Source organism: Streptomyces longwoodensis (assembly GCF_001514125.1).
Taxonomy (GTDB): domain Bacteria; phylum Actinomycetota; class Actinomycetes; order Streptomycetales; family Streptomycetaceae; genus Streptomyces; species Streptomyces longwoodensis.
The window spans coordinates 58775-171892 of record NZ_KQ948556.1; the positions used below are offsets into that span (position 1 = coordinate 58775).

At 73.0% G+C, this 113118-nt stretch carries 97 protein-coding genes, 2 tRNA genes and 1 riboswitch (2 of these 100 only partly in view); of the genes, 58 read left to right on the top strand and 41 right to left on the bottom strand.

Annotation, left to right across the window (positions count from 1 at the left end):
- On the top strand, positions 1–258 hold the 3' end of the coding sequence (locus tag AQJ30_RS21840) for a hypothetical protein (protein WP_067236720.1). The gene continues 489 nt to the left of window position 1, outside the view; the window shows 258 of its 747 coding nt (coding positions 490–747); its start codon lies off the left edge, out of view; it ends in the stop codon at positions 256–258.
- Between the two features lie 61 nt (positions 259–319).
- On the opposite strand, the gene AQJ30_RS21845 is transcribed toward AQJ30_RS21840, so the two are convergent.
- Both AQJ30_RS21845 and AQJ30_RS21850 read right to left on the bottom strand, forming a co-directional pair.
- Positions 320–835: a hypothetical protein gene (locus AQJ30_RS21845; RefSeq protein ID WP_067236723.1), complete on the bottom strand. Its 516-nt coding sequence runs from the start codon at positions 833–835 to the stop codon at positions 320–322.
- A gap of 23 nt (positions 836–858) precedes the next feature.
- Complete coding sequence (locus AQJ30_RS21850) at positions 859–1989, bottom strand: magnesium and cobalt transport protein CorA (RefSeq protein WP_067236726.1); 1131 nt, start codon at positions 1987–1989, stop codon at positions 859–861.
- Between the two features lie 481 nt (positions 1990–2470).
- On the opposite strand from AQJ30_RS21850, the gene AQJ30_RS21855 reads away from it, so the two are divergent.
- Positions 2471–3058: a suppressor of fused domain protein gene (locus AQJ30_RS21855; protein WP_067236729.1), complete on the top strand. Its 588-nt coding sequence runs from the start codon at positions 2471–2473 to the stop codon at positions 3056–3058.
- Between the two features lie 53 nt (positions 3059–3111).
- On the opposite strand, the gene AQJ30_RS21860 is transcribed toward AQJ30_RS21855, so the two are convergent.
- Entirely contained in the window at positions 3112–4359 is a 1248-nt protein-coding gene (locus AQJ30_RS21860; RefSeq protein ID WP_067236731.1) for an MFS transporter, read from the bottom strand.
- Between the two features lie 159 nt (positions 4360–4518).
- Here AQJ30_RS21860 and AQJ30_RS21865 point away from each other — a divergent pair, with 159 nt between their 5' ends.
- From AQJ30_RS21865 to AQJ30_RS21875, 3 genes are all read left to right on the top strand, one after another.
- Positions 4519–5160 (top strand): DUF6758 family protein, encoded by a 642-nt coding sequence (locus tag AQJ30_RS21865; protein WP_067236734.1) that lies wholly within the window; start codon positions 4519–4521, stop codon positions 5158–5160.
- 237 nt (positions 5161–5397) lie between these two features.
- Positions 5398–6255, top strand: a complete 858-nt coding sequence (locus AQJ30_RS21870) for a PHP domain-containing protein (protein WP_067236736.1) — start codon at positions 5398–5400, stop codon at positions 6253–6255.
- Positions 6256–6394: 139 nt separating this feature from the next.
- A complete protein-coding gene (locus tag AQJ30_RS21875) occupies positions 6395–7000 on the top strand; it encodes a MarC family protein (RefSeq protein ID WP_067236738.1) in 606 nt (201 codons plus the stop codon).
- A gap of 87 nt (positions 7001–7087) precedes the next feature.
- On the opposite strand, the gene AQJ30_RS38015 is transcribed toward AQJ30_RS21875, so the two are convergent.
- Positions 7088–7240: a hypothetical protein gene (locus AQJ30_RS38015; protein ID WP_106982064.1), complete on the bottom strand. Its 153-nt coding sequence runs from the start codon at positions 7238–7240 to the stop codon at positions 7088–7090.
- A 221-nt stretch (positions 7241–7461) separates the two neighbouring features.
- Between AQJ30_RS38015 and AQJ30_RS21880 the strand changes: the two genes are divergently transcribed.
- Positions 7462–8358 carry an NYN domain-containing protein gene (locus tag AQJ30_RS21880; RefSeq protein ID WP_067236741.1) on the top strand — a complete coding sequence of 299 codons (897 nt, stop codon included), beginning with the start codon at positions 7462–7464 and terminating at the stop codon, positions 8356–8358.
- Positions 8359–8516: 158 nt separating this feature from the next.
- Here AQJ30_RS21880 and AQJ30_RS21885 read toward each other — a convergent pair whose 3' ends face one another.
- Both AQJ30_RS21885 and AQJ30_RS21890 read right to left on the bottom strand, forming a co-directional pair.
- Complete coding sequence (locus AQJ30_RS21885; RefSeq protein ID WP_067236743.1) at positions 8517–9392, bottom strand: alpha/beta fold hydrolase; 876 nt, start codon at positions 9390–9392, stop codon at positions 8517–8519.
- A gap of 115 nt (positions 9393–9507) precedes the next feature.
- On the bottom strand, positions 9508–12087 hold the full coding sequence (locus AQJ30_RS21890; protein WP_067236745.1) for a DEAD/DEAH box helicase: 2580 nt from the start codon (positions 12085–12087) through the stop codon (positions 9508–9510).
- A 552-nt stretch (positions 12088–12639) separates the two neighbouring features.
- On the opposite strand from AQJ30_RS21890, the gene AQJ30_RS21895 reads away from it, so the two are divergent.
- A complete protein-coding gene (locus AQJ30_RS21895; RefSeq protein ID WP_211279060.1) occupies positions 12640–13410 on the top strand; it encodes a ferritin-like fold-containing protein in 771 nt (256 codons plus the stop codon).
- A gap of 123 nt (positions 13411–13533) precedes the next feature.
- Here the strand turns inward: AQJ30_RS21895 and AQJ30_RS21900 are convergent, their stop codons facing one another.
- From AQJ30_RS21900 to AQJ30_RS21915, 4 genes are all read right to left on the bottom strand, one after another.
- Entirely contained in the window at positions 13534–13800 is a 267-nt protein-coding gene (locus tag AQJ30_RS21900; RefSeq protein WP_067236750.1) for a hypothetical protein, read from the bottom strand.
- 193 nt (positions 13801–13993) lie between these two features.
- Positions 13994–14221, bottom strand: coding sequence for a DUF3107 domain-containing protein (locus AQJ30_RS21905; protein WP_067236753.1), 228 nt, complete (start codon positions 14219–14221; stop codon positions 13994–13996).
- Between the two features lie 172 nt (positions 14222–14393).
- Positions 14394–15035, bottom strand: coding sequence for a TetR/AcrR family transcriptional regulator (locus AQJ30_RS21910; protein WP_067236754.1), 642 nt, complete (start codon positions 15033–15035; stop codon positions 14394–14396).
- Positions 15036–15276: 241 nt separating this feature from the next.
- Positions 15277–15501, bottom strand: coding sequence for a hypothetical protein (locus tag AQJ30_RS21915; protein WP_067236757.1), 225 nt, complete (start codon positions 15499–15501; stop codon positions 15277–15279).
- 224 nt (positions 15502–15725) lie between these two features.
- On the opposite strand from AQJ30_RS21915, the gene AQJ30_RS21920 reads away from it, so the two are divergent.
- From AQJ30_RS21920 to moeZ, 7 genes are all read left to right on the top strand, one after another.
- A complete protein-coding gene (locus AQJ30_RS21920) occupies positions 15726–16754 on the top strand; it encodes an alpha/beta fold hydrolase (protein WP_067236759.1) in 1029 nt (342 codons plus the stop codon).
- A gap of 8 nt (positions 16755–16762) precedes the next feature.
- Complete coding sequence (locus AQJ30_RS21925; protein WP_079084185.1) at positions 16763–18244, top strand: DUF3152 domain-containing protein; 1482 nt, start codon at positions 16763–16765, stop codon at positions 18242–18244.
- Positions 18245–18434: 190 nt separating this feature from the next.
- Complete coding sequence (locus tag AQJ30_RS37075; protein ID WP_079084186.1) at positions 18435–20396, top strand: DUF3492 domain-containing protein; 1962 nt, start codon at positions 18435–18437, stop codon at positions 20394–20396.
- The gene (locus AQJ30_RS21940) at positions 20393–21790 is read left to right on the top strand and encodes a hypothetical protein (RefSeq protein WP_067236764.1); all 1398 of its coding nucleotides are present in this window, start codon (positions 20393–20395) and stop codon (positions 21788–21790) included. Before AQJ30_RS37075 ends, AQJ30_RS21940 begins: the two co-directional genes overlap by 4 nt.
- A 111-nt stretch (positions 21791–21901) precedes the next feature.
- Positions 21902–22861 carry an NAD-dependent epimerase/dehydratase family protein gene (locus tag AQJ30_RS21945; protein ID WP_067236766.1) on the top strand — a complete coding sequence of 320 codons (960 nt, stop codon included), beginning with the start codon at positions 21902–21904 and terminating at the stop codon, positions 22859–22861.
- Positions 22849–23598 carry a spherulation-specific family 4 protein gene (locus AQJ30_RS21950; RefSeq protein WP_067236769.1) on the top strand — a complete coding sequence of 250 codons (750 nt, stop codon included), beginning with the start codon at positions 22849–22851 and terminating at the stop codon, positions 23596–23598. Before AQJ30_RS21945 ends, AQJ30_RS21950 begins: the two co-directional genes overlap by 13 nt.
- A 63-nt stretch (positions 23599–23661) precedes the next feature.
- Positions 23662–24840, top strand: coding sequence for an adenylyltransferase/sulfurtransferase MoeZ (gene moeZ / locus AQJ30_RS21955; protein ID WP_067236771.1), 1179 nt, complete (start codon positions 23662–23664; stop codon positions 24838–24840).
- Between the two features lie 65 nt (positions 24841–24905).
- Here the strand turns inward: moeZ and AQJ30_RS21960 are convergent, their stop codons facing one another.
- From AQJ30_RS21960 to AQJ30_RS21970, 3 genes are all read right to left on the bottom strand, one after another.
- Positions 24906–26459: an alpha/beta hydrolase gene (locus tag AQJ30_RS21960; protein WP_067236773.1), complete on the bottom strand. Its 1554-nt coding sequence runs from the start codon at positions 26457–26459 to the stop codon at positions 24906–24908.
- Between the two features lie 149 nt (positions 26460–26608).
- Positions 26609–28150 (bottom strand): alpha/beta hydrolase, encoded by a 1542-nt coding sequence (locus AQJ30_RS21965; protein ID WP_067236777.1) that lies wholly within the window; start codon positions 28148–28150, stop codon positions 26609–26611.
- A gap of 264 nt (positions 28151–28414) precedes the next feature.
- A complete protein-coding gene (locus tag AQJ30_RS21970; protein ID WP_067236780.1) occupies positions 28415–31207 on the bottom strand; it encodes a lysylphosphatidylglycerol synthase domain-containing protein in 2793 nt (930 codons plus the stop codon).
- 186 nt (positions 31208–31393) lie between these two features.
- Between AQJ30_RS21970 and AQJ30_RS21975 the strand changes: the two genes are divergently transcribed.
- From AQJ30_RS21975 to nudC, 5 genes are all read left to right on the top strand, one after another.
- Complete coding sequence (locus tag AQJ30_RS21975) at positions 31394–31783, top strand: MGMT family protein (protein ID WP_067236783.1); 390 nt, start codon at positions 31394–31396, stop codon at positions 31781–31783.
- 257 nt (positions 31784–32040) lie between these two features.
- The gene (locus AQJ30_RS21980) at positions 32041–35631 is read left to right on the top strand and encodes an ATP-dependent helicase (protein WP_107119659.1); all 3591 of its coding nucleotides are present in this window, start codon (positions 32041–32043) and stop codon (positions 35629–35631) included.
- A 191-nt stretch (positions 35632–35822) separates the two neighbouring features.
- The gene (locus AQJ30_RS21985) at positions 35823–39410 is read left to right on the top strand and encodes an ATP-dependent helicase (RefSeq protein ID WP_067236785.1); all 3588 of its coding nucleotides are present in this window, start codon (positions 35823–35825) and stop codon (positions 39408–39410) included.
- Between the two features lie 10 nt (positions 39411–39420).
- Positions 39421–40833 carry a dipeptidase gene (locus AQJ30_RS21990; protein WP_067237300.1) on the top strand — a complete coding sequence of 471 codons (1413 nt, stop codon included), beginning with the start codon at positions 39421–39423 and terminating at the stop codon, positions 40831–40833.
- A 153-nt stretch (positions 40834–40986) separates the two neighbouring features.
- Positions 40987–41931, top strand: a complete 945-nt coding sequence (gene nudC, locus AQJ30_RS21995; RefSeq protein WP_067236788.1) for an NAD(+) diphosphatase — start codon at positions 40987–40989, stop codon at positions 41929–41931.
- Between the two features lie 98 nt (positions 41932–42029).
- Here nudC and AQJ30_RS22000 read toward each other — a convergent pair whose 3' ends face one another.
- Positions 42030–42272 carry a mycoredoxin gene (locus AQJ30_RS22000; protein ID WP_067236789.1) on the bottom strand — a complete coding sequence of 81 codons (243 nt, stop codon included), beginning with the start codon at positions 42270–42272 and terminating at the stop codon, positions 42030–42032.
- A 206-nt stretch (positions 42273–42478) separates the two neighbouring features.
- Between AQJ30_RS22000 and AQJ30_RS22005 the strand changes: the two genes are divergently transcribed.
- From AQJ30_RS22005 to AQJ30_RS22015, 4 genes are all read left to right on the top strand, one after another.
- On the top strand, positions 42479–44686 hold the full coding sequence (locus AQJ30_RS22005) for an ATP-dependent DNA helicase UvrD2 (protein ID WP_245727015.1): 2208 nt from the start codon (positions 42479–42481) through the stop codon (positions 44684–44686).
- 167 nt (positions 44687–44853) lie between these two features.
- Complete coding sequence (locus AQJ30_RS37085) at positions 44854–45180, top strand: hypothetical protein (protein WP_079084189.1); 327 nt, start codon at positions 44854–44856, stop codon at positions 45178–45180.
- 176 nt (positions 45181–45356) lie between these two features.
- Positions 45357–45734, top strand: a complete 378-nt coding sequence (locus AQJ30_RS22010) for a WhiB family transcriptional regulator (RefSeq protein ID WP_067236795.1) — start codon at positions 45357–45359, stop codon at positions 45732–45734.
- Positions 45731–46054: a hypothetical protein gene (locus AQJ30_RS22015; protein ID WP_067236796.1), complete on the top strand. Its 324-nt coding sequence runs from the start codon at positions 45731–45733 to the stop codon at positions 46052–46054. Before AQJ30_RS22010 ends, AQJ30_RS22015 begins: the two co-directional genes overlap by 4 nt.
- 142 nt (positions 46055–46196) lie before the next feature.
- Here the strand turns inward: AQJ30_RS22015 and AQJ30_RS22020 are convergent, their stop codons facing one another.
- A complete protein-coding gene (locus AQJ30_RS22020) occupies positions 46197–47642 on the bottom strand; it encodes an ABC1 kinase family protein (RefSeq protein ID WP_079084190.1) in 1446 nt (481 codons plus the stop codon).
- A complete protein-coding gene (locus AQJ30_RS22025; RefSeq protein WP_067236798.1) occupies positions 47635–48873 on the bottom strand; it encodes a TOMM precursor leader peptide-binding protein in 1239 nt (412 codons plus the stop codon). The genes AQJ30_RS22020 and AQJ30_RS22025 overlap by 8 nt, the downstream gene beginning before the upstream one ends.
- A 238-nt stretch (positions 48874–49111) precedes the next feature.
- Between AQJ30_RS22025 and AQJ30_RS22030 the strand changes: the two genes are divergently transcribed.
- The 4 genes from AQJ30_RS22030 (at position 49112) to AQJ30_RS22045 (ending at position 52994) form a co-directional block, all read left to right on the top strand.
- On the top strand, positions 49112–49708 hold the full coding sequence (locus AQJ30_RS22030) for a M48 metallopeptidase family protein (protein ID WP_067236800.1): 597 nt from the start codon (positions 49112–49114) through the stop codon (positions 49706–49708).
- A gap of 117 nt (positions 49709–49825) precedes the next feature.
- The gene (locus tag AQJ30_RS22035; RefSeq protein WP_067236802.1) at positions 49826–51529 is read left to right on the top strand and encodes a TerD family protein; all 1704 of its coding nucleotides are present in this window, start codon (positions 49826–49828) and stop codon (positions 51527–51529) included.
- Positions 51530–51540: 11 nt separating this feature from the next.
- Entirely contained in the window at positions 51541–52221 is a 681-nt protein-coding gene (locus tag AQJ30_RS22040; protein ID WP_067236805.1) for an AIM24 family protein, read from the top strand.
- A gap of 17 nt (positions 52222–52238) precedes the next feature.
- Positions 52239–52994, top strand: coding sequence for an AIM24 family protein (locus tag AQJ30_RS22045; protein WP_067236808.1), 756 nt, complete (start codon positions 52239–52241; stop codon positions 52992–52994).
- 94 nt (positions 52995–53088) lie between these two features.
- Here the strand turns inward: AQJ30_RS22045 and AQJ30_RS22050 are convergent, their stop codons facing one another.
- Positions 53089–53613 (bottom strand): NUDIX hydrolase, encoded by a 525-nt coding sequence (locus AQJ30_RS22050; protein ID WP_067236809.1) that lies wholly within the window; start codon positions 53611–53613, stop codon positions 53089–53091.
- Positions 53610–55082 (bottom strand): zinc-dependent metalloprotease, encoded by a 1473-nt coding sequence (locus AQJ30_RS22055; protein ID WP_067236812.1) that lies wholly within the window; start codon positions 55080–55082, stop codon positions 53610–53612. Before AQJ30_RS22055 ends, AQJ30_RS22050 begins: the two co-directional genes overlap by 4 nt.
- 194 nt (positions 55083–55276) lie before the next feature.
- Here AQJ30_RS22055 and AQJ30_RS22060 point away from each other — a divergent pair, with 194 nt between their 5' ends.
- The 4 genes from AQJ30_RS22060 to AQJ30_RS22075 all read left to right on the top strand — a co-directional run bounded on the left by AQJ30_RS22060 (position 55277) and on the right by AQJ30_RS22075 (position 58468).
- A complete protein-coding gene (locus AQJ30_RS22060) occupies positions 55277–56386 on the top strand; it encodes an SDR family oxidoreductase (RefSeq protein WP_067236815.1) in 1110 nt (369 codons plus the stop codon).
- Positions 56387–56513: 127 nt separating this feature from the next.
- Positions 56514–56975, top strand: coding sequence for a molybdenum cofactor biosynthesis protein MoaE (locus AQJ30_RS22065; RefSeq protein WP_067236817.1), 462 nt, complete (start codon positions 56514–56516; stop codon positions 56973–56975).
- A 94-nt stretch (positions 56976–57069) separates the two neighbouring features.
- Entirely contained in the window at positions 57070–57309 is a 240-nt protein-coding gene (locus tag AQJ30_RS22070) for a hypothetical protein (RefSeq protein ID WP_159052349.1), read from the top strand.
- Between the two features lie 64 nt (positions 57310–57373).
- Positions 57374–58468: a YlbL family protein gene (locus AQJ30_RS22075; RefSeq protein ID WP_067236821.1), complete on the top strand. Its 1095-nt coding sequence runs from the start codon at positions 57374–57376 to the stop codon at positions 58466–58468.
- 144 nt (positions 58469–58612) lie between these two features.
- Here AQJ30_RS22075 and AQJ30_RS22080 read toward each other — a convergent pair whose 3' ends face one another.
- The gene (locus AQJ30_RS22080) at positions 58613–59155 is read right to left on the bottom strand and encodes a PPA1309 family protein (RefSeq protein WP_067237305.1); all 543 of its coding nucleotides are present in this window, start codon (positions 59153–59155) and stop codon (positions 58613–58615) included.
- Positions 59156–59320: 165 nt separating this feature from the next.
- Between AQJ30_RS22080 and AQJ30_RS22085 the strand changes: the two genes are divergently transcribed.
- The 6 genes from AQJ30_RS22085 to AQJ30_RS22110 all read left to right on the top strand — a co-directional run bounded on the left by AQJ30_RS22085 (position 59321) and on the right by AQJ30_RS22110 (position 67734).
- The gene (locus tag AQJ30_RS22085; protein WP_067236824.1) at positions 59321–62311 is read left to right on the top strand and encodes a UPF0182 family membrane protein; all 2991 of its coding nucleotides are present in this window, start codon (positions 59321–59323) and stop codon (positions 62309–62311) included.
- 62 nt (positions 62312–62373) lie between these two features.
- Positions 62374–62447 (top strand) — tRNA-Met (locus AQJ30_RS22090).
- A 208-nt stretch (positions 62448–62655) separates the two neighbouring features.
- Positions 62656–64638 carry a tetratricopeptide repeat protein gene (locus AQJ30_RS22095; RefSeq protein WP_079084191.1) on the top strand — a complete coding sequence of 661 codons (1983 nt, stop codon included), beginning with the start codon at positions 62656–62658 and terminating at the stop codon, positions 64636–64638.
- 119 nt (positions 64639–64757) lie between these two features.
- A tRNA-Met gene (locus AQJ30_RS22100) sits at positions 64758–64831 on the top strand.
- A gap of 310 nt (positions 64832–65141) precedes the next feature.
- Positions 65142–66431, top strand: coding sequence for a glycoside hydrolase family 16 protein (locus AQJ30_RS22105; protein WP_067236829.1), 1290 nt, complete (start codon positions 65142–65144; stop codon positions 66429–66431).
- Between the two features lie 103 nt (positions 66432–66534).
- Entirely contained in the window at positions 66535–67734 is a 1200-nt protein-coding gene (locus AQJ30_RS22110) for a glycoside hydrolase family 64 protein (protein ID WP_067236832.1), read from the top strand.
- A gap of 91 nt (positions 67735–67825) precedes the next feature.
- Here AQJ30_RS22110 and AQJ30_RS22115 read toward each other — a convergent pair whose 3' ends face one another.
- On the bottom strand, positions 67826–68242 hold the full coding sequence (locus AQJ30_RS22115) for a Fur family transcriptional regulator (RefSeq protein WP_067236834.1): 417 nt from the start codon (positions 68240–68242) through the stop codon (positions 67826–67828).
- Positions 68243–68373: 131 nt separating this feature from the next.
- On the opposite strand from AQJ30_RS22115, the gene AQJ30_RS22120 reads away from it, so the two are divergent.
- Positions 68374–69828 (top strand): catalase, encoded by a 1455-nt coding sequence (locus AQJ30_RS22120; protein WP_067236836.1) that lies wholly within the window; start codon positions 68374–68376, stop codon positions 69826–69828.
- A gap of 107 nt (positions 69829–69935) precedes the next feature.
- Here AQJ30_RS22120 and AQJ30_RS22125 read toward each other — a convergent pair whose 3' ends face one another.
- Positions 69936–70328, bottom strand: coding sequence for a CBS domain-containing protein (locus AQJ30_RS22125; RefSeq protein ID WP_067236838.1), 393 nt, complete (start codon positions 70326–70328; stop codon positions 69936–69938).
- A gap of 209 nt (positions 70329–70537) precedes the next feature.
- Complete coding sequence (gene hisN / locus AQJ30_RS22130; RefSeq protein WP_067236840.1) at positions 70538–71338, bottom strand: histidinol-phosphatase; 801 nt, start codon at positions 71336–71338, stop codon at positions 70538–70540.
- Positions 71339–71510: 172 nt separating this feature from the next.
- Here hisN and AQJ30_RS22135 point away from each other — a divergent pair, with 172 nt between their 5' ends.
- Positions 71511–72113, top strand: a complete 603-nt coding sequence (locus tag AQJ30_RS22135) for a TetR/AcrR family transcriptional regulator (RefSeq protein WP_067236842.1) — start codon at positions 71511–71513, stop codon at positions 72111–72113.
- 27 nt (positions 72114–72140) lie between these two features.
- Here AQJ30_RS22135 and AQJ30_RS22140 read toward each other — a convergent pair whose 3' ends face one another.
- From AQJ30_RS22140 to AQJ30_RS22155, 4 genes are all read right to left on the bottom strand, one after another.
- Entirely contained in the window at positions 72141–72464 is a 324-nt protein-coding gene (locus tag AQJ30_RS22140; RefSeq protein WP_067236844.1) for a DMT family transporter, read from the bottom strand.
- Positions 72465–72548: 84 nt separating this feature from the next.
- Entirely contained in the window at positions 72549–73559 is a 1011-nt protein-coding gene (gene rsgA / locus AQJ30_RS22145; protein WP_067236849.1) for a ribosome small subunit-dependent GTPase A, read from the bottom strand.
- A gap of 17 nt (positions 73560–73576) precedes the next feature.
- Positions 73577–74896 (bottom strand): 3-phosphoshikimate 1-carboxyvinyltransferase, encoded by a 1320-nt coding sequence (gene aroA / locus AQJ30_RS22150; RefSeq protein WP_067236852.1) that lies wholly within the window; start codon positions 74894–74896, stop codon positions 73577–73579.
- Positions 74897–75053: 157 nt separating this feature from the next.
- A complete protein-coding gene (locus tag AQJ30_RS22155; RefSeq protein ID WP_391880266.1) occupies positions 75054–75794 on the bottom strand; it encodes a M50 family metallopeptidase in 741 nt (246 codons plus the stop codon).
- Positions 75795–75853: 59 nt separating this feature from the next.
- Between AQJ30_RS22155 and AQJ30_RS22160 the strand changes: the two genes are divergently transcribed.
- The 10 genes from AQJ30_RS22160 (at position 75854) to AQJ30_RS22205 (ending at position 86007) form a co-directional block, all read left to right on the top strand.
- A complete protein-coding gene (locus AQJ30_RS22160; protein WP_067236854.1) occupies positions 75854–76669 on the top strand; it encodes an SOS response-associated peptidase in 816 nt (271 codons plus the stop codon).
- 1 nt (position 76670) lies between these two features.
- A complete protein-coding gene (locus tag AQJ30_RS22165; protein ID WP_067236856.1) occupies positions 76671–77330 on the top strand; it encodes an alpha/beta hydrolase family protein in 660 nt (219 codons plus the stop codon).
- Positions 77331–77638: 308 nt separating this feature from the next.
- Positions 77639–78346: a sigma-70 family RNA polymerase sigma factor gene (locus AQJ30_RS22170; RefSeq protein WP_067236858.1), complete on the top strand. Its 708-nt coding sequence runs from the start codon at positions 77639–77641 to the stop codon at positions 78344–78346.
- Positions 78343–78657 carry a mycothiol system anti-sigma-R factor gene (rsrA, locus tag AQJ30_RS22175; RefSeq protein ID WP_067236860.1) on the top strand — a complete coding sequence of 105 codons (315 nt, stop codon included), beginning with the start codon at positions 78343–78345 and terminating at the stop codon, positions 78655–78657. Before AQJ30_RS22170 ends, rsrA begins: the two co-directional genes overlap by 4 nt.
- A 158-nt stretch (positions 78658–78815) precedes the next feature.
- Positions 78816–80207 (top strand): HD-GYP domain-containing protein, encoded by a 1392-nt coding sequence (locus AQJ30_RS22180; RefSeq protein ID WP_067236862.1) that lies wholly within the window; start codon positions 78816–78818, stop codon positions 80205–80207.
- A gap of 74 nt (positions 80208–80281) precedes the next feature.
- Positions 80282–81502, top strand: coding sequence for an HD-GYP domain-containing protein (locus AQJ30_RS22185; protein WP_067237309.1), 1221 nt, complete (start codon positions 80282–80284; stop codon positions 81500–81502).
- 117 nt (positions 81503–81619) lie between these two features.
- On the top strand, positions 81620–82600 hold the full coding sequence (locus AQJ30_RS22190) for a tetratricopeptide repeat protein (protein ID WP_067236865.1): 981 nt from the start codon (positions 81620–81622) through the stop codon (positions 82598–82600).
- 85 nt (positions 82601–82685) lie between these two features.
- On the top strand, positions 82686–83336 hold the full coding sequence (gene def / locus AQJ30_RS22195) for a peptide deformylase (protein WP_067236868.1): 651 nt from the start codon (positions 82686–82688) through the stop codon (positions 83334–83336).
- Between the two features lie 206 nt (positions 83337–83542).
- Positions 83543–84640 (top strand): epi-isozizaene synthase, encoded by a 1098-nt coding sequence (gene cyc1, locus AQJ30_RS22200; RefSeq protein WP_107119669.1) that lies wholly within the window; start codon positions 83543–83545, stop codon positions 84638–84640.
- Complete coding sequence (locus tag AQJ30_RS22205) at positions 84637–86007, top strand: bifunctional albaflavenone monooxygenase/terpene synthase (RefSeq protein ID WP_067236872.1); 1371 nt, start codon at positions 84637–84639, stop codon at positions 86005–86007. The genes cyc1 and AQJ30_RS22205 overlap by 4 nt, the downstream gene beginning before the upstream one ends.
- A 13-nt stretch (positions 86008–86020) precedes the next feature.
- On the opposite strand, the gene AQJ30_RS22210 is transcribed toward AQJ30_RS22205, so the two are convergent.
- The 7 genes from AQJ30_RS22210 to AQJ30_RS22240 all read right to left on the bottom strand — a co-directional run bounded on the left by AQJ30_RS22210 (position 86021) and on the right by AQJ30_RS22240 (position 94485).
- Positions 86021–86986, bottom strand: a complete 966-nt coding sequence (locus AQJ30_RS22210; RefSeq protein ID WP_067236875.1) for a GlxA family transcriptional regulator — start codon at positions 86984–86986, stop codon at positions 86021–86023.
- A 238-nt stretch (positions 86987–87224) separates the two neighbouring features.
- Positions 87225–88238 carry a ribonucleotide-diphosphate reductase subunit beta gene (locus AQJ30_RS22215; RefSeq protein ID WP_067236876.1) on the bottom strand — a complete coding sequence of 338 codons (1014 nt, stop codon included), beginning with the start codon at positions 88236–88238 and terminating at the stop codon, positions 87225–87227.
- Positions 88238–90595: a ribonucleoside-diphosphate reductase subunit alpha gene (locus AQJ30_RS22220; RefSeq protein ID WP_067236879.1), complete on the bottom strand. Its 2358-nt coding sequence runs from the start codon at positions 90593–90595 to the stop codon at positions 88238–88240. The genes AQJ30_RS22215 and AQJ30_RS22220 overlap by 1 nt, the downstream gene beginning before the upstream one ends.
- A gap of 121 nt (positions 90596–90716) precedes the next feature.
- A riboswitch (cobalamin riboswitch) is annotated at positions 90717–90839 on the bottom strand.
- A gap of 63 nt (positions 90840–90902) precedes the next feature.
- Complete coding sequence (locus tag AQJ30_RS22225) at positions 90903–91421, bottom strand: GNAT family N-acetyltransferase (protein WP_067236882.1); 519 nt, start codon at positions 91419–91421, stop codon at positions 90903–90905.
- A gap of 268 nt (positions 91422–91689) precedes the next feature.
- Entirely contained in the window at positions 91690–93318 is a 1629-nt protein-coding gene (mctP, locus tag AQJ30_RS22230) for a monocarboxylate uptake permease MctP (RefSeq protein WP_067236883.1), read from the bottom strand.
- Complete coding sequence (locus tag AQJ30_RS22235) at positions 93315–93581, bottom strand: DUF3311 domain-containing protein (RefSeq protein WP_079084195.1); 267 nt, start codon at positions 93579–93581, stop codon at positions 93315–93317. Before AQJ30_RS22235 ends, mctP begins: the two co-directional genes overlap by 4 nt.
- A gap of 139 nt (positions 93582–93720) precedes the next feature.
- On the bottom strand, positions 93721–94485 hold the full coding sequence (locus tag AQJ30_RS22240; RefSeq protein ID WP_067236889.1) for a GntR family transcriptional regulator: 765 nt from the start codon (positions 94483–94485) through the stop codon (positions 93721–93723).
- A gap of 358 nt (positions 94486–94843) precedes the next feature.
- On the opposite strand from AQJ30_RS22240, the gene AQJ30_RS22245 reads away from it, so the two are divergent.
- The 4 genes from AQJ30_RS22245 to AQJ30_RS22260 all read left to right on the top strand — a co-directional run bounded on the left by AQJ30_RS22245 (position 94844) and on the right by AQJ30_RS22260 (position 99601).
- Complete coding sequence (locus tag AQJ30_RS22245) at positions 94844–96127, top strand: extracellular solute-binding protein (RefSeq protein ID WP_067236892.1); 1284 nt, start codon at positions 94844–94846, stop codon at positions 96125–96127.
- A 121-nt stretch (positions 96128–96248) separates the two neighbouring features.
- On the top strand, positions 96249–97235 hold the full coding sequence (locus tag AQJ30_RS22250; RefSeq protein ID WP_067236895.1) for a carbohydrate ABC transporter permease: 987 nt from the start codon (positions 96249–96251) through the stop codon (positions 97233–97235).
- Positions 97232–98086 (top strand): carbohydrate ABC transporter permease, encoded by an 855-nt coding sequence (locus AQJ30_RS22255; protein WP_067236898.1) that lies wholly within the window; start codon positions 97232–97234, stop codon positions 98084–98086. The genes AQJ30_RS22250 and AQJ30_RS22255 overlap by 4 nt, the downstream gene beginning before the upstream one ends.
- A gap of 9 nt (positions 98087–98095) precedes the next feature.
- On the top strand, positions 98096–99601 hold the full coding sequence (locus AQJ30_RS22260) for a glycoside hydrolase family 3 protein (RefSeq protein WP_067236901.1): 1506 nt from the start codon (positions 98096–98098) through the stop codon (positions 99599–99601).
- Positions 99602–99678: 77 nt separating this feature from the next.
- On the opposite strand, the gene nagB is transcribed toward AQJ30_RS22260, so the two are convergent.
- Positions 99679–100464 (bottom strand): glucosamine-6-phosphate deaminase, encoded by a 786-nt coding sequence (gene nagB / locus AQJ30_RS22265; protein WP_067236904.1) that lies wholly within the window; start codon positions 100462–100464, stop codon positions 99679–99681.
- A 465-nt stretch (positions 100465–100929) separates the two neighbouring features.
- On the opposite strand from nagB, the gene AQJ30_RS22270 reads away from it, so the two are divergent.
- Entirely contained in the window at positions 100930–102405 is a 1476-nt protein-coding gene (locus AQJ30_RS22270; protein WP_174863952.1) for a sensor histidine kinase, read from the top strand.
- 244 nt (positions 102406–102649) lie between these two features.
- Here AQJ30_RS22270 and AQJ30_RS22275 read toward each other — a convergent pair whose 3' ends face one another.
- The gene (locus AQJ30_RS22275; RefSeq protein WP_016639615.1) at positions 102650–102907 is read right to left on the bottom strand and encodes a WhiB family transcriptional regulator; all 258 of its coding nucleotides are present in this window, start codon (positions 102905–102907) and stop codon (positions 102650–102652) included.
- Between the two features lie 322 nt (positions 102908–103229).
- Positions 103230–104198 carry a diacylglycerol/lipid kinase family protein gene (locus AQJ30_RS22280; RefSeq protein WP_067236909.1) on the bottom strand — a complete coding sequence of 323 codons (969 nt, stop codon included), beginning with the start codon at positions 104196–104198 and terminating at the stop codon, positions 103230–103232.
- Positions 104199–104345: 147 nt separating this feature from the next.
- On the opposite strand from AQJ30_RS22280, the gene AQJ30_RS22285 reads away from it, so the two are divergent.
- The gene (locus AQJ30_RS22285) at positions 104346–104900 is read left to right on the top strand and encodes a hypothetical protein (RefSeq protein WP_079084196.1); all 555 of its coding nucleotides are present in this window, start codon (positions 104346–104348) and stop codon (positions 104898–104900) included.
- Between the two features lie 79 nt (positions 104901–104979).
- Here the strand turns inward: AQJ30_RS22285 and AQJ30_RS22290 are convergent, their stop codons facing one another.
- The 3 genes from AQJ30_RS22290 to AQJ30_RS22300 form a co-directional block, all read right to left on the bottom strand.
- Entirely contained in the window at positions 104980–106083 is a 1104-nt protein-coding gene (locus AQJ30_RS22290) for an RNA polymerase sigma factor SigF (RefSeq protein WP_079084197.1), read from the bottom strand.
- Entirely contained in the window at positions 106080–106496 is a 417-nt protein-coding gene (locus tag AQJ30_RS22295; protein ID WP_067236910.1) for an ATP-binding protein, read from the bottom strand. The genes AQJ30_RS22290 and AQJ30_RS22295 overlap by 4 nt, the downstream gene beginning before the upstream one ends.
- A gap of 258 nt (positions 106497–106754) precedes the next feature.
- Positions 106755–107015, bottom strand: a complete 261-nt coding sequence (locus tag AQJ30_RS22300; RefSeq protein ID WP_067236913.1) for a UBP-type zinc finger domain-containing protein — start codon at positions 107013–107015, stop codon at positions 106755–106757.
- A gap of 59 nt (positions 107016–107074) precedes the next feature.
- On the opposite strand from AQJ30_RS22300, the gene AQJ30_RS22305 reads away from it, so the two are divergent.
- Entirely contained in the window at positions 107075–108673 is a 1599-nt protein-coding gene (locus AQJ30_RS22305) for a Na+/H+ antiporter (protein ID WP_067236916.1), read from the top strand.
- Between the two features lie 31 nt (positions 108674–108704).
- On the opposite strand, the gene AQJ30_RS22310 is transcribed toward AQJ30_RS22305, so the two are convergent.
- Positions 108705–109601 carry a 1-aminocyclopropane-1-carboxylate deaminase/D-cysteine desulfhydrase gene (locus tag AQJ30_RS22310; protein WP_067236918.1) on the bottom strand — a complete coding sequence of 299 codons (897 nt, stop codon included), beginning with the start codon at positions 109599–109601 and terminating at the stop codon, positions 108705–108707.
- Between the two features lie 87 nt (positions 109602–109688).
- Positions 109689–110279: an N-acetylmuramoyl-L-alanine amidase gene (locus tag AQJ30_RS22315; RefSeq protein WP_067236920.1), complete on the bottom strand. Its 591-nt coding sequence runs from the start codon at positions 110277–110279 to the stop codon at positions 109689–109691.
- A 336-nt stretch (positions 110280–110615) separates the two neighbouring features.
- Between AQJ30_RS22315 and AQJ30_RS22320 the strand changes: the two genes are divergently transcribed.
- Complete coding sequence (locus AQJ30_RS22320; protein WP_067236922.1) at positions 110616–112022, top strand: family 2B encapsulin nanocompartment shell protein; 1407 nt, start codon at positions 110616–110618, stop codon at positions 112020–112022.
- Positions 112023–112136: 114 nt separating this feature from the next.
- Positions 112137–113118, top strand: the 5' portion of a protein-coding gene (locus AQJ30_RS22325; RefSeq protein WP_067236925.1) for a family 2 encapsulin nanocompartment cargo protein polyprenyl transferase. Its footprint extends 83 nt past the window's final position; only the first 982 of its 1065 coding nucleotides appear in the window; it begins with the start codon at positions 112137–112139; its stop codon lies off the right edge, out of view.

The window sequence follows — 113118 nt, forward strand, 5'->3', positions numbered from 1 at the left end:
CTGCTCACCCTGCACGGCACGCTGGCGCGGGACGGCCACCACGAGCAGGGCGGTGTGCGCACCATCCGCATCACCGGCGACAAGGGCTCGGGCGGCACCCTGGACGTGTCCCTGAAGGGCCTGCCGTACCCGCTGCGCCTGGTGCGCGCGGGCGGCGCGGGCACGCTCACCTTCTCGGCCTGGGGCGAGGACTTCCCGCTGGCGGAACCGGCCAAGGGCGAGACGGTGGACTACGGCCACCAACTGCCGACGTCCTGACGGGCCCTGGGCCCGCGTGCCGCCGGTCCGGCTGCCGCCCGCCCCGCGTGGACGGGAAGGACTACGCCCGCTTCCTGCGGCGCGCCAGCAGCCGTGGCAGCCCCGCCGGGGCCGGCCGGCGGGTCGTCGCCGGGGTGGGCACCGGAACGGCGGCCAGGCTGTCCTCGGGCAGCGGCAGCGTGCTGCCCGTCGGCTCCAGGCGCACAACGCGGCACTCCCGGGCCCAGCGCCCGGTCATCGCCTCGCCGTCGGGTGCGTTGAGCCGCTTGCCCTTGAGTTCGGCGACCGCCGCGTCCCACGCCTCGCCGCCGGGTGCGAGCTGGACGACCCGCGCGGTCCAGGAGACCAGCCGGCCGCCCTTGTCCTTGCTGCGCACGGTCACCTCGGCCCGGCCGCCGTCGGCCAGCCCGGACAGCGGCTGTTCGCCGGGCCCGTCGCCGACCAGGCACGCGGCGCCCTCGTGCCACACGTGCCACAGCGCACGCGCGGCCGCGGCGCCCTCCGGCCGGACCCAGACGAGGCCGGACTTCTTGGTGGCCTCCTCGACGAGGGCCTGGTCGAGCAGCTCGTTGGTCATGGCCCCAGCCTATCCAGGCGGCCCTACAGCCAGCCGTTGCGCTTCAGGGTGCGGTGGATGCCCAGGCAGATGGCCACCGTGAACGACATGATCACGGGGTAGCCGTAGCGCCAGTGCAGCTCGGGCATGTGCTCGAAGTTCATGCCGTAGACCCCGCACACCATCGTCGGTACGGCGATGATCGCCGCCCACGAGGTGATCTTGCGCATGTCCTCGTTCTGCGCGACGGACGCCTGCGCGAGGTTGGCCTGGAGGATGGAGTTCAGCAGCTCGTCGAAGCCGACGACCTGCTCCTGCACGCGCGCGAGGTGGTCGGCGACGTCGCGGAAGTACTTCTGGATGTCGGGGTCGACCAGCCGCATCGGCCGCTCGCTCAGCAGCTGCATGGGCCGCAGCAGCGGCGACACGGCGCGCTTGAACTCCAGGATCTCGCGCTTGAGTTGGTAGATCCGCCCGGCGTCGGTGCCGCGTGGGGTGCCCTTGCGACCGGGCGAGAAGACGTCCGTCTCCACCGCGTCGATGTCGTCCTGGAGGGCGTCGGCGACCGCGATGTAGCCGTCGACCACGTGGTCGGCGATGGCGTGCAGCACGGCCGACGGGCCCTTGGCGAGCAGCTCGGGGTCGTCCTGGAGGCGGTGGCGCAGCGCGCGCAGGGAGCCCTGCCCGCCGTGCCGGACGGTGATGAAGAAGTCCCGCCCGGTGAAGCACATGACCTCGCCGGTCTCCACGACCTCGCTGGTGGCGGTGAGTTCGTCGTGCTCGACGTAGTGGACCGTCTTGAACACGGTGAACAGCGAGTCGTCGTAGCGCTCCAGCTTGGGCCGCTGGTGGGCCTGGACGGCGTCCTCCACGGCCAGCGGGTGCAGCCCGAACTCCGAGGCGATGCCCGCGAATTCGGCCTCCGTCGGCTCGTGCAGGCCGATCCAGACGAAGCCGCCGTCGCGCCGCACCCTGCGCATCGCCTCGTGCGGGGCCAGCGGGGCGTCGGTCTCCACGCGGGCGCCGTCGCGGTAGACCGCGCAGTCGACCACGGCCGAAGGGGTCGCGGGGTCGCGCGTGGTGTCGTAGGTGCCGCCGTCCGGGCGTACGGCGCTCTTGCGCAGCGAGGGGCGGGACGGGCGGACGACGGCGCGCAGGTCGCGGATCATCGACATGGGCAGGCTCCTTCGCATCGGGCGGCGAGGCCTTCCGCCGACGGGTGGAACTACCCGGAATGAGGACGTCCGTGCTGCGGATGTTTGGCACGTCCACAAAGCGGGGAGCACCGCTCCGTCGCGGTGAGGGGCTTCGCTGCTGGATTCGACTTCTGATGCAGATCAGACAGATCGGGTGAAACGAAACGAAGTGCTCTTCCGAAGATGCGCCAGACACACACACGCGAACGTGAGGGGTGGCAGCCAGCCAGAGCGAGATCGGCTATTCAGCGGGCGGAAGAGCGAGTGGTACTGCACGGTCGACTTCGATCCATGACAGCCCCACCTCCTCCGGCCGGTCCCTCGTAAGGGAGTTCCATCGGCGTCGGGGCTAGATCGCGACGCTTACACGTGCTGCCCCGAACCACCGGGCAAGAGTAGCAGTCGTCCGAAGTGTCAAGGCGCTGCTTTGCCCGGCACTGACGAGTTCTATGCTCGCCGCATGGCTGATGTTCTTCCTCTGGTCGAGGCCCGGTTGCGCACCGCGCTGGGCGAGCCGGACGCGCGCGCGGCGGTCACCTTCCTCGGCACCGACCGCATCGAGGTGCTCCGCTTCCACGAGGGGGACATCGTCCGGTACGCCACCCTCGGCATGTCCGCGCACCCCATGACGGACCCCACGGCGATGGTCGCCGACCCGGTCGCGGGGCCGCGCGCCGAGCTGGTCCTCTCGGTGCGCGCGGGTACCGGCGCCGACACCGACAAGGTGCTCCGCCCGCTCGCCGTGCTCGGCGCGTCCCCGCAGGTCGAAGGGCTGGTCGTGGCTCCCGGCGCCTCCCTCGACGTGGGCGGGCCGCTGTGGCCCGGCGCCCCGTTCACCTCGGTGCTGGTGGCCGAGCCGGGCGGCCTGGTCGAGGACCTCGAACTCGACGCGCCGGCGGACCCGGTGCGCTTCCTGCCGCTGCTGCCGATGACGCCGAACGAGGCCGCCTGGAAGCGCGTGCACGGCGCCCAGGCCCTCCAGGAGCGCTGGCTGACGCACGGGACGGACCTGCGGGATCCCTCCCGCAGGTCCGTCCCGCTGGACTGAACGGTTCCGCACCCACCGGGTGAGCAAGCTCACCAACCGGCGCCCGGACGGCGTCAGTTGGCGAAGACGGCCACCCCGTCCTCGCTCGCGTGCCGCGGCTCGAGCTCCTCGGCCCGGTGGGTGAGGGCCCGGCGCCGTACGACGACCACCAGCGCGCCGAGGACGGCCGTGACCGCCGCCACCACGAACGGCATGCGCAGGTCGGTCCACTCCTCGATCTTCGGCGCGAGGTAGGGCGCCGCGGCGGCCGCGAACCAGCGCACGAAGTTGTAGCCGGCGCTCGCCACCGGGCGCGGCGCGTCCGACACGCCGAGGGCCAGTTCGGTGTACACGGTGTTGTTCACGCCGATGAAGGCGCCGGACAGGATCGTGCACACCACGGCCGTGGTGTGGTCGCCGAGGCCGAGCGCCAGCACGTCGGCCGCGAGCAGCACCAGCGAGCCGCCGAGCACCTTCAGCGAGCCGAACCGCTCCTGCAGGCGCGGCGCGACGAGCACCGAGAATACGGCGAGCAGCACGCCCCAGGCGAAGAACACGGCACCCGACTTGTACGGGGTCATGTTCAGCACGAACGGGGTGAAGGCCAGCACGGTGAAGAACGTGTAGTTGTAGAAGAACGCCGAGACGGCCGCCGAGGCCAGGCCGCCGTGGCCGAGCGCCTTGAGCGGGTCGAGCAGCGAGGTCTTCCGGGCGGGCCTCGGCTGCTCCTTCAGGAACACCGCGATGCACAGGAACCCGACCGCCATCAGGAAGGCCGTGCCGAAGAACGGGTAGCGCCAGCTGGCGTCGCCGAGCAGCGCGCCGAGCAGCGGCCCGCAGGCCATGCCGAGCCCGAGGGCGGACTCGTAGAGCAGGATCGCCGCCGCGCTGCCGCCGGCCGCCGCGCCGACGATCACCGCGAGGGCCGTCGAGACGAAGAGGGCGTTGCCGAGCCCCCAGCCCGCGCGGTAGCCGACGAGCTGGCCGACCGTGTCGGAGGTGCCGGCCAGGCCGGCGAAGACCACCACGAGGGCGAGGCCGAGCAGCAGGGTCTTGCGCCCGCCGACACGGCTGGACACGAAGCCGGTGACCAGCATCGCGATCGCGGTGATCAGGAAGTAGGAGGTGAACAGCAGGGAGACCTGGCTGGGCGTGGCACGCAGGCCCTGGGCGATGGACGGCAGGATCGGGTCGACGAGCCCGATGCCCATGAAGGCGACGACCGATGCGCCGGCCGTGGCCCACACCGCCTTGGGCTGGCGCAGGATGCCGCCCGCTCCGGCGTCGAAGGGGTCCGAGGTCCCGGTACCTCCTGTGGCCATGGTTGCTCCCGTCCGGTTGCGACAGATGGTTGGTGTTTACACATAGTACGTTAGCCATGCTAATTAATGCAAGATGCATCTACTTTCCCCTGGTGGCGGGCGGTCCGGACGGGTGATCGTCCTTGACGTGGGCGGGTCCGGGTAGGACCGTGGGGGCCTATGAGGGGCGAACCCAGTTGCCCGAAGTGTGGTGGCCGGGTCAGGGCTCCCGGCCTCTTCTCCGACTCCTGGCAGTGCGACGCGCACGGGACGGTGCATCCGCTGCAGCCCGTGATACCGCCCAGTGTCGAGGCCCTGGGCGTGGTCGTGGCCCGGACCCGGGTGCCGGTGTGGATGCCCTGGCCGCTGCCGGTCGGCTGGCTGTTCACGGGCGTGGCCTACGCCGGTGACGACCGCAGTGGGGGCCGCGCGACCGCCGTCGCCTGCTCGGGCCCCGGACCGCTCGGCGGCATGGGCGAGCTGATCCTGGTCGCCGAGGAACTCGGTGTCGGGCTCGGCGCGCACTACGCCGGCATGGACGGCCCGGACCCCGGCCCCCACCTGGACGTCGAGAAGCCTCCCCAGACCAAGGTGCTGGCCGCCGGCCGGCCCACCCCGCTGTGGCACGTCTCCGACGGCCCCGCCGACCGCGCGGTCTTCGCCGGCGAGGCCCGCGGGCTGTGGCTGTGGGCGGTGGTCTGGCCCGAGCAGTCGGGGCTGCTGCTGTACGAGGAGCTGGTGCTGACGGACCTGCGGGACGCGGGGGCGGAGGTGGACCTGGTGCCCTGCGGAGCGTTGTCGCCGCGCTTGCTCGAGCCGTGAGGGGTGGGTGGGCTGGGGGTGCGGTGGGGGTGGTGCGCCTGAGGGGTGGTTGGGGTGGGTGCGTCGGCGGGTGCGGGGGGTGGAGGGCTGGTCGCGCAGTTCGTCGCGCCCCTGAGGTGGGGACGCCCGGCCGGGAATTGTAGGGGGCGCTGTGGGGGTGTGGGTGTGACAGGGGGGTCTCGTGGGCGGTTATCCTTGGGCGTTCCCTTTCGTTCGTGACCGTCTGGAGTTCGTGTCGTGCGTATCGACCTGCACTGCCACTCCACCGCGTCCGACGGTACGGACAGCCCGGCCGAGCTGGTGCGGAACGCGTCGGCGGCCGGTCTGGACGTCGTCGCGCTGACCGATCACGACACCACTCGCGGGCACGCCGAGGCGATCGCCGCGCTGCCCGCCGGGCTCACCCTGGTCACCGGTGCCGAGCTGTCCTGCCGGCTGGACGGCGTCTCGATGCACCTGCTGGCCTACCTCTTCGACCCCGAGGAGCCCGCCCTGCTCGCCGAGCGCGAGCTGGTGCGCGACGACCGGGTGCCGCGGGCCCGGGGCATGGTGGCCAAGCTCAACGAGCTCGGCGTGCCGGTCACCTGGGATCAGGTCGCCCGGATCGCCGGCGACGGCTCGGTCGGCCGTCCGCACGTGGCGTCCGCGCTCGTCGAGCTGGGCGTCGTCCCGACCGTGAGCGATGCCTTCACCGAGGAGTGGCTGGCCGACGGCGGGCGGGCCTACGTCGCCAAGCACGAGACCGACCCGTTCGAGGCGATCCGCCTGGTCAAGGGCGCCGGCGGGGTCGCCGTGTTCGCGCACCCCGGGGCCGGCAAGCGGGGCCGCACGGTGCCGGAGTCCGCGATCGCCGAGCTGGCCGCGGCCGGCCTGGACGGCATCGAGGTCGACCACCTGGACCACGACGCGGACACCCGCGCCCGCTTGCGCGGACTCGCCGCGGACCTGGGGCTGTTGGTCACCGGCTCCTCGGACTACCACGGCAGCCGCAAGACCGTCGCGCTCGGCGAGTACACCACCGACCCCGAGGTGTACGGGGAGATCACCCGCCGCGCCACGGGGGCGTTCCCCGTCCCGGGCGCGGGCGGAATCTGAGCCGCCCGGACTCCTTCCGGTCCTCCCACCCCCTTCTGTTTCCCCTCCCTCTCCGCTTCCCCGTACCCGGTGCCGCCGGGCGTGCCCGCACGTCCTCCCGGTTCCCGGGCGGGCGGCTCCGTTCCGCAAGGCACCCTCAATGTTCGACGTCGCCGTCTTCGGCTCCCTGTTCCTGACCCTCTTCGTCATCATGGATCCCCCGGGGATCACCCCGATCTTCCTGGCGCTGACCGCCGGGCGTCCCGGCCGGACGCAGAAGCGGATGGCCCTGCAGGCCGTCTGCGTGGCGGGCGGTGTCATCACCGTCTTCGGGCTGCTGGGCCACCAGATCCTGGACTACCTGCACGTCTCCGTGCCCGCGCTGATGATCGCGGGCGGGCTGCTGCTCCTGCTGATCGCGCTGGACCTGCTGACCGGCAAGACCGACGAGCCCAAGCAGACCAAGGACGTCAACGTGGCGCTCGTCCCGCTGGGGATGCCGCTGCTGGCCGGGCCCGGCGCGATCGTCTCGGTGATCCTCGCCGTGCAGAAGGCGGACTCCGTCACCACCCAGGTCTCGGTGTGGTCGGCGATCCTCGCCATCCACGTGGTGCTGTGGCTGGTGATGCGCTACTCACTGCTGATCATCCGCGTCATCAAGGACGGCGGGGTCGTGCTGGTGACCCGGCTCGCCGGCATGATGCTGTCCGCCATCGCCGTGCAGCAGATCATCAACGGGATCACCCAGGTGGTCCGGGGCGGCTGAGCGGACGGGAGACGTCCCCGGACGCGCAGAGCCCCGTACGGCACGGTGCCGTACGGGGCTCTGAAGCCTGTCGTAAATCGATCCGCGTTACGAGGCCGGAGTGTCGGCCGGGCGGATCCACAGGCGCTGCCCGATGGCGGCGGCCTGCTGAACGATCCGGTTGACGGAGGCGGCGTCCACGACGGTGCTGTCCACGGGCGTGCCGTCGACGTCGTCGAGTCGCATGATTTCGAAGCGCATGGCTTCTCCCTTCGTCTGGTCATCCTCCTGAGGAGAACTACTGGTGGGGTCCAGGGCGTGTCGTGCTCCCTGCTCCATGGGAGTCAACCTGTCCCGCGTTACAAACATTCCCTACGCTAAATAAATTTTTCGAACGACTAATTACTGACGAGTAAGAGGGTTGTCCCCGACTGTTCGGGACCGGTTGTGTCCGCAGCGTGACGGCCGGGACAATGGGCGCGATGAACGACGACCTCGCGGCCCTCGCCGCCCGCATCGACCGCACGAACGAGCTGCTGACCCGCATGCTCGCCGAGGTGGCGAAGACACCCTCGACCCATGCGATCTTCGTCGACGCGGGGTACCTCTACGCGGCCGCGGGCCGGCTCGTGGCCGGCACCGAGGACCGGCGCGCCTTCGACCTCGACGCCGAGGGCCTGATCGAGGCGTGCATCGACCGGGCCCGCTCGGTCTTCGCGGACAGCAGGCTGCTGCGCGTGTACTGGTACGACGGCGCCCGCCGCCGCATCCACACCGCCGAACAGCAGTCCATCGCCGAGCTGCCGGACGTCAAGGTCCGCCTCGGCAACCTCAACGCCAACAACCAGCAGAAGGGCGTCGACTCCCTGATCCGCAGCGACCTGGAGTCACTGGCCCGCCACCGCGCCATCAGCGACGCGGCCCTGCTCGGCGGCGACGAGGACCTGGTCTCGGCGGTGGAGGCGGCCCAGGGGTACGGCGCCCGTGTGCACCTGTGGGGCGTCGAGGCACCCGACGGCCGCAACCAGGCCGAGCCGCTGCTCTGGGAGGTCGACAGCCAGCGCACCCTCGACCTGGAGTTCTTCAAGCCGTACGTCACCCGCCGCACCGCCCACGCGCACGAGGGCCCGCCCACCGCCCGGCCCACACGGGACGACGTGCGCTTCGTCGGCGCCCAGATCGCGGCGAAGTGGCTGGCGGCGCGGGGCCGCGACTCGCTGGGCGAACTCCTGCCCGGCCACCCCTACCTGCCCGGCTCCGTCGACCAGGACCTCCTCGTCGAGGCCGAGGGCCTGCTGCAGTACTCGCTGCGCGGCCAGGCCGACCTCCGGCGCGCCCTGCGCGACGGCTTCTGGGAGCACCTGCGCACGCAGTACTAGGGGGTGTCTTGTCGATCAGGCCGGGCTCGCGGCGCCTGGCACCGCGCCTCGCGGCGTTGTCGTCGGTTGGCGATGCTCCGCATCGCCGCCCTCCTCCGCCTTGCGATGCACGGCACCAGACGCCGCTCCCTGATCCGGCCTGATCGACAAGACACCCCCTAGTACTTGGACGGGTGCGCGTCCCAGAAGTCGGCGAGGGCCTCGGCCGTGGCCGCGGGGCGGTCCGCGTTGGGGGAGTGCTCGGCGCCCGCGATCACCGTGCGGTGCGCCCCCAGCCGCCGCGCCATCTCGTCCAGCAGGGGCACCGGCCAGGTGTCGTCGCGGGCGCCCGACAGGACGTGGAAGGGCAGCGCGACGGCCGCGAGTTCCTCCACGCGGTCCGGCTCGACGCACAACTGGGTCCCGGCGGCGAGCAGTTGGGCCGGCTTGTGGTTAAGCCAGCGCTGCCGCAGCAGTTCCGGACCGCCGAACCCCCTGGCCGGGCCGCCGACTTCCTCCGGCGGGCCCATCAGGGCGATCACCCGCCACACCTCGGCCATCGTCATCGCCGCGAGCGCGTCGTGCAGCAGCTTCACGCGCTGCTGCTGGGAATCGGAGATCCGCGCCGGACCAGATGACATCATCGTGAACGACACGAAGGGCGTGTGGTCCAGCAGCACGGCGGCCCGCGCGACCTGCCCGCCCAGCGAGTGCCCCATCAGGTGCACGGGCGTGCCGAGGGCGTCCGCCTGCGCGAGCAGGTCCCGCGCCAACTCCTCCTGCGCGTACGGCGCCTCGTCGTCCGCCGGTCCGTCCGACTCGTTCTGCCCGCGTCCGTCCACCGCGACCGTCCGGTAGCCGCGCGCGGCCAGCGGCTCGTGCAGCAGGTGGAAGTCCTCCTTGCTGCCGGTGAACCCGGGCACCAGGAGCGCCACGCCCCGCGGCTCCACCCCGGCGGCCACGGGCCCGTCGACGACGGCGAACTCACCGCGCGCGGTGCGCAGCGGGTACGCGCGGGTTCCGGGCGGCGGGACGAAGGGGCTCGGCGTGGTCACGGAGGGAGGCTACCGCGTGGGCCGGCGCGCGGCCCGTGGTGGTCCCCGCACGCCGACGGCCCGGTCCCGTGGGTACGGGACCGGGCCGTCGGGCGCGCTGTGCGGGGCGCGTCGGTCAGCTGTCCGTGGTCTCCACGGCCTCCACGGCCGCGGTCGCCTTCCGGGTGCGCCGGGCCTTCGGCTTCGCCTCGCCACCGTCACCGGGGACCTCGGCGGCTGCCGCGGTCTTCCGGGTCCGGCGCGGCTTGGCCTCGACGGCTGCCTCGGGGGCCTCGGCGGCTTGCGCTGCCTCGGTCGCCTTGGCGGCGGCGGTCTTGCGGGTCCGGCGCGGCTTGGCCTCGACGGCTGCCTCGGGGGCCTCGGCCGCGGCCTCGGCTGCCTTGGCGGCGGCCGTCTTGCGCGTCCGGCGGGGCTTGACCTCGGCGGCGGCCTCGGCACCCTCCGCCGCGGCCACGGCGGCCTCGGCCTTGGGCGCCGCGGTCTTGCGGGTGCGGCGGGGCTTGGCCTCGACGGGAGCCTCGACCTCGGCGGTGGCGCTCGCCTCGACGGCGGACGCGACGGCCTCGGTCACCTCGGTGGCCTGGGCGGCCTTGCGCGTCGTACGACGGCGCGGCTTGGCCTCGGCTGCCTCGGCGGTGTCCACCGCGGCCTCGGCGGCGGGGGTGGTCTCCGCCTTGGGCGCCGCGGTCTTGCGGGTGCGGCGGGGCTTGGCCTCGGCGGGAGCCTCGACCGGGGCCTCGGCGGACCGCGCCGTGTCGACGGCCTCGACGGCGGCTTCCGCGGCCTTGGCGGCGGCCGTCTTGCGGGTGCGGCGCGGCTTGGTGACCGTCGCGGCCTCGGCGACCTCGGCGGCGGGCTGCACCGGCGCGGCGACGGCCTGGCTCGCCTCGGCCGTCGGCTCGGCGGCCACGGCCGCCTTGCGGGTCCGGCGGCGCGGCGCGGCCTCGGTGACCTCGGCCGGTGCGGCGGCGGTCTCGGTACCGGCCGGGGCGGCCGGCTCGGGGACCGTCACGGTGCCGGTCTCGACGGCCGTCGGCGTGGCCTCCGCCGCCCGTCGGGTACGGCGGCGGCGCGGCTTGTCCGCCTCCGGGGACTGCGCCTCGGGGGACGCGGCGGGCGCCGGGATGTCGAGCGCCGGACGCTCCGCCGTCGCCACGGCGGCCTGGGCGGCCTCGGGCGCGGCAGCGGTCGTCGCGGCGGCGGCGACGTCCGCCGAGGAGCCGTTGCGGGTACGGCGCCGGCGGCGCGGGGTGCGCGGACCGGCGGCCTCGTCGGCCGCGGGCGCCTGCTCCGGGGCCTCGGGGGCCGTGGCGGCGGGCGTCGGGGTGGCGTCCAGCGGGGTACCGCTGCGCGTGCGGCGACGGCGGCGCGGCGTGCGCTCCGACCGGTCCGTGCGCTCCGACTGGTCGGTGCGGTCCGTGCGCTCGCGGTCGGCGGAACGGGACTCGTCCCGGCCACCGGGACGGCCGCCCCGGCCACCGCGACCGCGCGGTCCGCGGCCGCCCGGCTCGCCCAGGTCCTCCAGCACCTCGGCGTCCAGCCCGGCGCGCGTGCGCTCCGAGCGCGGCAGGACGCCCTTGGTGCCCGCGGGGATGCCGAGGTCGGAGAAGAGGTGCGGGGAGCTCGAGTACGTCTCCACCGGGTCCGGGAAGTTCAGCTCCAGCGCCTTGTTGATCAGCTGCCAGCGCGGGATGTCGTCCCAGTCGACGAACGTGATCGCCGTGCCCTTGGCGCCCGCGCGGCCGGTACGGCCGACCCGGTGCAGGTACGTCTTCTCGTCCTCGGGGGACTGGTAGTTGATGACGTGGGTGACGCCCTCGACGTCGATGCCGCGCGCGGCGACGTCGGTGCAGACGAGGACGTCCACCTTGCCGTTGCGGAAGGCGCGCAGCGCCTGCTCGCGGGCGCCCTGGCCGAGGTCGCCGTGGACCGCGCCGGAGGCGAAGCCGCGGCTCTGGAGCTGCTCGGCGATGTCGGCGGCGGTGCGCTTGGTGCGGCAGAAGATCATCGCCAGCCCGCGGCCCTCGGACTGCAGGATGCGGGCGATCATCTCCGGCTTGTCCATGTTGTGCGCGCGGTAGACGAACTGCTTGATGTTCGCGACCGTCGCGCCCTCGTCGTCCGGCGCCGTGGCGCGGATGTGCGTGGGCCGCGACATGTAGCGGCGCGCGAGGCCGATGACCGCGCCCGGCATGGTCGCCGAGAACAGCATGGTCTGGCGCTTGACCGGCAGCATGTCGATGATCTTCTCGACGTCGGGCAGGAAGCCCAGGTCGAGCATCTCGTCGGCCTCGTCCAGGACGAGCGACTTGACGTGCTTGAGGTTCAACTTCTTCTGGCCCGCGAGGTCCAGCAGCCGGCCCGGGGTGCCGACGACGACGTCGACGCCCTTCTTCAGGGCCTCGACCTGAGGCTCGTACGCCCGGCCGCCGTAGATCGCGGTGACCCGGACGTTGCGCACCTTGCCCGCGGTCAGCAGGTCGTTGGTCACCTGCGTGCACAGCTCGCGGGTGGGGACGACGACGAGCGCCTGCGGGGCGTCAGTGAGGTCCTCGGGGCGGGCGCGTCCGGCCTCGACGTCGGCGGGGACGGTCACGCGCTCCAGCAGCGGCAGGCCGAAACCGAGCGTCTTGCCGGTGCCGGTCTTGGCCTGGCCGATGACGTCCGTGCCCGAGAGGGCCACCGGGAGCGTCATCTCCTGGATGGGGAAGGGGGTGATGATGCCGACGGCTTCGAGGGCCTCGGCGGTCTCGGGGAGGATTCCGAGATCTCTGAACGTGGTAGTCAGGGTGCTGCCTCTTCTGTGTACGCGGTGCGAGGCGAGCGCGGGGGTCGTTGACGGACCGTGCCGGGGGACGTCGGCTGCCTTACGGGCGGGCCGCGAGGGGCACGCCGTACGGCTCGGGACCACTGCCGACGCTCTAGCGCTCGTACCGCTGAGGTTCCCTCCGATCGTCGTACGCACAGTGCCGTACGGTCAGGGAGGGCTGTCGGGTCGGAGCCGATCGGGCCACCGACCGGGCATCCTCATACGTGCGGCCTGTCGAGGTACGTCGCACTCATCAAGTGCCGATGTACCAGCAGGCGCATTACCACCATACCCCGGAATCGCGCACTCGTGACGGCCGATTCGGTCACGTTGCCGTCGTCACTCCGGATCACGCCTCCCGGCGCCCCCTCTGACACCGGCCGCGGAGTGACTGGCCAGGGGCTTCCGTCGGGTGGTGAGCGGGCTATTGTGCGCTTCATGACGAGCTCTGACAAGCCTGACCACGCCACCGAGACCCCTGCCGGTCCGTCCGCGGGGAACGCCCCCGCGCCGACCGGTGTCGCCGCCCAGGACTGGGCCACGGCCGCCGCCGACCCGCAGTACCGGGCCGCCGTCGTGGACCTCCTCGGCGCCCTGGCGTACGGCGAGCTGGCGGCGTTCGAGCGCCTCGCGGAGGACGCCAAGCTGGCGCCCACGCTGGAGGACAAGGCGGAGCTGGCGAAGATGGCGTCGGCCGAGTTCCACCACTTCGAGCGGCTGCGCAACCGGCTCGCCGAGATCGGCGAGGAGCCCACGCGCGCGATGGAGCCGTTCGTCGCCGCGCTGGACGGCTTCCACCGCCAGACCGCCCCCTCGGACTGGCTGGAAGGCCTGGTGAAGGCCTACGTCGGCGACTCCATCGCCAGCGACTTCTACCGGGAGGTCGCCGTACGGCTCGACGCCGACACGCGCGCACTGGTGCTGGCCGTGCTGGACGACACCGGGCACGCAGGGTTCGCCGTCGACCGGGTGCGGGCGGCGATCGACGCCGAGCCCCGCGTGGGCGGCCGGCTCGCGCTGTGGGCGCGGCGGCTGATGGGCGAGGCGCTGTCGCAGTCGCAGCGGGTGGTCGCGGACCGGGACGCGCTGTCGACGATGCTGGTGGGCGGGGTGGCCGACGGGTTCGACCTCGCCGAGGTCGGCCGGATGTTCTCGCGGATCACGGAGGCGCACACGAAGCGGATGGCTGCGCTGGGGTTGGCGGCGTAGCGCTCGTGCCGTGGAGGGGCGGTTGCTGTCGTCGCGCCGCTGCGGGGTTGTGGGGGCTGGTCGCGCAGTTCCCCGCGCCCCTGGGTGGGGGCTCGGCTGACGCCTTCGCCCCCGTCCTCCCGGTTACGCCGTTGCCGAGCGGCGGAGGCGGCCCGCCGGGCGGAGCAGGAGTGAGACGGAGGCGGCGGAGACGACCGCCGCGCCGAGGAGGCTCACCAGGAGAGAGCCGGAGTCCAGGGCGCTGTGGGTGACGAAGTCGCCGAACAGGGCGCCGGCGATGCCGGTCGCGAAGACCAGGCGGGTGGCGGGCAGCCGGTGGGACAGGCGGTGGACCGCCGCCCACGCGAGCACGATGCCGAGCACAGCGGAGCCGAGCGCTTCCAAGATCATGCGGGTCCCTCCCAGACGGCCGGGCTGTGCAGCAAGGTCGTAGCCGGTCTTACCCGTGACCTGCGGAATGCAATCCTCCCCTGTGAGGAGCTCGTGCGCCATCTGTGAACGACCCCGGAGGGCCCGAACGGGGGAAGGGCCCGGCGACGTCACCGTCGCCGGGCCCTTCCCGAGTCGTTCGCCCGCAGCGGGCTCAGAGCGCGCCGAAGCCCACCTTGCGCGGGGCGGGCTCGCCGAGCTCCACGTACGCGAGGCGGTCCGCCGGGACCAGGACCTTGCGGCCGTGGTCGTCCGTGAGGCTGAGCAGCTGCGACTTCCCGGCCAGCGCCTCGGCCACCACGCGCTCGACTTCCTCGGCACTCTGACCGCTCTCCAGAACGATCTCGCGCGGCGCGTGCTGCACGCCGATCTTGACCTCCACGGCTATGTCCCTCCGACGGTCAGTGAGGTGCGCGGACGTCCGCGCCGTACGCTGCACACATTAGCCCGGTGAGGGGACGGACACGGTGTGGCCGTCCACGCCAGGAGCGAACAGGCGACGGGAACAAACCGGCCGGACGCCGGCCGGACGCCGCCCGCCCGGCCCGGCCGGCTCAGTGCTGTTCGGTGCCGTGCAGCGGGAAGCCGGCGATGCCGCGCCAGGCCAGCGAGGCCAGGAGCTGGACCGCCTCGTCGCGCGGGACGCTGCGGTCGCTGTGCAGCCAGGAACGCGCCACCACCTGGGCCAGGCCGCCGAGGCCGGAGGCGAGCAGCATGGACTCCGCGCGGGACAGGCCCGTGTCCTCGGCGATGACGTCGCAGATCGCCTCGGCGCACTCGTTCGTCACCTTGTCGACGCGCTCGCGCACCGCGGGCTCGTTCGTCAGGTCCGACTCGAACACCAGGCGGAACGCGCCGCCGTCGTCCTCGACGTACGCGAAGTAGGCGTCCATGGTGGCGCGCACGCGCTGCTTGTTGTCGGTCGTCGACGCGAGCGCGTGGCGCACGGACTGGATCAGCGCCTCGCAGTGCTGGTCCAGCAGGGCGAGGTAGAGGTCGAGTTTGCCCGGGAAGTGCTGGTACAGCACCGGCTTGCTGACACCGGCCCGCTCGGCGATGTCGTCCATCGCGGCCGCGTGGTAGCCCTGCGCCACGAAGACTTCCTGGGCGGCGCCCAGCAGCTGGTTCCGTCGGGCACGGCGCGGCAGGCGCGTACCTCGCGGGCGTGCCGCCTCTGTCTGCTCGATGGCTGTCACGCCGCCTCCCAAGATCGTCCACATGCGGTGTGCGCCGCGCCGCCATCGTACTTTTGGGTAACCCTGGCGCGCGCGGTGCCAGCGCAGAATTTCACGGACCGGACGCCGACGAAAGCCGTACGAAGGGTTTCAAAGCCGGGCCCGCCGGGCAGAATGGCGCGCCATCGCACCCTTCCCCCGGCGTCCCGGCGGACGTCTCAGGGCGGCTCGGCACCTCTCAGCCAGCGTCTCGGTGCACGTCTCAGCGGTAGTCGTCCTCGTCGAGGGAGACGACACGGGCCTGTTCGACCTGGTCGGCCTCGTTCGCGCGGGCCGGGTCCACGTCCTCCAGCGGGTCGTCGCGGTCCGGCGCGACGGCGGCCTGCTGCTCGGCGGCGTCGTGCTCCGGCGCCTCCACGTCGAACTCCGGGGTGTCCTCCGCCTCCCGCTCCGCGAAGGTGTCGGGATCGGTGGGGTCTACGGTCATCGTGGGCTCCCTTCCTACGGACGTCCCTGAGGCATGCAGGGGCCACACGCGGGTGCCCTCTGTACGAGACTAGGAGACACCCGATGCGGTCGCCAGGCGATCCGCGCGGTCCGTCCGTCCTTCCGCGCGACCTCGTTCTGCACGGTTCCCCAGGGGAGTTCGGGGTGACTCCTGTGACGCCGGACACGTGACGGGGGGACGTGATCGTCTCGTAACATTGCCGCATGTCTTCGACCGAGCTGCCGTCCGTACCGCCGACCAGCGTGCTCCCCAAGTCGGTGCCCGTGCGGGTCGCCGAGGGCGAGCGACTGCGGTCGGTCGGGCTGCCGGGCGTCACCTTGACGGTCCGTTCGCGCCCGCCCGCGCGCGAGGGCCTCCAGCCCGCACTGTTCGTGCACGGGCTCGGCGGGTCCTCGCAGAACTGGTCCGCGCTGATGGCCATGCTCGACGGCGACGTCGACAGTGAGGCCCTCGACCTGCCCGGCTTCGGCGACTCGCCGCCACCGGACGACGGCAACTACTCCATCACGGGGCACGCGCGTGCCGTGATCCGCTACCTCGACGCGTCCGGCCGCGGCCCCGTCCACCTGTTCGGCAACTCCCTGGGCGGAGCGGTCACCACGCGCGTGGCCGCCGTCCGGCCCGACCTCGTGCGCACGCTGACCCTCGTCTCGCCCGCCCTGCCCGAACTGCGCGTCCAGCGGACCGCCGTGCCGACGGGACTGCTGGGCGTGCCCGGAGTGGCCGCCCTGTTCAGCCGCTTCACGCGCGAGTGGACGGCCGAGCAGCGCGTCCGCGGGGTCCTCGCGCTCTGCTACGGCGACCCCGGGCGCGTGTCGGAGGAGGCCTTCCGGTACGCCGTGGAGGAACTGGAACGGCGGCTGCGGCTGCCGTACTTCTGGGACGCGATGACGCGCTCCGCGCGCGGGATCCTCAACGCCTACACCCTCGGCGGCCAGCACGGGCTGTGGCGCCAGGCCGAACGCGTCCTCGCCCCCACCCTGCTCGTCTACGGCGGCCGGGACCAGCTCGTCGGCTTCCGCATGGCCCAGCGGGCCGCGCGCGCCTTCCGCGACTCCCGCCTGCTGACCCTCCCGGAGGCCGGCCACGTGGCCATGATGGAGTACCCGGAGACGGTGGCGACGGCGGTCCGCGAACTCCTCGCGGACACGGCGGAGGCAGCGGACGCGGCGGACACGGCGGGCGTCTCGGGTGCCGACGGCGCCGCCGGCACTGCGGCCACGAGGAGCTGAGGGGACCGGTGGGACGCCACAGTCGACGTGGGCCCGCACCCAAGGGGGCGGAGAAGAGCACGACCGGTGGGGCCAGTGGGGCCAGTGAGCCTGGCGGGCCCAGTGGGTCCAGCGGGGCTTCTGGGGCTGCCGGGGCCGGTGGACCCGCGGGGACCGGTGGGCCTGGCGCCCTGGGCGGGACCGGCGGCCGAAGGGCTCAGGGGGCGCCGACGCCCGCGGCGCGCCACTTCCCGGACGGCACGCCGGCCCACGGCGTGCCGCGCCTCGCCGACGGCACCCCCGCGCGCGGTGTCCCGCGCCTCCCCGACGGCACCCCCGCGCGCGGTGTGCCGCAGGTGCGGGGCGGGCATCCCGAGCAGCGTGAAGGCGGGGGCGGCTGGGGGGACTTGAGGGGGCCCACCACGCGCGGAAGCGGGCCGGTGGTGCCGCGCCAGCGGCCCGTTCCGCCCCCGGCTCCCCGGCCGACGCGCGGGGGTCCGCGCCAGGACTACCTCGACGCCTTCGACGAGGGCGACGACGTCTTCACGCGCCGGCGCGGCGCGGCCACGGCCCTCGCCGAGGACCCGTACGCCTCGGTCACCGACTGGAACCCCGCCCCGGCGCGCACCGCGTCCGGCGGTGAGGGCGGCGAGGGCGGTGACGCGGACGAGGCCCCGCCCAGCGGCGCGCCCGCCCCCGCGAAGGGCGGCAAGGGGCGGACGTTCACCGGGATCGCGGCCGCCGCCGTCACCACCGTGCTGGCCGTCGTCGTCGCCGGACAGGTCACCGACGGGCAGGCCGACGGCTCCGCCCCGTCGCACTCGGCGGCCGACCGGGCGGCGGACGCCCAGGCTCCCGTGGCGCCCGGCGGCGGCACGGGCCCCTCGGCCTCCCCGAGCGCGACGCCGCTGACGTACGAGCAGAAGATGGCCACGCGGTACGCGCTCGGCGCCGCCCTCACCGGGTCCGGGAAGTTCGACGCCGTGCCGGGCGTGGCCAAGGCGCCGGGCAAGGGGCGGAAGTACACCTACCGCGTGGACGTCGAGCAGGGGCTCGGCCTCGACGGCGCACTGTTCGCGCAGGCCGTGCAGGCGACCCTCAACGACAAGCGCAGCTGGGCGCACGGCGGCGCCCGCACCTTCGAGCGCGTCTCCACCGGCGAGCCGGACTTCGTGATCACGCTGGCCAGTCCGGGCACCACCGCCAAGTGGTGCGCCAAGTCGGGTCTGGACACCACCGAGGACAACGTCTCCTGCGACTCCGCCTCCACCGAACGCGTGATGATCAACGCCTACCGCTGGGCCCAGGGTTCGCGTACCTACGGCGCCGCCATCCACGCCTACCGGCAGATGCTGATCAACCACGAGGTCGGCCACCGGCTCGGGTACGCGCACGTCACATGCGACAAGAACGGCGAACTCGCGCCGGTCATGCAGCAGCAAACCAAGTTCCTCGACCACGACGGCATCCACTGCCGGCCCAACCCCTGGCCGTACCCGAGCGCCAAGTGACGGTGCGTGCGCACTTGATCTCCTAGCGCGACGGAACGCCGCCCGCACGGGAAAGTTACGACCGTTCACCCCTTTTGGTGGTGCGACGGACAACCGTCCGTCGCACCACCGCCTTGTCCGCATACGTTCGTCCCGCTGCGAGCCGCCGGGTCAACGGCGGCTCCCCAAACGGGAGATCGGGGGTGCACCAGTGCGCATCGGACTGCTGACCGAGGGTGGCCATCCGTATGTGAGCGGTGACACCGGACTCTGGTGCGACCGGCTCGTGCGCGGGCTGGCGCAGCACGAGTTCGAGCTGTACGCGCTCGGCCGCATCGAACACCAGGGCGGCCAGGGCGGCCAGGGCAGCCAGGGCGGTCAGGGCGGCCAGGGCCGGGTCGCCCTGCCACCGCAGGTCACCCGCGTCCGCACCGCCCCGTCATGGACGGCCGAGGACGACCGGGTCGTGTACGGGCGGCGCGCGCGCCGGCGCTTCGCCGAGTGCTACGGCGAGTTGGTCGCCGCGCTGTGCGAGGGACCCGGCGCCGAGGCCGCGCGGGAGGCTTCCGCCCCCCAGGCGGACCGTTTCGCCAACGCCCTGTACGGGCTCGCCGACCTCGCCCGCGACGAGGGCGGGCTGGGCGGAGCGCTCCGCTCGGAGCAGGCGGTGCGCGCCCTCGAACGCGCCTGCCGGGCGCCGGGCGCGCTGCGCACGGCGCGCGAGGTGCGCGTCGCCGACCTGCTGACGGTCACCGCGCACCTGGAGCACGCCCTGCGCCCCCTCTCGCTCGACTGGTACGAGGACGACGCCCTCGGCGCCGTCGACCTCTGCCACGCCACCTCGGGCGGCCCCGCGGCCCTGCCGGGGCTGCTCGCCCGCCACTTCTGCGGGGTGCCGCTGGTGGTCACGGAGTACGGGGTGCGGCTGCGGAACCACTACCTCGGCGGGGGGTCGGGGGAGGGGGCGATGCCGGGCGGGCCTGCGGGTGGGTGTGCGGGTGCGGGCGGTTCAGCGGGTGGTCGGGCAGGAGCGGGTGACGGCGGGGGAGTCGAGGCCGGCTCGCGCGGCGATGCGGGAACCGCCGTCGGTCCCGGCGCCGTCGGGGGCGTGCGCGGAGCCGTGGGGCGTGGAGCGATGGCGGGGCCGGTCGCGTCGGTGGCGGCCGTGGCCCCCGCCGTGCGCGCCCTCCTCGCCGCCTTCCACGGCCGGCTCGCCACCGAGGTCTACCGGCAGGCCGCCCGCATCACCCCCGGCAACGCGCACGCCCGCCGCTGGCAGGAGCGCTGCGGCGCCGACCGCGCCAAGATCCGCACGGTCCACCCGGGCATGGACGCCACCCCGTTCGCGGAGGTGGGCGAGGGGCCCGACACCGCCGACCCCGGCACCCTGGTCTGGGTGGGCCGGATCGAACCGGCCAAGGACCTGGTGTCCCTGCTGCACGCCTTCGCGGAGGTCCGCAAGGAGCAGCCCGGGACCCGGCTGCGCGTCATCGGCGCCCCGGCCGGCCCCGAGGGCGAGGCGTACCTCGGCCACTGCCGCGTACTCGCCGCCCAGCTCTTCCCCGACGAGGCCGACGGGCTGCACTCCGTCGGCGACAACCCCGTCTCCTTCGAGGAGATCGGCGGTCCCGAGGTCCCCACGCCCGCCGACGCCTACGGCGCGGGTGCCGTCACCGTGCTCTCCAGCGTCGTCGAGGGTTTCCCCACCGGCCTGGTCGAGGCGATGTTCTGCGGACGCGCCACCGTGTCGACCGACGTCGGCGCGGTCGTCGAGGTCATCGGCGGCACCGGGCTCGTCGTCCCGCCGCGCAATCCGCGGGCGCTCGCGGAGGCGTGCGTGGCGTTGCTGCGCGACCCGGAGCGCCGTGCGCGCCTCGGGGCCGCCGCCCGCGCCCGCGCGCTCGAACTGTTCACCGTCGAGCAGAACGTCGCGGCATTTCACGGCATTTACCTGGAGGTCGTCTCCCAGTGCCCGGTCCGGCGCGTCGTCCTCGACGAGTCGGGCGAGCCCCTGCCGTTCGCCGTCCCCGCCGAGGCGCACGTCGCGGGCCGCTGGACCGGCCTGTCGTCCCGCTTCGCCACCCGGCGCGGCCCGGGATGGGCGGCGGGTCCGCCGGTGCGGGGGATGACGCCGGGACCTTCGATCGCCGCGAGTGAGGGGGCGGCCCGATGAGCGGACTCGGCGAACTGGACCGCCCCGGCACCCCGGCGAGCCCCGGCGCCTGGGACGAACGGTCCGAGGAGTGGACCCGGACGGACGACCCCACGGTCCCCGCGGACGACCCCACGGTCCCCGTGGACGGCCCCACGGCCCCCTTGGACGGTCCTAGGGGATCCGTGGAGGGCCGCCCTGCGGTCCCCGCGGACGACGTCTCGGGCTCACGGCCCCCAGCCGCCCGCCCGAAGCCCCCGCGCCGGAGCGCCGTCGACCCCGTCAAGGCCCTGATGCACCGTCACCGGGAGCTGTGCGCACGCGCCGTCGACGCCCTGGAGATCGCCGCCGGCCTGGAGGCGCACGGCGTCACCGACCGCACCGCCGCCCGGTTCCGCCACCGCGACGTCTTCTCCCTCGCGGAGGAGATGTACGCCCGCGTCCCCCGTGACGGCGACCCGTCCGGGCCGACGACGGACACGACCGGCCGCCCCACGGGCCAGGACCGTGACCGGGACAGGGACGGGGGCAGGGACCGCGCGTTCCTTCCGCCCCCGGCCCATGAGGCCGGCCTCCGTCTCCGCGCCGACTGGATCCTGCTGTCCTTGCTGCCGGGCCTGCTGTGCGCCGCGACCGTCACCGGGCTGCGACACACCGACGGCCAGGCCCGTCTCGGCGTCGCCGTCGGCGGAACGCTCGCCGTGGCGGTCGGCCTGCACGCCGCCCTGCGCCGCGGCCCCTTGAGCCGCCCCCGCCCCGCCGCGCACGGCACGGTCGTCCGAACCTGCTGGCTCCTGGCATACGCCGCCCTCGGCGACGGCCTCCTGCGTGCCGCCCTGCACGGGGGCCCGGACACCCCGCCGACCCTGGCGCCCGACGGCTCCTGGCCGCTCTCCCTGGCGCCCCTGCTCACGCTCGCGCTGGCGTGCGCGCCCGCCGCCTGGTGCGCCCACCTCCTCGCCGCGGGTGCCCGCCGCAGGCTCACCGTCAGCCGCGGCCTGGAGGAGTTCACCGCCTCCGTACGCCCCCTGCTGCTCGGCACGTTCGGCCTGTTCCTCGGCGCGCTCGCCGGGCTGACCGGCCTGTGTGCCGCGCTCCTCGGCGAACCGCCCGCCTACGGCAGGACGCTCACCCTGGGCTCGCTGCTGTTCCTCGCCCGCCTCCTCACCGTGCACCGCTTCACCCGCGCCCCCCGGCTCGTCCTGGCGGCCGCCGTGGGCGCGCAGGCGCTCGCCCTGGCCGCCGTGTTCGCGGCCCGGCTGCCCCACTGCCCGAGCCTCTCCGTCCCCGTCGAGACCGTCGCGGACGCCTGGGGCCCGGCCCTCGCGTGCGGGGCCGCCGCGCTGGTCCTGCTGGTCCACGCGACCCGCAGACTCACCCGGGCGTCGGCCCACGCCCGCCCGGACGCCCCCTGACTTCGCCCTCGCCGCCCCCCACGCGCATGCAACCGCTACACCCCGAAGGAGCAACCAGATGACCACCTCCCGATCCGGAGTGACCGGCGCGCACACCCCGGGAGCCGCACGATGAGGGTCCTGCTGATCGGAGCCAACGGCTACCTCGGCCGCTTCGTCGCCGACCGCCTGCTCGCCGACCCGGCCGTTCAGCTCACCGCGCTCGGGCGCGGCGACGACGCCGACGTCCGTTTCGACCTCGCGACCGGCAGCCCCGGCGCGCTCACCCGCTTCCTCGACGCGGTCCACCCCCAGGTCGTCGTCAACTGCGCGGGCGCCACCCGCGGCGGTGCCCGCGAACTCACCCGGCACAACACCGTCGCCGTCGCCACCGTCTGCGAGGCCCTGCGGCGCAGCGGCTGCGGCGCGCGCCTGGTGCAGATCGGCTGCGGCGCCGAGTACGGCCCGAGCCAGCCCGGCTCCTCCACCGCCGAGGACGCCGTCCCGCGCCCCGGCGGCCCGTACGGCGTCAGCAAGCTCGCCGCGACCGAACTCGTCCTCGGCTCGGGCCTGGACGCCGTCGTCCTGCGCGTTTTCTCGCCCGCCGGACCCGGCACCCCGGCCGGCTCTCCGCTGGGCCGGCTCGCCGAGGCCATGCGCCGTGCCATGCAGTCCGGCGACGGCGAGCTGAAGCTCGGCGGGCTCGGCGCCCAGCGCGACTTCGTCGACGTCCGGGACGTGGCCCGCGCGGTGCACGCCGCGTCGCTGTCCGCCGCGCAGGGCGTCATCAACATCGGCTCCGGTCGTGCCGTGCGGCTGCGCGACGCCGCCGCGGTCCTCGCCCGGGTCGCCGGGTACGGCGGTGCCCTCCACGAACTCGACGGCCCGCCCGGGCCGCTGCGCGCCACCATCGGCCACCCGCGCCACGACCCCGACCACCCGGCCCCGGTCGCGTACCCGTACCCCGACGGCTGCGGCAGCTGGCAGCAGGCCGACGTGCGCACCGCCCGTGACCGGCTCGGCTGGCGGCCCCGGATCAACCTCGAGGAGTCCCTCGCCGACATCTGGATGGAGGCCGCATGCCGCATCTGACCAGTACCGCGGCCGGCACCCGGACCGGTGGAGACCACGCCGGGTTCGGCATCCCCGGACTCGCCCACCCCCTGCTGGCCCCCACCGAGTGGGGCGGACTGGCCCGCCCCGGCGCGCCCCTGCACTGGGTCGTCCTCGACGTGGCCGACGGCCCCGGCCTGCGGCCCGACCCGCACTGTCTGGAGGCCGTGGGCCGGCTGCGCACCGCGGGCGTCCGGGTCCTCGGCCACCTCGACGCCGCCCACGGGTTCCGGTCCCACGGCGACCTGGTCGCCGACGCCCAGCGGTTCACCGACTGGTACCGCGTCGGCGGGTTCCTGCTGGACCGCTGCCCCGGTGACCGCGACGCCCTGTCCACGGTCCGCCGGACCGTCGGCGCCCTGCGCGGGCTGCGTGACGATACCCACATCGTCCTGGGCCACGGCACCCACCCGCACCCCGGCTTCGTGGAGCTCGGGGACCAGCTCGTCACCTTCTGCGGCCGCTGGGCGGACTACCGCTGGTCGCAGGTCGCCGAGTGGACGGCCGACCACCCGCCCGAGCGTTTCTGCCACTTCGTGCACGGCGTGCCCCGCCCCCACCTGGAGGAGGCGCTGCGGATCGCGCGCTGGCAGGGGGCCGGGACGATCTGGTTCACGGACCGCACCGACGGCGGCGGACGCGTCGACCCGTGGGAGACCATGCCCGGCTACTGGGACGAAATCGTCTCGCGGATCGGAACGGGTGTCTCGGAATGAAAAAGGCCGTGGCAGTGTTACGGACAGAACCACCGTAGTGATCGACCGAGCAACGGAGTCCCCGTGTCGCTGCCACCCCTGGTCGAGCCAGCATCTGAGCTCACCGTAGACGAGGTCCGCAGGTACTCCCGCCACCTGATCATCCCCGACGTCGGGATGGACGGGCAGAAGCGGCTGAAGAACGCCAAGGTGCTCTGTGTGGGCGCCGGCGGCCTGGGCTCGCCGGCGCTGATGTACCTGGCCGCCGCGGGCGTGGGCACCCTCGGCATCGTGGAGTTCGACGAGGTCGACGAGTCGAACCTCCAGCGTCAGATCATCCACAGCCAGGCCGACATCGGCCGCTCCAAGGCCGAGTCCGCGCGGGACTCCGTCAAGGGCATCAACCCGTACGTGAACGTGGTCCTGCACGAAGAGCGGCTCGAGGCCGACAACGTGATGGACATCTTCAGCCAGTACGACCTGATCGTCGACGGCACCGACAACTTCGCGACCCGCTACCTGGTCAACGACGCCTGCGTGCTGCTGAACAAGCCGTACGTCTGGGGCTCGATCTACCGCTTCGACGGTCAGGCGTCGGTGTTCTGGTCCGAGCACGGCCCCTGCTACCGCTGCCTCTACCCGGAGCCCCCGCCCCCCGGCATGGTCCCCTCCTGCGCCGAGGGCGGCGTCCTGGGCGTGCTGTGCGCGTCCATCGGCTCCATCCAGGTCAACGAGGCCATCAAGCTCCTCGCGGGCATCGGCGAGCCGCTGGTCGGCCGGCTGATGATCTACGACGCCCTGGAGATGCAGTACCGCCAGGTCAAGGTCCGCAAGGACCCCGACTGCGCGGTCTGCGGCGAGAACCCGACCGTCACCGAGCTCATCGACTATGAGGCCTTCTGCGGCGTCGTGTCCGAGGAGGCCCAGGCGGCGGCCGCCGACTCGACGATCACTCCCAAGCAGCTCAAGGAGTGGATCGACGACGGCGAGAACATCGAGATCATCGACGTCCGCGAGCCGAACGAGTACGAGATCGTCTCCATCCCGGGCGCCCGGCTGGTCCCGAAGAACGAGTTCCTCCTCGGCACCGCCCTGGAGAGCCTGCCGCAGGACAAGAAGATCGTCTTGCACTGCAAGACGGGTGTCCGCAGTGCGGAAGTCCTCGCCGTCCTGAAGTCCGCGGGCTTCGCCGACGCCGTCCACGTCGGCGGCGGCGTGATCGGCTGGGTCAACCAGATCGAACCGAGCAAGCCGGTCTACTGAGCCGGACTCCCGGTCCCCGCGGCGGGGGCCTCGCGCACCACGGGTGCCCGGGGCCCCCGCCGTCGTCATGAGCAGACCTTGCCGTCCTTCGGCACCGTGCCCTTGAGCAGGTAGGCGTCCACCGTCGCGTCGACGCACGAGCTGCCGCTGCCGTAGGCCCCGTGGCCCTCGCCCTTCCAGGTGAGCAGCACCCCGACACCCTTGCCCAGCTCGTCGGCCATCCTGCGCGCACCCTCGTACGGCGTCGCCGGGTCGCCGGTGTTGCCCACCAGCAGGATCGGCGCCGCGCCGGGCGCGCTCACCTCCGGGGTGTCGAACTGCCCGGCCACCGGCCAGTCGTGGCACCAGCCGGCCGTGTCCCAGCCGAGGAAGTCGCCGAAGACGGGCGAGATCTTCTCGAACCGGGCCAGCGACGCCTTCGTCTCCCGCAGCGTCGGGCGCTGCTTGTCGTCCAAGCACGATATGACCCGCTGCGAGTGGGTCGTCGTGCCGTACGTCCCCGAGGGGTCCCGCTCGTTGTAGGAGTCGGCGAGCTCCAGCAGCTCCGAGCCGTCGCCCTCCTCGGCCGCGTCGAGGGCGCTGGTGAGGGTGGGCCAGCCGGACTCGCTGTACAGCGGCAGGACGATGCCGGTGACCGCGAGCGTCTGCGTCAGCTCACGCCCCGAGGAGGTCGGCAGCGGGTGGGCGTCGATCCGGTCCAGAAGGGCGGCGATCTTCCGTGTGCCCTTCTCGGGGTCCTGGCCGGTCGACTTCAGGTAGTCGTCGAGGGCTCGCTGGAAGCCGCGGGTCTGGTTCTCGGCGTGGCCCACCGTGTCGGCGGTCGGGTCGACCACCGCGTCGAGGACCACCCGTCCCACGTGCTGCGGGAACAGGTGGGCGTAGACCCCGCCGAGCTCGGTGCCGTAGGACATGCCGAAGTAGTGCGTCTTGGCGTCCCCGAGGACCTGGCGCATGAGGTCCATGTCGCGGGCGGTGTCGGTGGTCGACACGTGCTCCAGCAGCGGGCCGGCGGCCTTGCGGCAGCCCTTGCCGAAGTCGGTGGCGTCGGCGAGGTACGCCTGCTCCTCGGCCGGGGTGTCCGGGGTGGCGTCGATCGACTCGGCCGCCTGGATCTCCTTGTCGCTCCGGCAGCGGACGCCCTCGCTGGCGCCCACTCCGCGCGGGTCCCAGCTGACCAGGTCGTAGCGCTCACGCAGGGAGGAGACCGTGGAGGCGAACCCGGGCAGGGCGGACACGCCCGAGCCGCCGGGGCCGCCGAAGTTGAACAGCAGCGACCCGATCCGATCGCCGCCGCGGGCCTTGGTACGCACCAGAGCCAGATCGATCGTCGGGCCGTCCGGCCGCGACCAGTCCAGCGGTGCCTTCAGGGTCGTGCACTGCCATGCGCGGCCGGGTGCGGGCGAGTCGGCGGTGCCCCGGCAACGGCGCCAGTCGAGCTTCTGCCCGGTCAGCGACGCCGGCAGGGCCGCAGTGGCCGGCGAGGCGCCGGTCGGCTGTCCTGCGGTCGGTGACCGCTCGCCCGCCTTGTCGTCCTTGCCGTCGTCGGACGCCCCGCCGCAGCCGCCCACCAGCAGCGCGGCGGCGGCCCCGAGCGCCGCCAGGCGTACGAAACGCGCCATGTGCTCTTCCCCCCTCGTGTGCCGTCCGCACCGTGCGGCGAACGGCGGTCAGGCCATACTAGGCGGATCGAGCGAACCCCATCGAAGCCTGTGGATAACGCTGTGACCTGGGGCTTTGGTAGGTCTGCGGCGGTTCGGCGGGGCGCCGCTCAGGAGCAGACGGTCCCCGCGGCGGGCACCTTGCCGTCCAGCAGGTAGCCGTTCACCGCGGCCTGCACGCACTGGTTCTTGCTGTCGTAGGCGCCGTGCCCCTGGCCCTTGTACGTCAGCTCCACCCCGACACCGGCGCCGAGGGCGTCCACCATCTTCCGGGCCCCCTCGTACGGTGTGGCCGGGTCGCCGGTGTTGCCGACGACGAGGATCGGCGCCGATCCCGGGGCGCTGACGTCCGGGTGGTCGGCGGCGCCCGGGACGGCCCAGTCGGTGCAGCTCACCATGCCCCAGGCCAGGAAGTCCCCGAACAGCGGGGACGCGGCCCGGAAGGCGGGCAGCCGGCCCTCGACGTAGGCGGGGGAGTAGCGGGCCCGGTCGTCGGCGCAGTTGATGGCGATGTTCGCGGGGACCAGGTTGCTGTACTCGCCGTTCTCGCCGCGGCCGTTCATCGAGTCGGACAGCAGCATCAGGGTGCGGCCGTCCCCGTCGTAGGCCTGCTCCAGCCCCTCGGTGAGGTACTCCCAGAAGTCTCGCGAGTACAGGGCCTGCGCGATGCCGTTGGTCGCCGCGCTCTGGGTCAGCTCGCGGGGGAAGACGCCGGGGAGCGGCTGGGCGTCGAGCTGGGCCAGCAGCCGGGCGATACGGTTCTTCACGTCCGCGGGGGTGTCCCCGACGGGGCAGTCCTCGGTCTTCGACGTGCAGTCCTCGGCGTAGTTGTCGAGCGCGCGCTGGAAGCCGCGCGCCTGGCCGAGCGTGCCCTGTTCCGACGTCTGCGTCGGGTCGACGACCGCGTCGAACACGGCCCGCCCGACGGTGCGGGGGAACAGGTGGGCGTACACGCCGCCGAGCTCGGTGCCGTAGGAGATGCCGAAATAGTGCATCTTGGCGTCGCCGAGCACCTGGCGCATCAGGTCCATGTCGCGGGCCGCGTCGGTGGTGCGCACGTGCGGCAGGACCTCCTTGCTGTTCTTCTCGCAGGCCGCGTTGAACTCCTTGGTGTTGTCCAGCAGCGTGGTGCGCTCGGCGGCGTCGTCGGGCGTCATGTCCTGCTGGAAGTAGGCGTCGAGCTGCTGGTGGTTCTCGCACCGCACCCCGTCGCTGCGGCCGACCCCGCGCGGGTCGAAGCTCACCAGGTCGTAGCGGGTGCGCAGGGCCGCGTAGTCCTCGCCGAACGCGGGCAGCGTGGTGACGCCCGAGCCGCCGGGGCCGCCGAAGTTGAACAGCAGGGACCCGATCCGCCGGCCGGGGTCGCCGCTCGCCTTGGCGCGGATCAGTGCGATGCCCAGGGTGTCGCCCTTGGGGTCGTCCCAGTTCAGGGGTGCCTTCATGGTGGCGCACTGCCACGCGTCGCCGTCGGGGAGGGGCGAGGGGGCGCTGCCGCCGCCCTCCGCCTGGGAGGGGGCCGGACAGTCCTTCCAGCGCAGCTCCTGCGCGGTCAGGTCCTCGTCCCCGGAGTCGTCGTCCGAGCACCCGGCCACCAGCGACGACAGCAGGACGACGGCGGTCAGCACGGCGGCGCGCAGGCGCGAGGTGGGCATGACCCCATCGTGGCGCCGCACCCCGTCACGCGCGCGGGACGCGGGCCGTCCGGGCTACCGGCCCGGACGCCCTGGAACCGGCTGCCGCTAGGTCGTGTCCGCAAAGTCCCGCCTGCCCCCCGACGTCCGGCACGCACTCTCGCCGCACCGGGCGAACACCCGAGTACGGCCAGTACGCGGGTGTCCGCCCGGCACGCCGAGAGCACGCACCGGACGCCGCGGGGCCCGACCTCCGGGCGGACGACGGGACTCTGCGGACACGACCTAGAGAGCGCCCTTGCGGGTGAGCTGGGTGAACGCCAGCCATCCCGGCAGCACCGGCAGCCACAGTGTGAGCAGCCGGAACAGCAGGACGGCGGGGGCGGCGACCTCCTTGGGCAGGCCCACGGCGATCAGACCGACCGTCAACGTGGCCTCCACCGCGCCGACACCGCCCGGGGTGGGCGCGGCCGAGCCGAGCGCGTTGCCGGCGAGGAAGACGACGGCGACGCTGGCGATGCTCAGCGAGGTGGAGTCGTCGCCGAACGCGCGGATCGAGGCGTCCAGGCACATCACGAAGCAGGCCGTCAGCAGCAGCATGCCGCCGATGCCGGTGACCAGCTTCTGCGGCCGCTGGAGCACGTCCAGCATGCGCGGCACCACGCCGGCGAACAGCGAGCGCACGCGCGTGACGACGAACTTCCGCAGGAACGGCACCGACGTCACCACGAGCACCAGCACCGCCACGGTCAGCAGACCCGCGATGACCGTGCGGGACGGCGACAGCGACGGCGTCTTCTCCGTGCCGGTCAGATAGCCGAACGACAGCAGCATCAGGATGTGGCACCCGAGCCCGAACAGCTGCGAGGCGCCCACGCTCGCCACCGCGAGTCCAGGACGCACCCCCGCGCGCTGCAGGAAGCGCGTGTTCAGCGCGACACCGCCCACCGCGGCGGGCGCCACGATCTTCACGAACGACCCGGCGACCTGTGCCGCCACCGTCCGCGGGAACGGCACCCGCTCCGGCACGAAGCCGAGCAGGCTCATCGCGGCGGCCACGTAGCTCAGCGCGGAGAACAGCACGGCCATCGCGACCCAGCCCCACTGCGCGTTGGCGACGAGCGGCCCGAACTCGATGTGGGTGAGCTGCGTCAGCAGGAAGTACGCGCCGATCGCCCCGGCGATGAAGCTCATCAGCGTGCGCGGCCGCACCCGCTCCAGACGGGCCGGCTCGACCGGCGCCTGGGGGCGGATGCGCAGGACCTGGTGGCGGATCTGCGTCAGCAGGTCCTCCTCGCGGGCCTCCTCCAGCGCCTCGTCGATCGCCCGCTTGTCGGCCCGCGCCTGCGCGCGTACGGCCTTCTTGCCGGTCTTCTCCGGGACGGCCTCCGCGCTGTCCTCCCCGGCGGCCTCCGCGCGGGCCTGCCGGGACAGCCGGGACGCTTCCAGGACCGCCTCGCGCTCGCGCTGCGCGCGCTCCCGGGCCAGCCGGCGCAGCGTCGCGCGCGTGGAGCGGGTCAGCGCGATCGGCTGGAGCATCGGCAGACAGTTCGCCACGGCGTCCGGCCCCAGCACGCCCACCGCCGACGCCACCGCCCGCTCGGCGCCCGCCCGCAGGGCCAGCGACGTGACCAGTTGGGCGACGTCCATGCGCAGCAGCAGGTCACCGGCCGCGATCTCACCACCGCGCAGATCGGTGAGGATCACCGCGCCGGAACGATCCACCAGGATCGCGTCGCCGGCCAGCCGGCGGTGCGCGATGCGCCGTGACTGCAGGGCCTCCACCTGGCGCCAGGTGGAGCGCAGCAGGTCGTCGGTGATCTCCTCGTCCGCGAGCGAGTCCAGGGTGCGCCCGCCGGTGTGCTCGTAGACGAGCATCACGGCGTCGGGTCCCAGCTCGCTCGTGGCGATGAGTTTGGGCGCGTTGGCGCCGGCCGCGATCGCCGCGTAGGCCAGCAGCGCCTCCTGCTCCAGCGCCTGGCGCAGCGACTGGAGGCTGCTGCGGGTGGCGAAGCCGCGCAGGGTCAGGTTGCGCCACGCGCGGTAGAAGAAGCCTTGCGCCTGCTGCTCACGGTCGACGACCGTGACGTCCAGCGGCGGGCCGTCCTCCAGGGTGACGAAGTAGCGCCGGCCGCGGTCACTGTTCTCCGCGGTGTCCGCCGCCTCCTCCCGGGCCGCGCTCACCGGGTGGAACCCGACGGTCCGCAGGCCCGCCATGAGGGTGCGGCCGGTGGGCCGGACGTTCGGCGAGCCGACCGCGTACAGGGTGCCGTACGCCACGCTCCAGCCGATCAGGACGGTGAGGATGATCGAGAACGGCGTGGTGTACCCGGTGACCAGCATCGAGAAGGCGTCGAGCATCAGCACGATCCACAGCACCGCGCGCCAGCGCGGGCGGCGGGACATGCCCACGGCGGTCATGTACGCGATCACCGGGGCCAGGTAGCCGTGCACCGGATCGGTCAGGGCGTGGACGTCACCGGGGGAGGGCTGGGTCAGCGCGTCCTGGATGGAGGTCGGGGCCGCCTTGGCCACCCACAGGTCGGTGGCGAGCGTCACACCATGGGCCAGCACCGCGGCGAGCACGCCGTCGGCGATCCGCAGCCCGTCCCGTTTGATCAGCCGCTCGATCGCGAACGCGACCGGCACCAGCAGGATGGCGATGCTGGACGCCAGCCCGGCGAACTTGATCAGCAGGTCGGGCGCCTGGCCCGTGCCCTTGTTGATGTCCTGTTCGAGGCCCGAGGTGGTGCCGTGGGCGAACGCCGCGACGGCCAGGAGGACGACGACGGCGAGCACGCCCACCAGCAGCCGCATGAGGTCGGAGGGGCGGTGCACGCGGGCGGGGAGAAGCGGCTCGTCGCCCTCGACCTCGTCGACGTGCGTCACGTCCCCGCACTCCGGGTCCGGAGTGACTCCGGCTTCAGAAGCACGTGCGCGGGGAGGGTCCCCGGCGTCCGCGGAGGGCTCCGCCTCGCCGTTCCGACCTGCGGAAGCGGCCTTCTTCGCGGTGTCCGGGCGCGACGCAGCAGCGGAGGTCTCCTCCGCGTCCTCGGGGTGCACACCCTGCTGCTTCATCGACTCTTCTTGATCTCGTATCACCGGTCACCGCCCGCACGATGGTGGCACGTCGCACCGACACTCGGGGCATTCAGGGTGCGCGTGCGGGGGCGCACAGTCTGCCCGAAGCGGCGCCGCGGGGCGAGGGTCACCCACGGTCGCCGGCCCATCGCACTGTCGGTGGGGTGGGGCAGGATGGGGCGGATGAGCGAGCTGAGCCCTCCGGACGACGACGCCCGCCCGGAGTACACCGACGCCCTGCCGGAGTACGCCGAGCGGGTCCTCGACGTGGCCGAGCGGATCCCGCCGGGCCGGGTCATGACGTACGGGGACGTCGCGGAGTGGCTCCAGGAGGGCGGGCCCCGCCAGGTGGGCCGGGTGATGGCCCTGTACGGCGGAGCCGTCCCGTGGTGGCGCGTGGTGCGCGCCGACGGCGTGCTGCTGCCCGGGCACGAGCTGGACGCCCTCGGCCGCTACCGGGCGGAAGGCACCCCGCTGAAGCAGGCGGGCCGGGCCTCCGAGGGCCACCTGCCGCGCCTCGACATGGGACGGGCGCGCTGGGACGGCGGCGAACACGCGCAGGGTCACACCTGACAGCTTCCGCCATCGGACGGCGCGCCGAGTGACCCCTGCTCCGAACGGGGGAAGGAGGGCACATCCGTGGCATGACGTACGTTCGAGGGGCGAGGGGCTCGCGTGGCCCGCGAGGCCGACGGGAAGAACCGGAAGTCCTGCTTCCGGTGACGTCCCGAGCGTAGCGTCGGCTGCACGCGTCCCCCTCATCCCGCGACCACCGCCCGGCACGAGCGGCGGACCGACCACCAGCACACCCACCAGGACCGGCGAACCACGTGAGCTCCTCCTCCACCACCGGACGGCTGCCGCACCCCCAGGCGCGGCAGGGGAGCCGTGGCGCTTACCGACTGGTCCGTACTCCGGTGGCCCGTGTGGACCCCCCTGAACTGGACGCAGCCCAGCGCGCCGTGGTTGACCACCGGACCGGGCCGCTGCTCGTCCTCGCAGGACCGGGCACCGGGAAGACCACCACCCTGGTGGAATCCGTGGCCGCGCGCGTCGCCCGCGGCGCCGACCCCGCTCGGATCCTGGTGCTCACCTTCAGCCGCAAGGCCGCCGTCGAGCTGCGCGACCGCATGGCCCTGCGCATGGGCGCCGCCCACGCCCCCCAGGCGACCACCTTCCACTCGTTCTCCTACGCCCTGGTCCGCGCCCACCAGGACAGCGACCTGTTCGTCGAGCCCCTGCGGCTGCTGTCCGGCCCCGAGCAGGACGTCACGGTCCGTGAACTGCTCGCCGGCCAGGTCGACCTCCAGCGCCTCGGCCTCGCGCACGTGCGCTGGCCCGACGACCTGCGCGCCTGCCTCACCACGCGCGGGTTCGCCGACGAGGTCCGCGCGGTGCTCGCCCGCAGCCGCGAACTGGGACTCGACCCCGGCGCGCTGGACGCCTTCGCGCGCCGCATCGGCCGCCCCGACTGGCGCGCCGCGGCCGCCTTCCTCGCCGAGTACCTGGACGTGCTCGACCTCCAGGGCGTCCTCGACTACGCCGAACTCGTCCACCGCGCGGTGCTCCTCGCCCGCCGCCCCGAGACCGCCCGGCGGCTCGCCGCGCAGTACGACGCCGTCTACGTCGACGAGTACCAGGACACCGACCCCGCCCAGGTGCGCCTGCTGCACGCGCTCGCCGGCGGTGGCCGCACCCTGGTCGCGTTCGGCGACCCCGACCAGTCGATCTACGCGTTCCGGGGCGCCGACGTGAACGGCATCCTCGACTTCCCGCGCGCGTTCCCCCGCGGCGACGGCCGCCCGGCACCGGTCGAGGTGCTGCGCGTCTCCCGCCGCTCCGGAGCCGCGCTGCTCGCCGCCACCCGGCTGCTCACGCAGCGCATGCCGCTGACCCGCCTCCCGGCCGAGAAGGTGCGCGCCCACCGGGACCTCACACCGGTGCGCGACGGAGGCCGCGTCGAGGCGTACACGTACCCGACGTCCGGCACCGAGCTGGACAACATCGCCGACATCCTGCGCCGGGCCCACCTGGAGGACGGCGTGCCCTGGGGCGAGATGGCCGTCCTCGTGCGCGCGGGCGCCCGTACCCTCCCCACGGTCCGCCGCGCCCTCACGTCCGCCGGCGTCCCCCTGGACATCGACGGCGACGACCTACCCCTGCGCCACGAACCGGCCGTCGCCCCCCTGCTGACGGCACTCCGGGCGGTGGCCACGGCGGAGGCGGGGGAGCGGACGGAGGACGGCGGGAGCGCGTCCGGGGCCGCGCGGGTCTCGGCGGGGGCCGCGGAGGCTTCGGCGGCGGACACAGAGGCCTCGGCGGAGACCGCGGAGACCTCGGGAGAGGACCCGGAGGCCTCGGCGGAGGACACGGAGACCGCGGAGACATCGGCGGAGGCCCTGGAGGCCTCGACGGAGACCGCGGGGACCTCGGCGGAGGTCACCGACGAGCCGGTCACCGAGGGCCGCCCGGCGGATCCGGCGGCAGACCCGGGTGCGGACGGGCACGACGCCGACCCGCAGGACCGCCCCGAGGCGGACGCCCCCTGCTGGCTGGGCACCGAGACCGCCCTCACCCTGCTGACCTCGCCGCTCGCCGGGATGGACGCCGCCGACCTGCGCCGCCTCGGGCGCGCCCTGCGCGACGAGGAGCGCGCCGCGGGCAACCCGCTGCCCCCGCCCTCCGACGAGCTGCTCGCCCGGGCGCTCGCCGAGCCGGAGCGGCTGGCCGTGCACGACCCCACGTACGCGCGCGGGGCGCAGCGCCTCGGCGCGCTGCTCCGCAAGGCCCGCGAGCGCCTCGCCGGCGGCGGCACCGCCGAGGAGGCGCTGTGGGACCTGTGGGAGGGCACGCCCTGGCCGAACCGCCTGGAGCGGGCCGCCCGGCGCGGCGGCGCGGCCGGACGCAACGCCGACCGTGACCTCGACGCCGTGTGCGCCCTGTTCGCCACGGCCGCACGCGCGGAGGAGCGCACCGGGGGCCGGGGCGCCCTGAACTTCCTGGAGCAGATCGAGGCCGAGGACATCGCCGCCGACACCCTCACCCGCAGGGCCGTGCGCCCGGACGCCGTGCGCCTGATGACCGCGCACCGCTCCAAGGGACTGGAGTGGCGGCTGGTCGTCGTGGCCGGCGTCCAGGAGGGGCTGTGGCCCGACCTGCGCCGCCGCGGTTCGCTGCTGGAGGCCGACCGGATCGGCCGCGACGGGCTGGCCGAACCGCTGACGCCGGGCGCGCTGCTCGCCGAGGAGCGCCGCCTGTTCTACGTCGCCGCCACCCGCGCGCGCGAACGCCTCGTCGTCACCGCTGTGAAGGCCCCCGCCGACGACGGCGACCAGCCCTCCCGCTTCCTCGCCGAGCTCGGCGTCGAGCCGCGGGACGTCACCGGTCGCCCCCGCCGCCCCCTGTCGGTCGCCGCGCTCGTCGCCGAACTGCGCGCCACCACGGTCGACCCGCGCGCCTCCGCCCCCCTCAGGGAGGCGGCCGCGCGGCGCCTGGCCCGCCTGGCGGCGCTCGCCGACGAGGACGGCCGCCCGCTCGTGCCGTCCGCGCACCCGTACCGCTGGTGGGGCATGTGGGACCCGACCGAGAGCAAGGTGCCGCTGCGCGACCGCGACGAACCCGTCGTGCTGTCCGGCAGCGCGCTCGACCAGCTCGCCAACACGTGCTCCCTGCAGTGGTTCCTCGGCCGCGAAGTGAAGGCCGACGCGCCCGCGACGGTCGCGCAGGGCTTCGGCAACGTCGTGCACGTCCTCGCCGACGAGGTCGCCTCCGGGCACACCCCGGCCGACCTCGACGTGCTCATGGAACGCCTGGACTCCGTGTGGAACGCGCTCGCCTTCGACGCGCCCTGGAAGTCGCAGCAGGAGAAGGACAACGCGCGCGTGGCGCTCGAACGGTTCCTGAAGTGGCACGTGATGGACCGCACCGGCCGCACGCCGGTGGCGAGCGAGCACGACTTCGACGTCACCCTCGAGGCCGGCGACTACGAGGTGCGCATCCGCGGCCAGATGGACCGCGTCGAGGCCGACGGCGACGGCCGCGCCTACGTCGTCGACTTCAAGACCGGCAAGCAGGCGCCGACCGCGCGCGAGGTGGAGCGCCACCCCCAGCTGGCCGTCTACCAGCTGGCGGTCCGCGCGGGCGCCGTCGACGACGTCTTCGACGGCGCGCGCCCCGAGCCCGGCGGCGCGGAACTCGTCCACCTCCGCCAGGGCGCCGCCCAGCGCGACGGCGGCGAGACCCTGCCCAAGGTGCAGGCGCAGGAGCCGCTGCAGGGGGAGTGGGTCGGCGACCTGCTCGCCACGGCGGCCGGCAAGGTCCTCGACGAACGGTTCACCCCGTCCGCCGGCCAGCACTGCACGCACTGCGCGTTCCGGGCGTCGTGCAGCGCACGGCCCGAGGGACGCCACGTGGTCGAGTGACGAAGGGCGGGGAGGGGGCGGCCGGACCGAGGGCCCGGCGACGGGAGCGCCATCCGGACCGAGGGCCTGGTCACCAAGGGCCCGGTCAACCGGAGTGACGTATCGCACCACCCCTGCTGACCTGCACGTCTGTCGTCCCGCAGGGCCGAGGCGGCCTCGGCTGTCAGTGCCCGCCGCTAGCCTCTGACGACATGCCCGCCCGTATCACCGACCCCGAGCAGCTCAAGGAGCTCCTCGGCATCCCGTTCACCCCGGAGCAGACGGCCTGCATCACCGCGCCGCCCGCGCCGCAGGTGATCGTGGCCGGCGCCGGGTCGGGCAAGACGACCGTCATGGCCGCGCGCGTGGTGTGGCTGGTGGGCACCGGGCAGGTCGCCCCCGAGCAGGTCCTCGGCCTGACCTTCACCAACAAGGCCGCCGGCGAGCTCGCCGAGCGCGTGCGCAAGGCGCTGGTCAGGGCGGGCGTCACCGACCCGGACGTCATCGACCCGGACAACCCGCCCGGCGAGCCGGTGATCTCCACCTACCACGCCTTCGCCGGCCGTCTGCTGACCGACCACGGCCTGCGCATCGGCCTGGAGCCCACCTCCCGCCTGCTCGCCGACGCCACCCGCTACCAGCTGGCCGCGCGCGTGCTGCGCGAGGCGCCGGGCCCGTACCCGGCGCTCACCCGCTCCTTCGCCGACCTCGTCAGCGACCTCCTCGCCCTCGATGCCGAGCTCGCCGAACACCTCGTGCGGCCCGAGCAGCTGCGCGCCTGGGACGCCGAGCTGCTGCTCACGCTGCGGAACGCGAAGCTGACCAACGCCGACCTGCGCAAGGTGCCCGAGACCGCCGCCGCCCGGCGCGACCTCGCCGAGCTGGTGATCCGCTACCGGGCGGCCAAGCGCGAGCGCGACCTGCTCGACTTCGGCGACCAGATCGCCCTGTCGGCACGGCTCGCGGGCATCCCCGAGGTGGGCCGCGTCCTGCGCGACGAGTTCCGCGTGGTCCTCCTCGACGAGTACCAGGACACGTCCGTGGCCCAGCGCGTCCTGCTGGCCGGCCTGTTCGGCGACGGCACCGGCCACCCGGTCACCGCCGTCGGCGACCCCTGCCAGGCCATCTACGGCTGGCGCGGCGCCTCCGTCGCCAACCTCGACGACTTCCCCGAGCACTTCGCGCACGCCGACGGCGACCCCGCCGGCCGGCGGGCCCTCAGCGAGAACCGCCGCAGCGGCGGCCGCCTCCTCGACCTCGCCAACGGCCTCGCCACACCCCTGCGCGCCCTGCACGCGGGCGTGGAGGCCCTGCGCCCTGCGCCCGGCGCCGAACGCGACGGCGTGGTGCGCTGCGCCCTGCTGCCCACCCACGCGGAGGAGATCGACTGGATCGCCGACTCCCTCGCCCACCTGGTGCGCACCGGTACCCCACCCGGCGAGATCGCCGTCCTGTGCCGCACGGCGACCGACTTCGCCGAGATCCAGGGCGCCCTCGTCGCCCGCGACGTGCCGGTCGAGGTGGTCGGCCTGTCCGGGCTGCTGCACCTGCCGGAGATCGCCGACCTGGTCGCCGTCTGCGAGGTCCTCCAGGACCCCGGCGCGAACGCCTCCCTGGTCCGCCTGCTGAGCGGCCCGCGCTGGCGCATCGGCCCGCGCGACCTCGCGCTCCTCGGGCGGCGGGCCCGGCTGCTGGTGGCCCACGCGCGCGCGGACGACGCCGACGACCCCGACCGTCGCCTCGCCGAGGCCGTCGAGGGGGTCGACCCGGCCGAGGTGATATCGCTCGCCGACGCCCTCGACACGTTCCTGGAGACCCCGCTGGACAACGCCGGGGACGACGACGGGCTGCCGTTCTCGCCGGACGCGCGCGTGCGCTTCGCCCGGCTCGCCGCCGAGCTGCGCGACCTGCGGCGCTCGCTGTCCGACCCGCTGATGGACGTCCTGCACCGGGTCCTCGCCGTCACCGGACTCGAGGTCGAGCTGTCGGCGTCCCCGCACGCGCTCGCCGCCCGCCGCCGCGAGACCCTGTCCAACTTCCTCGACGTCGCCGCCTCCTTCGCGGCCAACGACAACGAGGCGAGCCTGCTGGCCTTCCTCGGCTTCCTGCGCACCGCCGCGCAGTACGAGAAGGGCCTCGACAACGCGCTGCCGGGCGGCGAGAACACCGTGAAGGTGCTCACCGCGCACAAGTCCAAGGGCCTGGAGTGGGACGTGGTCGCCGTCCCCGGCCTGGTCACCGGCACCTTCCCCAGCACCCAGGGCCGCGAGAAGTGGACCTCGCAGGCCAAGGTGCTCCCGCACGCACTGCGCGGCGACGCCGACACCCTCCCCGACGTGGAGTCGTGGGACGCGCGCGGCATGCGCGGCTTCCACGAGGCGATGAAGGACCACCAGCACACCGAGGAACTGCGCCTCGGCTACGTCACCTTCACGCGCCCCCGCTCCCTCCTGCTGGGCTCCGGCCACTGGTGGGGCCCCACCCAGAAGAAGCCGCGCGGCCCGTCCGACTTCCTGCTGGCGCTGTACGAGCACTGCGCGGCCGGCCACGGCGAGATCGAGGTCTGGGCCGATCCGCCCGTGGAGGGCGAGGAGAACCCGACCCTGCACCAGGCCACCGTCGACCAGGTCTGGCCCCTGCCCCTGGACGACGCCGCCCTGGCCCGCCGCCGCGCCGCCGCCGCGACGGTCCTGGCCCACCTCGACGACCTCGCCTCCCGCGAGGCCACCCACCCCGCCGCGGCCCACGAGAGCGACACCTACGACGACCCGGACTGGCCGCCGCCCCCGGAGGAGGACGACGAACCCCCGTACGACGGGCCGCCGCCGGAGGAGCCGCCGTACGACGAGCTGCCGCCGTACGACCCCGAGTCGCCCGACGACGAGCCGCCGCACGACCCCGAGTCGCCCCACGACGAGCCGCCGCACGACCCCGAGTCGCCCCACGACGAGCCGCCGTACGACTCCGGAGCGCGCCCCACCGTCCCGCACCAGGCGGCACCCCCCGAGGTGCCCCCGGCCCCCGACCGGCTCACCCCCGAGGAGGCCCGCGCCGTCGCCTCCTGGGACCGCGACCTCGACGCGCTCACCGGGGAGCTGCTGCGCGCCCGGCGGGCCGTCACCGACGTGCCCCTGCCGACGACGCTCACCGCCTCGCAGGTGATGCGCCTGGCCGCCGACCCGGACGCCTTCGCGCGGGAGCTGGCGCGTCCCATGCCGCGCCCGCCGCAACCGGCCGCGCGCCGGGGCACCCGGTTCCACGCGTGGGTGGAGGCCCGCTTCGAGGAACTGACACTGCCCCTGCTGGAACCGGAGGAACTGCCGGGCGGCGACGCGGAGATCGCCGACGAGCGGGACCTGGAGGCCCTCAAGGAGGCGTTCGAGCGCACCGCGTACGCCCGGCGCACCCCGTACCGGGTGGAGGCGCCGTTCCAGCTCGCCCTCGCGGGCCGGGTCGTGCGCGGCCGCCTCGACGCCGTCTACAAGGAGGGCGACGGCGCCACGGCGACGTACGAGATCGTCGACTGGAAGACCGGCCGCGGCCGCACCGGTGACCCGCTCCAGCTCGCCCTGTACCGGCTCGCGTGGGCCGAGCAGCAGGGTGTCCCTGTGGAATCGGTCACGGCGGCGTTCCTCTACGTGCGCACCGGGGAGGTCGTCCGGCCGGCCGACCTGCCGGACCGGGCCGCGCTGGAGCGGCTGTTGACGCAGGAAGAGGCCCTCACGCACGCGTACGCGGACGGCTCGGGGCTGCCGGACGGTGCCCGACCGACCGGCGGGGATGCCGGCGCGGGCCGATAGGCTCGTGACCATGAGCCATTCCGTTGACAGTGACGTCAGCGCCGTCCGCCGCTACATCGAGCGGCACCGCGCCGCCTTCCTCGACGACCTCGCCGAGTGGCTGCGCATCCCGTCGGTGTCGGCCCAGACCGACCACGCCGACGACGTACGGCGCAGCGCGGACTGGCTCGCCGCCGCCCTCGGCGCGACCGGCTTCCCCACGGTCGAGGTCTGGCCGACCGCCGGCGCCCCCGCCGTCTACGCCGAGTGGCCCTCCGACGACCCCGCGGCGCCCACCGTGCTGGTCTACGGGCACCACGACGTGCAGCCCGCCGCCCGTGAGGACGGCTGGGACACCGACCCCTTCGAACCGGTCGTCCGCGACAACCGGCTGTACGCGCGCGGGGCCGCCGACGACAAGGGCCAGGTCTTCTTCCACACCCTCGGCGTGCGCGCGCACCTCGCCGCCACCGGCCGGACCGCGCCCGCGGTCCACCTCAAGCTCCTCGTCGAGGGCGAGGAGGAGTCCAGCTCCCCGCACTTCCGGGCGCTGGTCGAGGCGAACGCCGAGCGGCTCGCCGCGGACGCCGTGATCGTCTCCGACACCGGCATGTGGTCCGAGGACACCCCCACCGTCTGCACGGGCATGCGCGGCCTCACCGACTGCGAGATCCGGCTGTACGGTCCGGACCAGGACATCCACTCGGGATCGTTCGGCGGTGCCGTGCCCAACCCGGCCACCGCGGCCGCCCGCCTGGTGGCCGCGCTGCACGACGAGCACGCGCGCGTGGCGATCCCCGGCTTCTACGACGGCGTCGTCGAGCTGACCGAGCGCGAGCGCGCGCTCTTCGCCGAGCTGCCCTTCGACGAGGACCAGTGGCTGCGCACCGCCAAGTCGCACGCCCCCCACGGCGAGGCCGGGTACACCACCCTGGAGCGCGTCTGGGCCCGCCCCACCGCCGAGGTCAACGGCATCGGCGGCGGCTACCAGGGCCCGGGCAGCAAGACGATCATCCCCGCGTCCGCCATGGTGAAGCTGTCCTTCCGGCTCGTCGCGGGACAGGACCCCCACCACGTCGAGAAGGTCGTGCGCGACTGGGCGGCCGGACAGCTGCCCGCGGGTATCCGCAGCGAGATCGAGTTCAGCCCTGCCACGCGCCCGTGCCTGACCCCGCTGGACCACCCGGCGCTGCAGTCCGTGGCCCGCGCCATGGGGCGCGCCTTCGACCGGCCCGTCCGCTTCACCCGCGAAGGGGGCTCCGGTCCGGCCGCCGACCTCCAGGAGGTCCTCGGGGCCCCGGTCCTCTTCCTCGGCATCTCCGTCCCGTCCGACGGCTGGCACGCCCCCAACGAGAAGGTCGAACTGGACCTGCTGCTCAAGGGCGTCGAGACCACCGCGTACCTGTGGGGCGACCTCGCCGCGACCTGGCGCCATGCGCCCTGACACCCGCGCACGGGCCGGGGCGGACGGCGGCGGGGGCACACTGGGAGGACCGCCCCACCCCGGCCCCGCACCGGACCCGGTCGCCCCCTGCCGCACGTCCCGCTGAACCGCCCGCCCGAAACCACCGTTCCACCGGGGGAGTTGGAAGCACCCGTGACCACCTGGACCGACCAGAACGCCGATCGACCCCTCTCGCTCACCGCCCCGAGCGGCATCGACCGGGCCGCGCACCACCGGCTCGACGAGGCCTGGCTCGCGGCGGCGTGGAGCCACCCCACGACGCGCTGTTTCGTGGTCTCCGGTGGTCAGGTCCTCATCGACGAGACACCCGACGGCCGCACCGAGCTCGTCATGACCCCGTCCTTCGAGGCCCCGCTCACCGAGGCCCACCGCTACTTCCTCGGCATCGACGAGGACGGCGTCAGCTACTTCGCCCTCCAGAAGGACGCGCTGCCCGGCCGCATCGACCAGTCCGCGCGCCCGGCCGGCCTGCGCGAGGCGGGCCTGCTGCTGTCGCCGCGCGACATCGGCCTGATGGTGCACGCGGTCGGCCTGGAGAACTGGCAGCGCACCCACCGCTTCTGCTCCCGCTGCGGCGAGCGCACGGTGATCGCCGCGGCCGGCCACATCCGCCGCTGCCCCGCCTGCGGCGCCGAGCACTACCCGCGCACCGACCCGGCCGTGATCATGGCCGTGACGGACGAGGACGACCGCATCCTCCTCGGCCGCCAGGTGCACTGGCCGGAAGGCCGCTTCTCGACGCTCGCCGGCTTCGTCGAGCCCGGCGAGTCCATCGAGCACGCGGTGCGCCGCGAGGTGGCCGAGGAGGTCGGCGTCACCGTCGGCCCGGTCGAGTACATCGCCAGCCAGCCCTGGCCCTTCCCGTCCAGCCTCATGCTCGGCTTCATGGCCCGCGCCACCACCACCGACATCGACGTGGACGGTGACGAGATCCACGAGGCCCGCTGGTTCTCCCGGGACGAGCTGGGCGCCGCCTTCGACTCCGGCGAGGTCCTGCCGCCCTACGGCATCTCCATCGCGGCCCGGCTGATCGAGCTCTGGTACGGCAAGCCCCTGCCGACCCGCAGCTTCGTCTGAGCACGACAGCCGCCGGCCCCGGACACGGCGGAAGGGCGGCCTCCCCGCACGGGGAGGCCGCCCTTCCGCATGGCCGTTCAGGCGTCCACAGGGGCCGCTCAGGCGCCGATCTTCTGCTTCACCTGCGCCAGCGACGGGTTCGTCAACGTCGAACCGTCCGCGAAGAGCACGGTCGGGACCGTCTGGTTCCCGCCATTCGCCTTCTCCACGAAGGCCGCGGACTCCGGGTCCTGCTCGATGTTGATCTCGGTGTACGCGATGCCCTCGCGGTCCAGCTGCTTCTTCAGCCGCTGGCAGTAGCCGCACCAGGTGGTGCTGTACATCGTCACAGTGCCCTGCATGTCTCGCGCGCTCCTCAGCCGGCTCGGGAACAGGTCCTACTGGAGGCAGCAACGCTCACCACCGCCCGACCATTCCCTCCTGGGGTACGCCCGTCCCCGGGAAGCCCCGCCGCGGTCACGTGACGTCTGCCGCATTGGTACGACCATCGGTGCCCGCCTGTGGACAACCGGCTCGGTCGTCTCCCGCGACCTGGCAGCATGGCGGTGTGACAGCAGCAACGCACTCCTCCCTCTTCCCGCAGGTACCGGACTCGGCCGACGCGGTGCTCGAAGGGCTCGACCCCGAGCAGCGCGAGGTCGCCACCTCCCTGCACGGGCCGGTGTGCGTGCTGGCGGGAGCCGGGACGGGCAAGACCCGCGCCATCACCCACCGCATCGCCTACGGCGTCCGGGCCGGCATCCTCCAGCCCTCCAGCGTGCTCGCCGTCACCTTCACCGCACGGGCCGCCGGCGAGATGCGCGGCCGGCTCCGCCAGCTCGGCGCCCAGGGCGTCCAGGCCCGCACCTTCCACTCCGCCGCCCTGCGACAGCTGCAGTACTTCTGGCCGAAAGCGATCGGTGGTTCCCTGCCCCGGCTCATCGACCGCAAGGTCCAGCTGGTCGCCGACGCGGCCGCCGCCTGCCGCGTCCGTCTCGACCGCGGCGAGCTGCGGGACGTCACCGCGGAGATCGAGTGGTCCAAGGTCACCCAGACCGTCCCCGCCGACTACACCGTCGCCGCCGCCAAGGCCGGCCGCGAGACCCCGCGCGACCCCGCCGAGATCGCCCAGCTCTACTCCGCCTACGAGGACCTCAAGCGGGACCGCGCCGTCATCGACTTCGAGGACGTCCTGCTGCTGACCGTCGCCGTCCTGCAGGACCGGCAGGACATCGCCGAACAGGTCCGCTCCCAGTACCAGCACTTCGTCGTCGACGAGTACCAGGACGTCAGCCCCCTCCAGCAGCGCCTGCTGGAGCTGTGGCTGGGCGACCGCGACACCCTGTGCGTCGTCGGCGACGCCAGCCAGACGATCTACTCCTTCACCGGAGCCACCCCCGACCACCTGCTCGACTTCCGCACCCGCCACCCCGGTGCCACCGTCGTCAAGCTGGTCCGCGACTACCGCTCCACCCCCCAGGTCGTCCACCTGGCCAACGGCCTGCTCGCCCAGGCCCGCGGCCGGGCCGCCGACCACCGGCTGGAGCTGGTCTCCCAGCGCGCCCCGGGACCCGAACCCGTCTACGCCGAGTACGCCGACGAACCCGCCGAGGCCGAGGGTGCCGCCCGCCGCATCCGCGACCTCCTCGACGCCGGCGTCCCGGCCTCGGAGATCGCCGTCCTGTTCCGCACCAACGGCCAGTCCGAGACCTACGAGCAGGCCCTCGCCGACGCCGGCATCCCCTACCAGCTTCGCGGCGCCGAGCGCTTCTTCGACCGGCCCGAGGTGCGCAAGGCGGGCATCGCGCTGCGCGGCGCGGCCCGCTTCGGCGGGAACGACTCCGCCTTGGAGGACGCCGTCGACCTCCCCTCCCAGGTGCGGGCCGTCCTGTCCGGCGAGGGCTGGACCCCGCAGCCCCCGTCCGGCTCGGGCGCGGTCCGCGAGCGCTGGGAGTCGCTGGCCGCGCTGGTGAACCTCGCCCAGGACTTCGCCGCCGCCAAGCCGGACGCCACCCTCGCCGACCTCGTCGCCGAACTCGACGAGCGGGCGGGCGCCCAGCACGCCCCGACCGTCCAGGGCGTCACCCTCGCCTCCCTGCACTCGGCCAAGGGCCTGGAGTGGGACGCCGTGTTCCTCGTCGGGGTCGCCGAGGGCATGATGCCGATCACCTACGCCAGGACCGACGAGCAGATCGAGGAGGAACGCCGGCTGCTCTACGTCGGGGTCACCCGGGCCCGCGAGCGGCTCCACGTCTCCTGGGCCCTGTCCCGCGCACCCGGCGGCCGCCCGAACCGCCGGCCCAGCCGCTTCCTGGACGGCCTGCGCCCCGGCTCCGGCACGGCGGCCGGCCGGAGCCCCGCCGGAGCCGCTGGCGGCATCGAGCGCGGCTCCGCCGGCACACCGACGGCGATTGCGCCCGCCGTGCCCCGCCGCACCCAGCGCGCCCCGGCCCGCTGCCGGGTCTGCGGGCGGACGCTGACCGACGGCGGCGAGCTGAAGCTGCTGCGCTGTGAGGACTGCCCGTCCGACATGGACGAGGGGCTGTACGAGCGGCTGCGGTCCTGGCGCGCGGTGCAGGCGCGGCGCTCGGGGCAGCCGGCGTTCTGCGTCTTCACCGACAAGACCCTCATGGCCATCGCCGAGACCGTCCCCGAGGAACCGGGCGAGCTGGCCCGCATCCCGGGCGTCGGCGTGCGCAAGCTCAACCGCTACGGGACCGATGTCCTGGCCCTCTGCGCAGGTCAGGACCTGGGCGGGGAGGACGAGGAGGAATGATCCGAACTCTTCGAAAAAATAGTTTGCGCATGCCCCAGCGATCCCCATAGGTTCTTAGGCACGGGAACGGCGGCCTTCTCGAAGGCCCTGATTCCGTGCTGTACTTGCGTATCCGCCGGATCGGGTTCCCGCCCGGTCCCTTGAGACGCCGAGAGGAGGCGATTCCAGTGATCAGCATCAACAACGCCGGTTCCATCAACAGCGCCAAACTGACCGATCGCTCGGTCGTCTCCCTGTGCCTGCTCGGCTCCTCCCACCGGGGCACCGGTCTGTCCGGCATTCGTGTCGAGCGTCCGGCGTCCTCCGTCGCCCCCGCGGGCCTTCCCGTCCGTGAGCGTGACGAGCGACCGACCAAGGCACTGGAAGCAGCAGTAGTGGCACAGGCGCAGGCCTATGCCTTTACGGCGACCGGTGCCGGATTCCGGAAGCAGACGACGCAGCACCACCTGATGTGGGCCTTCCGTGGGCCAGAACCCTGGAGTGATCCAGCCTGATCTCCGATCAGGCCGGCGCCTTCAGGGCCGCGGAACCCCATCCGGGATCCGCGGCCCTTCTGTTTTCCCCGAACGGGGACGGCAGAGCGAAGGGGCCTCGGGACAAGAAAAGAACCCGGTACCCAGCCGACCCCCGGCCCCACAGGGCCGGACCGACCAGACGAGGAAGACCACCCGTGCAACTCGAAGCGCACGCCCCGTCCGTACCGCCTTCCGCACCGCTCCCGCCGCCCGGCCTCACGGAGGACTCCACCTTGACCCCGCTCACTCCGCTCACCGCGCTCACCGCGCTCGACGACGCCATCGAGAACCTCGGCGTGCCCGTCCCGTGCCGCTCCTACGACCCGGAGGTCTTCTTCGCCGAGTCGCCCGCGGACGTCGAGTACGCCAAGTCCCTCTGCCGCACCTGCCCGCTGATCGAGGCCTGCCTCGCCGGTGCCAAGGAGCGGCGTGAGCCCTGGGGCGTCTGGGGTGGCGAGCTGTTCGTCCAGGGGGTCGTCGTCGCCCGGAAGCGTCCGCGTGGCCGCCCGCGCAAGAACCCGGTCACGGCATGAACACCACCGGAACCATCGACCGTCCCCTCACGCACGACCCCAAGAAGCAGGCCCCGATGAAGCCGTCCACCAGCGAGCCCGCCGGCTCCGCGACCGAAGACGTCACCACCACCGGCGCGATCGACTCGCGTCAGAACAGGACCCGAGAGATGCAACTCATCCCAGAAGCCCTGGCTCGTGCGCATATGCACGAGCGACTGAACGAGGCCGAGCGGGAACGCCGGGCCGTACGCCTGGCCACCGCCCGCCGGATGCAGCGCCGGGCCGAGCGCGCCTCGATGCGTGCCCGCCGTGCGCTCGCCATGGCCGTGATGCAGTGACCCAGCCCACCTGAAGCGGTGGCCTCCCCGACCCCGGGGAGGCGAAGCTCTCCTCGCGGGGGCCGGTCCGACCGAACGGACCGGCCCCCGCGGCGCGTCCGCCGTCAGACCGCCGCGGGAGTCACCGGCACGCGGGGGAGGTTCACGCCTGCGCCACCGAGTCGCCGTCCTCCTCGTCGTCCCTGTCGTCCGCGTCCGCCGTGCCCTCCGCGTACGCCCGGTCCTCCACGGCCTCCCCGTCGTCCAGCAGTTCCTCCTGCGGGACGAAGCCCGGCAGCCACTCCTCCAGCTCCTCGCGCAGCCGGACCGTCGCGCCCAGCTGGCACAGGACGCCGATGGTGCTGAGGGTGACGCGGTGGATCAGCAGGTAGGCCGGGGGCAGGTTGAGCCGCTTGCCCAGCTGGTAGGCGGGGGAGCGGGGGTCGGCGATGCGGGCCGCCTGGCTGCGCATCCAGCCCCGGGTGAAGGTGAACTCCTCCACCTGCGCCGGTTCGATGATCGGCAGCAGGTAGTCGAGGACCGCGTCCGGGTCCAGCTCGACGGACTCCTTGACGAAGCCCTCCGTGCGCAGCAGCTCGTAGACGGCGTCCGCGTGGCCGTCGAGGGTCATCCGCAGCGAGTCGCCGATCGGGGCCGGCAGTCCGCCCGGGAGCCGGTCGACCGTGCCGAAGTCCAGCACGCCGAGGCGCCAGTCGTCCTCGCCCTCCGGGCCGCCGGGCAGCAGCCGGAAGTTGCCCGGGTGCGGGTCGGCGTGCAGCAGGCCGGTGCGGGCCGGGCCGGAGAACAGGAAGCGGGCCAGGAGCTGACCGGCGCGGTCGCGCTGCTCCTGCGTGCCGTCGGCGATCACCTCGGACAGCGGCACCCCGTCGATCCACTCGGTGACCAGGACCTGGTCGCACTGGTGCACCACGGCCGGGACCACCACGTCCGGGTCACCCGCGAACTCCTCCGCGTGGGTCTGCTGGGCGTCGGCCTCCAGCTCGTAGTCCAGCTCCTCGGAGACGCGGTCGCGCAGCTCGGCGATCAGCGGCTTGATGTCCATGCCGGGGATGAGCGGACCCAGCAGGCGCGCGAACCGGCCGAGCTGGTTGAGGTCGGACAGCAGGGCGTCGCCCGCACCCGGGTACTGGACCTTGACGGCGACCTCCCGGCCGTCGTGCCACACGCCACGGTGCACCTGGCCGATCGACGCGGCGGCGGACGGCTTGTCCTCGAACTCCAGGAACAGCTGGGGCCAGTCCTCGCCCAGCCGCTCCGCCAGCACCGCGTGCACCGTGCGCGTCGGCATCGGCGGCGCCGCCTCCTGGAGCTTGGTCAGGGCCGCCCGGTAGGGTCCGGCGACCTCCTCGGGCAGCGCCGACTCGAAGACGGACAGCGCCTGCCCGAACTTCATCGCACCGCCCTTCAGCTCACCGAGCACCTTGAACAGCTGCTCGGCCGTGCGCTGCTGCAGCTCGCGGCCGACGATCTCCGCGGACTCGCCGACGATGCGTTTGCCCAGCCCCCAGGTCGCCCGGCCGGCGAAGCCGAGCGGGAGCGCGGCGAGCTTGGCGGTCCGGGTGACCGCCTTGCGGGGAAGATCAGACATGCGCCCTCCAGGTCCCAGCCGGCCGCGCCGTGTGTGCCGTACGGCCCAACTCCTGCGAATGCCGTTGCTCCCCCATTGTCGCGTGTGCGCCCCCGTCCTCCGCGGGGTGTTCTCCCTCACCTTCCTCCGCGGGGCCTTCCGGAGGGTGGTCCGCCGCTCCGCACGGGCAGGCCGGGTGCGCCCACACCGGTCGAGCATGCCACTGGAAGGCCGGTGCCGAGACCTCCCAGCGGGCCCCGGCGCTCGACTGGCCGCTGCCGTCGAGGAAGGCCAGGGCGTGCGCGGCGGCCAGACCGGCGACCGTCGTGGCCAGCGCCAGGTCGCAGGCGCGCACCGGGCGCCGGCGCCCCGACCGCCACTGGGCGACCAGCCGGGGCCAGGTCGGATCGCGGTCGACGCGCTCCTGCTGCAGACAGCCGGCGCAGCCCGTCTCCCCCGGAAGGACCAGCGGCCCGACGACGCCCGTGGCCTCCACCACCCCCGCATACAGATGAGGGATGCCGGACGCGAGCAGCGGCTGCGCGGCCGCCGGGTCGGGGGCGTGCACGGCGACGTCGTCGCGCGGGGCGAGGACGACCAGGGAGAAACCGGCGGGCTCCGGGTCGGCCGACGGGCCCGGGGTCCGGCGGGGCGGCCGGTCGGGCGCGGACCGGCGTGCCGCGCGGCGGGCCGCCTCGTCCCGGCGCTCGCCGATCGCCTCGGCCGGCAGGCCGCCGGGCGCCACGTCATCCGGCTCCACCCGGCCGCCGTCGCGTACGTCGACCTCGCCGACGCCCGCTCCCGCCAGCAGCGAGGCGATCACCGCGCCGACCCGGCCGGCCCCGCGCACCTGCACCCGCAGCGCCCGGCGCGCGGCCAGCAGGCCCATCGCCTCGCCCGGCCCGGGCGTCACCAGCGACAGCGCCGCCAGGTCGGGGCGCAGGCGGTCCAGTGCCCCGGGTCTGGCGCGCAGCGCGTCCGCGTCCGCACCGCCCCCGCGGGCGTCGTCGACCAGTCCGGCCCGCGTCAGCCGTCGCACCAGCAGGTCGACGTGGCCGTCCGGCAGGTCCATCCGGCGGCCCTCCTCCCGCAGGAGCGGCAGCCCCCGGGTACCGTCGAGCAGGTCGAGGAAGCTGCCCGTCGCCGTGTCCATCGGCCCGAGCGTCAGCGCGTGCGCCGGGGTCATCCCGAACTGCACGGTGTTGAGATCACGCCAGCCGCGCCGTAGCGCGGGTTTCACCATCGGATGCATGAAAGGCCCCCGTAGCCGTCGAACGTCCCCGGACGCCGGCGGAGCGGGGCGTGGGAGGTCCTCGCTCCGCCGACGAGTGCCAGCATGCCGGGATGCGCCGAGCGGTGCGCCGAGTTGTCCACAGGCGCCCCGATTCGTCGTACTAATCCGTCGTACGCCGCACACCGGGGGCGCGGCTTGCGCACCGAACCGTCCCGGAGCCGGGACTTCCCCCAGGTGCAGCGGGTAACGTCGGGGCGTGCCCGCCGACCCACTGCACCGCGCCGGAACCCCACAGCGCAGCACGACGAGCCAGCCGCCGAGCGGCTCGGGGGCGAGCGCGATCGAGGTGCGCCGGAGCAGCCGCCGACGGCGGACGGTCTCCGCGTACCGCGAGGGCGATCGCACCGTCGTGCTCATCCCTGCCCGCATGTCCAAGGCCGAGGAGCAGCGCTGGGTCAGCGTCATGCTCGACAAGCTGGCCGCCCAGGAGAGCCGGCGCGTGCCCGGGGACACCGAGCTCGCCGAGCGGGCGGAGCGGCTGTCCGCGCAGTACTTCGAGGGCCGGGCCCGCCCGCGGTCGGTGCGCTGGGTGACCAACCAGAACACCCGCTGGGGCTCGTGCACCCCGGCCGAGGGCAGCATCCGCCTGTCGCACCGGCTCAAGGGCATGCCCGAGTACGTCATCGACTACGTGCTGCTGCACGAGCTCGCCCACCTGCTGGTACCGGGTCACGGGCCCGACTTCTGGCGACTGCTGGAGGCCTACCCGCGCACCGAGCGGGCCCGCGGCTACCTGGAGGGAGTGGTGGCCGCCGAGCGGCTGCCGCACCTGCCGGGCACGCGCGGACAGTGAGCGCGGGCGATCACGCGCGCGTTGTGTACCGGGTGTGTACCGACACCGTTCGATGTCGGGGTTTGCGGTTAGCCTGGCGCGACGCACTCACTTCGGGATGGGGGACGGTCGTAACGCATGCCCAGGGAATTCCAACGCGGCCACAAGGCCAGGATCAGTGACCTCACCGCGGGCACGGATCTGTACGTAGGCGTGCAGATCTCCGCCCCCGGCCTGAGCTTCGACATCAGCTGCTTCGGACTGGACGCCGACGAACGGCTCTCGGACGACCGGTACTTCATCTTCTTCAACCAGCCGAAGTCCCCGGAGGAGTCCGTCCAGCTGCTGGGCGCGCAGGCCGGCGACACGGAGTCCTTCCGGGTCACCCTCGACCGGATCCCGCCGCAGATCCGGAAGCTGTCCTTCACCGCGACCGTCGACGGCGCCGGACAGATGTCGCAGATCGGCCCCGGGTACCTGCGCATCGTCGCGGGCGGCGAGGAGGTGGCCCGGTACTCCTTCGACGGCTCGGAGTTCACCACCGAGCGCGCCGTGATGCTCGGCGACTTCTACCTGAAGGACGTGTGGCGGTTCGCGGCCGTCGGCCAGGGCTTCGACGGCGGCCTGGAGGCGCTGCTGAAGAACTTCGGCGGCGAGGTCCTGGAGGAGGAGGCACCTGCCGCGCCGCAGCAGCCACAGCCGCAGCAGCCGGCGGCCGGTGGAGCCCCCGGCTTCGCCCCGCCCGCCTTCGGCGCGCCGGCCGCCCCGGCACCCGCCCCGCCCGCGCCCCAGCCGCAGCCCGCCGCGCAGGGCTTCGCGCCCCCCGCGCCCCCGCCGGGCACCACGCCGCCCCCGCCGCCCGCGCCCCACCCCTCCGTGCACGGCGCGCCGACCCTCATCGCCCCCATGACGCCGCCCGGTGGCGTCCAGGTCCCGCCGCCGGGCCCGGCTCCCGCGCCCTACGGCCAGCCGCCCCAGCAGCAGTACGGGCAGCCCCCGGCCCCGTCGGCGCCCATGCCGCCCGGCTACGGCCAGCCCCCGGCCCCGCAGGCCCCGCAGCCCCCGATGCCGCCCGGCTACGGCCAGCCCGGCCCGCCCCCCGGCTACGGCCAGCAGCCGCCCCTCGGACAGATCCCCGGCCAGCAGGCCTACGGCGTGCCGCAGGGCGCGCCCCCGGGCGGCGCCGGAGTGGGCGCCGCGCTGCAGAAGTTCCGGGAGACGCCCACCGGGCAGCGCTGGACCCAGCAGAACGGCAAGCTGATCCGCGTCGACCTCGGCGTCGGCGGAGAGCCGGTGCTGGCCCGGCAGGGCAGCATGGTGCTCTACCAGGGCAAGGTCGACTTCAGCTACAAGGGCGCCGGGTTCGCCGGCCGCATCGTCGGCAACGCCACCGGCCAGGAGATGCAGCTGATGCGCTGCACCGGCCAGGGTCAGGTGTTCCTCGCCGAGGACTCCACGATGCTGCACCCCATCGAGCTCCAGGGCGACGGCATCTGCGTCTCCGCCGAGAACGTCCTCGCCTTCGACGAGAGCCTGCAGTACGAGGTCCGCCGCATCGAGGGCCACGGCATCCCCGGCGGCGCGCTGTTCACCATGCAGTTCCAGGGCACCGGCACCATCGTCGTCAAGACGCACGGCACGCCCGTGGTGCTCCCGGTCACGCCGACCACGTTCGCCGACTGCAACGCCGTCGTCGCCTGGTCGTCCGCCGCGCAGGTGATCGTCTCCAGCCAGGTGCGGATGCGCCGCAACGCGTACCCGGGCGACACCGGCGAGAGCATCAACCTCCAGTTCCGGGGCGCCCCCGGCAACTTCATCGTCGTCCAGCCGTACGAGGTCTGAGGGAGCCCGTCATGAACCAGCAGCTCGCGGGCTTCGCCCCCGCACCCGTCACCGCCCGCATGGAGAACCACGGCAACCACATGCTGAAGGTCGCCCTGCAGACGGGGAACGACCTCCTCGCGCGCGTGGGCTCGATGGTCGCCTACGAGGGCTTCGTCCAGTACGAGCCCAACCCGCCGGCCGTGCGGCAGATCGCGCGCGACTGGATGACCGGCGAGGGCGCCCCCCTGATGAAGTGCTCCGGCGACGGCCTGCTCTACCTCGCCGACTACGGCGCGGACGTGGTCGTCATCAACCTCAACGGCGACGGCATCTCCGTCAACGCGACCAACCTGCTCGCCTTCGACGCGCACCTCACCTGGGGCGTGGAGCGGGTCAAGGGGCTCGCGAAGTTCGCCGGGCAGGGCCTGTGGAACACCAAGATCTCCGGGCAGGGCTGGGTCGCCCTCACCTCCCGGGGCACGCCGATCGTCGTCGACTGCGGCGGCGGCGAGGACGAGACCTACGTCGACCCGGACGCGCTGGTCGCCTGGTCGCCGAACCTGAAGGTGAAGGGCAAGCGCAGCTTCAAGGCGCAGTCGCTCATCGGCCGGGGCAGCGGCGAGGCCTACCAGATGGCCTTCTCCGGCCAGGGCATCGTCGTCGTCCAGCCCAGCGAGGACAGCACCGACCGCCTCCGGTTCCGGGGCTGAGGGGGAGCCAGAACACCATGCAGAGCCCGCTTTTCGCGTACAACGACCAGCAGACCCAGGAGCGCTGGAGCCTGCAGAACAAGCACATGCTCCGCGTCACCCTGGAGGGCCACGACGACGTCCTCGCCCGCAAGGGCACGATGGTCGCCTACCAGGGCCTCGTCGAGTTCGACGCCGAGTGGCAGAACACCAACCAGCGCCGCGCACGCGCGCGCACCGGCGAGGGGCTGGACCTGATGCGCTGCCACGGGCAGGGCACGGTCTACTTCGCCAACCTCGCCCAGCACATCCACGTGATGGAGGTGGAGCAGGACGGCCTCACGGTGGACAGCAGCTACGTCCTCGCCATGGACTCCTCGCTGCACCACGAGGTCATCGCCGTCGACAGCGTGTACGGCATCTCCGGCTCCGGGAAGTACCAGCTGAACATCACCGGACGCGGCAGGGTCGCCCTGATGACCTCCGGCGCCCCACTCCTGATGCAGGTCACGCCGGACAAGTACGTCAACTGCGACGCGGACGCGATCGTGGCCTGGTCCACCGGGCTGCGCGTGCAGATGCAGGCCCAGACGCACTCCTCGGGCGTGTGGCGTCGGCGCGGCACCACCGGTGAGGGCTGGGAGCTGAGCTTCATGGGCAACGGCTTCGCGCTCGTCCAGCCCAGCGAACTGCTGCCGCCCCAGAACGCCCAGATCGGCCAGGGCCTCGCCGCGCAGTACGGCATGGGCCAGCACGGGGCGCGCGGACAGAACCAGGGCAACGTCTGGAGCTGAGCCCGGGCCGACGTCGGATCGGCACGTCGGCACGCCAGCACGTAAGGGGCGACCGTCCTGGCGGTCGCCCCTTACGTAGCGGCCCGGCGGCCGTTCACAGCCGCGCGCGCGTCGCCTCCACCAGCCGTACGACTGAGTCGTCGGCGACCGACGCGACCTCCGCGTAGGGGAACCACCGCAGGTCGAGGGACTCGTCACTGATCGCCTCCACGGCGCCGGCCGGGGCGAGCGCGGCGTACTGCACGTCCAGGTGCCAGGCGCAGGGCGTGAGATGGCGGTCCAGGCGCACCGGGCCGCCGGGCAGCAGCGTCAGCCCGGAGATGCCCGACTCCTCGCGTCCCTCGCGCAGCGCGGCCTCGGCCAGGGTGGCGTCGACCGGCTCGCAGTGACCGCCCATCTGCAGCCACATCCGCAGCTTCCGGTGCAGGGTCAGCAGCACCCGGCCGCGCTCCGGGTCGATCACCAGCGCGCTCGCCGTGACGTGCCCGTCCCGGCAGGCCTTCCACATGCCGTCCGGGTGGGCGGCCAGGTGGTCGAGGTACAGCCGGCTCAGCTCGTCCTGGTCCCCGTGGCCCTCGTACTGCTTCAGCACCAGGACCGCGTCGTCGTACAGGCTCACTCGGTGCCGTCGCCCTTGCCGCCGTCGCCCTTGCCCGGGGCGTCCTCGCCGGAGTCGTCCGACTGCTGCACGCCCTTGTCCGGGCCCTTCGTCAGGTCGGGCTTGCCCGCCGCCTCGCCGAGCATCCGGTCCAGCTCGGAGAAGTCCATCTGCTCGCGGTGGACGAAGCCGTCCGGGTCGTCGAGGTCGCCGGCCGTCGGCAGCATGTCCGGGTGGGCCCACAGGGCGTCGCGGCCGTCGACCCCGCGCGCGTCCGTGAGCGAGGCCCACAGGCGGGAGGCGTCGCGCAGCCGGCGCGGGCGCAGCTCCAGGCCGATCAGCGTGGCGAAGGTCTGCTCGGCCGGGCCGCCCGAGGCACGGCGGCGGCGCAGCGTCTCGCGCAGCGCGTCCGCGGACGACAGGCGCGGCTTGGCGGCCGCGTGCACGACGGCGTCCACCCAGCCCTCGACGAGGGCCAGGGCCGTCTCCAGACGGGCCAGCGCGGCCTTCTGCTCGGGCGTGTCCTCGGGCTGGAACATGCCCTGCTGGAGCGCGTCCTGCAGCTGCTCGGGGTTCTGCGGGTCGAACTGGCCGACCACGTCCTCCAGCTTGGCGGTGTCGACCTTGATCCCGCGCGCGTACCCGTCGACCGCGCCGAACAGGTGCGAGCGAAGCCACGGCACGTGCGCGAACAGGCGCTGGTGGGCCGCCTCGCGCAGCGCCAGGTACAGCCGCACCTCCTCCTTCGGGACGCCCAGGTCCTTGCCGAACGCCTCGATGTTCGCCGGCAGCAGCGCGGCGCGGCCGGCCGGGCCGAGCGGCAGGCCGACGTCGGTGGAGCCGACGACCTCGCCCGCGAGGACGCCGACGGCCTGCCCGATCTGCGAGCCGAACATCGCGCCGCCCATCGAGCGCATCACGCCGATCAGCGGGCCGGCCATGGCCTGCATCTCCTCCGGCAGGACGTCGCCCATCGCCGTGCCCACGCGCTCGGCGACCGGGTCGACCAGCTCCTGCCACGCCGGCAGGGTCGCCTCGACCCACTCCGCGCGCGACCAGGCGACCGCGGAGGCCGCGCCGGACGGCAGGGACGTCGCGTCGTCCAGCCACAGGTCGGCCAGGCGGACGGCCTCCTGGACCGCGTTGCGCTCGGCGGGGCCGATGCTCGCGTCCTTCACGCCGTCCGGCGTGCCCTGGGCGACGGTCTGGCGGGCGATCTGCTTGGCCATGTCCCAGTTCACCGGGCCGCCCTCGTAGGACAGCATCTGGCCGAGCTGCTGGAAGGCGGCGCCCAGGTCGGTGGGGTTCAGCGAGCCGAACATGGCCGCGAACGGATTGTCACCGCCGGGGCCGCCCGCTCCGGGCAGCCCGAATCCGAACGGGTTGGCCGGGCCCTGACCACCACCGCTCTGCGGGTCCTTCTGCTTGCCCTCGTCGCCGTCTTCCGGCTCCTCCGGCGGAAGGCCGAAGCCGAATGGGGTGTCACTCACGGGATTCCTCGGCTGGTAAGGCCACCGGTTCTCGTCCGGCGGCGCGGCTGCCCTGCAACACCACCCAGCGTAGACACCCCGGACCCGATAGGGCCTCGGTGCTTCGCCGACTCGCGGCCTGCGGCAGGATGGATGCCACCTGGTACGTACGCGTCACTCGCGCTCGTATGGATGACAACCGCTGGAGACGCCTGGTGAGTTCCCCAGATCCGCAGGTTCGCGCAGCGCGAAACCACACAACCCCCGCCGGCGGACGACGCCCCGTCGTCGCCGTGACCGGTGCCGCGACCGGGGTGGGCGCGCTGCTCACCGAGCGGCTCGCCGCCTCCGAGGAGATCAAGCAGGTCGTGGCCGTCGACGAGCGGCGCGGGGAGTGCGACGCGGCGGAATGGCACATCCTCGACGTCCGCGACCCGGCGATCGCGGAGAAGCTGCGGGGCGCCGACGTCGTCGTGCACCTCGCGCTCGATCTCGACCTGGGGAGTGACGCCGCCGCCCGGACGGCGTACAACGTGCGCGGCACGCAGACCGTGCTGACCGCCGCCGCGGCGGCCGGCGTGCACCGGGTCGTGCTCTGCACGTCCGCGATGGTGTACGGCGCGCTGCCCGACAACGAGCTCCCCCTGTCGGAGGACGCGGAGCTGCGCGCCACGGCCGAGGCGACCGGCGTCGGGGACCTGCTGGAGATCGAGCGGCTGGCCCGGCGCGCCCCGCGCGCGCACCCCGGCCTCAACGTCACCGTCGTCCGCCCCGCGATCCTGGTGGGCGGCACCGACACCGCGCTGACCCGGTACTTCGAGTCGCCACGGCTGCTGGTGGTGGCCGGGTCGCGGCCCGTCTGGCAGTTCTGCCACGTCGAGGACCTGTGCAGCGCCCTGGAGTACGCCGTCCTGGAGAAGGTGGACGGGGAGCTGGCGGTCGGGTGCGACGGCTGGCTGGAGCAGGAGGAGGTCGAGGAGCTCAGCGGCATCCGGCGCATGGAGCTGCCGTCCGCGGTGGCCCTGGGCGCCGCGGCCCGGCTGCACCGCATCGGGCTGACGCCGTCCCCGGCGGGCGACCTCGCCTACACGATGTACCCGTGGGTGGTCAGCGGCAGCCGGCTGCACGACGCCGGGTGGCGGGCGCGGTGGACCAACGAGGAGGTGCTGGCCGAGCTCCTGGAGGAGGTGACCGGCCGGCACACGGTCGCCGGCCGGCGGCTCGGGCGCAAGGACGCGACGGCGGCCGGTGCCGCGGGCGCGACGGTGGCGCTGCTCGGCGCGGCGGCCGTCGTACGCCGGGCCCGCAAGGCCCGACGGAGGTAGGAGGCGCTCTCGGGCGCTCTCCGGGCCCCTGCGGCCGGCGGGCCTGTAGGAGGCTCCAAACACGCACGCGCGTGTGTGGGGGCTTTCCGCGATTCCACCGCTTCCGGCTGTGGGGCACGATGGGGGCATGGCACCTATCAGTGATCACCCCGGTGAGCAGGGCGCGCCCGACGCGATCAAGCTGATCGCGGTGCGGGACACCCCGCTGTCGCTCGACGAGGTCTTCCGCGCCGTCGGGGACGACGCGTCCGGTGGCACGGCCCTGTTCGTGGGGACCGTGCGCAACCACGACGGGGGCGCCGACGTCGACCGGCTCGGGTACTCCTGCCACCCGAGCGCCGAGGCCGAGATGCGGCGGGTCGCCGAGAAGGTCGTCGCCGACTTTCCCGTGCGGGCCCTCGCCGCCGTGCACCGGGTGGGGGACCTCGGGGTGGGTGACCTTGCCGTGGTCGTCGCCGTGTCGTGCCCCCACCGCGGGGAGGCCTTCGAGGCGTGCCGCAAGCTGATCGACGACCTCAAGCACGAGGTGCCGATCTGGAAGCACCAGACCTTCTCCGACGGCACCGAGGAGTGGGTGGGCGCCTGCTGACGGCCGGGACCGCCGGGTCCCGCCCGCGGCCGGAGCCGAGCGGTCCCGGCGGCACTCCGGTTGCGTAACCCGACCCCCGGCGTGAGCGTTGTCCGTGCGGATGGTTAATCTGCTGATCAGTCAGTTGCGGTCGCTCACGTGGGGCTGGGAGGTCGGGATGGCGGCGCTCGCCTGGTTGCTGATTCCGCTGGTGGCGGCGATCTTCGCGGGGCTGTGGGGCAGTTGGGCCAACCGCACCCGCAGGGCCCGCAGCGACGGGCCCGAGCTCGACGGGTACGCGCGCTTCCGCGCCGCGATGGAGAAGGACCGGACCCCCACGCACTCCGGGTCCTGACGCCCCGACCCCCGCTCGGCGGCCCTGACGGTGCGCTGACAGAGGCGTCCCGTACTGTCGAGGCATGCCACGCCGCACCGCGACGATGCTCGCCTCGACCCTGGTCCTGATCGCGCTCCTGTGCGCGGGTGTCCTGATCCGCGTGCCGTACGCGGAGATGTCGCCGGGCCCGACGGTCAACACGCTCGCGGAGCACGACGGCGAGCCGGTGCTGCAGATCGCCGGCCGCAAGACCTACCCGACCGACGGGCACCTGAACATGACGACCGTGCGGGTGACCAGCGCGGACTACCGGATGAACCTGGTCGAGGCGGTCTACGGCTGGCTCGCCCACGACGACAAGGTCGTGCCGCACGACACGCTCTACCCGGACGGCAAGACCGAGGAGCAGTCGACCCAGGAGAACGCCGAGGAGTTCAACCAGTCGCAGGAGAGCGCCAAGGTCGCCGCCCTGGAGGCGCTGCACATCCCCGTGCGGTCCTGGGTGATCGTCTCGACCGTGGTGAAGGGCTCCCCGGCCGAGGGCAAGCTGCACGCGGGGGACGTCATCAAGGCCGTCGACGGCACCGCGGTCAAGGAGCCCGGTGACGTGGCCAAGCTCGTCACCCGGCACGAGCCCGGTCAGGACGTCGTGTTCACGATCGTCCCGGCCAAGGAGCAGGCCGCCGCCGAGAAGGCGAACCGGACGGCGACCACGACGCAGAAGGTCACGATCACCACCGCGAAGTCGGACGACAGCGGTGCCCGGCGGGCCGTCGTCGGCATCTCCGCGGGCACCGACCACACGTTCCCGTTCAGCATCGACATCAAGCTCGCCGACGTCGGCGGCCCCAGCGCCGGCCTGATGTTCGCCCTCGGCATCTACGACAAGCTCACCCCGGGCAGCCTCACCGGCGGCGCGTTCGTCGCGGGCACGGGCACGATCGACGACGAGGGCAAGGTCGGGCCCATCGGCGGCATCGAACTGAAGACGGTGGGGGCGCGCAGCAAGGGCGCGCGGTACTTCCTCACGCCCGCCGACAACTGCGCGGCCGCGGCCAAGGACACCCCGGGCGGGCTGCGGCTCGTCAAGGTGTCCACCATCGACGACGCCCTCGACGCCCTGAAGGACATCCGCAGCGGGGACACCGACGCCCTGCCGAAGTGCACGAAGGGCTGAGCGGCCCGACGGCGGTACGGCACCGGGGGCGCCCTCGTCGACGAGGGCGCCCCCGGCCGCGTACGGGGATGACCCCGGGCGGCGGGAACCGCGTACGGGACGCGCCGCGCACGCGGAACGACCGCCGGCGCCGAGTGCCCCGGCTCAGTCCTCGAACGTCGCCGCGAGCGCCTGGGCGAGGCCCGGGACCAGGTCGGCGCCGGTGAGCACCTCGGTGGGGCTGTCCTTCTCGCGCAGGCGCAGCGCCGACTCGCGGGAGCCGTCGCGCAGCACCGCGACCGTCATGCGGACCTCCTGCCGCTCGGGGTGCCGGGCGACCCACTGGGCCAGCTTCGCCTCGTCGAGGTCCTCGGGGACCTGGGTCTCGGCGGACGGCGGGAGCATCAGGCGTTCGATGGTGAGGGCGCAGCCGGTCACCGCGCCGGGCCAGGCGATGGTGGCCAGGAACTCGTCGAGCGGCTTGTCCGTTGGCACCTCGTCCTGCTCGATCGGGGTCAGACCAGTGGTCTCGGGTCCGTCCGCCAGACCGAGCTGGGCGGCCAGCGCGGGTTCCTGGGTCCGCAGCTGTGCGGTGTCGACGAGGGCGAAGAGGCGTGCGGGCTGGTCCCAGCCGAGGCCGGAGGCGTACTCGTCGATCTCGAGTACGGCCCGGGTGAGGGGGCTCGCTGCCATGGGAGTGTTGGACATGGTCACAATCCTGCCTCGTTCCCGGCCCGGATCGGGAACCGAGTAAACGGTGAGTAAGTTGCATAGGTGTGGGGCCGCGATCACCGGGGCCCGCACGGGGCCGGCGAACACGCGGGTCCGACCGATCGAGTAGCGAACTTCGAGGTGCGCACCTTGGCTTTCCAGATGCCGGACCGCGGCGGAGGCCCGACAGGGCCGCGGATGAGAGTGGGCCGTCCGTCCCGGCGTGTCCGGACCCTGCTGATGACACTGGGCGTCCTCGCCGTGCTCGGCATGGCGTTCACCATGTTCGCCGGGTTCTGGACCGACTGGCTCTGGTACCGGTCGGTGAAGTACTCCTCGGTCTTCACCACCACCCTGTCGACCAAGATCGGGCTGTTCTTCGTCTTCGGCCTGCTGATGGCGCTCGCGGTCGGGTTCAACATCTGGCTGGCCCACCGGCTGCGGCCGCCGCTGAGCGCGATGTCGATGGAGCAGCAGAGCCTCGACCGCTACCGCATGGGCATCGCGCCCTACAAGAAGTGGCTGCTGCTGTCGATCACCGCCCTGGTCGGGCTGATCGCCGGCGCGTCGGCGTCGAGCCAGTGGCGCACCTGGCTGATGTGGGTCAACGGCGTGCCCTTCCACCAGAAGGACCCGCAGTTCCACCTCGACGTGTCCTTCTACGCCTTCGACCTGCCCTGGTACCGGTTCCTGCTCGGCTTCGGCTTCGCCGCCACGATCCTGTCGCTGATCGCCGCCGCGCTCACCCACTACCTGTACGGCGGGCTGCGCGTCACCAGCCCCGGGGCCCGCGCCACCGCGGCCGCCACCGGCCACCTGTCGGTGCTGCTGGGCGTCTTCGTCGCGCTGAAGGCGGTCGCCTACTGGCTCGACCGGTACGGCCTCGCGGTGAAGTCCAGCGACTTCAAGGCCACCGACAACTGGACGGGCCTGCGGTACGTCGACGCCAACGCCTACCTGCCGGCCAAGACCATCCTGTTCTGCATCGCCGTCATCTGCGCCCTGCTGTTCTTCGCCACCCTGTGGCGGCGCACCTGGCAGCTGCCCGTCATCGGCTTCGGCCTGATGGTCCTGTCGGCCATCCTCATCGGCGGGCTCTACCCGGCGATCGTGCAGAAGTTCCAGGTCCAGCCGAACGAGCAGGCCAAGGAAGCGCCGTACGTCCAGAAGAACCTCAAGGCGACCCGCGAGGCGTACGGCATCGACGACACCCAGGTCAGCGAGTACACGGGCACCAGCACCACCCAGGACAAGTCGACGCTGCGCGACGACGTCTCCAAGACCGCCAGCATCCGCGTCCTGGACCCGAACATCGTCTCGCCGACGTTCCAGCAGCTCCAGCAGATGCGGAAGTACTACGCCTTCCCGACCAACCTGGACGTCGACCGCTACAACCAGAACGGCACCGACCAGGACACGGTGATCGGCCTGCGCGAGCTGAACCTCGCGGGCGTGGACAAGCAGAACTGGATCAACAACCACTTCCGCTACACCCACGGCTACGGCGTGGTCGCCGCCAAGGGCACGACCGCCGACGCCGAGGGGCGCCCGCTGTTCACCGAGTCCGACCTGCCGTCCAAGGGCGACCTGGGCTCGTACCAGCAGCGCGTCTACTACGGCGAGAAGACGACCACGTACTCGATCGTCGGCGGTCCCCAGAAGGAGATCGACTACTCCGACGACAACGGTGAGAAGACCACCAGCTACCAGGGCAAGAGCGGCGTCAACCTCTCCAACCCGCTCAACCGGGCGGCCTACGCGGTCGCGTTCGGCGAGCCGCAGATCCTGTACTCCGGCGCCATCGGCGACGGGTCGCGGATCCTGTACAACCGCACGCCGAAGGACCGCGTCGAGGCGGTCGCCCCGTGGCTGACCATCGACGGCGACGCCTACCCGGCGGTCGTGGACGGCAGGATCCAGTGGATCGTCGACGCCTACACGACCACCAACGGCTACCCGTACGCGTCCCGCACGACCCTCGGCGACACCACCGCCGACTCGCTGACCGCCGCCAACGACAACCGCGCGGTGGTGGCCCAGCAGAACCAAGTCAATTACATCCGCAACTCGGTGAAGGCGACCGTCGACGCGTACAGCGGTGAGGTCAAGCTCTACCAGTGGGACACCCAGGACCCCGTCCTGAAGACGTGGATGAAGGCCTTCCCGCACACGGTGGAGTCGAAGTCCGACATCTCCCCGTCGCTGATGGCCCACCTGCGGTACCCGCAGGACCTGTTCAAGGTGCAGCGCGAGCTGCTCTCCCGCTACCACGTGAAGGACGCGCAGACGTTCCTCAGCGGCAGCGAGGTGTGGCAGGTGCCGGACGACCCGACCAACAAGTCGGGCGACGCGGTGCCGCCGTACTACCTGAGCATGAAGATGCCCGACCAGCAGGCCCAGGCGTTCTCGCTGACGACGACGTTCACGCCCAACGGCCGGGACAACCTCAGCGCGTTCATGGCCGTCGACTCCGAGGCGGGCACCCAGGACTACGGGAAGATCCGGATCCTGAAGCTGCCGACGAGCACGACGGTCGACGGACCGAAACAGGTGCAGAGCCAGTTCAACTCCGAGCAGAACATCGCCGAGTCGATCCGGCTCCTGCGGGGCGGCGACTCGGAGGTGGAGTACGGCAACCTGCTGACGGTGCCGCTCGACGGCGGACTGCTCTACGTGGAGCCGGTCTACGTGCGCGGTGGCGGACTCAAGTACCCGCTGCTGCGCAAGATCCTGGTGACCTACGGCGGCAACACGGCCTTCGAGGACACGCTGGACCAGGCGCTCGACAAGGTCTTCGGGGCCGAGAGCACCACGCCCCGGCCACCGGACTCCGGCACCAAGCCGCCGCCGTCGACGGGCAACGCAACCGTCCAACAGGCGCTCCAGGACGCCCAGAAGGCCTTCGACGCGGGTCAGGACGCGCTGAAGAAGGGTGACTGGGAGGCGTACGGCAAGGCGCAGAAGGACCTCCAGGACGCACTCCAGCGGGCCGAGGACGCGCAGGCCGCCGGCAAGGGCAGCGGCGGCGCCGGGAGTTCGGGCGGCTCGGGCGACAAGGCGAGCAGCAGCCCGAGCAGCACACCGAGCAGCAGGCCGAGCAGCACACCGACCGGCAGTGCCGGTCCGACGGCCGGGGCCGGTGCCGATGGCTGAGACCGGCGGCTGAGCTGCCGGGCGGGCTCCCCTCCGTGCCGTGATACGGTGATGGAACACGGCGCGGGGTGGAGCAGCTCGGTAGCTCGCTGGGCTCATAACCCAGAGGTCGCAGGTTCAAATCCTGTCCCCGCTACTGCATGACGAAGGCCCGGATCCTCACAGGGATCCGGGCCTTCGCCGTGTGCGAACGCATGTGCCGAGGGGGCGTACGGCCGCGCCGCCACGGTGAGTTGGGGTGACCTGTGTTTGACTTGTCTCTCTGTGGGCATGTCGACAAAACGCTGAAGTGACCTCACTGGCTGCGGTATACCAGGTGTACCCGGGTTGCAGGTGGTGCGACGATGGACGTTATGGGGGACAAGGCAACTCTGTTCGAGACAGGGCGATTTGTGCAGCCCTCCGGTGAGGAGGCGGAAGCGGTCCCGGACGTCGACGAGACGGGGGAAGCCGCTGAGGAGGTGCGCCTCCGGCTCGCCGCCGACGCGGGCGACGTCGAGGCGGCCAGCGTCCTCGGCGCCCTGCTGCTGCGCCGCGCCGACCTCGACGGGGCCGAGCCCCACCTGCGTGCCGCCACCGCGGCGGGTGACCGCGCCGCCGCCAACAACCTGGGTGTCCTGCTCCACCAGCGCGGCTACGCCGACGAGGCCGCCGGGTGGTGGCGGATCGCCGCCGTCGCCGGTTCCGCGGCGGCCGCGCACGCGCTCGGGCGGCACCACCGCGAGCGCGGCGACGAGCCGGCCGCCGAGTACTGGCTGCGGCAGTCCGCCGAGCAGGGACACGTGCTCGGCGCGTACGCGCTCGCCGACCTGCTGGAGCACCGCGGCGACCGCGGCGCCGAGCAGTGGATGCGGGTCGCGGCCGAGCGCGGGCACCGCGAGGCCGCCTACCGGCTCGCCCGCGCCCTGGACCGCCGGGCGGCCGAGCGCGGCGCGCTCGAACGGGGCGCGGTCGAGGACGCCGCGCCGGGCCGCGCGGGCCGGACCCCCGGGACGCCCGGCGCCGGGCCCGGTGCCACGGGCGCCGCCGACAGGACCACGGCCGCCCGGCGCACCGACGCCGGAGGCGACGCCGTGCGCGGCGCCGGGCCGCGGTCCGCGACGGGCCTCGGTGTCCCGCCGGCCGAGGAGGCCGAGCAGTGGTACCGGCAGGCCGCCGCGCGCGGCCACCGCCGGGCCGCCCTGCACCTCGGGGCGATCCTGGAGCGCCGGGGCGAGCTGAAGGAGGCCGGGCGCTGGTACCTGACCTCCGCCAAGGACGGCGAGGCGCGGGCCGCCTGCGCACTCGGGTTCCTGCTGCGCGACGCCGGCGACACCGAGAACGCCGCCGTCTGGTGGCTGCGCGCCGCCCAGGACGGTGACGGCAACGCGGCCAACGCGCTGGGCGCGCTGCACGCCGAGCGCGGGCAGCCGCAGACCGCCGAGCGCTGGTACCGGGCCGCCCTGGACGCCGGCGACGTCAACGGCGCGTACAACCTCGGGCTGCTCTGCGCCGAGCAGGGGCGGACCACGCAGGCCGAGCAGTGGTACCGGCACGCCGCCTACGCCGGGCACCGGGAGGCGGCGAACGCGCTCGCGATCCTGCTGCTCCAGGGCGGTGACACCACCGGGGCCGAGCCGTGGTTCTCCAAGGCCGCCGAGGCCGGGAGCGTGGACGCCGCGTTCAACCTGGGGATCCTGTACGCCGGGCGGGGCGAGGACGCGGCGGCGCTGCGCTGGTACGAGCGGGCCGCCGCCGCCGGGCACACCGAGGCGGCCCTCCAGGTCGGGATCGCGCGCCTGCGGGACGGGGACGAGCAGGACGCCGAGCTGCACCTGCGGTGCGCCGCGGGCGGGGGCAGCGCCGAGGCCGCGTACCGGCTCGCCACCGTGCTCGACGCGCGGCGGCCCCGGCCGTCGGCGCACGAGCTCGGCGAGGTGGTGCACGAGAAGACCGAGTGCGAGGAGTGGTACGAGCGCGCCGCGTCGCAGGGGCACCGCCGGGCCCAGGTGCGCGTCGGCATGCTGGCCGCCGCCCGCGGTGACGTCGTCGAGGCGGCACGGTGGTACCGGCTGGCCGCCGAGGCGGGGTCGCGCAACGGCGCGTTCAACCTGGGGCTGCTGCTCGTGCGGGAGGGCAGCGAGCCCGAGGCGGTGGTCTGGTGGACCCGGGCGGCACAGGAGGGGCACGGGCGGGCGGCGCTGCGGCTGGCCCTGGTCTACGCGCGTCGGGGCGAGCTGGACGAGGGGCAGCGGTGGGCGGACCGGGCGGTGACGCTGGGGCCGGCCGAGGTGGCCGAGCGGGCGGCGCGGCTGCGGGACGCCCTGCGCCAGGAGCTGACGGCGTGAGCCAGGCACGAGGCAGGCGCGGGACAGGCGTGAGACAGGCGGGGACAGAGGGAAGCGGAGGCGCCTCGGACACTGATTTGCCTCCGTCCTCCTCCTTGACGTAACGTTGCATTCACCGACGCGGGGTGGAGCAGCTCGGTAGCTCGCTGGGCTCATAACCCAGAGGTCGCAGGTTCAAATCCTGTCCCCGCTACTGATCGACGAGGGCCGGAATCCGAAAGGGTTCCGGCCCTCGTCGTATGCCTGGCTCCGCCCTCCCGCTCGCTGCGGCTCTCCTTAAGAGTGGTTTAAACGCGGATTAAGCCTGCTTCGGCTTGTCTCTGCTACCCGAGGTAACTGCAGGTCAGAGGGTCATACGAGGATTCGCGTTCCGGTTGGCAGGGGCAACCTTCCTGCGTATCGTCTGGCTTCGCCGACGGCGCCGCCCGCGCAGTGTGAGAGCGCTCTCAGAACGCGCGCGTCGGCCAGGAAGACCCTCCCCGACGACAAGGTGTGTTCACCCCATGGCCGCTCATCGCGCACGCAGATGGTCGTTCGGAGGGCTGGCGCTGCTGACGCTCGCCGCTCTCGCCGCCGCCCTCCTCTTCAACACCTCGGACTCGGCGACGAACCGCGCGAGCGCCGCCCCCGCCACCACGACCTGGTCCGACGACTTCGACGGCGGCGCGGGCAGCGCGCCCAGCGCCGCGAAGTGGACCCTGGAGACGGGCGGCGGCGGCAACGGCAACCACGAGCTGCAGTACTACACGAACAGCACCGGCAACGCCGCCCTCGACGGCAACGGCCACCTGGTCATCACCGCCCGCAAGAACACGGACGCCGGCCTGAAGTGCTGGTACGGCACGTGCCAGTACACCTCGGCACGGTTGAACACGGCGAGGACCTTCACCCAGAAGTACGGCCACTTCGAATCCCGGATCAAGGTCCCGCGGGGCCAGGGCGTGTGGCCGGCGTTCTGGATGCTCGGCGACGACCTCGGCAGCGCGGGATGGCCCACCAGCGGCGAGATCGACATCATGGAGAACGTCGGCAAGGAGCCCGGCACCGTCCACGGCACGATCCACGGCCCCGGCTACTCCGGCGCGGGCGGCATCGGTGCCGGGTACACCCTCCCGAACGGCGCCTCGTTCGCCGACGACTTCCACGTCTTCGCCGTCGACTGGAGCCCCTCGGCGATCACCTGGTCCGTGGACGGCAAGGCCTACGAGACCCGCACCCCCGCCGACGTGGGCGGCAACAAGTGGGTCTACGACCACCCGTTCTTCCTCATCCTGAACTTCGCGGTCGGCGGTGACTGGCCCGGCAGCCCGGACTCCGGCACCTCCTTCCCGCAGACGATGACCGTCGACTACGTCCACGTCACCACCTCCGACTCCGGCACCGGCGCGGGCTCCGGCTCCGGCACCGCCACCCGGGCCGGCGCCCTCAAGGGGATCGGCGACATGTGCGTGGACGTGGCCGGCGCCGGCACGGCCGACGGCACGCCCGTCCAGCTGCACCCCTGCACCGGCAACGACGCCCAGCGCTGGACCCTCGGCGGCGACGGCACCGTACGCGCCCTGGGCAAGTGCCTGGACGTGCAGGGCGGTTCGCACGACGACGGCGCGGTCGTCCAGCTCTACACCTGCAACGGCACCCCGGCCCAGCAGTGGACGTACACCGCGGCCCGCGACCTGACCAACGTCGGCGCCGGGAAGTGCCTGGACGCCAAGGGCAACTCCGCCGCCGACGGCACCCGCCTGCAGACCTGGACCTGCTCCGGCAACGCCAACCAGAAGTGGTCCCTCGTCTGACCCCACCGCCCCACCCCACCCCCACCCCTCACCCCCACCCCTCACCCCCCAGAACCCTCCTCCGCGGCACCCGCACCGCCGCACTCCCCAAGGAGCACCCCTCATGGCACCTCGTCACCAGCGCAGCCTGACCCGCCGCAAGATGCTGTTCGCCCTCGGGGGCGCCGCCGTGGGCGTCCCGGCGATCGCCGCCATCGCCCCGCACGCCCTCGCGGGCCAGAGCGGCGGGTCCACGACCGCGGCGGGCGGCGCGCTCCCCGTCACCGTGGTCAACAACAGCGGGTCGTTCGCCAACGGTTCGGTGCACCTGTACGTGGTCGGCAACGCCGACGGCAAGCAGGTGCGGCTCACCCCGGACGGCACCCTCGCCCCGATCGCGCTCGCGGACAACGGTGCCGACGGCTTCACCGACTACGCGATACCGCTCGCCGGCAGCGGCGCGACCACGCTGTCCCTGCCCCACATGTCGGGCCGCATCTACGTCTCGCTGGGCGCGAAGCTGAAGTTCAGGGCGGTGACCGACGGCAACGGCAACGCCGCCCTGCAGTACCCGGCCGGCTGGGTCGCCTCGGACCCCAACTACGGGATCCTGCACGACTGTGCGGAGTTCACCCACAACGCGGACGGGATGTTCTGCAACACCACGATGGTGGACATGTTCAGCGTCCCGATGAGCATCCGGCTCACCGGGGAGAAGGACCAGACGACCGGCGCCGTGCGCGACGGCGGCCGCGCCGCGGCCTTCGCCGCGCTGCGGCAGGTGGAGGAGTTCGCCCCGCTGGTCGTGGACGACACCCGGATCATCGCCCCGGGCCACGGCCTGGACGCGGGCCTGTTCGCCAAGGACTACTTCGCCCCGTACATCGACGAGGTGTGGAGCACGTACACCGGCAAGGACCTCACGGTCACCACGAACGCGGGGACGTTCACCGGCCGCGTGCGCGGCGAGCGCCTGACGTTCGACGGCCCGGCGGCCGTGTCGTTCGCGCGGCCGTCCACCCGTGACGTCCTCTTCTGCGACGGCAACCTCGCCGCCCCCAACGACGGGAAGACCGGCCCGGTGGCCGCCGTCCTGGGAGCGGCGTTCAACCGTTCCACCCTGATCAGCCATCCCGCGCAGCCGACCACCGACCCGGCGGCCTTCTACCGGGGCGCGCTCACCAACCACTACGCGCGGGCCGTCCACGCGGCCACCGTGGACGGCAAGGCCTACGGCTTCGCCTTCGACGACGTGGCCGACTTCGCCTCCTACGTCCAGGACACCAGGCCCACGGGCTTCACCCTCACCCTGACGGCGTTCTGAGGCGCGGGACACGACACCCACGCACAAGGGCACCGCACTCCCCGGTCAGGGGGAGTGCGGTGCCCTCGCGTGTGTCTACGGCCCTCCGGACCTACGCGGCCGCGCAGTTGGGGCAGACGCCGCGGTAGGTGACCTCGACGTCCGACACCGTGAAACCGAAGCGCTCGGAGTCGGGAAGGTCGGCCAGCGGGTTGCCCGACGGGTGCACGTCCCGGATCGCGCCGCACCGCGCGCACACCAGGTGGTGGTGGGGGCGGTGGGCGTTCGGGTCGTACCGCTTGGCGCGCTGGTCGGTGCTGACCTCGAGCACCTCGCCGAGGGTGACCAGCTCGCCGAGCGTGTTGTACACGGTCGCCCGGGAGATCTCCGGCAGCTTGGCGACGGCCCGTGCATGGACCTCGTCGGCCGTGAGGTGGACGTGCTCGCCGTCCAGGACCTCGGCCACGACACGCCTCTGCGCGGTCATCCGCCATCCGCGTCCGCGCAGCCGTTCCAGTAGGTCGCTCATACCGGCCAGCGTAACAGCAACTGGACCAGGTTCCGAATAGGTGTGACTTTGGACGTTCATTTGACTTGGACTGAGTCCAATGTAGGATCGAGGCTGGCTTTGGCCGAAGAACAGGAACGCAGGAGGCGTACGTGACGCAGGGACCGCTCACCACGGAGGCCGGTGCACCGGTGGCCGACAACCAGAACAGCGAGACCGCGGGCGTCGGCGGCCCGGTCCTCCTGCAGGACCAGCTCCTGCTGGAGAAGCTGGCCCACTTCAACCGGGAGCGCATTCCGGAGCGCGTGGTGCACGCCCGCGGTGCCGGCGCCTACGGCACCTTCACGGTGACTGCCGACGTCACGCCGTACACGCGCGCCGCCTTCCTCTCCGCGGTGGGCAAGGAGACCGAGGTCTTCCTGCGCTTCTCGACCGTGGCCGGCAACCTCGGCGCCGCGGACGCCGTGCGCGACCCGCGGGGCTTCGCGCTGAAGTTCTACACCGAGGAGGGCAACTACGACCTCGTCGGCAACAACACCCCGGTGTTCTTCATCCGGGACGCGATCAAGTTCCCGGATTTCATCCACACCCAGAAGCGCGACCCGTACACGGGCTCGACCGAGCCGGACAACGTGTGGGACTTCTGGTCCCTGTCGCCGGAGTCCACGCACCAGGTGACCTGGCTGTTCGGCGACCGCGGCATCCCGGCCTCGTACCGGCACATGGACGGCTTCGGCTCGCACACCTACCAGTGGAACAACGCCGACGGCGAGGTCTTCTGGGTCAAGTACCACTTCAAGACCGACCAGGGGATCAAGAACCTCACCGCCGAGGAGGCCGACGTCCTCGCGGGCAAGGATCCCGACTCCCACCAGCGCGACCTGCGCGAGGCGATCGAGCGCGGCGAGTTCCCGAGCTGGACCGTGGGCGTGCAGATCATGCCGGCGGCGGACGCGGCGACGTACCGCTTCAACCCGTTCGACCTGACCAAGGTGTGGCCGCACGCGGACTACCCGGTCGTCGAGATCGGCAGGCTGGAGCTCAACCGCAATCCGCGCAACGTCTTCGCCGAGGTCGAGCAGAGCATCTTCTCGCCGGCCCACTTCGTGCCGGGCATCGGCCCCTCGCCCGACAAGATGCTCCAGGGCCGCCTGTTCGCCTACGGCGACGCGCACCGCTACCGCGTCGGCATCAACGCCGACCACCTGCCGGTGAACCGCCCGCAGGCCACCGAGGCGCGCACCCACTCCCGCGACGGCCTGCTCTACGACGGCCGGCACGGCGGCGAGAAGAACTACGAGCCGAACAGCTTCGGCGGGCCGTACCAGACGGGCCGTGCGCTGTGGCAGCCGTTCGACGCCGTCGCCGGCGGCACCGGCACCCACCCGACGCCCCGCCACGCCGAGGACGACGACTTCGTGCAGGCCGGCAACCTCTACCGGCTGATGCGCGAGGACGAGAAGGAGCGCCTGGTCGCCAACCTCTCGGGCGCGCTCGCGGACGTCTCGCGCGACGACATCGTCGAGCGGGCGGTGGAGAACTTCCGCCGGGCGGACGACGACTTCGGCAAGCGGCTGGAGGCCGCGGTCCAGGCCCTGCGCGGCTGATCACCAGCACTGGACCGCTTGCCGGGGACGGGCCGGACCCCTTCGTCGAGGGGGGTCCGGCCCGCTCGTGCGTCCGGACCCCGCCGGGTCGGCGGCCGGGCCGCGGATCAGACCGGCACCTGCTGCCGGTCGGGGGCCCAGCAGCGGATGATGTCGCGGACCGAGACGACGCCCGTGACGTCACCGCGGTCGAGGACGACCAGGTGGCGGAAGCCGCCGTGCGTCATGGAACGGGCCGCCTCCTCCAGGGTCCAGCCCGGGGCGGCGAACACCACGTCGGTGGTCGTGTGGTCCTGGGTGCGCTCGGTGTCGGGGTCCTGGCCGAGGCCGACCGAGTTGAGGATGTCGCGCTCGGTGAGGATGCCGATCCCCCCGGCGTCGGGATCGTGCACGACGGCCGCGCCGACCCGGCGGGCGGACATCAGCGCCGCTGCCTGCCGCAGGGTGTGGTGGGGGCCGATGGTGAGGACCACGGTGCTCATGGCGTCACGGACGAGCATGTCGAGCCACCTCCTGGTGTGTCCCGCCTGGATGTGCCCGCCCCTCCTTGTCCCGTGTCCGGCGCTTGTTCCGCGTTTCACAAGTGCACAAGTGGGGGGATCCTCAGAGTGGCAGGCAAAGCGGGGGTCAACAAGAGGGCGCGTGCGGCCAGTTGAGGGCGCACGCGCTCATGTGTGCCCGGGGCGCGTGCGCCGGACGGCGCGTCAGCTCACCGGCGGGGTCCCAGGTGGTCCAGCAGTGCGTCGTGCAACAGGCCGTTCGAGGCGGCCGCGTTGCCGCTGTGCGGGCCGGGACGGCCGTCCAGGCCGGTGAAGGTGCCGCCCGCCTCCGTCACGACGATCGCGGTGGCGGCCATGTCCCACAGCGACAGCTCGGGCTCGGCACACAGGTCGACCGCCCCCTCGGCGACCATCATGTACGGCCAGAAGTCCCCGTACGCGCGCGTGCGCCAGACCCGGCGGGTCAGGTCGAGGAAGCCCTCCAGGCGGCCCTGCTCCTCCCAGCCGGACAGGGAGGAGTAGGCGAAGGAGGCGTCCGCGAGGTCCGCGACCCGCGAGACGTGCAGCCGGGTGGCGGAGGACAGGCTGCGGCCGGAGTAGGCGCCGTGGCCCTTCGCTGCCCACCAGCGGCGGCCGAGCGCGGGCGCGGAGACGACCCCGACGACCGGCTGGTAGCCGCCCTCGCCCGCCTCCGTGAGGGCGATCAGCGTCGCCCAGACCGGGACGCCCCGGACGTAGTTCTTGGTGCCGTCGATCGGGTCGACCACCCAGCGGCGCGGGCCGGTGCCCTCCACGCCGTACTCCTCGCCGAGGATCGCGTCACGGGGGCGGGCGCGCTGGAGCTGTCCGCGGATGAGCTCCTCCGCCGCCTTGTCCGCCTCGCTCACCGGGGTCATGTCCGGCTTGGTCTCCACCTTGAGGTCGAGGGCCTTGAAGCGGGCCGTGGTGGCGGCGTCGGCGGCGTCCGCGAGGACGTGGGCCAGCCGCAGGTCGTCGAGGTAGTCCGGCATGTGACGAACGGTATCCGCAGCGGCGGGCGCGGGGCCACAGGGGGCCGGGCGCCCGGCGGTCACCCGCCCGCAACCGCCGGTCGGGATGCCGTGGTCCGCCCCCGCCGCGACCCCTTGACAGTGCAGACAAGCCCGTCAAATCTGGGCGCAGTGCCGTCGCAGGGAGGCGAGGATGCCGGGTGCGCGGGAATCACTGCTGGACGCCGCCTTCGCGGCCCTGGCGCGGCGGCCGTGGTCCACGGTGCGCATGGTCGACGTCGCCGCCGCGGCCGGGGTGTCCCGGCAGACGCTGTACAACGAGTTCGGCAGCAAGGACGGCCTCGCCCGCGCCCTGGTGCGCCGGGAGGCCGACGGCTACCTCGCCGGGGTGGAGCGGGCCCTCGCCGTGCACGGCGACGCCCGGGAGCGGCTGACCGCCGCCGCGGAGTGGACCGTGACCGCCGCCCACGACAACGCGCTGGTCCGCGCCCTGCTCACCGGCTGCTGGAGCGAGCGCCTGCCGACGCCCGCGCTGCGGCCCGTCGCGGCCTCCGCCGCCGTACCGGCGCAGCGGCGGGCGGACGGACCGCTGCCCTCGCCCGGCGACTTCGTGGCCCTGGTGCGCGACCGCGCCGTGGCGGTGCTGGCCGGGCCCGTCGCGGGGCCGGACACCGCCGAGCTGGCCCGCTCCTGCGAACTGGTCGTCCGCATCGCCCTGTCCTGCGTGGCCGCGCCCCCGGGCGAGGGCGGCCTCGCGGACCTGGTGCGCGGCGCGCTGCACCGCCCGGCGGCCTGAGCGCGCCGCCGCCGGCCCAGGGGGTGTCTAGTGCGTCGAGCCGGACAGCTGGAGTCCGATCACCCCGAGGATGACCAGGCTGATCGAGACGATCTTCAGGGTCGACACCAGGTCACCGAGGAAGACCATGCCGTAGATCGCCGTGCCGGCCGCGCCGATGCCGGTCCACACCGCGTACGCCGGGCCCACGTCCAGCTTGCGCAGGGACAGGGTCAGCAGGCCGAAGCTGCCGAGGGCGAACACGCAGAAGGCGATCGTCGGCCAGAGCCGGGTGAACCCGTGGGAGAGCTTCAGACACACGGCGAACCCGGTCTCGAGCAGTCCGGCCACCATGACCAGCAGCCACGCCATGTGCTGTCCTCCCGTAGGTACCGGATCACCGCTCGGTGCGATTATGCACTTACCGGGGTCCGGCCCCACCAAACAACGCGGGGCTCAGTCTCCTTCCTTGCGCTCCCGCGTCGACAGCAGCCGGCGCAGCGAGTACAGCCGCGCCGGGTCGGCGTGCCCCTCGGCCACCCACGCGTCCAGCGCGCAGTCCGGCTCGTCGTGGCTGCACGCGCGCGGGCAGCCCTCGGTGCCCGGTTCGAGGTCGGGGAAGGCGTGGATCACCCGGGACGGGTCGACGTGCGCGAGACCGAAGGACCGCACGCCCGGGGTGTCGATCACCCAGCCCTCCGCGCCGTCCAGCGGGAGGGCCAGCGCGGAGGTGGTGGTGTGCCGGCCGCGGCCGGTCACCGCGTTGACGTGGCCGGTCAGGCGCCGCCGCTCCTCGGGCACCAGCGCGTTCACCAGCGTCGTCTTGCCGACGCCGGAGTGGCCGACGAACGCCGTGACGCGGCCCGCCAGTTGCTCGCGCACCCGGTCTGCCGCGGTGCCGTCCTCCAGCTCCTGGCGGCTGGTCACCACGTACGGGATGTCCAGGTCGCCGTACAGCTCCAGCATCTTGTCCGGCGGGGCGAGGTCCGACTTGGTCAGCACCAGCAGCGGTTCGAGGCCGCCGTCGAACGCCGCGACCAGACAGCGGTCGATCAGGCGCGGGCGGGGCTCCGGGTCGGCGAGGGCCGTGACCACGGCGAGCTGGTCGGCGTTGGCCACCACCACCCGCTCGTAGGGGTCGTCGTCGTCGGCGGTGCGCCGCAGCACCGAGGTCCGCTCCTCGATGCGGACGATCCGGGCCAGCGTGTCCTTGGCGCCGGACAGGTCGCCGACCAGCGCGACCCGGTCGCCGACCACGGCCGCCTTGCGGCCCAGTTCCCTGGCCTTCATCGCCAGCACCGGCCGGCCGTCGACCAGGCACGTCAGCCGGCCCCGGTCGACGGTCAGGACCATGCCCTCGGCGGCGTCCTCGTGCTTGGGCCGGATGTTGGTCCGCGGCCGGTTGCCCTTGCGGTTGGGGCGGCTGCGGATGTCGTCCTCGTCGGTGTGCTTGCCGTAGCGGCGCATGACTGTTCCCCGCGTCCCTACGCCGCCCCGAGCATCGCGGTCCACAGGTCCGGGAAGTCCGGCAGGGTCTTCGCGGTGGTCGCCACGTTCTCGATGCGCACGCCCTCGACCGCGAGGCCGATGATCGCACCGGCGGTCGCCATGCGGTGGTCCTCGTAGGTGTGGAAGACACCGCCGTGCAGCGGGCGGGGGCGGATGTGCAGGCCGTCGGCGGTCTCGGTGACGTCGCCGCCGAGCTCGTTGATCTCCTTGGTGAGCGCGGCCAGCCGGTCCGTCTCGTGCAGCCGCAGGTGCGCCACGCCCCGCAGGGTGGAGGGGGAGTCGGCGAGGGCCGCCACCGCCGCGATGCCCGGGGTCAGCTCGCCGACGTCGCCGAGGTCCACGTCGATGCCGTGGACGGAGCCGGAGCCGGTGAACTCCAGGCCGTAGTCGGTCAGCCGGCAGGAACCGCCCATCTCGGTGAAGATCTCCCGCAGCCGGTCACCCGGCTGGGTGGTGCGGGCCGGCCAGTCCGGGACCACCACGCGACCCCCGGTGACCAGCGCCGCGGCCAGAAACGGCTGGGCGTTGGACAGGTCCGGCTCGACCGTCAGGTCACGGCCCAGCAGCGCGCCGGGCGTGACCCGCCAGACGCCGGGCTCGCCGCCCGACTCCGGGGTGTCCACCTGGGCGCCGACCGCGCGCAGCATGTCCACCGTCATCCGGATGTGCGGCAGCGAGGGCAGGGTGGAGCCGGTGTGGCGGACCTCCACCCCCTGGTTGAAGCGCGGCCCCGACAGCAGCAGCGCCGAGACGAACTGGGACGACGACGAGGCGTCGACCTCCACCGGACCCCCGTCCAGCGCGCCCACGCCGTGCACGGTCAGGGGCAGCGCGCCGCGGCCGTCGTCGTCGATCCGCGCGCCGAGCGCCCGCAGCGCGTCGATCACCCCGTGCAGGGGGCGCTCGTACGACCGCGGGTCGCCGTCGAAGTGCACGGGCCCGTCGGCCAGGGTGGCGACCGGGGGCAGGAAGCGCATCACGGTGCCGGCGTTGCCGACGTCCACGGTGGCCGGGCCGCGCAGGCCTGTCGGCAGCACCCGCCACGCCTCGCCGGTGCCGTCGGGCCCCACGCCCTCCTCGATCTCGATGCCCATCGCGCGCAGCGCGTCCGCCATCAGCAGGGTGTCTCGCGAGCGCAGCGGGCGGCGCAGCCAGCCCGGCTCGGAGGCGAGGGCGGCGAGGACGAGGGCGCGGTTGGTGACCGACTTGGACCCGGGCACGTGGACCGTCGCGTCGACGGCTCCGCTCGCGTGCGGCGCGGGCCAGAGGGCGGTGGGTGCGGGGGTTGGGGCCATGGGGCCCACTCTATAAGGAGGGCCGTCCCCCGGACCGTCCGTCGTCCGCCGGGTTCCGCGCCGTCCTGGCTGGTGAAACGGTTCGCCGCAGGTCGGCCGTGCCACTCCGGCGGGTGGCTCGCGCGGGGCCGGCGGTGACGGGGAACGGGACGGCCCGTCACAGCCCCAGCAGCCACCGGCCGCCCCCCGTCAGGGAGCACAGCGACACCGCGTGGAAGAGGAACAGCCACAGCCCCGCCGGCACGTGCGTCAACCGGGACAGCTGGTCGGCGTCCGAGTCGCCCGCGCCCGCGTGCCGGCGCTTGGCCTGGAGCTCGAAGGCCGGGCGCACGCCCCCCAGCAGCAGGAACCACACCACCGCGTAGGCGAATGCCGCCTGCACCTGGGGCCCGGCCAGCCAGGACACCAGCAGGAACGTGCCGCCGGTGAGCAGCACCGTCAGCGCGCCGTAGGCGTTGCGGATCATCACCAGCATCACCAGCAGCAGGGCCGTCGCCACCCACAGCAGCAGCGTGATGCGCCCGGCGCCCAGCAGCGCGGCACCGCCGAGGCCCAGCAGCGGGGGAGCGGTGTAACCGGCCGCCGCCGTGAGGATCATGCCGAGGCCGTACGGCTTGCCGCGGCTCAGGGTGAGGCCGCTGGTGTCGGAGTGCAGCCGTATGCCGGTCAGGGTGCGGCCGGTCAGCAGCGCGACCAGGCCGTGGCCCCCCTCGTGGGCGATGGTGATCGCGTTGCGCGACAGGCGCCACAGCGGGTGGGGCACCACGACGGCCAGCGCGGCGGCCAGGGTGGCGCACACCACCCACAGATCGGGGTCGGACTGGGTCCCGGTGAGCCGGCCCCAGAGGTCGGGCAGCGCGAGGGCGGCGAGGCTGTGCGGGCTGTCCATGCTGTCCATGCCGTTCATGTAGGGCGGTGGCTCCCTTTCCGTCGGACGGATCTGGCAGTGTGGCACGCATGTGCGGACGGTATGCAGCCAGTCGTGGGCCCGAGGACCTCGCGGCGGTCTTCGGGGTGGAGAAGTGGGAGCCGGCCGAGGCACTGGGGCCCGACTACAACGTGGCCCCGACCAAGGAGGTCCACGTCGTCCTGGACCGTCCCCTGAAGGACGCGGACGACCCGCGGCCGGTTCGCCAGCTGCGCACCCTCAGGTGGGGCCTGGTCCCGTCCTGGGCGACGTCGCCCGAGGGCGCCGCCCGCATGATCAACGCCCGCGCGGAGACCGTCCACGAGAAGCCGTCGTACCGCCGGGCCTTCGCCGCCCGGCGCTGCATCGTCCCCGCCGACGGCTACTACGAGTGGGTCACCGGCACCGAGGAGCGCGAGCTGGAGGTCGAGGGCCGCCGCAAACGCCCGCGCAAGCAGCCGTACTTCGTGCTCCCGGCCGACGGCTCGGTGTTCGCGATGGCCGGGCTGTACGAGTTCTGGCGGGACCGCACCCTGCCGGACGACCACCCGCGGGCCTGGTGGGCGACCTGCTCGGTCATCACCACCGAGGCCGAGACCACCCCGCTCGCCGCCGCCCCCGCCGAGGGACCCCGCACGCTGGCCGACATCCACCCCCGGATGCCCCTGATGCTCACCCCGGACCGCTGGGACGCCTGGCTCGACCCGTCCCGCACCGACCCCGGGGAGCTGCGGTCGCTGCTCGCCCCGCCGCCGCCCGGGCTGCTGCGCGCCCACCCGGTCTCCACCGCCGTCAGCAACGTCCGCAACAACGGCCCGGAGCTGCTGAAGGAGCTGGCGGGGCCGGAGGAGGGCACACTCTTCTGACGTGACGAACGACACCCGCACCGGCACCGCCCCGGTCCAGACCGTCCCGACCGCGACCGGCGACGCCCGGATCACCTGGCACCGCGCCCCGCGCGCGGCCCGCCTCGTCCTCGCCGTCAGCCACGGCGCCGGCGGCGGCATCGAGGCGCGCGACCTGCGGGCGCTCGCCGCCGAGCTGCCCGCGCACGGTGTCACCGTCGCCCTGGTGGAGCAGCCCTGGCGGGTGGCCGGCAAGAAGCTGGCGCCGGCGCCGAAGACCCTGGACGCGGGCTGGCGCGGGATCTGGCCGGCCCTCACCGCGGCCGGACTGCCGGTGATCGCCGGCGGGCGCTCCGCGGGCGCCCGCGTCGCCTGCCGCACGGCGACCGAGCTGGGCGCCGCCGCCGTCCTCGCGCTGAGCTTCCCGCTGCACCCGCCGGGCAGACCGGACCGCTCCCGTGCCGCCGAGCTGCTGGGCGCGGGCGTGCCCACCCTCGTCGTCCAGGGCGGCAACGACCCCTTCGGCCGGCCCGAGGAGTTCCCCGACGGGGACCACGAGCTCGTCACCGTGCCCCACGGCGACCACGGGTTCGCCGTGCCCAAGCGGGCGGACATCACCCAGGAGCAGGCGCTCGCGGTGATCACGGCGGCGGTCGTGGAGTGGACCGCGTCACTTCCCTGACCGGGCCACGGCACCGGGCGGCGCCGCGGGTGGGGCGCGTCACGGGGGAGCGGCGCGGGGAATGCCGCGCTCCCGCCCACTGTTGTGCGGGACAGACGTGCTGGACAGCCAGTACGGACGTCGTGGGAGAGGAAGTTCGCCGCATGGGTTCGACCATCTGCCCCAGCCGTGGCAACCGCGCCGACCTGGACTGGACGGTGCTGCACGCGGCCAGGACCGCTCCTATTCGAGCGGCGGCGGGGACGGGTCGTGTTCTATCCTCCGATTCTGGTGGGATCGGTCTCGGTCCTGCCCGGAATCTTGAGGAGGTGGGTCCGGTTCCCGGTACCGACGCAGGGACCGACGACGGCCAGGCGGAGCTGCCCGAGGGCCAGGGCATCGGCGTGGGCGCGGACGCGGGGGCGATCCCCGAGTCGACCACGGAGCGCAGCGCGCGCTTCGAGCGGGACGCGCTGGAATTCCTCGACCAGATGTATTCGGCCGCACTGCGCATGACGCGCAACCCCGCCGACGCGGAGGACCTGGTGCAGGAGACGTACGCCAAGGCGTACGCGTCCTTCCACCAGTTCCGTGAGGGCACCAACCTCAAGGCGTGGCTGTACCGGATCCTCACCAACACCTTCATCAACTCGTACCGCAAGAAGCAGCGCGAACCCCAGCGCAGCGCGGCCGAGGAGATCGAGGACTGGCAGCTCGCCCGTGCCGAGTCGCACATGTCGACGGGTCTGCGCTCCGCCGAGTCGCAGGCGCTCGACCACCTGCCCGACTCGGACGTGAAGGAAGCGCTCCAGGCGATCCCCGAGGAGTTCCGCATCGCCGTGTACCTCGCCGACGTCGAGGGCTTTGCGTACAAGGAGATCGCGGACATCATGGGGACACCCATCGGTACGGTGATGTCCCGGCTGCACCGGGGCCGCCGTCAACTGCGCGGCATGCTCGAGGACTACGCCCGTGAGCGCGGGCTGGTCCCGGCCGGCGCCGGAGAGTCGAACGAAGCGAAAGGCTCGGGCTCATGAGCTGCGGAGAGCCGCACGAGACGGACTGCTCCGAGGTCCTCGACCACCTGTACGAGTTCCTCGACAGCGAGATGCCGGACGTCGACCGCGACAAGTTCCAGCAGCACTTCAAGGAGTGCTCGCCGTGCCTGGAGAAGTACGGACTCGAGCAGGCCGTGAAGAAGCTGGTCAAGCGGTGCTGCGGTCATGACGACGTGCCCGTGGACCTGCGCGCCAAGGTCATGGGGCGGCTGGAGCTGATCCGCTCCGGCCAGACGGTGCCCGAGCACGACGTGAGCGCCACCTCCCCGGGCACCCCCCAGGAGTCCTGACCGCCGCCCGTTCACGGGCCGCCCTCCCCGGTGGAGGTGCGGCCGGTGAACGGGCGGTCGTCACTCGAACGTGCTAATCAGCGGGTGATACGCCCGTCCCCCTCCCCGGCCGGTCCTAGGCTCCCAGCCCGGACACCTACGGGCTGGGGGGAGGCGGCATGGAGGCGATTCCCGGGCGGGCCCGGCTCTACGTCGGCTGCGTCGCCCTCGCCGCCCTGGTCTGCCTGGCCCCCGTACCCGCCGTCGCGGGCACGCCCCTCCCGGACCCGTCCCGGTGGGCCGCCGGCCTGCTGAGGGCCGACTCGTCCTCGTGGGCCGTGATCCTGCTCGCCGCGCTGTACGCGGCGGGCCGATGGGCCGCCCGCACCCGGTTCCCCGGGTCCCTGCCGGCCGCGTCCCCCGTGGCTCCCGTCGTCCACCCCGTGCTGCTCGCCGGGGCCTTCCTGCTGCCGCCGCCCGCCGCGGCCCTCGTCCCGCTGCCCGGCATCCTGCTGGCCCGCGTGGAACAGCGCCCGGCCGGCGTCCGGCGGCTGTGGCGGGCCGCGCAGTGCGTGCCGGCCGTGTGGGCCGCGGCCCGCGTGCACGGGACGCTCGGCGGCCGGGACACCGTGGCCGCCTGCGCGGTCCCCGGGGCACTGCTGCCCGCAGCGGCCGCCGTGCTCGTCTACTGCGCCGTGCTCGCGCTGCTGGACGGCGGCATCCGCGTGCTCGCCGAACGCGTCCCGGCCCGCCGGGCCTGGCGCGGGCGGTTCTCCCGCTCGCTCGCGCCGCTCGCCGTGCACGGGCTGGCCGGGCTGATGATGGCGGTGCTGTGGCACAGCCCCTACGGGCCGGTCGCCGCGCTGCTCGTGCTGTTCCCCATGGGCGTGGCCTGGTGGGTGTTCGCGCAGTACCACCGGGAGCGGGCCGCGCACCACGCGACGATCCGGGCACTGGTGCAGGCCGTCGACATCAAGGACGGCTACACCCGCGGCCACAGCGAGCGGGTCGGCCAGGCCTCCATGATGATCGCCCGCGAACTCGGCATGGACGAGCGGCGCATCGAGGTGCTGCGCTTCGCCGGGATCCTGCACGACGTGGGCAAACTGGGCGTGCCGACCCGGCTGCTGCGCAAGGACGGCCCGCTGACCCCCGAGGAGCGGTGCGTCATCGAACTGCACCCCGAGTACGGCCACGAGATCACCCGGGGCATCACCTTCCTCGGCGAGGCCCGCTCGGCGATCCTGCACCACCACGAGCGGCTGGACGGCAGCGGCTACCCCTACGGACTGGTGGGCCGTCAGATCCCCGAACCGGCGCGCGTGGTGGCCGTCGCCGACGCCTTCGACGCGATGACCTCGACCCGCTCCTACAGCCGGGCCCGGCCGGTCGCCGTCGCCCTGGAGGAACTCGGCCGGTGCGCGGGCACCCAGTTCGACCCGCGCATGGTCGGCGCCCTCGTCCGCGCCCTGGACCGCCACGGCTGGCACCCCGTGGTGACCGCCGACGAGGGCGCGCCCGCGCTGCCCTCCCCGGCGTCCGCGGGCGACCGGCGCGGGGTGACGCGGTGACGTCGGCCGCCGTGACCGGCGCGGGTGCCCGCGGCCGCACGGCCGGCCGGCGGCCCGGGCACCACCGGCGCCCGCTGGTGCTCATCCACACGGCCGCCGGACTCACCGTCGCCGTCGCGCTGGCCGCCACCGTGCGCAGCGGGGTGCTGGAGCGGCCGCTCGCGCTGGCCTTCGGCGTGTTCGTCGCGGTGGGGGAGCTGAGCCGCTGGAGCGGGGCCGGGGTGCGGGAGGCGGCGCCGCTCGGGGCCGCCGGGGCGCTGGCGTTCGCGCTGCTCGGGGAGAATGCCGGACACCCCACCCAGCACGGCGCCGCGCAGGTCGTCGCGGTGGTCGCCGGGGCCTCGCTGCTCGGGTGCGTGCCGCACGTGGCGCGCGGCCGGGGACCGGTTCTGGACCACCTGGCCCGGCGGGTGCTGACCGTGGCCTTCGCCGCGGTGTGCTTCCAGCCGCTGCACGACGGGGGCGTCCTCGAACGCTTCGGCGGCCCCGCCTACGCGCTGCTGCTGTTCGCGCTGCTCGTCCTCGGTGTCCTGTGCGACGTCGTGCTCGCCGCCGCGCTGGCCCACGCCCGCACCGGCTGGCCGTACGGTCCGCTGCTGCGTGACGAGCTGCGGGCGGTGCCCGGCATCGGGTCGGCGGTGTGCGCCACCGGCGCGGTGATCGCGCTCGCGGTCGCCGTGGTCGGCCTGTGGGCGCTGCCGCTGTTCTCGCTGCCGCTGCTGCTCACCCAGCTGGCGCTGCGTCGGTACGCGGCCGTCCGGGCCACCTCCCGGCAGACCATCGCCTCCCTGGCCCGGGCGACCGAGATCGCCGGGTACACGCCGCCCGGGCACGCCCGCCGGGTGGCCGCGCTGGGCGTGGCCGTGGGACGCGACCTGGGGCTGTCCGGGCCGGAGCTCACCGTGCTGGAGTACGCGGCGCTGATGCACGACATCGGCCAGCTCAGCCTGGTCGACCCGGTACCGGCCGGGGCCACCGCCCCCCTGTCCGTGCGCGAGCAGCGCCGCATCGCCCTGCTCGGCGGGGCCGTCGTGCGGCAGACCGGCGCGGGCGAACAGGTCGCGGCCGTGGTGGAACGGCAGGCCGACCCCTGCGCGGAGCAGCCGGTGGCCGCCCGGATCGTGCGCGTGGTGAACGCCTACGACGAGAAGGTGCACGGCGCCGGGCCCGGCGGACCGCTCACCGCCCTGGAGGAGCTGCGGCTGGCCGCGGCCGGGGAGTACGCGCCCGAGGTGGTCGAGGCGCTGGCCCGGGTGTTGGCGCGGGCCAGTCTGACCCTGCCCGTCGGTGGGTAACCCATGGGTAATGAGCGCCCTTCCAGCCGCACGTGGTTGGATGCGAAGGGAGAGGGTCTTCGAGAGGCTGTCGGGGGGCGCAGCCGGCCCACTCCACGGAACTGGCAGGCGGGAATCGTGAGGATCTTCGGCAAGGGACGGCACCGGCCCTCCGCCTCGTGGCGGCAGGCCACCGATCGCGCGTTCACGCTGATCGGCGACGGGCGGTACGAGGACGCGGGCGCGCTGCTGACCCGTGCCGCGGACCTGGAGCCCTGGCTGTCGGAGTCCTGGTTCAACCTCGCCCTGCTGCACAAGTTCCGCCACGACTGGGAGCAGGCCAGGGCCGCCGGGCTGCGCGCGGTCGCGCTGCTGGACCGCGAGGCCGGGGCGCCCGACTGGTGGAACGTCGGCATCGCCGCCACCGCGCTGCAGGACTGGCCGCTGGCCCGCCGGGCCTGGCAGGCGTACGGGCTGCACGTGCCGGGCGGTGCGACCGCCTCCGGGGAGCCGGCCGGCATGGACCTGGGCAGCGCGGCGGTGCGGCTGTCGCCCGAGGGCGAGGCCGAGGTGGTGTGGGGGCGGCGGCTCGACCCGGCGCGGATCGAGGTGCTGTCCATCCCGCTGCCGTCGTCCGGGCGGCGCTGGGGCGAGGTCGTCCTGCACGACGGGGTGCCGCACGGTGAGCGCACCACGTCCAGCGGGCACTCCTACCCGGTGTTCGACGAGATAGAGCTGTGGGCGCCCTCGCCCGTGCCGACCTGGGTGGTGCTGCTGGAGGCGGCCACCGAGGCCGACCGGGACGCCCTGGAACAGCTGGCCGCGGACGCCGGGTTCGCCGCGGAGGACTGGTCGTCGTCGGTGCGGCTGCTGTGCCGGATGTGCTCGGAGTCCCGCATGCCGAGCGACGAGGGCGACGGCGTGCACCTGGACCCGCACGACCACAGCGAGCCGGGGCACCCCGGGCCCCTCGGGCACCGCACCGACGGGCAGCTGTGGGTGCCGGAGCGCGAGTGCGGGGTGGCCGCGCCGGCGTCGCTGGTGCGGGGACTGCTCGACGGCTGGGTGGCGGACGCGCCCGACTCCCGCGACTGGCGGGACCTGGAAGAGGTCTGCTGAGCGACGGCGGCCGCCCGATTAGGCTGTACTCCGCAATCGTTTTCCCCCGGACGATCTCCGACCCCCAGGAAGGCACACGTCGGTCATGGCGCAGCAGGACACCGATCAGCAGCACGCGGGCGTGCTCCCCGTGGACGACGAGGGATTCGTCATCGACACCGAGGACACGGAGGAGCGCGAGCTGGCGTGGCGCGAGGCCGGCACCTCACGGCCCATCACCGTCGTCGGCAACCCCGTGCTCCACAAGGAGTGCAAGGACGTCACCGAGTTCGGCGACGAACTCCGGCAGCTGGTCGCGGACATGTTCGCCTCGCAGCGCACCGCGGAGGGCGTGGGCCTGGCCGCCAACCAGATCGGCGTCGACCTGAAGGTCTTCGTCTACGACTGCCCGGACGACGAGGGCGTGCGGCACGTCGGCGTGGTGTGCAACCCCAAGCTGGTCGAACTGCCCGCCGAGCGGCGCCGGCTGGACGACAGCAACGAGGGCTGCCTGTCGGTGCCGACGGCGTACGCGCCGCTGGCCCGCCCGGACTACGCCGAGGTGACCGGGCAGGACGAGCGGGGCAACCCGGTCAAGGTGCGCGGCACCGGCTACTTCGCCCGGTGTTTGCAGCACGAGACCGACCACCTGTACGGCTCGCTGTACATCGACCGGCTCTCCAAGCGGGAGCGCAAGGACGCGCTGCGGCAGATGGCCGAGAACGAGCCGCGCTACCCCGTGGTCCCCAACGACTGACCCACACCTGCGCGTTCACGGCGCCCGGCCGGGATCCCTCCCGGCCGGGCGCCGTTCGCGTGTCGGCGGGCTGGGGTAGTGAATGGAGCAAATCCGTTCCCAAAACGGTCAGTTGTAGTGCTGAATGGAAGTGCGGGGATACGCAACGGCGCACGCCCGGCACATCGGGAGGGGCAGGCGTCACCGGCGGCTGAGAGGGGTTGTTCGTGCCAGCTTTCCCATACAGCACCACATACCGCGGTACCTGCACGGCGACGGCGGTCGCGGTTCCACCGTCGCTCTCCCTCCCGGTGATCGAGGCGGCGTTTCCCCGGAGACTGCACCCGTATTGGCCGCGGTTGCAGGACGAGACCCGCTCCTGGCTGCTGGAAAAAGGGCTCATGCCGGCGGAGAAGGTCGCGGAATATGCCGACGGCCTGTGCTACACCGACCTGATGGCGGGCTACTACCTCGGCGCCCCCGACGAGGTGCTGCAGGCCATCGCCGACTTCAGCGCGTGGTTCTTCGTCTGGGACGACCGGCACGACCGTGACATCGTGCACGGGCGCACGGCCGCCTGGCGGCGGCTGAGGTCCCGGCTGCACCGCGCCCTGGACGCGCCGGCGGACCACCTCCACCACGAGGACCCGCTGGTCGCCGGGCTCGCCGACAGCGTGGGCCGGCTGTTCACGTTCCTGCCGGGAACCTGGAACGCGCGGTTCACCCGCCACTTCCACGAGGTGATCGAGGCCTACGACCGCGAGTTCCGCAACCGGGTCGCCGCGCGGGTGCCCTCCGTCGAGGAGTACCTGGCGCTGCGCCGGCTCACCTTCGCGCACTGGATCTGGACGGACCTGCTGGAACTCGGCGCGGGAAGGGAACTCCCGGACGGCGTGCGCAAGGACCCGGCCTTCCGCCGGGCCGCGCTGCTGAGCCAGGAATTCGCCGCCTGGTACAACGACCTCTGCTCACTCCCCAAGGAAATAGCGGGTGACGAGGTCCACAATCTCGGTATTTCCCTCATCACCCACGAGGGAATGACCCTCGAAGAGGCCGTCGACGAAGTACGCCGACGCGTCGAGGACTGCATAGCGGAATTCCTCATCGTGGAGCGGAACGCCTTACGGCTCGCCGAGCGCCTCGACGACGGAACAGTGCGCGGAAAGGAAGTCGGCGAGGCCGTCCGGGTCTGCCTCGGCAACATGCGGAACTGGTTCAGTTCCGTCTACTGGTTCCACCACGAGTCCGGCCGCTACATGGTCGACAGCTGGGACGACCGGTCCACGCCCCCGTACGTCAACAACGAAGCGGCAGGAGAGAAATGACCGTCGACGCGGCGCGGCCCACGACGTCCGGGCCCTCCGAACTGCGCGAGCCCCCGCCGGCCGGTGGCGGCATTCCGCTCCTCGGCCACGGCTGGAGACTGGCCCGCGACCCCCTGGCCTTCTTCGAGCAGCTGCGCGACCACGGCGACGTCGTCAGGCTCCGGCTCGGCCCCAAGACGGTGTACGCCGTCACCACCCCGGAGCTCACCGGCGCCGTGGCCCTCAGCCCCGACTACATCATCGCCGGCCCCCTGTGGGAGTCCCTGGAGAGCCTGCTCGGCAAGGAGGGCGTGGCCACTGCCAACGGCCCCCTGCACCGGCGCCAGCGGCGCACCATCCAGCCCGCCTTCCGGCTCGACGCCGTCCCCGGCTACGGGCCGATCATGGAGGAGGAGGCGCAGGCGCTCGTGGAGCGCTGGCGCGGCGCCGGCACCCTCGACGTCACCACCGAGTCCTTCCGGGCCGCCGTCCGCATCGCCGCCCGCTGCCTGATGCGGGGCAGCTACATGGACGACCGGGCCGACCGCATCTGCGCCGACCTCGCCACCCTGTTCAGCGGTATGTACCAGCGCATGGTCGTGCCCCTCGGACCGCTTTACCGGGTACCACTTCCGGCCAACCGCGAATTCAACCGGGCCTTGGCCGATTTGCACCTCCTGGTCGACGAGATCGTCGCCGACCGACGGGCGTCCGGTCAAAAGCCGGACGATTTGCTGACGGCTTTGCTGGAGGCGACGGACGACAATGGCGAGCCCATCGGGGAGCAGGAGATCCACGACCAGGTCATCGCGATAGTCACCCCGGGCTCCGAAACCGTCGGCTCGACGCTCATGTCGCTGCTCCAGGTGCTCACCCAGCACCCCGAACTCGCGGACCGCGTCCGGGACGAGGTGAAAGCCGTCGTGGGCGACCGACCGGTCGCATTCGACGACGTGCGGAAGCTGACGTACACCGCGAATGTGGTCGTGGAGACAATGCGTCTGTATCCCGCCGTATGGATATTGACCCGGCGCGCGGTGGCCGACACCGTGCTCGGCGGATACCGCATTCCCGCCGGCGCCGACATCGTCTACAGCCCCTACGCGATCCAGCGTGATCCGCGGTCCTTCGCGCGGCACGAGGAGTTCGACCCGGACCGCTGGCTGCCCGGCGGGTCGCAGGAGGTGCCCAAGTACGCGATGAGCCCGTTCAGCGTCGGCAACCGCAAGTGCCCGAGCGACCACTTCTCCATGGCCGAGCTGACGCTGATCACCGCGGCGGTCGCCTCCGCCTTCACCTTCGAGGAGGCGCCCGGCTCGGACTCCCGGCCGCGCATCGGCATCACGTTGCGCCCCCGCCGGCTGCGGCTCACCCCCCGCCCGCGGTGAGCGGCGGGCACCGTCAGGCGGCCTGGGGGCCGCGGAAGGCGCGGCGGTAGGCGTTCGGCGTCGTGCCCAGCGCCCGGTAGAACTGGTGCCGCAGGGCCGCCGCCGTGCCGAAGCCGGTGCGCCAGGCGATCGCGTCCACCGTCTCGTCCGTCGCCTCCAGCAGGTCCTGCGCCAGCAGCACGCGCTGGCGCAGGATCCACCGGTACGGGGTCGTGCCGGTCTCCTGCTGGAAGCGGCGGGCGAAGGTGCGCGGCGACATGTGGGCGCGCTCGGCGAGCTGCTCCACCGTGACCTCCTCCTGGAGGTTCTGCTCCATCCACGCCAGGACCTCGCCGACCGTGTCGCAGGTGCTGCGGGGCAGCGGCCGCTCGACGTACTGGGCCTGGCCGCCGTCGCGGTGGGGCGGGACCACCATGCGCCGGGCGATCCGGTTGGCGATCTCCGGGCCCTGCTCCTTGCGCAGGATGTGCAGACAGGCGTCGATGCCGGCGGCGGTGCCGGCCGAGGTGATCACCGGGTCCTCGTCGACGTAGAGGACGTCCGGCTCGACGACCGCGCGCGGGAACTGCCGGGCCAGCAGGTCCGCGTGGCGCCAGTGCACCGCGCAGCGGCGCCCGTCCAGCAGGCCTGCCGCGCCCAGCACGAACACCCCGGAGCAGACGCTGAGCACCCGGGTGCCCCGCTCCGCGGCCCGGCGCAGGGCGTCGAGCAGCTCGGGCGGGTACTCCCGGGTGAGGTTGCGGTCCGAGGCCGGTACCGCGATCAGGTCCGCCTCCTCCAGCCGGTCGAGGCCGTGGGGCGTCGACACGGTGAGGCCGGGGACGTGGGTGGTGAGGTCCGGCCCCTCCGCGGAGACGACGGCGAAGTCGTACACCGGCAGCCCCTCGTCACTGCGGTCGAGGCCGAAGATCTCGGAGACCACGCCGAGTTCGAAGGGGTGCACACCGTCCAGCAGGACACAGGCGACGTTTTCCAGCATGCTGCCAGTGTGCCTCGGATCTGGCAGTAATTCGAGGGTCCACGGCAGTCCTGCCACTGCCGGTCAGGAGCATCCGGAGCGACAGTGGTGTCATGACTACGGAACAGACAGAAGCCCTGATCGGAATGACCCTCGTCGTCGCGATCCTCGTCCTCATGGCCCTCCCGTCCGCGCTCGGCGTCATCCGCGACCGGCGGATCGACCGGCAGATCCGGGAGGCCCAGGAGGCCCGGGAGGGTCAGAAGTCCTCGTCGAGGTCGACCGTGCCCTCCACCGCGACCTGGTACGCCGAAGGACGGCGCTCGAAGAAGTTGGTGAGTTCCTGAACCCCCTGCAACTCCATGAAGGAGAAGGGGTTCTCGGAGCCGTACACCGGCGCGAAGCCCAGACGCGTCAGCCGCTGGTCGGCGACGCACTCCAGGTACTGCCGCATGGAGTCGGTGTTCATGCCAGGGAGGCCGTCACCGCACAGGTCGCGCGCGAACTGCAGCTCGGCCTCGACGGCCTCCCGCAGCATGTCGGTGACCTCCTGGCGCAGCGCCTCGTCGAAGAGGTCAGGCTCCTCCTTGCGGACGGTGTCGACCACGTCGAACGCGAACGACATGTGCATGGTCTCGTCGCGGAACACCCAGTTGGTGCCCGTGGCGAGCCCGTGCAGCAGGCCCCGGCTGCGGAACCAGTAGACGTACGCGAACGCGCCGTAGAAGAACAGGCCCTCGATGCACGCGGCGAAGCAGATCAGGTTCAGCAGGAAGCGCCGGCGGTCCGCGCGGCTCTCCAGGCGGTCCATGTTCTCCACCGAGTCCATCCAGCGGAAGCAGAACGCGGCCTTCTCGCGGATGGACGGGATGTTCTCCACCGCCGCGAACGCCGCCGCCCGGTCCTCCGGGTCGGGCAGATAGGTGTCCAGCAGGGTCAGGTAGAACTGGACGTGCACGGCCTCCTCGAAGAGCTGGCGGGACAGGTACAGCCGCGCCTCGGGGGAGTTGATGTGCTTGTACAGCGTCAGCACCAGGTTGTTCGCCACGATCGAGTCACCGGTGGCGAAGAAGGCCACCAGGCGCCCGATGAGGTGCTGCTCGGCCGGGGTCAGCTTCGCGAGGTCGGCGACGTCGGAGTGGAGGTCGACCTCCTCCACGGTCCAGGTGTTCTTGATGGCGTCCCGGTAGCGCTCGTAGAAGTCGGGGTAGCGCATCGGGCGCAGGGTCAGCTCGAAGCCGGGGTCGAGCAGGTTCTGGGTACGGCTGGACATCACTGGCAGGCCTCGCAGGACTCGGGGTTCTCAAGGGAGCAGGCGACCGCCTCGGGGTCGGGGGCGGCCTGTGCGGGGACGGCGGCGCGGGCCGCGCGGGCGATCCTCGTCGCCGGGCGCGAGCGCAGGTAGTACGTCGTCTTCAGGCCCGACTTCCAGGCGTACGCGTACATCGAGGAGAGCTTGCCGATGGTCGGCGTCTCCAGGAACAGGTTCAGGGACTGGGCCTGGTCCAGGAACGGCGTGCGGGCCGCGGCCATGTCGATCAGGCCCCGCTGCGGGATCTCCCACGCCGTGCGGTACAGCCGCCGGACCTCCTCCGGGACCCACGCGAAGTCCTGCACCGAGCCGTTGGACTCGCGCAGCGCCTCCCGGGTGCGGGCGTCCCACACGCCGAGCGCCTTCAGGTCGCGCACCAGGTAGGAGTTGACCTGGAGGAACTCACCCGACAGCGTCTCGCGCTTGAACAGGTTCGACACCTGCGGCTCGATGCACTCGTACACGCCGGCGATCGAGGCGATGGTGGCGGTGGGCGCGATGGCGAGCAGCAGGCTGTTGCGCAGGCCCACCGAGGCGATCCGGGCCCGCAGCGCGTCCCAGCGCTCCGGCCAGGTGAGGTCCACCGCGTAGTGGTCGGGGTGCAGCACGCCCCGGGCGGTGCGGGTCTTCTCCCAGGCGGGCAGCGGCCCGTGGCGCTCGGCGAGGTCCGCGGACGCCTCGTAGGCGACCAGCATGATCCGCTCGGCGATCCGCGTGGACAGGGCCTTCGCCTCGGGCGAGTCGAACGGCAGCCGCAGCTTGAAGAAGACGTCCTGCAGGCCCATCGCGCCCAGGCCCACGGGGCGCCACCGGGCGTTGGAGCGGCCCGCCTGCTCGGTCGGGTAGAAGTTGATGTCCACGACGCGGTCCAGGAAGGTCACGGCGGTGCGGACCGTCTCGTCCAGCCGCTCCCAGTCGATGCCGTCGCCGCCGCCGACGACGAACGCGCCCAGGTTGACCGAGCCGAGGTTGCACACGGCCGTCTCCCCGTCGTCGGTGACCTCGAGGATCTCCGTGCACAGGTTGGAGGAGTGGACCACGTGGCCGGGCAGCGCGGTCTGGTTGGCGGTGCGGTTGGCGGCGTCCTTGAAGGTCATCCAGCCGTTGCCGGTCTGCGCGAGGGTGCGCATCATCCGGCCGTACAGCTCACGGGCCGGCAGGGTCCTGCGGGCGAGCCCCGCCGCCTCCGCCGCGCGGTACGCCGCGTCGAACTCCTCGCCCCACAGGTCGACCAGCTCCGGCACGTCCGCCGGGGAGAACAGCGACCAGTCGGCGTCGGCGTTCACCCGGCGCATGAACTCGTCCGGCACCCAGTGCGCCAGGTTCAGGTTGTGCGTGCGGCGGGCGTCCTCACCGGTGTTGTCGCGCAGCTCCAGGAACTCCTCGATGTCGGAGTGCCAGGTCTCCAGGTACACCGCGGCCGCGCCCTTGCGCCGCCCGCCCTGGTTCACCGCGGCGACGCTCGCGTCCAGCGTCTTCAGGAACGGCACGATGCCGTTGGAGTGCCCGTTGGTGCCGCGGATCAGTGAACCCCGGGAGCGGATGCGGGAGTAGGACAGGCCGATGCCGCCGGCGTGCTTGGACAGCCTCGCGACCTGCTGGTAGCGCTCGTAGATGGAGTCCAGCTCGTCCAGCGGGGAGTCCAGGAGGTAGCAGGACGACATCTGGGGGTGTCGGGTGCCGGAGTTGAACAGCGTGGGGGAGGAGGGCAGGTAGTCGAGGCGGCTCATCAGGCGGTAGAGCGCGGCCACTTCGTCGACCGACCCGGCGGTGTCGTCCTCGGCGAGACCTGCGGCCACCCGCAGCAGGAAGTGCTGGGGCGTCTCGATCACCCGCCGGGTCAGGGGGTGGCGCAGCAGGTAGCGGCTGTGCAGGGTGCGCAGTCCGAAGTAGCCGAAGCGGTCGTCGGCGTCCGGGTCGACCAGCGCGTCGAGCCGCTCGGCGTGCGTGCGCACGAACGCGGCCGTGCGGTCGGCGACCAGGCCCTCGCGGTGCCCGGTGGCGACCGAGCCGGTGAACGACGTGACGCCCTGGGAGGCGGCCTCGGCGCGGACGGTGAGGGTCAGCAGCCGGGCGGCCAGCCGGGAGTAGTCGGGGTCCTCGGAGATGAGCCCGGCGGCGGCCTCCGTGGCCAGCTCCCGCAGCTCCGCCTCGTCCGCGCGGGCGGACCGGCCGCGCAGCGCGGCGGCGGCGACCCGGCCGGGGTCGGCGTCGGGGAGGTCGGCGGTCAGCTCGGTCAGGGTGCGCAGCAGCACGGCACCGGGACCGTCCTCCTCCGGCAGTGCGGATGGGGCCGGATCGGCTGGCGCGATGGTCACGTGGGGCTCTCCCTCGCTCGGCGGGGGCCCCACGGAGGGCAGGGTGCGGCGCACGCGCGCACACGGCGACGCGTCCACCGGCCCATTCCACGAGGCCCGGACGTCGGCGCCCGGGCCGGTCGGCCTGGGCGCACTGTCGGCAGGTCCTCGGACTGACGCCCGTGCGCGAACGCACGGGTACACCGTTGCGGGACAGTTCCGGACTCACACCGGATTCCCCTGCGGCGACAGCGAGCATGAGCATACATCTTGTGTCCGCTCGGCACGCCACCCCCAGATGTTGTGTCGCGAGCGGGTCCGGGGCGCCTCAGTCCGTGTGGCGGAGCGTCAGCACGCAGGTGAGCAGCGTGAGGTCGTCCAGGTGTGGGACGGGGTTCCAGTCGCGGTCGGGGGTGCGCTCGAAGCCGAGCCGCTCGTAGAGGCGGTGGGCGCTGTGCATGGAGCGCTGGCTGGACAGCACGAGCCGGGCGCAGCCCGGGGTGGCGCGGGCGCGGTCCACGCAGGCCCGCACGAGCGCCTCGCCGACACCCCGGCCGCGGGCCTCGCGCACCACGGCGAGCGCCCGTACCTCGGCCTCGCCGGGACGCGCGATGTCGGCGGCCGGCCCGGGGCCCGCCACGAAGGCGACCCCGCCGAGGAGCCGGTCGCCCTCGACCGCCACCAGCACCTCGGCTGCGGCTGCGCGGCGGGCGACGTCCTTGAGCACCGGCAGGTACTCGTCGTCCTCGCCGAAGTCCAGGAGGCCGTCGTCGAGGTAGGCGCGGGCGGTCAACTCGCCGAGGGCGGCGTACTCCTCGGGCCGGGCGATCCGGATCACGGTGTCCATGCGGCGAGTGTGCCGGACGGGTGGGACGCGGGGCCCCGGATTTCTCCGGCGGACCTGACGACGGGCGAGGGACCGGTGCGGCGGGTGCGACGGACGGTGGCCCGGCGGCCACGGCGACGGGTCGCCGGGTCCGGTGGTGGCCGTGACGGCGGGCCGCCCCGGCGGACGGTGCCGGTCCGCCGCACGCCCGGGCCGGACACGACGACGGGCCGCCGGATCGCTCCGGCGGCCCGTCGGGCGGGGCGGCCTGCGCGGCTGCCCCGTCGGCTCAGTGCGCCGACCCCGCGGTGGCCGGGGGGAGTTCGGTCTGCACGCCCGGATCGCCCGCGTCCGCCGTGTAGTCGGCGGGGCTGGTCTCGTCGATGCCCTCGGGGGCCTTGACGGCCTTCAGGACGAACGTGAGGACCACCGCGACCACCAGGTTCAGCACGAACGCCGTGAGGCCGATGTAGCCGATCTCCCCGATGCCCGGGATCTCCTTCGAGGAGCCGCCGAAGTGCTTCTGGGTCGGGGAGGCCACGCCGTAGGCCGCGACCGTGCCGTAGACCATGCCGACCGCCCAGCCCGCGAGCAGCGCCCAGCGGTGGAACCACCGCGTGAACAGGCCGCCGACCAGGGCCGGGAAGGTCTGCAGGATCCAGATGCCGCCCAGCAGCTGGAAGTTGATCGCGACGGTCTTGTCCATGGTGAGGACGAAGACCAGCGCGCCCACCTTCACCAGCAGGGACACGATCTTGGAGACCCGGGTCTCCTCCTTCGGCGTCGCGTCCGGCTTGATGAAGTCCTTGTAGATGTTGCGCGTGAACAGGTTCGCCGCCGCGATCGACATGATGGCCGCCGGCACCAGCGCGCCGATGCCGATCGCCGCGAAGGCCACGCCCGCGAACCAGTCCGGGAACATGTTCTCGAACAGCTGCGGGATCGCCAGCTGGCCGTTGGTGACCTTCACCCCGGCCGCGATCGCCATGAAGCCCAGCAGCGCCAGCAGGCCGAGCATCAGGGAGTACAGCGGCAGGATCGTGGTGTTGCGGCGGATCACCTCACGGCTCTTGGAGGACAGCGTCGCGGTGATCGAGTGCGGGTACATGAACAGCGCCAGCGCGGAGCCCAGCGCCAGGGTGGCGTAGGTCCACTGGCCGGCCTCCGCCGGGACGAGCGCCCCGCGCGGTTTGCCGGTCGCCGGGTTGGTCTGGCCGAACGCGTCGCCCGCCTTGGCGAAGACGTCGTCGAAGCCGCCCAGCTTGATCGGGATGTAGATGATGGCCACCGCGATGACGAGGTAGATCAGCGCGTCCTTGACGAACGCGATCAGCGCGGGCGCCCGCAGGCCGGACGAGTAGGTGTACGCCGCCAGCACGCCGAAGGCGATCAGCAACGGCAGGTCCTTGACGAACCAGTTGGTGTTCTCGCCGCCGCCGACGCCCATCACGTCCAGCACCGCCTGGATGCCGACGAGCTGGAGCGCGATGTACGGCATGGTGGCGAGGATGCCGGTCACGGCCACCGCCAGGGACAGGCTCTTGGACCCGAACCGGCCGCGCACGAAGTCCGAGGTGGTCACGTAGCCGTGCCGGTGCGAGACCGACCACAGGCGCGGCAGGAACGTGAAGATCAGCGGGTACACCAGGATCGTGTAGGGCACCGCGAAGAACCCGGACGCGCCGGCCGCGTAGATCGCCGCCGGGACGGCGACGAACGTGTACGCCGTGTAGAGGTCGCCGCCCAGCAGGAACCAGGTGATCCAGGTGCCGAACGACCGTCCGCCCAGGCCCCATTCGTCGAGGCTGTGCTCGTTCTCGGCCCGGCGCCAGCGTGCGGCCAGGAAGCCCATGACCGTGACGGCCAGGAAGAAGAAGATGAAGACGCCGAGCGCGACGCCGTTGACGCCGTCGTTCACCGCGCCGCACCGCCCTTCGTGGTCGAGCGGGCGCGCTGGTCACGCCGCCACAGCTGGTGGGCGACCATCGTGAGCGCGGTGGAGATCAGCACCCACAGCATCTGGTACCAGTAGAAGAACGGGATCCCGATGAACGTGGGGTCCACTTTCGCGTACGAGCCCACCCACAGCATCGCCACGAAGGGCGCGAGCAGGCAGAGGGCGATGACGACGCGCAACGGCGTCACCACCGGCCCTGCTGGGGCTTCGGGTGTGTCTGACATGCGGTGCTCCGTCCCCTCACGATCACCTGTGATCACGTGTAACGCGCAGGCAATGTAGGTGACGGATAAAGGCAAGCGGAAGACCTCGTCCGCATATCGATCACGCCGACGAGGGATCAGTTCCCCGGAGGGTCCCGGATCAGTCCTGCGGACGCTTCAGCCGCGCGACGAACTTGTACCGGTCCCCGCGGTACACCGACCGCACCCACTCGACCGGGTCGCCGTGCCGGTCCAGCGAGTGCCGGGACAGCATCAGCATCGGCAGGCCCACGTCGGTGCCCAGCAGACCGGCCTCGCGCGGGGTGGCCAGCGAGGTCTCGATGGTCTCCTCGGCCTCGGCCAGGTGGACGTCGTAGACCTCGGCGAGCGCGGTGTAGAGGGAGGTGTACTTGGCGAGGCTGCGGCGCAGCGCGGGGAAGCGCTTGGCGGACAGGTGGGTGGTCTCGATGGCCATCGGCTCGGCGTTGGCCATGCGCAGGCGCTCGATGCGCAGCACCCGGCCGCCGGCCGTGATGTCCAGCAGGCCGGCCAGCCGGTCGTCGGCGGTGATGTACCCGATGTCCAGCAGCTGGGAGGTCGGTTCGAGGCCCTGGGCGCGCATGTCCTCGGTGTACGAGGTGAGTTGCAGCGCCTGGGAGACCTTGGGCTTGGCGACGAAGGTGCCCTTGCCCTGGATGCGCTCCAGGCGGCCCTCGACGACCAGCTCCTGCAGTGCCTGGCGGACGGTGGTGCGCGAGGTGTCGAACTCCGCCGCGAGGGTCCGCTCGGGCGGGACCGGCGTGCCGGGCGCCTGGGTCTGCGTCATGTCGAGCAGGTGTTTCTTCAGGCGGTAGTACTTGGGCACGCGCGCGGTACGGACGGTCGCCCCACCCTCGTTCTCCGCACTGCTGACGTCGGTGCTCATGCTCCGCCTTCCCGGCTCCTGGGCCCTCGCGCGGGCTCCCGCGCGTGCCGTGATCACCTCTGTATACCGTCGGCTTCCGGTTTTGGTCTAGTCCATCGCCTCCAAGTGGTCTACCCGAAGTGTCTCGCATCCACCCCCTGTTATTGAGGGGTTCTTACTTAAAGGTTCCTGCATATGTAGGTCCCATAACGGCTGGTAGGAGGCTACTCGCACACCCTTGACAGGCCTATTGGTCTGAGCCAAGCTCCGCGGTACTGGTCTACACCATTGGTCCAGTCCCGGCCCCATGGGCGGTACGCGTTGACGCTCAACCGCGGGGAGGCAGGGGGGTTGTGTGGCATCCCTGAGGAGGGTTGGCGTGAAGCGCAAGCTGATAGCCGCGATCGGTATCGCGGGCATGATGGTCTCCATCGCGGCGTGCGGGGACAGCGACGACAAGGGCAACGGCTCGGGCGGTTCCGAGGCCAAGGAGCTGACCGTCTGGCTCACCGTCGACGCGCAGAACAACTGGCCGGACCTGGTCAAGGCGGCCGACGACGCGGTGGCCAAGAAGCACCCCGGCGTCAAGATCAAGCACGAGTACTACGGCTGGCCGGACAAGAACACCAAGCTCGACGCCGTCCTCGCGACCGACAAGGCGCCGGACGTGGTCGAGATGGGCAACACCGAGATGCTCGGCTACATGGTCAAGGGCGCCTTCGCGCCGCTCGACGCCGCCAAGTTCGACAACTCCTCCGCGTGGCTGGACGGCCTGAAGGCGTCCGTGACCTACGAGGACAAGACCTACGGCGTGCCGTACTACGCGGGCGGCCGGGTCGGCAACTACCGCAAGGACGTCTTCGCCGCGGCCGGCGTCAAGAGCGCCCCGAAGACCTACGCGGAGCTCACCGCCGCCCTGGACAAGGTGCAGAAGAAGGAGGGCAACTCCTTCAACGCCTGGTACCAGCCCACCCGTGACTGGTACGCGGCCATGTCCTTCGTCTACGACGCCGGCGGCTCCATCGCCAAGGAGGAGGGCGGCCAGTGGAAGGCCAACCTCTCCTCGCCCGAGTCGGTCAAGGGCCTCACCGCGTACAAGGACGTCGTCGACAAGTACATGCACGGCGACAAGACCAAGGACGAGTCCGACCGGTACATCGTCTACGGCCAGGGCAAGTCCGGCATGATCTTCGGTGCGGCCTGGGAGGGCGCGACCGCCGCCGACCCGAAGAACGACAAGACCGGCAAGCTCAAGGACAACCTCGAGAACTTCGTGATGCCCGGCCCGTCCGGCAAGAACATCCCGGTGTTCCTGGGCGGTTCCGACCTGGCCGTCCCGGTCAAGTCCGGCGCCAAGGACCTGGCCGCCGAGTGGATCAACGCGTTCACCGGCCCGGCCGGCCAGAAGGGCCTGATGGCCAAGGGCAACCTGCCGAACAACAAGACCGACCTCGCGACCCTGAAGAACGACCCCGCGACGGCGGTCCCGGCCACCGCGGCCGAGTCCAACTGGTTCGTCCCGATGGCCCCCGGCTGGGGCCAGGTCGAGAAGGCCCAGGTCCTGCAGACGATGCTGCAGAGCATCGGCACCGGCAAGAAGTCGGTCGAGGCCGCCGCGAAGGAAGCGGACGCCGCGATCGACAAGGTCATCAACACCAAGTGACCCGACCGCAGGGCCCCGCGACCCCGGGGGGAGTCCGGGGGCGGGGCCCTGCGTCCCGTGCGCTCTCGCCGTACGGGACCGAAGCCTTCGTACGACCTGAGGTACCGCTGAGGAGCGCGCGATGAGTGCCGCAGACACGACCACCCCTGCCAAGGTGCCGCCGCCGCGGCAGGCGCCGCCCCCGGCCGCCCCGGGCACACCCCGCAGACCGAGTGCGAAGGGCGCCGCCGGCACGCCTTGGCTGCTGCTCGCGCCCTGTCTGCTGGTCCTCGCCGGGGTGATGGGCTACCCGCTGGTGCGCCTGGTCACCCTGTCGTTCCAGAAGTTCGGCCAGTCGCAGCTGTGGGGCTTCCAGCCGGCCGAGTCGGCCGGGTTCGGCAACTTCACCAAGGTGCTCTCGGACGACGAGTTCTGGCAGGTCGTGCTGCGCACGATCGTCTTCGCCGCCGGCTCGGTGATCTTCACGATGGTGCTCGGCATGCTGATCGCGCTGCTGCTGCAGCGGGTCTCCGGCTGGGTGCGCACCCTGATCAACATCGCGCTGGTGGCCAGCTGGGGCATGCCGGTCATCGTCGCCACCACGGTCTTCAAGTGGCTGTTCGACTCCGACTACGGCGTCCTCAACGCCGTGCTGAGCAAGCTGCCCGGCGTCGACCTGATCGGCCACAACTGGTTCGCCAGCGGGCCGCAGGGCCTCGCCGTGATCATGCTCCTGGTGGTCTGGGGCGCCGTGCCCTTCGTGGTCATCACGCTCAGCGCCGGCCTCACCCAGGTGCCCAAGGAGCTGGAGGAGGCCGCCCGGCTCGACGGCGCCGGCGCCTGGGGCGTCTTCCGGTACGTCACCCTGCCCATCCTGAAGCCGGTCGTCGTGATGCTCACGACCCTGTCGGTCATCTGGGACATGGGCGTCTTCCCCCAGGTCTTCGTCATGCGCAACGGCCACCCCGAGGCCGAGTTCCAGCTGCTGACGACCTACTCCTACGACCGCGCCTTCGTCGTCAACGACTACGGGCAGGGCTCGGCGATCGCGCTGATCACCGTGGTGCTCCTGCTGGGCGTGGTCGCCGTGTACATGCGTCAGATGCTGAAGATCGGAGAGGTCGAGTGAGCACCACGAGCAGCGCGCGCACGCCTGCCGCGCGCAAGGGCACCAAGGTGGGCTGGAACCTCCTCGGCCTGCTGGTGTTCGCCACCGCCGGCTTCCCCGTCTACTGGATGCTCAACACCGCGTTCAAGCCGGCCAAGGACGCCATCGACCCCGACCCCAGCCTGCTGCCGACGGGCCTGACCTTCGACAACTTCCGCCGCGCACTGGACATCGCCGACTTCTGGGGCCCGGTCGGCCGCAGCCTGGTCGTGTCCCTGTCGGTCGTGCTGATCGGCATCGTGGTCGGCATGCTGGCGGCCCTCGCGATCTCCCGCTTCGCCTTCCGCGGCCGCAAGGTCGTGATCGTCGGCATCCTCGCGGTCCAGATGATCCCGCTCGTCGCCATGATCATCCCGGTGTTCCTGCTGCTCAACGACCTGAAGCAGTACGACAAGCTCACCGGCCTGGTCATCACCTACCTGACCTTCATCCTGCCCTTCACGGTCTGGACGCTGCGCGGTTTCATCGTCAACATCCCCAAGGAGCTGGAGGAGGCGGCCATGGTCGACGGCTGCTCCCGCACCAGCGCCTTCATGCGGGTGGTCTTCCCGCTGCTCGCCCCGGGCATGGTGGCCACCTCCGTCTACGCCTTCATCCAGGCGTGGAACGAGTACCTGTACGCCCTGATGCTGCTGAGCCAGCAGCACCAGACCGCGACCGTGTGGCTCAGCAACTTCAGCACCAAGCACGGCACCGAGTACGCCCCGATGATGGCCGGCGCCACCATGATGGCCGTCCCGATCGTCGTCCTCTTCCTCCTCGTCCAGCGCAAGATGGCCGCGGGTCTGACCGCGGGCGCCGTGAAGGGATAACGCCACCCGATGACGACACTCGCCAGCGGCACCACCGGGTCCGACGCCAAGGACGAACTCACCCGGGACGCCCTGACCGTCCTGCAGCCCGGCTTCCCCGGGACCACCGCCCCCGACTGGCTGCTGCGCCACCTCGGAGACGGCCTGGCCTCGGTCGGCCTCTTCGGCCGCAACATCGCCTCCCCCGAGCAACTGGCCGCGCTCACCGCCCAGCTGCGCGCCGAACGCGACGACGTCCTGGTCGCGATCGACGAGGAGGGCGGCGACGTCACCCGCCTCGAGGTGCGCACCGGCTCCTCGTTCCCCGGCAACCACGCCCTGGGCGCGGTGGACGACACCGAGCTGACCGGACAGGTGGCCCACGAGCTGGGCCGCCGCCTCAGGGAGTGCGGGGTCAACTTCAACTGGGCCCCCTCCGCCGACGTCAACGCCAACCCGCGCAACCCCGTGATCGGCGTCCGCTCCTTCGGCACCGAACCCGACCTGGTCGCCCGGCACACCGCCGCCTACGTCACCGGGCTCCAGGCGGCCGGCGTCGCGGCCTGCACCAAGCACTTCCCGGGCCACGGCGACACCGCCGTCGACTCCCACCTCGCGCTGCCACGCATCGACGTCGACACCGAGGTGCTGTCCGCACGCGACCTCACGCCGTTCCGCGCGGCGATCGAGGCCGGCAGCCACGCGGTGATGAGCGCGCACATCCTGGTCCCCGCGCTGGACCCGGACCGCCCGGCAACGTTGTCCCGCCGCATCCTCACCGACCTGCTGCGCGGCGAGCTGGGCTACCAGGGCCTGATCGTCACCGACGGCATGGAGATGCAGGCCATCGCCGCCACCTACGGCATCGAGCGGGGCAGCGTCCTCGCCCTCGCGGCCGGCGCGGACGCCATCTGCGTGGGCGGCGGCCTCCACGACGAAGGCACCGTACGGCTGCTGCGCGACGCCCTGGTCGCCGCCGTGCGCGCGGGCGACCTGCCCGAGGAGCGGCTCGCGGACGCGGCCGAGCGGGTGCGGACCCTGGCCCGCTGGGCGGCCGCGCAGACCCCCTCGGCGGACGGTGCGGCCGGCAGCGCGGACATCGGCCTCACCGCCGCCCGCCGCGCCCTGCGGGTCACCGGCGCCGGCACCCCCACCCCGCTCACCGAGGCGCCGTACGTCGCCCTGTTCGCCCCGGTCGCCAACATCGCCGTGGGCGACGAGACCCCGTGGGGCGTGGCGGCCGACCTGGCCCGGGCGCTGCCCGGAACCGGGAGCGGGCACTTCTCCGGCCCGGACGCGGGGGCCGGGGCCCTGGCGGCGGCGGGGGAGCGCCGGATCGTGGCCGTGGTCCGCGACGAGCACCGCCACCCCTGGATGGGGGCCGCCCTGGACACCCTGCTCGCCGCCCGCCCCGACACGGTCGTGGTCGAGATGGGCGTCCCGCAGGCCCCCGCACGCGGCGCCCTGCACCTGGCGACGCACGGCGCGGCCCGGGTGTGCGCCCAGGCGGCGGTCGAGGTCCTGACCGCCCGCTGACCGGTACGACGCACGAGGCGCCGGTGGCCCATGGCCACCGGCGCCTCTCGCTCGTGCGGGGGGAAGTGCCCCGTCGCTCAGATGCCCTGCCAGTCGGGCTTGTTGGCGTAGGTGTGCCGGAAGTAGTCCGCCAGCTTCAGCTTGGAGGCGGCGGCCTCGTCGACCACGACCGTGGCGTGCGGGTGCAGCTGCAGCGCGGACGCCGGGCACACCGAGGCGACCGGCCCCTCCACGCTCGCGGCGACCGCGTCGGCCTTGCCCTCGCCCGTCGCCAGCAGCACCAGGTGGCGCGCCTCCAGGATGGTGCCGATGCCCTGGGTGATGACGTGGTGGGGCACCTGCTCGATGTCGCCGTCGAAGAAGCGCGCGTTGTCCACCCGGGTCTGCTCGGTCAGCGTCTTGATCCGGGTGCGCGAGGCCAGCGACGAGCAGGGCTCGTTGAAGCCGATGTGCCCGTCCGTGCCGATCCCCAGCAGCTGCAGGTCCACACCGCCGGCCGCGGCCAGCGCGGCGTCGTACGCCTCGCAGGCCCCCTGCACGTCGTCCGCCGTGCCGTCCGGCCCCAGGAACTGGTCCATGCCGACGCCCAGCGGCTCCAGCACCTCGCGGCGCAGCACCGAGCGGTAGGACTCCGGGTGGTCGGCGGGCAGCCCGACGTACTCGTCCAGCTGGGCGATCCGCGCCCGGGAGACGTCCACGGCACCGGAGCGCACCTTGGCGGCCAGGGCCTCGTAGACGGGCAGCGGGGTGGAGCCGGTGGCCACGCCGAGCAGGGCGCCGGGCTTGCGCCGCAGGAGCCGTGCCATGGCCTCGGCGACGATCTCGCCACCCGCCGCGGCGTCCGGAACGATGACAACTTCCACGCTGGGCCTGCCGTTCTGGGAGAGTCATGTGGTGTAGACCAATCTAACAGAATCGGGCGTCCCCTCCCAGATTCCGGGCCCCCGGCGCCGGGCGCGCGGCCGGTGTCCCCGAAATTGAGCCGCCGAGCGGGCCCGGAGGGGAACCCGCACGGGTTAGGCTGCGTTGACACAACGAACACCTCCCTCTCCATGGACACGCACAGTGGTCTAGTCCACAATCGGGGGAGGGGAACCGCACGGTGAACCGCACAGCTTCCGTCTTCCCCGCACAGGAAGGCGGACCGAGGGACCGGGACTCTCTGCCCTGACTGCCCCGGCTCCTCACCGTCGGCCGACCGGGACCGCACACCCCACGGCCGATAATGCTCCGGGCTGCGGTGCCGGGAGGGTTGAGGGTCCCTCCCAGGCGCCGCGGCCCGCGGGTGTTTTTTCGGCCGTCCGAGAACCGCCGGGTACGCTCGCCACGTGCCCTCCATGAACGAACTCGTACGCCAGCACACCGCGCTCGACGCCTCCGACCTCGAGTGGCTGCACCTGCTGGTGTCGGAGTGGCAACTGCTCTCCGACCTGTCCTTCGCCGACCTGGTCCTGTGGGTGCCGACCCGGGACGGCACGCGCTACGTCTCCGTCGCCCAGATGCGTCCCAACACCGGCCCCACCTCCTACCAGGACGACATGGTCGGCCACCTGGTGCCGCGCGGCCGGCGCCCCCTGCTGGACGCCGCGCTCGACGAGGGCCGCATCGTGCGCGAGGGCGACCCGGAGTGGCGCGAGGAGGTCCCCGTCCGGGTGGAGTCCATCCCGGTCCGGCGCGACGGCCGGGTCCTCGGCGTCATCGCCCGCAACACCAACCTGCTCACCGTGCGCACCCCGAGCCGGCTGGAGCTGACCTACCTGCAGAGCGCGTCCGACCTGGCGCAGATGATCGCGGCCGGGTCGTTCCCGTTCCCCGACCAGCAGGTCGACATGGACGCCTCGCCGCGCGTCGGCGACGGCCTGATCCGCCTCGACGCGGACGGCGTCGTCCAGTACGCCTCCCCGAACGCGCTGTCCGCCTACCACCGCCTCGGCCTCGCCTCCGACCTGGTCGGCCAGCACCTCGGCCTGACCACCGCCGAACTCGCCCCCACCCGCGGGCCGGTGGACGAGGCGCTGGCCAAGGTCGCGAGCGGCTGGGCGCCCCGGGAGTTCGAGATCGAGGCGCACGACGGGGTCATCCAGTTCCGGGCGATCCCGCTCAAACCCAAGGGCACCCGCATCGGCTCGCTGGTCCTGCTCCGCGACGTCACCGAACTGCGCCGGCGCGAGCGCGAGTTGATCACCAAGGACGCGACCATCCGGGAGATCCACCACCGGGTGAAGAACAACCTCCAGACGGTGGCCGCGCTGTTGCGCCTGCAGGCCCGCCGCATCGAGTCCGAGCGGGGCCGGGAGGCCCTGGAGGAGGCCGTGCGCCGGGTCGGCTCGATCGCCATCGTGCACGAGACGCTGTCCCAGAACCTGGACGAGCGCGTGGAGTTCGACGAGATCGCCGACCGGGTGCTCGCGATGGTCGCCGAGATCTCCCCGGGCAAGGTCACCGGCCGGCGCACCGGGCGGTTCGGCATCCTCGACGCGGAGGTGGCCACCCCGCTGTCCATGGTCCTCACCGAGATCCTGCAGAACGCGCTCGAACACGGCTTCCGCGAGGGGGAGACGGGCACGGTCGAGGTCTCGGCGGTGCGCGGCGGCACCAGCAAGGAGGCCCGGCTGCTGGTCACCGTCCAGGACGACGGCGTCGGCCTGCCCGAGGGCTTCGACCCGCACACCTCCGGCAACCTCGGCCTGCAGATCGTGCGGACGCTGGTGGAGGGCGAGTTGGGGGGCACCTTCGACATGGTCCCGGCACCGGAGCGGGGCACGCAGGTGATCCTCGACGTCCCGGTGCGGGCGCAGAAGTAGCGGCCGGGCGGCAGCGCGGGGTCGGGGGGGCGAACTGCCGGGCGGTCCGGCCGGTCCGTGCGCCCTTCGTCCGCGCGCCCGCCTGCGTCCGGACAGCAAAGAGCCCCGGACCGTGAGGTCCAGGGCTAGTGCTCCCTGCTGCTGTTACTCAGCGCTTCGGGGGTACTGCGCGCTGCGGCTCGGGGGCGGGAGATGCGTACGCGGTGTACGCGCCGCCAAGCTCAGGCTGTGTGCGGGGCGGGTGTCAGGCGGAGGCCTGACGGGCCCGGTTGCGGGCGGCGCGGCGCTTCATCGCGCGGCGCTCGTCCTCGCTGAGACCACCCCAGACGCCGGAGTCCTGGCCGGACTCGAGCGCCCACTGCAGGCACTGCTCCATGACGGGGCAGCGGCGGCAGACGGCCTTGGCTTCCTCGATCTGCAGCAGCGCAGGACCGGTGTTGCCGATGGGGAAGAAGAGCTCGGGGTCTTCCTCGCGGCAAACGGCGTTGTGACGCCAGTCCATGGCTGCTACCTCTCCTTGGTATGACTGTGCAGGTTAGCTTGTGAATGTGAACGCTTTCACGAATCCCTCAACAAGTGAAGGGCCGACCGCCGAGTCTTCCCCGGCGTGGTCCTGTGTGTGAAGAGGGGTTCCGGTGATCAGTGGAGGCCGGTGTTGCGGGCCGTCCCGATCGCCACGTAGAGAGTCGCAAACCTCAGCGGCGGATACAACCCCTTCCGGAAAGTTTTTTTTGATTCCTCGGTGTCGACTAGGTCACAGCCGTACTTCCATGGGGTGGATCCTGGCCTAAACGTTCGAGTGAAAGGACTTTCGCCCCTTCTGCTCACACAATCACACGCAGTGCACGGCGTACGCCTGTGAACGTCACGCTGGTACGCAGTCCCAGGTGGTCTCCGTCCATCTGCAAAGGCAGGGGGGCCTTCGAATGCAAGGTGAACCGGGTCAGGTCGTGCAGGGACACCGCATGTCTGCCCTGGGGTCCCCGCTCGGGGGACGAAAGGAGCAACTGGGTCACATAGCGGGCAACCGCGGGGGTGGAGAGGCGGCTGAGACCGAGCACGTCGAGACCCGTGTCGAACGAGGCCTTAGGTGACGCGTACACCGGACGATTGCCCAGATAGGTCCACGGGGCCGTGTTGCAGACTATGGACAGCACCAGACCGGTGACCGGCTCGGCGCCCTCCCGCTCCAGGACGATCGTCCCGTGCCGGCGGTGCGGATCGCCGAAGAACTGGCGCATCGCCTGGCGGACGTAGAGCGCGTGCGTGGACCGCTTGCCCTGCTCCCGGTGCTGCTCCACCCGCCCCACCACCCCGGCGTCGAAGCCCAGCCCCGCGTTGAACAGGAACCAGCGGGACGGCACCGCCTCGTCCTCCGTGCCCGGCGTGCCCGAGGTCAGACCCAGCCCGACCGTGCGCTCCCGCCCGTCGCGCAGCGCGTCCAGCAGGGCGCCGGTCGCCTCGACGGGGTCGTTGGGCAGGCCGAGGGCGCGGGCGAAGACGTTGGTGGAACCGCCGGGCACCACGGCGAGGCCGGGCAGGTGGTCGGGGGCGGGGCCGGCGTGCAGCAGGCCGTTGACGACCTCGTTCACCGTGCCGTCGCCGCCGAGCGCCACCACCAGGTCGATGTCGTCGCTCTGCGCCGCCAGCCGGCCCAGGTCGCGCGCGTGTCCGCGGTACTCCGTGGTGACCGCCTCGAGCTTCATCTCGCTCGCCAGCGCATGGATGAGGACGTCGCGCGTGCGGGCACTCGTAGTGGTTGCCGCCGGGTTGACCACGAGAAGTGCACGCATGCAGGGCAGCGTACCTACTGGGGGGTACCCGGCACAGGCCGGGTAGGGAACGGGTAAGAGATCGGGCCGTGACGCTCGACACGGGCGCTCCGCGGGTGGGGGCACCGGGCCCTGGGGGCCCGGCGGGCCGAGGGCTACCCTTCAAGGGTGACCAGTGAGCAGACCCCCGACGCCCCGCGCACCGGCCGCGCCGCGCGGTCCGGCCCGCCCGCGCAGGACTCCGAGACCGCGCCCACCGGGCCCGCCGCGCCCGTCGCGGGAGCGCGCCCGCGACGGCTGACGTACGCCGCCGCGCTCGTCGCCCTGGAGGGGTTGGCGCTGGTCGTCGCCGGGCTGTGGATGCTGGTGCTCGGCGTCGCCGGCGACTCGGACGACCGGCAGCAGGCCGTCACCGGGGGCATCACCCTGGTCGTGCTGGCGCTGCTGCCGCTGCTCGCCGCGCGGGGGCTGCTGGCCCTGCGCAGCTGGAGCCGGGGGCCGGCCGTCATCACGCAGATCCTGGCGCTGCCCGTCGCCTACAACCTGCTCCAGGCCGACAGCGTGGCCATCCCGGCCGGCATCGTCCTCGGGGTCGTCGCGATCGCGGCGCTGGTCCTCCTCGTCAACCGCGAGACGACCCGGGCCCTGGGGATCCGGGGGCCGGGCCGCGCGCAGGACGAGGAGCCGACGGCCGGACAGCAGAGGGGCGCCGGCCGCAAGTAGGCCGCGCCAGGGAGACACCCCCCAGGGCCGGCCCACCGGCCGGCCCGGAGACCCTTCCCGCCCGGCTGCCGGGCGGGGCCTACTCCTCCACCAGCAGCTTCTCCCGCAGCTGGGCCAGTGTGCGGGCCAGCAGCCGGGAGACGTGCATCTGCGAGATGCCGACCTCCTGCGCGATCTGCGACTGGGTCATGTTGCCGAAGAAGCGCAGCAGCAGGATGCGCTTCTCGCGCGGGGGCAGGTCCTCCAGGAGCGGCTTGAGCGACTCCCGGTACTCCACGCCCTCCAGTGCCTCGTCCTCCGCGCCGAGGGTGTCGGCGACCGCGGGGGACTCGTCGTCGGTGTCGGGGACGTCCAGCGACAGCGTGGAGTAGGCGTTCGCCGACTCCAGGCCCTCCAGGACCTCCTCCTCCGAGATGGCCAGCTTCTCGGCGAGCTCGTGCACGGTCGGGGAGCGGCCGTGCAGCTGGGACAGCTCGGCGGTGGCCGTGGTCAGCGAGAGCCGCAGCTCCTGCAGGCGCCGCGGCACGCGGACCGCCCAGCCCTTGTCGCGGAAGTGGCGCTTGATCTCGCCCACGACCGTCGGGGTCGCGTACGTGGAGAACTCCACCCCGCGGTCCGGGTCGAAGCGGTCGACCGACTTGATCAGGCCGATGGTGGCGACCTGGGTGAGGTCGTCCAGCGGCTCACCGCGGTTGCGGAAGCGGCGCGCGAGGTGCTCCACGAGCGGCAGGTGCATGCGGACCAGTTGGTTGCGCAGCTCCGCGTACTCCGCGCTGCCCTCCTTCAGCGCGCGCAGCTCGACGAACAGTGCCCGCGCCCCGCTGCGATCGTGAGGCTCGTGCCGGGTGCCCGGCACCACCGGTTCGTCGTCTCGCTCGTGCTCGCTCATCGTCCCGCCCGTCGCCCTCTGTCGAGCCGTCGCCCCCGACCGGCCGGGGGAGTCCCCGTCTGCTCCGCCCCGGGGCGCGGCCCGCACGGCACCCCGCCGTCCGTGCCGCGCGTCCGGGTCCGGGGTTCCGGCCTGCGTGGAGGTGTCCTCCGGATGCGGCCGGGCCTGCTCGGGGATGCCGTCGATGCCGTCCGCCATGCGTCGGGAACCGCCCGGAGGGACCGTCTCCTCCGCGGCCGGCAGCTCCCGTGTGCCGCGCTCCTCGTCCCGCACCGGACCGTCCCCGTCCCTCACGCCGGACCGGGTCCGGCGCCGCGCTGTTTGTACAGGCTGATCGACACGGTCCGGTCCTCGTCGACGGCCGACGAGACCTTGCCCGCGAGGGCCGACAGCACCGTCCAGGCGAAGGTGTCGCGCGAGGGGGCGTGCCCGTCCGTGGTCGGGGCCGAGACGGTGACCTCCAGCGAGTCGTCCACGAGCCGGAACACACAACTGAGCACCGAGCCGGGCACGGCCTGCTGGAGCAGGATCGCGCAGGCCTCGTCCACCGCGATGCGCAGGTCCTCGATCTCGTCCAGGGTGAAGTCCAAACGGGCCGCGAGACCGGCCGTGGCCGTCCGCAGCACCGACAGGTAGGCACCCGCGGCCGGCAGCCGGACTTCCACGAAGTCCTGGTTCGCCACGGGCTCGCCTGCGATCTGGGACACCCTCACCTCCAAGGTGGTACAAGCTGTTCGGGGCCGGGGGTCGCCCCCCGGGTAACGCGAAGTGTGGTACAGCGGTGACGCTATCGCGCTCCCGACCGTACTGTCCCCGGGACCCCGACCCCTTGGTGTCACTCACAGTAAAGCTGTGGACACGCTCCGTGTCTAGGGGGTCTGCGGGCCCAAATGGGAAGAGCGCGCGCCGGGTTGACGTACCCAGGCGTCAGACGCTCGAACCGTACCCGGTGCGGCCGCTTCCGCTCACACGAGGACGTGGTCCTCGAAGCACCAGCGCCAGTCCTCCCCGGGCTCGAAGGTCCGCATCACCGGGTGGCCCGTCTCGGCGTGGTGCCCGGTGGCGTGCCGGTTGGGCGAGGAGTCGCAGCATCCGACGTGCCCGCACGTCAGACACAGCCGCAACTGCACCGGGTGGGTTCCGTCCCGCAGGCACTCCGGGCACGTCTCGCTCAGCGGTGCGGGCTCGGGGTGCGGCAGCGCGTCGAGGTGCGTGCACTGTTTCATGATTGCCAGATTACGACGGTCGTGCGGACGGCCGCGCGGAAAACGAGGGTGGGCTGGACATGGACGTGATGCCACTGCTTCTGCTGGTGGCGGCGAGCGCGGCGATCGCCGCCGGGGCGCGGCGCACCCCGGTGCCGGCGCCCCTGCTGCTGGTCGCGGTCGGACTGGCCGTGTCGTACCTGCCCGGGGTGCCCGACTACACCCTCGACCCCGAGGTCGTGCTGCCCCTGCTGCTGCCGCCCCTGCTGTACACGTCGGCCGTCGACAGCTCCTACCTCGACCTGCGCGCCCAGACCCGGCCGGTGGCGCTGCTGTCCGTCGGGTACGTGCTGTTCGCGACCCTCGTCGTCGGCGCGGCGGCGTACCTGATCGTGCCGGGGCTGCCGCTGACGGCGGCGCTGGTGCTGGGCGCCGTGGTGGCGCCGCCCGACGCGGTCGCGGCGACGGCCGTGGCCCGCCGGGTCGGGCTGCCGTCGCGGATCACCACGATCCTCCAGGGCGAGTCCCTGCTGAACGACGCCACCGCGATCACCGCGTACAAGGTGGCCGTCGCGGCCGCGGTGGGCGAGGGGGCGTCCTGGGCGGGCGGCATCGAGGAGTTCCTGATCGCCGCGGTCGGCGGCGTGGCCGTGGGCCTGGTCCTCATGGCACCGATCCACTGGCTGCGCACGCACCTGCGCGAGGCGCTGATGCAGAACACGCTCTCGCTGCTCATCCCGTTCGTCGCCTACGCGACCGCCGAGCAGTTCCACGCCTCCGGGGTGCTCGCCGTGGTCGTCGTCGCGCTCTACCTCGGGCACCGCGCGTGGGAGGTCGACTTCGCCACGCGCCTGCAGGAGGAGGCCGTGTGGAAGATGGTCGCCTTCGTCCTGGAGTCGGCGGTCTTCGCCCTGATCGGCCTGCAGCTGCCGGTGGTCCTGCGGGGCCTCGGGGACTACGAGGGCCTGGACGCCGCCTGGTACGCGGTGGTGCTGTTCCTCGTCGTCGTGGTGGTGCGCTTCGCGTGGGTGTACCCGGCCACCTTCCTGCCCCGGCTGCTGTCGGCACGCATCCGCGCGCGCGAGGAGAACCCGACCTGGCGGGCGCCCGTCGTGATCTCCTGGGCCGGCATGCGGGGCGTGGTGTCGCTCGCCATCGCCTTCTCCATCCCGCTGACCGTGGACCACGGCGAGGGCGCCTTCCCGCACCGCAACCTCATCCTGTTCCTGACCTTCACCACCGTGATCGGCACCCTGGTGGTGCAGGGCCTGACCCTCATCCCGCTGATCCACCTGCTGAAGTTCCCCGGCCGCGACCGGCAGGCCGAGACCCTCGCCGAGGCCAACGCCCAGGCCCAGGCGTCCCTGGCCGCCGAGCGGCACCTCGACGAACTCCTGTCCGACGAGCGCAACGCGCTGCCGCCCCCGCTCGCCGACCGGCTGCGCGCGGTCCTGGAGCGCCGCCGCAACGCCGTCTGGGAGCGCCTCGGCCAGACCAACCCGGTCACCGGCGAGACGGTCGACGACACCTACCGCCGCCTGTCCCGGGAGATGATCAGCGCCGAGCGCGCGGTCTTCGTCCGCCTGCGCGACGGCCGCTACATCGACGACGAGATGCTGCGCACGCTGCTGCGCAGGCTGGACCTGGAGGAGGCGGCGGCCTACCGCGAGGCGACGTAGCCGGGCCGAGGGACGGTGCCGGCGCCGTGACTCAGCCGGTGAACGGCGCCCCGGTGACCACGGCGGCCACCGTCGTGCCGGGGGCGAAGGCGCCCTCCTCGGTGAGGGCCAGCAGGGCGTACAACAGCTTGGCGACGTAGACGGGCTCGACCGGCAGGCCGTGGCGCCGGGCGAAGTCCGCGGCGAACGACGCGAGCGCCGGGGTGGTGCGGGCGTAGCCGCCGCAGTGGAAGCGCTCGTCCAGGCTCCACGCACCGCGCGGACCGCCGAACGCGTCGGCCTGCAGCGCCCGTATCTCCCCGTCGAGGAAGCCGCCCTTGAGGACCGGGATGCCGAGCGCCCGCCGGCCGGGACCGAGACCGGCCGCGAGTCCGGCCAGCGTGCCGCCCGTGCCGCAGGCCACGGCGGCCACGTCGGCGGGGTCGCGCAGTTCCTCGCCGAGCGCGGTGCAGCCGCGCACCGCCGCCGCGTTGCTGCCGCCCTCCGGGATCACGTGGGCGTCCCCGGCGCCCGCCGAGCGCAGGATCGCGGCGAGCGCGTCCGGCTCGTGCTTGTGGCGATACGTCGACCTGTCGACGAAGTGCAGCCGCATGCCGTCGGCCGCACAGCGGGCCAGGGAGGGGTTGAGGGGACGGCCGGCCAGCTCCTCGCCGCGCACCACCCCCACCGTGGGCAGCCCGAGGAGGCGGCCCGCGGCAGCGGTGGCCCGCAGGTGGTTGGAGTAGGCACCGCCGAAGGTGAGCAGCGGCCGGCCGGCCGCGGCCCGCAGGTTGGGGACGAGCTTGCGCCACTTGTTGCCGACGAGGTCGGGGTGGATCAGGTCGTCCCGCTTCAGCAGCAGCCGCACCCCGTGCCGCGCGAACCGCTCGTCGGCCACCTCCTGAAGGGGGGACGGCAGCCGCGGGGCGAGGGGGTCGACGCTGGTCACGCACCCATTGTGCTGGTCACGCACCCCTGGTGGCGCGTCCCCGCGGAGGGCCGGGGCGGGCCACGGGCGGCCTCCGCCGCGCCCGCGTCACTTCAGCCGGGCCCGGATCCGCTCGCGCAGCCACGTCATGGAGAAGCCCCGGGGGTCCACCTTGCCCGGCTGCCACTCCAGGTGGCCGATGACCGACCGCTCCGTCCAGCCGTGGTGGCGGCACACCGCCGCCGCGGCCCGCTCGATCGCCTCCAGCTGCGCCGGCGGCCAGGGGTCCTCGCCGTCGCCGAGGTTCTCGCACTCGAAGCCGTAGAAGTGGCGGTTGCCGTCGGTGTTCGCCTCGTTGTCCGGCGGCAGCCGCTTCTCGGCGATCACCGCGCGCAGGACCTCGTCGTCGCCGAGTCCGGCGTGGTTGGCGCGGCCGTGGCCGACGAGGTGGACGGTGCCGTCCTTGGTGATCACGCCGTGGCAGAGCGGCCCCGGCAGGGCGTCGTGCCCGGTGCGGCACAGCTCCACCGTCCGTGCGGCCCCGCGGGTCACCGTGTGGTGGATCATCACGCCGTGGACGGGCCCCCAGGGGCCCTTGTGGTTGCGGTTGTGGTGCCGCCAGTCGCCGACCTCGACGACGGTGACGCCCTCGGCCCTCAGCCGGTGCAGGAAGCCGTCCGCGGACAGGGGAGTGGCCATGCCGCCTCCTTCGTGCCGTGTTCCACGGCGGCCGCGGGACACGACCGCCTCACAGCGCTTCTACCGGAGACGGCCGGGGGCGGGCACCCCGCTCGGTCAGGTCCGGTCCGATACCGACAACTCCCGGCGTCCGCGCAGGTCAAGAGGGCTTTTGTGGCCCGGGGAAGGGGCTGCGGAGGGGGCGGGATCCGCTGTCTTCCCAGTCGCCGGACGGCCCAACCCCGCTCTTTCGTGTAATAGCACCGACACGGTGCGTGCTGGAACGCTGGGGGTGAGATCGATACCGGGCGCCGCACGGCCCCGGTGCGAAGGTGCGTCACGGGAGGGCAGTTCTCTATGTCGGTAGGCGAAGAGGTCCGCACGGAGCAGGGCAAGCCGCAGCAGAGCCTCGGCACCGCGGCCGCGCGGAACCTGGCCACCACCACCAAGTCCGTACCGCAGATGCAGGAGATCAGCTCCCGCTGGCTGCTGCGGATGCTGCCCTGGGTGGACGTCCACGGCGGCACCTACCGGGTGAACCGGCGCCTGACGTTCGCGGTCGGCGACGGCCGCATCACCTTCGTGAAGACCGGGGACCGCGTGGAGGTGATCCCGGCGGAGCTGGGCGAACTCCCCGCACTGCGCTCCTACGACGACATCGACGTCCTCGGCGAGCTCGCCCAGCGCTGCCGGCAGCGGGAGATCGGCCCCGGCGAGGTCATCGCCTCCTTCGGCAGCCCGACCGACGAGGTGTACCTGCTGGCCCACGGCCGGGTCGAGAAGGTCGGCACCGGCCCCTACGGCGACGACCAGGTGCTCGGCGTCCTCGCCGACGGCGCCCACTTCGGCGACCAGGCACTGCTCGACGCCGACGCCATCTGGGAGTACACCGCCCGCGCCGCCACCGCCTGCACCGTGCTCACCCTGTCCCGCAGCGACTTCGAGCAGGTCCAGGAGCGCGCGGACTCGCTGCGGGAGCACGTCCAGCGGCAGCGCTCGATCCCGGAGCAGCGCACCAACCGCCACGGCGAGAAGGAGGTCGCCCTCGCCTCCGGCCACTCCGGCGAGCCCGACATCCCGCACACCTTCGTGGACTACGAGTCCCGGCCGCGCGAGTACGAACTGAGCATCGCCCAGACCGTGCTGCGCATCCACACGCGCGTGGCCGACCTCTACAACCAGCCGATGAACCAGACCGAGCAGCAGCTGCGGCTCACGGTCGAGGCGCTGAAGGAGCGCCAGGAGCACGAGCTGGTCAACAACCGCGAGTTCGGCCTGCTGCACAACTGCGAGTACGACCAGCGGATCCAGCCGCACGACGGCGTGCCCAGCCCCGACGACATGGACGAGCTGCTCAGCCGCCGGCGCGGCACCAAGCTCTTCCTCGCCCACCCGCGCGCGATCGCCGCGTTCGGCCGCGAGCTGAACAAGCGCGGACTGGTCCCGGAGACCATCGACGTCGCCGGCAACCGCATCCCGACCTGGCGGGGCGTGCCCCTGTACCCGTGCAACAAGATCCCGGTCACCGAGACCCGGACCACCTCGATCATCGCGATGCGCCTCGGCGAGCAGGACCAGGGCGTCATCGGCCTGCGGCAGTCCGGCATCCCCGACGAGATCGAGCCGAGCCTGTCGGTGCGGTTCATGGGCATCAACGAACAGGCCGTCATCAACTACCTGGTCACGGCCTACTACTCGGCCGCCGTCCTGGTCCCCGACGCCCTCGGCGTCCTGGAGAACGTCGAGGTGGGCCGCTGGCGCTGACCCCGCGGCCCGCGCGCCCCGCTCCCGCCCCCCGGGGCGGGGGCACCCCGGCCGCCCGTGCCGCACCCCGGCGCCGCCCGCGCCACCGCCCGCGGACCCTGCGAGGGAGATGACGTGACCGACTTCGTCTCGGAGAGCAGACCGACGAGCCCCTGGGACGGACAGGAAGCCACCGCGCTCCTGGTCGGCGCCCGGGCCGCGGTCGACCCGGAGCTGCGCGCGGCGCTCGACGCGCTGCCCACCGGGATGCGCAGGGTCGCCCGCTACCACTTCGGCTGGGAGCACGCCGACGGCACCGCGGCGGCGGGCCACGCCGGCAAGGCCATCCGGCCCGCGCTGGTCCTCACCGCCGCCGCCGCGCTCGGTGGTCCCGCGGCCCGTGCGGCGGCCGCGCGGGCAGCCGCGGCGGTCGAACTGGTCCACAACTTCACGCTGTTGCACGACGACGTGATGGACCGGGACACCACCCGCAGACACCGGCCCACCGCCTGGACGGTGTTCGGCGTCCCCGACGCGATCCTGGCCGGCGACGCCCTGCACGCCCGGGCCCTCGGGCTGCTCGCCGCCGACCCGCACCCGGCGGCCCCGGCGGCCGTCGCCCGGCTCGCGGCCTGCGTGGTCGAGCTGTGCGAGGGCCAGCAGGTCGACACCGCCCTGGAGCAGCGCCACCCGGGCGAGGTCACCCTCGACGAGGTGCTCACCCTGGCCGAGGCCAAGACCGGCGCGCTGCTGGGCTGTGCCTGCGCCGTGGGCGCGCTGTACGCGGGGGCGGCGCCCGGGGACGTGGACGCGCTGGACGCCTTCGGCCGCGAGGCGGGGCTCGCCTTCCAGCTGATCGACGACGTGATCGGCATATGGGGCGACCCCCGGCACACGGGCAAGCCGGCCGGCGCCGACCTCGCCGTCCGCAAGAAGTCCCTGCCGGTGGTGGCCGCGCTGACCTCCGGCACCCCGGCGGCGGCCGAGCTCGCCGAGCTGTACGCCCGGCCGTACGCGGCCGCGGACCTGGAGCGCACGGTGCTCGCCGTCGAGCGGGCGGGGGGCCGCGACTGGGCGCAGGTCCAGGCCGCCGACCGCATGGCCCGCGCGGTCTCCG

What these genes read in the sequence shown, in the direction of transcription:
- AQJ30_RS22300 (WP_067236913.1), bottom strand. Translation starts at nt 107,015, where the DNA reads ATGAAACAGTGCACGCACCTCGACGCGCTGCCGCACCCCGAGCCCGCA.
- AQJ30_RS21850 (WP_067236726.1), bottom strand. Translation starts at nt 1,989, where the DNA reads ATGTCGATGATCCGCGACCTGCGCGCCGTCGTCCGCCCGTCCCGCCCC.
- AQJ30_RS21890 (WP_067236745.1), bottom strand. Translation starts at nt 12,087, where the DNA reads ATGACGCTCCCGGTGGCCCTCTCGGGCACGGACGTCATCGGCCAGGCC.
- AQJ30_RS22110 (WP_067236832.1), top strand. Translation starts at nt 66,535, where the DNA reads ATGGCACCTCGTCACCAGCGCAGCCTGACCCGCCGCAAGATGCTGTTC.
- AQJ30_RS21855 (WP_067236729.1), top strand. Translation starts at nt 2,471, where the DNA reads ATGGCTGATGTTCTTCCTCTGGTCGAGGCCCGGTTGCGCACCGCGCTG.
- AQJ30_RS22315 (WP_067236920.1), bottom strand. Translation starts at nt 110,279, where the DNA reads ATGGCCACTCCCCTGTCCGCGGACGGCTTCCTGCACCGGCTGAGGGCC.
- AQJ30_RS21960 (WP_067236773.1), bottom strand. Translation starts at nt 26,459, where the DNA reads ATGGCGCGTTTCGTACGCCTGGCGGCGCTCGGGGCCGCCGCCGCGCTG.
- AQJ30_RS22180 (WP_067236862.1), top strand. Translation starts at nt 78,816, where the DNA reads ATGGAGGCGATTCCCGGGCGGGCCCGGCTCTACGTCGGCTGCGTCGCC.
- AQJ30_RS21920 (WP_067236759.1), top strand. Translation starts at nt 15,726, where the DNA reads ATGTCTTCGACCGAGCTGCCGTCCGTACCGCCGACCAGCGTGCTCCCC.
- AQJ30_RS22000 (WP_067236789.1), bottom strand. Translation starts at nt 42,272, where the DNA reads ATGCAGGGCACTGTGACGATGTACAGCACCACCTGGTGCGGCTACTGC.
- AQJ30_RS22065 (WP_067236817.1), top strand. Translation starts at nt 56,514, where the DNA reads ATGGCACCTATCAGTGATCACCCCGGTGAGCAGGGCGCGCCCGACGCG.
- AQJ30_RS21965 (WP_067236777.1), bottom strand. Translation starts at nt 28,150, where the DNA reads ATGCCCACCTCGCGCCTGCGCGCCGCCGTGCTGACCGCCGTCGTCCTG.
- AQJ30_RS22105 (WP_067236829.1), top strand. Translation starts at nt 65,142, where the DNA reads ATGGCCGCTCATCGCGCACGCAGATGGTCGTTCGGAGGGCTGGCGCTG.
- AQJ30_RS22260 (WP_067236901.1), top strand. Translation starts at nt 98,096, where the DNA reads ATGACGACACTCGCCAGCGGCACCACCGGGTCCGACGCCAAGGACGAA.
- AQJ30_RS22135 (WP_067236842.1), top strand. Translation starts at nt 71,511, where the DNA reads ATGCCGGGTGCGCGGGAATCACTGCTGGACGCCGCCTTCGCGGCCCTG.
- AQJ30_RS21915 (WP_067236757.1), bottom strand. Translation starts at nt 15,501, where the DNA reads ATGACCGTAGACCCCACCGATCCCGACACCTTCGCGGAGCGGGAGGCG.
- AQJ30_RS22115 (WP_067236834.1), bottom strand. Translation starts at nt 68,242, where the DNA reads ATGAGCGACCTACTGGAACGGCTGCGCGGACGCGGATGGCGGATGACC.
- AQJ30_RS22125 (WP_067236838.1), bottom strand. Translation starts at nt 70,328, where the DNA reads ATGCTCGTCCGTGACGCCATGAGCACCGTGGTCCTCACCATCGGCCCC.
- AQJ30_RS22210 (WP_067236875.1), bottom strand. Translation starts at nt 86,986, where the DNA reads ATGCTGGAAAACGTCGCCTGTGTCCTGCTGGACGGTGTGCACCCCTTC.
- AQJ30_RS21975 (WP_067236783.1), top strand. Translation starts at nt 31,394, where the DNA reads ATGAGCGAGCTGAGCCCTCCGGACGACGACGCCCGCCCGGAGTACACC.
- AQJ30_RS22020 (WP_079084190.1), bottom strand. Translation starts at nt 47,642, where the DNA reads ATGTCTGATCTTCCCCGCAAGGCGGTCACCCGGACCGCCAAGCTCGCC.
- AQJ30_RS22155 (WP_391880266.1), bottom strand. Translation starts at nt 75,794, where the DNA reads ATGGACAGCATGGACAGCCCGCACAGCCTCGCCGCCCTCGCGCTGCCC.
- AQJ30_RS21940 (WP_067236764.1), top strand. Translation starts at nt 20,393, where the DNA reads ATGAGCGGACTCGGCGAACTGGACCGCCCCGGCACCCCGGCGAGCCCC.
- AQJ30_RS22250 (WP_067236895.1), top strand. Translation starts at nt 96,249, where the DNA reads ATGAGTGCCGCAGACACGACCACCCCTGCCAAGGTGCCGCCGCCGCGG.
- AQJ30_RS22320 (WP_067236922.1), top strand. Translation starts at nt 110,616, where the DNA reads ATGTCGGTAGGCGAAGAGGTCCGCACGGAGCAGGGCAAGCCGCAGCAG.
- AQJ30_RS22275 (WP_016639615.1), bottom strand. Translation starts at nt 102,907, where the DNA reads ATGGACTGGCGTCACAACGCCGTTTGCCGCGAGGAAGACCCCGAGCTC.
- AQJ30_RS22080 (WP_067237305.1), bottom strand. Translation starts at nt 59,155, where the DNA reads ATGTCCAACACTCCCATGGCAGCGAGCCCCCTCACCCGGGCCGTACTC.
- AQJ30_RS22025 (WP_067236798.1), bottom strand. Translation starts at nt 48,873, where the DNA reads ATGCATCCGATGGTGAAACCCGCGCTACGGCGCGGCTGGCGTGATCTC.
- AQJ30_RS22085 (WP_067236824.1), top strand. Translation starts at nt 59,321, where the DNA reads ATGCCGGACCGCGGCGGAGGCCCGACAGGGCCGCGGATGAGAGTGGGC.
- AQJ30_RS21865 (WP_067236734.1), top strand. Translation starts at nt 4,519, where the DNA reads ATGAGGGGCGAACCCAGTTGCCCGAAGTGTGGTGGCCGGGTCAGGGCT.
- AQJ30_RS21895 (WP_211279060.1), top strand. Translation starts at nt 12,640, where the DNA reads ATGACGAGCTCTGACAAGCCTGACCACGCCACCGAGACCCCTGCCGGT.
- AQJ30_RS38015 (WP_106982064.1), bottom strand. Translation starts at nt 7,240, where the DNA reads ATGCGCTTCGAAATCATGCGACTCGACGACGTCGACGGCACGCCCGTG.
- AQJ30_RS22035 (WP_067236802.1), top strand. Translation starts at nt 49,826, where the DNA reads ATGCCCAGGGAATTCCAACGCGGCCACAAGGCCAGGATCAGTGACCTC.
- AQJ30_RS22160 (WP_067236854.1), top strand. Translation starts at nt 75,854, where the DNA reads ATGTGCGGACGGTATGCAGCCAGTCGTGGGCCCGAGGACCTCGCGGCG.
- AQJ30_RS21880 (WP_067236741.1), top strand. Translation starts at nt 7,462, where the DNA reads ATGAACGACGACCTCGCGGCCCTCGCCGCCCGCATCGACCGCACGAAC.
- AQJ30_RS21875 (WP_067236738.1), top strand. Translation starts at nt 6,395, where the DNA reads ATGTTCGACGTCGCCGTCTTCGGCTCCCTGTTCCTGACCCTCTTCGTC.
- AQJ30_RS22225 (WP_067236882.1), bottom strand. Translation starts at nt 91,421, where the DNA reads ATGGACACCGTGATCCGGATCGCCCGGCCCGAGGAGTACGCCGCCCTC.
- AQJ30_RS22205 (WP_067236872.1), top strand. Translation starts at nt 84,637, where the DNA reads ATGACCGTCGACGCGGCGCGGCCCACGACGTCCGGGCCCTCCGAACTG.
- rsgA (WP_067236849.1), bottom strand. Translation starts at nt 73,559, where the DNA reads ATGCGCCGCTACGGCAAGCACACCGACGAGGACGACATCCGCAGCCGC.
- AQJ30_RS21945 (WP_067236766.1), top strand. Translation starts at nt 21,902, where the DNA reads ATGAGGGTCCTGCTGATCGGAGCCAACGGCTACCTCGGCCGCTTCGTC.
- def (WP_067236868.1), top strand. Translation starts at nt 82,686, where the DNA reads ATGGCGCAGCAGGACACCGATCAGCAGCACGCGGGCGTGCTCCCCGTG.
- AQJ30_RS22045 (WP_067236808.1), top strand. Translation starts at nt 52,239, where the DNA reads ATGCAGAGCCCGCTTTTCGCGTACAACGACCAGCAGACCCAGGAGCGC.
- AQJ30_RS21950 (WP_067236769.1), top strand. Translation starts at nt 22,849, where the DNA reads ATGCCGCATCTGACCAGTACCGCGGCCGGCACCCGGACCGGTGGAGAC.
- AQJ30_RS22215 (WP_067236876.1), bottom strand. Translation starts at nt 88,238, where the DNA reads ATGTCCAGCCGTACCCAGAACCTGCTCGACCCCGGCTTCGAGCTGACC.
- AQJ30_RS21845 (WP_067236723.1), bottom strand. Translation starts at nt 835, where the DNA reads ATGACCAACGAGCTGCTCGACCAGGCCCTCGTCGAGGAGGCCACCAAG.
- AQJ30_RS22040 (WP_067236805.1), top strand. Translation starts at nt 51,541, where the DNA reads ATGAACCAGCAGCTCGCGGGCTTCGCCCCCGCACCCGTCACCGCCCGC.
- AQJ30_RS22075 (WP_067236821.1), top strand. Translation starts at nt 57,374, where the DNA reads ATGCCACGCCGCACCGCGACGATGCTCGCCTCGACCCTGGTCCTGATC.
- AQJ30_RS21970 (WP_067236780.1), bottom strand. Translation starts at nt 31,207, where the DNA reads ATGAAGCAGCAGGGTGTGCACCCCGAGGACGCGGAGGAGACCTCCGCT.
- AQJ30_RS22235 (WP_079084195.1), bottom strand. Translation starts at nt 93,581, where the DNA reads ATGTCAGACACACCCGAAGCCCCAGCAGGGCCGGTGGTGACGCCGTTG.
- rsrA (WP_067236860.1), top strand. Translation starts at nt 78,343, where the DNA reads ATGAGCTGCGGAGAGCCGCACGAGACGGACTGCTCCGAGGTCCTCGAC.
- AQJ30_RS22095 (WP_079084191.1), top strand. Translation starts at nt 62,656, where the DNA reads ATGGACGTTATGGGGGACAAGGCAACTCTGTTCGAGACAGGGCGATTT.
- AQJ30_RS22280 (WP_067236909.1), bottom strand. Translation starts at nt 104,198, where the DNA reads ATGCGTGCACTTCTCGTGGTCAACCCGGCGGCAACCACTACGAGTGCC.
- AQJ30_RS21990 (WP_067237300.1), top strand. Translation starts at nt 39,421, where the DNA reads ATGAGCCATTCCGTTGACAGTGACGTCAGCGCCGTCCGCCGCTACATC.
- AQJ30_RS22305 (WP_067236916.1), top strand. Translation starts at nt 107,075, where the DNA reads ATGGACGTGATGCCACTGCTTCTGCTGGTGGCGGCGAGCGCGGCGATC.
- AQJ30_RS21900 (WP_067236750.1), bottom strand. Translation starts at nt 13,800, where the DNA reads ATGATCTTGGAAGCGCTCGGCTCCGCTGTGCTCGGCATCGTGCTCGCG.
- AQJ30_RS21985 (WP_067236785.1), top strand. Translation starts at nt 35,823, where the DNA reads ATGCCCGCCCGTATCACCGACCCCGAGCAGCTCAAGGAGCTCCTCGGC.
- AQJ30_RS22015 (WP_067236796.1), top strand. Translation starts at nt 45,731, where the DNA reads ATGAACACCACCGGAACCATCGACCGTCCCCTCACGCACGACCCCAAG.
- hisN (WP_067236840.1), bottom strand. Translation starts at nt 71,338, where the DNA reads ATGCCGGACTACCTCGACGACCTGCGGCTGGCCCACGTCCTCGCGGAC.
- AQJ30_RS22240 (WP_067236889.1), bottom strand. Translation starts at nt 94,485, where the DNA reads ATGAGCACCGACGTCAGCAGTGCGGAGAACGAGGGTGGGGCGACCGTC.
- AQJ30_RS22140 (WP_067236844.1), bottom strand. Translation starts at nt 72,464, where the DNA reads ATGGCGTGGCTGCTGGTCATGGTGGCCGGACTGCTCGAGACCGGGTTC.
- AQJ30_RS21860 (WP_067236731.1), bottom strand. Translation starts at nt 4,359, where the DNA reads ATGGCCACAGGAGGTACCGGGACCTCGGACCCCTTCGACGCCGGAGCG.
- aroA (WP_067236852.1), bottom strand. Translation starts at nt 74,896, where the DNA reads ATGGCCCCAACCCCCGCACCCACCGCCCTCTGGCCCGCGCCGCACGCG.